This is a genomic window from Streptomyces asoensis, assembly GCF_016860545.1.
Lineage (GTDB): Bacteria > Actinomycetota > Actinomycetes > Streptomycetales > Streptomycetaceae > Streptomyces > Streptomyces asoensis.
The window spans coordinates 1,709,970-1,825,312 of record NZ_BNEB01000003.1 but is presented as its reverse complement, the minus strand read 5'-3'; the positions used below and the strand labels follow the sequence as shown (position 1 = coordinate 1,825,312).

At 71.7% G+C, this 115,343-nt stretch carries 92 protein-coding genes, 1 tRNA gene and 2 pseudogenes (2 of these 95 cut by a window edge); 35 read left to right on the top strand and 60 right to left on the bottom strand.

Features of this window, described 5'->3' with window-relative positions; genetic code table 11:
• Nucleotides 1-121, top strand: partial view of a DNA repair protein RadA gene (gene radA, locus Saso_RS20820; RefSeq protein ID WP_189926907.1) — the 3' end only. It extends 1,289 nt beyond the left edge of the window; 121 of the gene's 1,410 nt are visible here — the last part of the coding sequence; its start codon lies beyond the left edge, outside the window; its stop codon occupies nt 119-121.
• A gap of 80 nt (nt 122-201) precedes the next feature.
• A complete protein-coding gene (gene disA, locus Saso_RS20815) occupies nt 202-1,326 on the top strand; it encodes a DNA integrity scanning diadenylate cyclase DisA (RefSeq protein ID WP_189926908.1) in 1,125 nt (374 codons plus the stop codon).
• On the opposite strand, the gene Saso_RS20810 is transcribed toward disA, so the two are convergent.
• Nucleotides 1,323-2,174, bottom strand: a complete 852-nt coding sequence (locus Saso_RS20810; protein ID WP_189926909.1) for a hypothetical protein — start codon at nt 2,172-2,174, stop codon at nt 1,323-1,325. The two genes, disA and Saso_RS20810, sit on opposite strands and share 4 nt — an antisense overlap.
• A gap of 269 nt (nt 2,175-2,443) precedes the next feature.
• Between Saso_RS20810 and Saso_RS20805 the strand changes: the two genes are divergently transcribed.
• From Saso_RS20805 to cseC, 5 genes are all read left to right on the top strand, one after another.
• A complete protein-coding gene (locus Saso_RS20805; RefSeq protein ID WP_189926910.1) occupies nt 2,444-3,376 on the top strand; it encodes an A/G-specific adenine glycosylase in 933 nt (310 codons plus the stop codon).
• Between the two features lie 425 nt (nt 3,377-3,801).
• Complete coding sequence (locus Saso_RS20800; RefSeq protein WP_189926911.1) at nt 3,802-4,344, top strand: SigE family RNA polymerase sigma factor; 543 nt, start codon at nt 3,802-3,804, stop codon at nt 4,342-4,344.
• Nucleotides 4,329-4,988 carry a hypothetical protein gene (locus tag Saso_RS20795; RefSeq protein ID WP_189926912.1) on the top strand — a complete coding sequence of 220 codons (660 nt, stop codon included), beginning with the start codon at nt 4,329-4,331 and terminating at the stop codon, nt 4,986-4,988. Before Saso_RS20800 ends, Saso_RS20795 begins: the two co-directional genes overlap by 16 nt.
• 281 nt (nt 4,989-5,269) lie before the next feature.
• Nucleotides 5,270-5,971 (top strand): two-component system response regulator CseB, encoded by a 702-nt coding sequence (cseB, locus tag Saso_RS20790; RefSeq protein WP_189926913.1) that lies wholly within the window; start codon nt 5,270-5,272, stop codon nt 5,969-5,971.
• A 19-nt stretch (nt 5,972-5,990) separates the two neighbouring features.
• Nucleotides 5,991-7,340: a two-component system sensor histidine kinase CseC gene (gene cseC / locus Saso_RS20785; RefSeq protein ID WP_372442460.1), complete on the top strand. Its 1,350-nt coding sequence runs from the start codon at nt 5,991-5,993 to the stop codon at nt 7,338-7,340.
• A gap of 211 nt (nt 7,341-7,551) precedes the next feature.
• Here cseC and Saso_RS20780 read toward each other — a convergent pair whose 3' ends face one another.
• The gene (locus Saso_RS20780) at nt 7,552-9,138 is read right to left on the bottom strand and encodes an MDR family MFS transporter (RefSeq protein WP_189926915.1); all 1,587 of its coding nucleotides are present in this window, start codon (nt 9,136-9,138) and stop codon (nt 7,552-7,554) included.
• A gap of 166 nt (nt 9,139-9,304) precedes the next feature.
• Between Saso_RS20780 and Saso_RS20775 the strand changes: the two genes are divergently transcribed.
• Nucleotides 9,305-9,892, top strand: coding sequence for a TetR/AcrR family transcriptional regulator (locus Saso_RS20775; RefSeq protein ID WP_189926916.1), 588 nt, complete (start codon nt 9,305-9,307; stop codon nt 9,890-9,892).
• An 11-nt stretch (nt 9,893-9,903) separates the two neighbouring features.
• Here the strand turns inward: Saso_RS20775 and Saso_RS20770 are convergent, their stop codons facing one another.
• Nucleotides 9,904-10,488 (bottom strand): M23 family metallopeptidase, encoded by a 585-nt coding sequence (locus tag Saso_RS20770; RefSeq protein ID WP_189926917.1) that lies wholly within the window; start codon nt 10,486-10,488, stop codon nt 9,904-9,906.
• Between the two features lie 519 nt (nt 10,489-11,007).
• Between Saso_RS20770 and Saso_RS20765 the strand changes: the two genes are divergently transcribed.
• Nucleotides 11,008-11,643: an HAD family acid phosphatase gene (locus tag Saso_RS20765; RefSeq protein ID WP_189926918.1), complete on the top strand. Its 636-nt coding sequence runs from the start codon at nt 11,008-11,010 to the stop codon at nt 11,641-11,643.
• Nucleotides 11,644-11,737: 94 nt separating this feature from the next.
• Here the strand turns inward: Saso_RS20765 and Saso_RS20760 are convergent, their stop codons facing one another.
• Nucleotides 11,738-14,263 (bottom strand): ATP-dependent Clp protease ATP-binding subunit, encoded by a 2,526-nt coding sequence (locus Saso_RS20760; RefSeq protein WP_189926919.1) that lies wholly within the window; start codon nt 14,261-14,263, stop codon nt 11,738-11,740.
• 430 nt (nt 14,264-14,693) lie between these two features.
• Between Saso_RS20760 and Saso_RS20755 the strand changes: the two genes are divergently transcribed.
• Complete coding sequence (locus Saso_RS20755; protein ID WP_189926920.1) at nt 14,694-15,341, top strand: SCO3374 family protein; 648 nt, start codon at nt 14,694-14,696, stop codon at nt 15,339-15,341.
• Here the strand turns inward: Saso_RS20755 and Saso_RS20750 are convergent.
• From Saso_RS20750 to Saso_RS20705, 10 genes are all read right to left on the bottom strand, one after another.
• Complete coding sequence (locus Saso_RS20750) at nt 15,320-15,655, bottom strand: histone-like nucleoid-structuring protein Lsr2 (RefSeq protein ID WP_015658762.1); 336 nt, start codon at nt 15,653-15,655, stop codon at nt 15,320-15,322. The genes Saso_RS20755 and Saso_RS20750 overlap by 22 nt on opposite strands.
• 226 nt (nt 15,656-15,881) lie before the next feature.
• Nucleotides 15,882-16,430, bottom strand: a complete 549-nt coding sequence (locus Saso_RS20745; RefSeq protein WP_189926921.1) for an amino-acid N-acetyltransferase — start codon at nt 16,428-16,430, stop codon at nt 15,882-15,884.
• A 9-nt stretch (nt 16,431-16,439) separates the two neighbouring features.
• The gene (locus tag Saso_RS20740; protein WP_229901497.1) at nt 16,440-16,856 is read right to left on the bottom strand and encodes a BlaI/MecI/CopY family transcriptional regulator; all 417 of its coding nucleotides are present in this window, start codon (nt 16,854-16,856) and stop codon (nt 16,440-16,442) included.
• Nucleotides 16,853-17,203, bottom strand: coding sequence for a hypothetical protein (locus Saso_RS20735; protein WP_189926923.1), 351 nt, complete (start codon nt 17,201-17,203; stop codon nt 16,853-16,855). Before Saso_RS20735 ends, Saso_RS20740 begins: the two co-directional genes overlap by 4 nt.
• 52 nt (nt 17,204-17,255) lie before the next feature.
• Nucleotides 17,256-17,951: a hypothetical protein gene (locus tag Saso_RS20730; RefSeq protein ID WP_189927101.1), complete on the bottom strand. Its 696-nt coding sequence runs from the start codon at nt 17,949-17,951 to the stop codon at nt 17,256-17,258.
• 234 nt (nt 17,952-18,185) lie between these two features.
• Nucleotides 18,186-18,983, bottom strand: coding sequence for a type III pantothenate kinase (locus tag Saso_RS20725; protein WP_189926924.1), 798 nt, complete (start codon nt 18,981-18,983; stop codon nt 18,186-18,188).
• 16 nt (nt 18,984-18,999) lie between these two features.
• Complete coding sequence (gene nadC / locus Saso_RS20720; RefSeq protein WP_189926925.1) at nt 19,000-20,001, bottom strand: carboxylating nicotinate-nucleotide diphosphorylase; 1,002 nt, start codon at nt 19,999-20,001, stop codon at nt 19,000-19,002.
• Nucleotides 20,002-20,006: 5 nt separating this feature from the next.
• A complete protein-coding gene (locus Saso_RS20715) occupies nt 20,007-21,722 on the bottom strand; it encodes an L-aspartate oxidase (RefSeq protein WP_189926926.1) in 1,716 nt (571 codons plus the stop codon).
• Complete coding sequence (panC, locus tag Saso_RS20710; protein ID WP_189926927.1) at nt 21,719-22,720, bottom strand: pantoate--beta-alanine ligase; 1,002 nt, start codon at nt 22,718-22,720, stop codon at nt 21,719-21,721. Before panC ends, Saso_RS20715 begins: the two co-directional genes overlap by 4 nt.
• Nucleotides 22,717-23,673 carry a Rossmann-like and DUF2520 domain-containing protein gene (locus tag Saso_RS20705; protein ID WP_189926928.1) on the bottom strand — a complete coding sequence of 319 codons (957 nt, stop codon included), beginning with the start codon at nt 23,671-23,673 and terminating at the stop codon, nt 22,717-22,719. Before Saso_RS20705 ends, panC begins: the two co-directional genes overlap by 4 nt.
• A gap of 204 nt (nt 23,674-23,877) precedes the next feature.
• On the opposite strand from Saso_RS20705, the gene Saso_RS20700 reads away from it, so the two are divergent.
• Nucleotides 23,878-25,059 carry a threonine aldolase family protein gene (locus Saso_RS20700; RefSeq protein WP_229901484.1) on the top strand — a complete coding sequence of 394 codons (1,182 nt, stop codon included), beginning with the start codon at nt 23,878-23,880 and terminating at the stop codon, nt 25,057-25,059.
• On the opposite strand, the gene Saso_RS20695 is transcribed toward Saso_RS20700, so the two are convergent.
• Entirely contained in the window at nt 25,049-25,252 is a 204-nt protein-coding gene (locus Saso_RS20695; protein ID WP_189926930.1) for a hypothetical protein, read from the bottom strand. The genes Saso_RS20700 and Saso_RS20695 overlap by 11 nt on opposite strands.
• 136 nt (nt 25,253-25,388) lie before the next feature.
• Here Saso_RS20695 and Saso_RS20690 point away from each other — a divergent pair, with 136 nt between their 5' ends.
• Entirely contained in the window at nt 25,389-26,495 is a 1,107-nt protein-coding gene (locus tag Saso_RS20690) for a DUF5937 family protein (RefSeq protein ID WP_189926931.1), read from the top strand.
• Between the two features lie 48 nt (nt 26,496-26,543).
• Here Saso_RS20690 and Saso_RS20685 read toward each other — a convergent pair whose 3' ends face one another.
• Together Saso_RS20685 and Saso_RS20680 are read right to left on the bottom strand one after the other, a co-directional pair.
• Complete coding sequence (locus Saso_RS20685) at nt 26,544-27,215, bottom strand: response regulator (RefSeq protein ID WP_189926932.1); 672 nt, start codon at nt 27,213-27,215, stop codon at nt 26,544-26,546.
• Between the two features lie 97 nt (nt 27,216-27,312).
• Nucleotides 27,313-28,515: a sensor histidine kinase gene (locus Saso_RS20680; protein WP_189926933.1), complete on the bottom strand. Its 1,203-nt coding sequence runs from the start codon at nt 28,513-28,515 to the stop codon at nt 27,313-27,315.
• Nucleotides 28,516-28,633: 118 nt separating this feature from the next.
• Here Saso_RS20680 and Saso_RS20675 point away from each other — a divergent pair, with 118 nt between their 5' ends.
• Nucleotides 28,634-29,716 carry an SAM-dependent methyltransferase gene (locus Saso_RS20675; RefSeq protein ID WP_189926934.1) on the top strand — a complete coding sequence of 361 codons (1,083 nt, stop codon included), beginning with the start codon at nt 28,634-28,636 and terminating at the stop codon, nt 29,714-29,716.
• Nucleotides 29,717-29,759: 43 nt separating this feature from the next.
• Here the strand turns inward: Saso_RS20675 and Saso_RS20670 are convergent, their stop codons facing one another.
• Nucleotides 29,760-30,920 (bottom strand): NADH-quinone oxidoreductase subunit D, encoded by a 1,161-nt coding sequence (locus Saso_RS20670; protein WP_189926935.1) that lies wholly within the window; start codon nt 30,918-30,920, stop codon nt 29,760-29,762.
• Nucleotides 30,921-30,963: 43 nt separating this feature from the next.
• On the opposite strand from Saso_RS20670, the gene Saso_RS20665 reads away from it, so the two are divergent.
• Both Saso_RS20665 and Saso_RS20660 read left to right on the top strand, forming a co-directional pair.
• Nucleotides 30,964-31,467: a PH domain-containing protein gene (locus tag Saso_RS20665; RefSeq protein ID WP_189926936.1), complete on the top strand. Its 504-nt coding sequence runs from the start codon at nt 30,964-30,966 to the stop codon at nt 31,465-31,467.
• Entirely contained in the window at nt 31,464-32,864 is a 1,401-nt protein-coding gene (locus Saso_RS20660; protein WP_372442459.1) for a PH domain-containing protein, read from the top strand. The genes Saso_RS20665 and Saso_RS20660 overlap by 4 nt, the downstream gene beginning before the upstream one ends.
• Before the next feature lie 32 nt (nt 32,865-32,896).
• Here the strand turns inward: Saso_RS20660 and Saso_RS20655 are convergent, their stop codons facing one another.
• Together Saso_RS20655 and Saso_RS20650 are read right to left on the bottom strand one after the other, a co-directional pair.
• Nucleotides 32,897-34,549, bottom strand: a complete 1,653-nt coding sequence (locus Saso_RS20655) for a hypothetical protein (protein WP_189926937.1) — start codon at nt 34,547-34,549, stop codon at nt 32,897-32,899.
• Between the two features lie 266 nt (nt 34,550-34,815).
• Nucleotides 34,816-35,937 (bottom strand): alpha/beta hydrolase, encoded by a 1,122-nt coding sequence (locus Saso_RS20650; RefSeq protein WP_189926938.1) that lies wholly within the window; start codon nt 35,935-35,937, stop codon nt 34,816-34,818.
• A gap of 236 nt (nt 35,938-36,173) precedes the next feature.
• Between Saso_RS20650 and Saso_RS20645 the strand changes: the two genes are divergently transcribed.
• The 6 genes from Saso_RS20645 (at nt 36,174) to Saso_RS20620 (ending at nt 41,351) form a co-directional block, all read left to right on the top strand.
• Nucleotides 36,174-37,985, top strand: a complete 1,812-nt coding sequence (locus tag Saso_RS20645; protein WP_189926939.1) for a phosphatidylglycerol lysyltransferase domain-containing protein — start codon at nt 36,174-36,176, stop codon at nt 37,983-37,985.
• A gap of 140 nt (nt 37,986-38,125) precedes the next feature.
• Nucleotides 38,126-39,022, top strand: coding sequence for a dihydropteroate synthase (folP, locus tag Saso_RS20640; protein WP_189926940.1), 897 nt, complete (start codon nt 38,126-38,128; stop codon nt 39,020-39,022).
• Nucleotides 39,019-39,549 (top strand): nuclear transport factor 2 family protein, encoded by a 531-nt coding sequence (locus Saso_RS20635; protein WP_189926941.1) that lies wholly within the window; start codon nt 39,019-39,021, stop codon nt 39,547-39,549. The genes folP and Saso_RS20635 overlap by 4 nt, the downstream gene beginning before the upstream one ends.
• A 276-nt stretch (nt 39,550-39,825) precedes the next feature.
• Nucleotides 39,826-40,185 carry a dihydroneopterin aldolase gene (gene folB, locus Saso_RS20630; RefSeq protein ID WP_189926942.1) on the top strand — a complete coding sequence of 120 codons (360 nt, stop codon included), beginning with the start codon at nt 39,826-39,828 and terminating at the stop codon, nt 40,183-40,185.
• Nucleotides 40,182-40,793 carry a 2-amino-4-hydroxy-6-hydroxymethyldihydropteridine diphosphokinase gene (gene folK, locus Saso_RS20625; RefSeq protein WP_189926943.1) on the top strand — a complete coding sequence of 204 codons (612 nt, stop codon included), beginning with the start codon at nt 40,182-40,184 and terminating at the stop codon, nt 40,791-40,793. Before folB ends, folK begins: the two co-directional genes overlap by 4 nt.
• A 72-nt stretch (nt 40,794-40,865) precedes the next feature.
• The gene (locus Saso_RS20620) at nt 40,866-41,351 is read left to right on the top strand and encodes a DUF3180 domain-containing protein (RefSeq protein ID WP_189926944.1); all 486 of its coding nucleotides are present in this window, start codon (nt 40,866-40,868) and stop codon (nt 41,349-41,351) included.
• Nucleotides 41,352-41,397: 46 nt separating this feature from the next.
• Here Saso_RS20620 and folE read toward each other — a convergent pair whose 3' ends face one another.
• From folE to dacB, 6 genes are all read right to left on the bottom strand, one after another.
• Nucleotides 41,398-42,003 (bottom strand): GTP cyclohydrolase I FolE, encoded by a 606-nt coding sequence (gene folE, locus Saso_RS20615; protein ID WP_189926945.1) that lies wholly within the window; start codon nt 42,001-42,003, stop codon nt 41,398-41,400.
• A gap of 152 nt (nt 42,004-42,155) precedes the next feature.
• Entirely contained in the window at nt 42,156-44,195 is a 2,040-nt protein-coding gene (gene ftsH, locus Saso_RS20610) for an ATP-dependent zinc metalloprotease FtsH (protein ID WP_189926946.1), read from the bottom strand.
• Nucleotides 44,196-44,380: 185 nt separating this feature from the next.
• Nucleotides 44,381-44,941, bottom strand: a complete 561-nt coding sequence (gene hpt / locus Saso_RS20605; RefSeq protein ID WP_189926947.1) for a hypoxanthine phosphoribosyltransferase — start codon at nt 44,939-44,941, stop codon at nt 44,381-44,383.
• Nucleotides 44,942-45,013: 72 nt separating this feature from the next.
• Nucleotides 45,014-46,045, bottom strand: a complete 1,032-nt coding sequence (gene tilS / locus Saso_RS20600; protein ID WP_189926948.1) for a tRNA lysidine(34) synthetase TilS — start codon at nt 46,043-46,045, stop codon at nt 45,014-45,016.
• Nucleotides 46,046-46,239: 194 nt separating this feature from the next.
• Nucleotides 46,240-47,373 carry a zinc-dependent metalloprotease gene (locus tag Saso_RS20595; RefSeq protein ID WP_189926949.1) on the bottom strand — a complete coding sequence of 378 codons (1,134 nt, stop codon included), beginning with the start codon at nt 47,371-47,373 and terminating at the stop codon, nt 46,240-46,242.
• Between the two features lie 110 nt (nt 47,374-47,483).
• Nucleotides 47,484-49,154: a D-alanyl-D-alanine carboxypeptidase/D-alanyl-D-alanine endopeptidase gene (dacB, locus tag Saso_RS20590; protein WP_189926950.1), complete on the bottom strand. Its 1,671-nt coding sequence runs from the start codon at nt 49,152-49,154 to the stop codon at nt 47,484-47,486.
• Between the two features lie 79 nt (nt 49,155-49,233).
• Between dacB and Saso_RS20585 the strand changes: the two genes are divergently transcribed.
• Entirely contained in the window at nt 49,234-49,725 is a 492-nt protein-coding gene (locus Saso_RS20585; protein ID WP_007452023.1) for an inorganic diphosphatase, read from the top strand.
• Between the two features lie 116 nt (nt 49,726-49,841).
• Nucleotides 49,842-51,503, top strand: coding sequence for a threonine/serine exporter family protein (locus tag Saso_RS20580; RefSeq protein WP_189926951.1), 1,662 nt, complete (start codon nt 49,842-49,844; stop codon nt 51,501-51,503).
• Between the two features lie 86 nt (nt 51,504-51,589).
• Here the strand turns inward: Saso_RS20580 and Saso_RS20575 are convergent, their stop codons facing one another.
• A complete protein-coding gene (locus tag Saso_RS20575; protein WP_189926952.1) occupies nt 51,590-52,609 on the bottom strand; it encodes a DedA family protein in 1,020 nt (339 codons plus the stop codon).
• A gap of 142 nt (nt 52,610-52,751) precedes the next feature.
• On the opposite strand from Saso_RS20575, the gene Saso_RS20570 reads away from it, so the two are divergent.
• Nucleotides 52,752-53,117, top strand: a complete 366-nt coding sequence (locus Saso_RS20570) for a YbjQ family protein (protein WP_189926953.1) — start codon at nt 52,752-52,754, stop codon at nt 53,115-53,117.
• Between the two features lie 9 nt (nt 53,118-53,126).
• Here Saso_RS20570 and Saso_RS20565 read toward each other — a convergent pair whose 3' ends face one another.
• The gene (locus Saso_RS20565) at nt 53,127-53,888 is read right to left on the bottom strand and encodes a MerR family transcriptional regulator (protein ID WP_189926954.1); all 762 of its coding nucleotides are present in this window, start codon (nt 53,886-53,888) and stop codon (nt 53,127-53,129) included.
• A gap of 126 nt (nt 53,889-54,014) precedes the next feature.
• Between Saso_RS20565 and Saso_RS20560 the strand changes: the two genes are divergently transcribed.
• Together Saso_RS20560 and Saso_RS20555 are read left to right on the top strand one after the other, a co-directional pair.
• A complete protein-coding gene (locus Saso_RS20560; protein WP_189926955.1) occupies nt 54,015-55,298 on the top strand; it encodes an ion channel protein in 1,284 nt (427 codons plus the stop codon).
• Between the two features lie 29 nt (nt 55,299-55,327).
• Nucleotides 55,328-56,734, top strand: coding sequence for a glutamate decarboxylase (locus tag Saso_RS20555; RefSeq protein ID WP_189926956.1), 1,407 nt, complete (start codon nt 55,328-55,330; stop codon nt 56,732-56,734).
• A 49-nt stretch (nt 56,735-56,783) separates the two neighbouring features.
• Here Saso_RS20555 and Saso_RS20550 read toward each other — a convergent pair whose 3' ends face one another.
• From Saso_RS20550 to Saso_RS20530, 5 genes are all read right to left on the bottom strand, one after another.
• A complete protein-coding gene (locus Saso_RS20550; RefSeq protein ID WP_189926957.1) occupies nt 56,784-57,545 on the bottom strand; it encodes an ABC transporter permease in 762 nt (253 codons plus the stop codon).
• The gene (locus Saso_RS20545; protein ID WP_189926958.1) at nt 57,542-58,513 is read right to left on the bottom strand and encodes an ATP-binding cassette domain-containing protein; all 972 of its coding nucleotides are present in this window, start codon (nt 58,511-58,513) and stop codon (nt 57,542-57,544) included. The genes Saso_RS20550 and Saso_RS20545 overlap by 4 nt, the downstream gene beginning before the upstream one ends.
• 79 nt (nt 58,514-58,592) lie before the next feature.
• Nucleotides 58,593-59,234, bottom strand: a complete 642-nt coding sequence (locus tag Saso_RS20540) for a PadR family transcriptional regulator (RefSeq protein ID WP_189926959.1) — start codon at nt 59,232-59,234, stop codon at nt 58,593-58,595.
• A gap of 97 nt (nt 59,235-59,331) precedes the next feature.
• Entirely contained in the window at nt 59,332-60,792 is a 1,461-nt protein-coding gene (locus Saso_RS20535; protein WP_189926960.1) for an aldehyde dehydrogenase family protein, read from the bottom strand.
• Nucleotides 60,793-60,915: 123 nt separating this feature from the next.
• Nucleotides 60,916-61,740: a helix-turn-helix domain-containing protein gene (locus tag Saso_RS20530; RefSeq protein ID WP_189927103.1), complete on the bottom strand. Its 825-nt coding sequence runs from the start codon at nt 61,738-61,740 to the stop codon at nt 60,916-60,918.
• A gap of 353 nt (nt 61,741-62,093) precedes the next feature.
• On the opposite strand from Saso_RS20530, the gene Saso_RS20525 reads away from it, so the two are divergent.
• Nucleotides 62,094-62,600: an ATP-binding protein gene (locus Saso_RS20525; protein WP_189926961.1), complete on the top strand. Its 507-nt coding sequence runs from the start codon at nt 62,094-62,096 to the stop codon at nt 62,598-62,600.
• A 128-nt stretch (nt 62,601-62,728) separates the two neighbouring features.
• On the opposite strand, the gene Saso_RS20520 is transcribed toward Saso_RS20525, so the two are convergent.
• The 5 genes and pseudogenes from Saso_RS20520 to rpmG form a co-directional block, all read right to left on the bottom strand.
• A complete protein-coding gene (locus Saso_RS20520; protein WP_052183895.1) occupies nt 62,729-62,947 on the bottom strand; it encodes a DUF397 domain-containing protein in 219 nt (72 codons plus the stop codon).
• 811 nt (nt 62,948-63,758) lie between these two features.
• The gene (gene rpsR / locus Saso_RS20515) at nt 63,759-63,998 is read right to left on the bottom strand and encodes a 30S ribosomal protein S18 (RefSeq protein WP_189926962.1); all 240 of its coding nucleotides are present in this window, start codon (nt 63,996-63,998) and stop codon (nt 63,759-63,761) included.
• A gap of 3 nt (nt 63,999-64,001) precedes the next feature.
• Nucleotides 64,002-65,278: pseudogene (locus tag Saso_RS20510) on the bottom strand (CobW family GTP-binding protein).
• Complete coding sequence (locus Saso_RS20505) at nt 65,275-65,538, bottom strand: type B 50S ribosomal protein L31 (protein ID WP_189926963.1); 264 nt, start codon at nt 65,536-65,538, stop codon at nt 65,275-65,277. The pseudogene Saso_RS20510 and the gene Saso_RS20505 overlap by 4 nt, the downstream one beginning before the upstream one ends.
• 9 nt (nt 65,539-65,547) lie before the next feature.
• Nucleotides 65,548-65,712: a 50S ribosomal protein L33 gene (gene rpmG / locus Saso_RS20500; protein WP_189926964.1), complete on the bottom strand. Its 165-nt coding sequence runs from the start codon at nt 65,710-65,712 to the stop codon at nt 65,548-65,550.
• Nucleotides 65,713-65,786: 74 nt separating this feature from the next.
• Here rpmG and rpmB point away from each other — a divergent pair, with 74 nt between their 5' ends.
• From rpmB to Saso_RS20480, 4 genes are all read left to right on the top strand, one after another.
• Nucleotides 65,787-66,023 carry a 50S ribosomal protein L28 gene (gene rpmB / locus Saso_RS20495; protein WP_189926965.1) on the top strand — a complete coding sequence of 79 codons (237 nt, stop codon included), beginning with the start codon at nt 65,787-65,789 and terminating at the stop codon, nt 66,021-66,023.
• Entirely contained in the window at nt 66,023-66,328 is a 306-nt protein-coding gene (gene rpsN / locus Saso_RS20490) for a 30S ribosomal protein S14 (protein WP_189926966.1), read from the top strand. Before rpmB ends, rpsN begins: the two co-directional genes overlap by 1 nt.
• Nucleotides 66,329-66,648: 320 nt before the next feature.
• A complete protein-coding gene (locus Saso_RS20485; RefSeq protein WP_189926967.1) occupies nt 66,649-67,179 on the top strand; it encodes a hypothetical protein in 531 nt (176 codons plus the stop codon).
• Between the two features lie 119 nt (nt 67,180-67,298).
• Nucleotides 67,299-67,838 (top strand): DUF4232 domain-containing protein, encoded by a 540-nt coding sequence (locus Saso_RS20480; protein WP_189926968.1) that lies wholly within the window; start codon nt 67,299-67,301, stop codon nt 67,836-67,838.
• 151 nt (nt 67,839-67,989) lie between these two features.
• Here the strand turns inward: Saso_RS20480 and Saso_RS20475 are convergent, their stop codons facing one another.
• A complete protein-coding gene (locus Saso_RS20475; RefSeq protein WP_189926969.1) occupies nt 67,990-69,177 on the bottom strand; it encodes a DUF2786 domain-containing protein in 1,188 nt (395 codons plus the stop codon).
• Nucleotides 69,178-69,268: 91 nt separating this feature from the next.
• Between Saso_RS20475 and Saso_RS20470 the strand changes: the two genes are divergently transcribed.
• Nucleotides 69,269-70,039: a Clp protease N-terminal domain-containing protein gene (locus tag Saso_RS20470; protein WP_189926970.1), complete on the top strand. Its 771-nt coding sequence runs from the start codon at nt 69,269-69,271 to the stop codon at nt 70,037-70,039.
• A gap of 146 nt (nt 70,040-70,185) precedes the next feature.
• Nucleotides 70,186-71,940: a bifunctional 3'-5' exonuclease/DNA polymerase gene (locus Saso_RS20465; protein WP_189926971.1), complete on the top strand. Its 1,755-nt coding sequence runs from the start codon at nt 70,186-70,188 to the stop codon at nt 71,938-71,940.
• Between the two features lie 17 nt (nt 71,941-71,957).
• On the opposite strand, the gene Saso_RS20460 is transcribed toward Saso_RS20465, so the two are convergent.
• The 5 genes from Saso_RS20460 to Saso_RS38800 all read right to left on the bottom strand — a co-directional run bounded on the left by Saso_RS20460 (nt 71,958) and on the right by Saso_RS38800 (nt 84,895).
• Nucleotides 71,958-72,851 carry a glycosyltransferase family 2 protein gene (locus Saso_RS20460; RefSeq protein WP_372442477.1) on the bottom strand — a complete coding sequence of 298 codons (894 nt, stop codon included), beginning with the start codon at nt 72,849-72,851 and terminating at the stop codon, nt 71,958-71,960.
• A 236-nt stretch (nt 72,852-73,087) separates the two neighbouring features.
• Nucleotides 73,088-74,368 carry an FG-GAP-like repeat-containing protein gene (locus Saso_RS20455; protein WP_189926972.1) on the bottom strand — a complete coding sequence of 427 codons (1,281 nt, stop codon included), beginning with the start codon at nt 74,366-74,368 and terminating at the stop codon, nt 73,088-73,090.
• 189 nt (nt 74,369-74,557) lie between these two features.
• Nucleotides 74,558-75,787: an FG-GAP-like repeat-containing protein gene (locus Saso_RS20450; RefSeq protein WP_189926973.1), complete on the bottom strand. Its 1,230-nt coding sequence runs from the start codon at nt 75,785-75,787 to the stop codon at nt 74,558-74,560.
• 242 nt (nt 75,788-76,029) lie between these two features.
• Nucleotides 76,030-76,554: an SUKH-4 family immunity protein gene (locus Saso_RS20445; RefSeq protein ID WP_189926974.1), complete on the bottom strand. Its 525-nt coding sequence runs from the start codon at nt 76,552-76,554 to the stop codon at nt 76,030-76,032.
• Nucleotides 76,555-76,663: 109 nt separating this feature from the next.
• Nucleotides 76,664-84,895 carry an RHS repeat-associated core domain-containing protein gene (locus Saso_RS38800; protein ID WP_268253254.1) on the bottom strand — a complete coding sequence of 2,744 codons (8,232 nt, stop codon included), beginning with the start codon at nt 84,893-84,895 and terminating at the stop codon, nt 76,664-76,666.
• Between the two features lie 383 nt (nt 84,896-85,278).
• Between Saso_RS38800 and Saso_RS20435 the strand changes: the two genes are divergently transcribed.
• Nucleotides 85,279-88,683 (top strand): FG-GAP-like repeat-containing protein, encoded by a 3,405-nt coding sequence (locus Saso_RS20435; RefSeq protein WP_189926976.1) that lies wholly within the window; start codon nt 85,279-85,281, stop codon nt 88,681-88,683.
• A 109-nt stretch (nt 88,684-88,792) separates the two neighbouring features.
• On the opposite strand, the gene Saso_RS20430 is transcribed toward Saso_RS20435, so the two are convergent.
• The 15 genes from Saso_RS20430 to bldG all read right to left on the bottom strand — a co-directional run bounded on the left by Saso_RS20430 (nt 88,793) and on the right by bldG (nt 112,565).
• Nucleotides 88,793-90,139 carry a UDP-glucose dehydrogenase family protein gene (locus tag Saso_RS20430; protein ID WP_189926977.1) on the bottom strand — a complete coding sequence of 449 codons (1,347 nt, stop codon included), beginning with the start codon at nt 90,137-90,139 and terminating at the stop codon, nt 88,793-88,795.
• A 93-nt stretch (nt 90,140-90,232) separates the two neighbouring features.
• Complete coding sequence (locus Saso_RS20425; RefSeq protein WP_189926978.1) at nt 90,233-91,444, bottom strand: right-handed parallel beta-helix repeat-containing protein; 1,212 nt, start codon at nt 91,442-91,444, stop codon at nt 90,233-90,235.
• Nucleotides 91,445-91,561: 117 nt separating this feature from the next.
• Nucleotides 91,562-93,466 carry a right-handed parallel beta-helix repeat-containing protein gene (locus Saso_RS20420; RefSeq protein WP_189926979.1) on the bottom strand — a complete coding sequence of 635 codons (1,905 nt, stop codon included), beginning with the start codon at nt 93,464-93,466 and terminating at the stop codon, nt 91,562-91,564.
• Nucleotides 93,463-94,758, bottom strand: a complete 1,296-nt coding sequence (locus tag Saso_RS20415; RefSeq protein WP_189926980.1) for a glycosyltransferase family 2 protein — start codon at nt 94,756-94,758, stop codon at nt 93,463-93,465. Before Saso_RS20415 ends, Saso_RS20420 begins: the two co-directional genes overlap by 4 nt.
• 566 nt (nt 94,759-95,324) lie before the next feature.
• Nucleotides 95,325-95,398: transfer RNA gene (locus tag Saso_RS20410), tRNA-Thr, on the bottom strand.
• Nucleotides 95,399-95,507: 109 nt separating this feature from the next.
• Nucleotides 95,508-97,085 carry an alpha/beta hydrolase gene (locus Saso_RS20405; protein WP_189926981.1) on the bottom strand — a complete coding sequence of 526 codons (1,578 nt, stop codon included), beginning with the start codon at nt 97,083-97,085 and terminating at the stop codon, nt 95,508-95,510.
• 139 nt (nt 97,086-97,224) lie between these two features.
• Entirely contained in the window at nt 97,225-98,430 is a 1,206-nt protein-coding gene (locus tag Saso_RS20400) for a DNA polymerase III subunit delta' (RefSeq protein WP_189926982.1), read from the bottom strand.
• A 79-nt stretch (nt 98,431-98,509) separates the two neighbouring features.
• Nucleotides 98,510-101,788 (bottom strand): dTMP kinase, encoded by a 3,279-nt coding sequence (gene tmk / locus Saso_RS20395; protein WP_189926983.1) that lies wholly within the window; start codon nt 101,786-101,788, stop codon nt 98,510-98,512.
• Between the two features lie 135 nt (nt 101,789-101,923).
• Complete coding sequence (topA, locus tag Saso_RS20390; RefSeq protein ID WP_189926984.1) at nt 101,924-104,761, bottom strand: type I DNA topoisomerase; 2,838 nt, start codon at nt 104,759-104,761, stop codon at nt 101,924-101,926.
• A 328-nt stretch (nt 104,762-105,089) separates the two neighbouring features.
• Nucleotides 105,090-105,287: a hypothetical protein gene (locus Saso_RS20385; RefSeq protein WP_189926985.1), complete on the bottom strand. Its 198-nt coding sequence runs from the start codon at nt 105,285-105,287 to the stop codon at nt 105,090-105,092.
• Nucleotides 105,288-105,695: 408 nt separating this feature from the next.
• The gene (locus Saso_RS20380; RefSeq protein WP_229901486.1) at nt 105,696-107,225 is read right to left on the bottom strand and encodes a DUF7059 domain-containing protein; all 1,530 of its coding nucleotides are present in this window, start codon (nt 107,223-107,225) and stop codon (nt 105,696-105,698) included.
• A 91-nt stretch (nt 107,226-107,316) separates the two neighbouring features.
• Complete coding sequence (locus Saso_RS20375) at nt 107,317-107,919, bottom strand: small secreted protein (RefSeq protein WP_189926987.1); 603 nt, start codon at nt 107,917-107,919, stop codon at nt 107,317-107,319.
• A 194-nt stretch (nt 107,920-108,113) separates the two neighbouring features.
• Nucleotides 108,114-110,519, bottom strand: coding sequence for a sodium-translocating pyrophosphatase (locus Saso_RS20370; RefSeq protein ID WP_189926988.1), 2,406 nt, complete (start codon nt 110,517-110,519; stop codon nt 108,114-108,116).
• A gap of 1,158 nt (nt 110,520-111,677) precedes the next feature.
• Entirely contained in the window at nt 111,678-112,112 is a 435-nt protein-coding gene (locus tag Saso_RS20365) for an ATP-binding protein (RefSeq protein ID WP_189926989.1), read from the bottom strand.
• A gap of 111 nt (nt 112,113-112,223) precedes the next feature.
• On the bottom strand, nt 112,224-112,565 hold the full coding sequence (gene bldG / locus Saso_RS20360) for an anti-sigma factor antagonist BldG (protein WP_009189842.1): 342 nt from the start codon (nt 112,563-112,565) through the stop codon (nt 112,224-112,226).
• Between the two features lie 81 nt (nt 112,566-112,646).
• On the opposite strand from bldG, the gene Saso_RS20355 reads away from it, so the two are divergent.
• Entirely contained in the window at nt 112,647-115,226 is a 2,580-nt protein-coding gene (locus tag Saso_RS20355) for a DEAD/DEAH box helicase (protein WP_229901487.1), read from the top strand.
• A 40-nt stretch (nt 115,227-115,266) separates the two neighbouring features.
• On the opposite strand, the pseudogene Saso_RS20350 reads toward Saso_RS20355, so the two are convergent.
• Nucleotides 115,267-115,343, bottom strand: a pseudogene (locus Saso_RS20350) (Rv3654c family TadE-like protein); its annotated part runs 157 nt beyond the window's last position; the annotation flags it as partial.

Here is a 115,343-nt window from a genome sequence, read left to right as displayed (position 1 = left end):
TCCGGGCAAGATCCCCCCGGGCATGAAGGTCCTGGAAGTCGCGGACATGGGGGACGCCCTGCGGGTGCTGCCGCGCTCCCGTCGCCGAGAGGCCCCACGGGAGGCGGAGGAGCGCCGGTAGACTTTGCCCTGGTCTCGCCCGTCCGTACGAAACGAGTGCGCGAAACGGGAACGTCCCAGACCTGTGACCGGAGGAGTGCAGTGGCAGCCAACGACCGGGCGGCAGCTCCCGGAAAGTCCGGTGGGGGTTCCGGTGCCGAGGGCCTGATGCGTGCCGCGCTGAGCGCGGTGGCTCCGGGCACGGCCCTGCGCGACGGACTGGAGCGGATCCTCCGCGGCAACACCGGCGGACTCATCGTGCTGGGCTCCGACAAGACGGTCGAGGCGATGTGCACGGGCGGGTTCGTCCTGGACGTGGAGTTCGCGGCCACGCGCCTGCGCGAGCTGTGCAAGCTCGACGGCGGCATCGTCGTCTCCTCCGACCTGTCGAAGATCCTGCGGGCCGGCGTCCAGCTGGTGCCGGACCCCACGATCCCCACGGAGGAGACCGGCACCCGGCACCGCACGGCGGACCGGGTCAGCAAGCAGGTGGGCTATCCCGTCGTGTCGGTCTCCCAGTCGATGCGTCTGATCGCCCTGTACGTCGACGGACAGCGCCGCGTCCTGGAGGACTCCGCGGCGATCCTGTCCCGCGCCAACCAGGCGCTGGCGACGCTGGAGCGCTACAAGCTCCGCCTGGACGAGGTCGCGGGCACGCTGTCGGCGCTGGAGATCGAGGACCTGGTGACGGTCCGGGACGTCTCCGCGGTGGCCCAGCGCCTGGAGATGGTGCGCCGCATCGCCACCGAGATCGCCGAGTACGTGGTCGAACTGGGCACGGACGGACGTCTGCTCGCCCTCCAGCTCGACGAGCTGATCGCGGGCGTCGAGCCGGAGCGCGAGCTGGTGGTCCGGGACTACGTGCCGGAGCCCACGGCCAAGCGGTCCCGCACGGTCGACGAGGCGCTGTACGAGCTGGACGCGCTCAGCCACGCCGAGCTGCTCGAACTGTCCACGGTGGCGCGCGCGTTGGGTTACACCGGCTCCCCGGAGGCGCTGGACTCGGCGGTCTCGCCCCGCGGCTTCCGCCTGCTGGCGAAGGTACCCCGGCTGCCCGGCGCCATCATCGACCGTCTCGTCGAGCACTTCGGCGGTCTCCAGAAGCTCCTCGCCGCGAGCGTCGACGACCTCCAGACGGTGGACGGCGTGGGCGAGGCCCGGGCCCGGAGCGTGCGCGAGGGCCTGTCCCGGCTGGCGGAGTCGTCGATCCTGGAGCGGTACGTCTAGTCGTCCTTCAGCACGAACGACGTCTGTGCCTTCGCGAACCCGGGGGCCTTGGCCTCCAGCAGGTACGTCCCCGCCGCGGCGGCTCCCGCCGGCGGCGTCGCGCACTCGGGGGCGCTCGGCTTGCGGTCCCACTTCACGGTGTAGGTGAAGGTGTTCTGGGCCGGCACCCGGTACAGACGGCTCGCGGGCGCCTTGGGGCAGTCGGCGGACGACCAGTACGGGTCGGTGCCGCCCGTCTGCGTGATCGTCAGCACCGCCGACTTCGGGCCGACATCGACCTTGCAGTCGCTCCCCGAGCTGTTCTTCGCGGTCAGTCGGAACGTGGGCGTCTGGTCGGGCGAGTAGGCGTTGCGGACGCTGCTCAGCGTCAACGTGACCGAGCCTGCGGTGCAGTTGGGCAGGGTCGTGCTCGCCGGGAGCACCGCCCCCGTACCGGTGCCGACCCCGCTCGCGACTCCGCCGCCCCCGGCGCCGTCGCTGCCGTTGGCGCCGTCGTCGGTGTCCCCGGCGCCCGCCGAGTCACCGCCGGCGCCGCCGGATCCGCCGCCACCGCCGGAGCCCGTGCCCGAACCGCCGTCCGAACCACCGGTGGAGCCGGCGCTCGACTCGTCACGCCCGCCCGGGGCCTGGCTGATCGCGGGCCCCGACCCGGACGGCCCGGGAGTGATGGAGGACGCGGGATTCTTGCCGCCGCCACCGTCGGCGCCGTTGTCCTTCCCACCGCCTCCCGAGGTCACCACCCACAGGGCGATCAGCGCCAACAGGGCGAACACGGACAGCAGTACGACCCTCCGACGCCAGTAGATGGAGGAGGGAAGCGGCCCGACCGGATTGCGCAGAGATCCCACGGCCCAAACTGTACGAGAGATCGAGTCGTTCGCTGGCCCCACCCGCCGCGAGGACCACAACTTTTCCGGATCATCATTCCGGAGACCCTGTCGTGTGCTCCGACTTCGGCCCCGCGACGCGCGTGTGCCGGACGATCGCGCTCGTTGCGGCTCCGGCCTCGACCCGTGTCACGCGCCCACGCGCGCGTGGGCCGCTCCCCCGGGGCCCCGTCCGGTCGAGTGGCGGTACGCGCGTGTGCCCCGCCGCTCATGGCAGGATCGGAAGGGCCATGACTGCGCCCACGAAGCCCCCGCACCGTACCCCCGCCCATCCCGACGCCGAGGTGTCCCCGGCCGACCTGCACGCGCCGGTGATCGACTGGTTCGAGGAGAACGCCCGCGACCTGCCCTGGCGGCGCCCCGAGGCCGGAGCCTGGGGCGTGATGGTCAGCGAGTTCATGCTCCAGCAGACACCGGTCAGCCGCGTCCTGCCGGTCTACGAGCAGTGGCTGGCCCGCTGGCCCCGCCCCGCCGACCTGGCCGCCGACGCCCCGGGCGAGGCCGTCCGCGCGTGGGGACGCCTCGGCTACCCGCGCCGCGCCCTGCGGCTGCACGGCGCCGCGGTGGCGATAACGGAACGGCACGGCGGCGACGTGCCCTCCGACCACGCACAGCTCCTCGCGCTCCCCGGTATCGGCGAGTACACGGCGGCAGCCGTCGCCTCCTTCGCGTACGGGCGCCGGCACGCGGTCCTGGACACCAACGTCCGCCGCGTCTTCGCGCGCGCCGTCACGGGTGTGCGCTACCCGCCGAACGCCACCACGGCCGCCGAGCGCAAGCTCGCCCGCGCCCTGCTGCCCGAGGACGAGCCGACCGCCGCGCGCTGGGCCGCCGCGTCCATGGAGCTCGGCGCGCTCGTCTGCACGGCCAAGAACGAGACGTGCGTGCGCTGCCCGATCGCGGCGCAGTGCGCCTGGCGCCTCGCGGGCAAACCGGAGCACGAGGGGCCGCCGCGCCGGGGCCAGACGTACGCCGGCACCGACCGGCAGGTCAGGGGCAAGCTGCTCGCCGTCCTGCGGGAGGCGCACGCCCCCGTACCGCAGGACGCGCTCGACCGCGTCTGGCACGAGCCGGTGCAACGCGCGCGTGCGCTGGACGGACTCGTGGCGGACGGACTCGTCGAACCGCTGCCGGACGGCCTGTACCGCCTGCCCCTGACCTGACCGGCCCTGACCAGACCTGGCCGGCCCCGACCCACGGGGTCAAGCCGCGGTTCCGCATGCCGGGCACCGCCCCACCGGGCCGGGCCGCCTCCGTGCGCGGAGAAGTCCGTGACGAACCTCGCCTGACGCATCGTCACTTCACAGGTGCGCGGCTTCGTCACGGCGTCCGCCGGGCTTCTGTCACATCCGACGAGGGGGCATATCGCATCGAACCAGGCACATTCGGCCCGTCCCTCTACCCCGAACCTCGCTCCGTTACACAACCGACGGACAGCTGAGCGCTGGCCGAAGGCTGCTTCGGACAGCGCCGTGACAACACCTCCGTAGCTTCATTCGCGTACCCGGCAGCAGGACGACGGCTACAGACCACAGCAGTGAACCGGCGGCGACAGTCCGCCGGTACGGGGAATCGGAGGCGGTTGACCATGGCACAGGGCGAGGTGCTCGAGTTCGAGGAATACGTCCGCACGCGGCAGGACGCGCTGCTGCGCAGCGCCCGGCGCCTGGTCCCGGACCCGGTCGACGCGCAGGACCTCCTCCAGACCGCCCTGGCCCGTACCTACGGCCGCTGGGACGGCATCGCGGACAAGCGCCTCGCGGACGCCTACCTCCGCCGGGTCATGATCAACACGCGGACCGAGTGGTGGCGGGCCCGCAAGCTCGAGGAAGTCCCCACCGAGCAGCTCCCGGACGCCTGCGTGGACGACTCCACCGAGCAGCACGCGGACCGCGCCCTGCTGATGGACGCGATGAAGGTGCTGGCTCCCAAGCAGCGCAGCGTCGTGGTGCTGCGACACTGGGAGCAGATGTCCACGGAGGAGACGGCCGCCGCCCTCGGCATGTCGGCCGGAACGGTCAAGAGCACGCTGCACCGGGCGCTCGCCCGGCTCCGCGAGGAGCTGGAATCCCGCGATCTGGACGCACGCGCGCTGGAGCGTGAGGAGCGGGAGCGTTGCGTGGCGGCCTGACCGAGGCCGGGCCCACACCGGCCCGAAGCACCATCCAGGCGGCGATCACGGCGATGTCCGTGCTCGCCGCCCTCGCCCTTTTCGTCTCCGCCTGCGGCACCGGCGGCACCGGCGCCCGCGACGAGGGGCCGGCGCACGCCGACGCCGTGGCCGGCACCACGCGCTCCCCCTCGTCGACCTCCACCGCTCCCCCCGACCGGACGGACGCGGTCCGGCTGGTCAAGGACGACCCCGCGGTCTCGGCCGAGGTCAAGCGCGAGTTGCAGCCCTGCGTCGGTGACGAGTACCCGGTCGACGTCTCGTACGGCGACCTCACCGGCGGCTCCGGGAACGACATCATCGTCAACGTCCTCACCTGCGGCGACCTGGTCGGCGTGGGCTCGTACGTGTACCGCAGGAGCGACGGCGGCTACACGAACGTGTTCCGGGCCGAGGAGCCGCCCGTCTACGCGGAGATGGACCGGGGCGACCTGGTGGTGACCAAGCAGGTCTACGAGAAGGGCGACCCGGTCTCCGACCCGTCCGGCGAGAACGTGGTCACCTACCGCTGGGCCTCGGGCCGCTTCGTGAAGGAGTACAGCTGGCACAACGACTACAGCAACGTCGTCGGGACGGACCCGACGACCGCGCCGGAGACGGGCTGACCCGGCCGGCGGCGGCATGCGGAAAAATCTTCCGGCAGTGTGAACCGATCGGGCCGTCCGTTCCGATCAATGGGTGGACGGGCCACGACGGCACACGGGCGACACACATGGAAGGCGCGGGAAGTGAACGCTCCGCGGGCTTCCAGCGTCCAAGCAAGGGGCACACCCGAGGGTCACGGACAGAAGGCGGACAGAAGCCCGCCCGACGGACGACCCGCCTGCGTGCAGGGACGCACACGGGAGCGCATACGTGAACGCACACGAGAACTGAGAGCACCGGGATGGCAGACCAGACCCACGTCCTGTTCGTCGAGGACGACGACGTCATCCGCGAGGCCACCCAGCTCGCCCTCGAGCGGGACGGCTTCGTGGTCACCGCGATGCCCGACGGCCTGTCGGGGCTGGAGGCGTTCCGTGCCGACCGCCCGGACATCGCGCTGCTGGACGTCATGGTCCCGGGCCTGGACGGCGTGAGCCTGTGCAGACGCATCCGGGACGAGTCCACCGTTCCGGTGATCATGCTGTCGGCGCGCGCCGACTCCATCGACGTGGTCCTCGGCCTGGAGGCCGGCGCCGACGACTACGTGACCAAGCCCTTCGACGGCGCCGTGCTGGTGGCCCGGATCCGCGCCGTGCTGCGCCGCTTCGGCCACGCCGGTGGCGGCGACCGGACCGAGACCGCCGCCCCGGAGGCGGGCGGTGTGCTCTCGTTCGGCGATCTGGAGATCGACACCGAGGGCATGGAGGTGCGCCGGGGCGGGCAGCCGGTCGCGCTGACCCCGACCGAGATGCGTCTGCTGCTGGAGTTCTCCTCCGCCCCCGGCACAGTCCTCTCCCGCGACAAACTGCTGGAGCGGGTGTGGGACTACGGCTGGGGCGGCGACACCCGGGTCGTCGACGTCCATGTGCAGCGGCTGCGTACGAAGATCGGTCAGGACCGGATCGAGACGGTCCGCGGTTTCGGCTACAAGTTGAAGGCCTGAGCGGGGCAGGGGCGGAAGGATGCGGGGGATGATCCGGCAGCTGGTTCCGGCTCGCGCGCAGGGCGCGGGCATCCGCACGGGACTGCGATGGAAGCTGAGCGCGGCGATCGCGCTGGTCGGCGCGCTGGTGGCGATCGCCCTGAGTCTCGTCGTGCACAACGCCGCACGGGTGTCGATGCTGGACAACGCACGCGACCTCGCCGACGAGCGTGTCCAGATCGCCCAGCGCAACTACGAGCAGTCGGGACGGCCCAACTTCTACTTCCCGAACATCAAGATCGACGACTCCAGGCTGCCGCCCGCGCTGCGCGAGAAGGTCCGGGACGGCCGCCGGGCCACGTTCGTCTCCGACCGCAGGCGCGGCGGTCCGGACATCTGGGCGGCCGTGCCGGTCAAGGACGGACACGTGCTGTCGCTGCACACCGGCTTCACCGACCGCAGCACCGACATCCTCAACGACCTCGACCAGGCCCTGGTGATCGGTTCCATCGCGGTCGTCCTCGGCGGCAGCGCGCTCGGCGTCCTCATCGGCGGGCAGCTCTCCCGCCGGCTGCGCAAGGCGGCCGCCGCGGCCAACCAGGTCGCCAAGGGCGAGTCGGACGTACGGGTGCGGGACGCGATCGGCGGGGTCGTACGCGACGAGACCGACGACCTGGCGAGCGCGGTGGACGCCATGGCGGACACCCTTCAGGAGCGGCTGGAGGCCGAGCGCCGGGTCACCGCCGACATCGCGCACGAACTGCGCACCCCGGTCACGGGACTGCTGACGGCCGCCGAGCTGCTGCCGCCCGGCCGGCCGACGGAGCTGGTCCTGGACCGGGCGAAGGCCATGCGCACCCTGGTCGAGGACGTGCTGGAGGTGGCCCGCCTCGACGGCGCCTCGGAGCGCGCCGAACTCCAGGACATCGTGCTGGGCGAGTTCGTGGCCCGGCGGGTCGCGGCCAAGGACCCGGACGTCGAGGTGCGGGTGGTGCACGAGTCGATGGTCACGACCGACCCCCGGCGCCTGGAGCGCGTGCTGTTCAACCTGCTGGCCAACGCCGCCCGGCACGGCAAGCCGCCGATCCAGGTCACCGTCGAGGGCCGGGTCATCCGGGTCCGCGACCACGGCCCGGGCTTCCCCGGGGACCTGCTCGCCGAGGGACCCAGCCGCTTCCGTACCGGCAGCGCCGACCGGGCCGGACACGGACACGGGCTCGGGCTCACCATCGCGGCGGGCCAGGCCCGCGTGCTCGGCGCCCGGCTGACCTTCCGCAACGTACGGCCGGCGGGCGCACCGGAACACATCCCGTCCGAGGGCGCCGTAGCCGTCCTCTGGCTCCCCGAGCACGCCCCGACGAACACGGGAAGCTACCCGACGATGCCGTGACGGCGACGCGCGTCACGGCGGCTCCCGTGAGGGCAGGCCCGGTGACGCCAGGCCCGGTGAAGGCAGGTCACCCCGTGACGGAGGGCTCCGTCAGGGCGATGGTGGAGACGGCGGGTCTCGCGGCACCGGTGATCGCCGCACCGGTCATCGCCGCAGCACACGCGAAGCCCCCCGGGGCGGACACCGCCGGGGGGCCTGGGACCGCTTCGGGTCAGATCGCGTCGACGAGCGGCGGCTGCGTCTCGGCCGTGCCGTCCGCCGGCTTCTCGCCGTCCTTCGCCGGTCCGGCGCCCTTGAGCGGGACCTCCTTGACGAACACCGCGGCGACCAGCGCGACCACCGCCACCGCGGCGCCCAGCAGGAAGGCCGAGTGGGTGCCGGCCGACACCGCGTGCTGGTAGGCCTCGCGGGCCACGGCGGGCAGCTTGGCCAGGCTGGCCGCGTCGAGCTGTGCGGACTGCTCGGTGACCTTCGAACCGAGGGAGCCGGCCCGCTCGGACATCACGTCCTGGACGCGGCTGTTGAACAGCGCACCCATGATGGCGACACCGAAGGAGGAGCCGAGCGTACGGAAGAGGGTGGTGGACGAGGAGGCGACTCCCATGTCCTTCATCTCGACGCTGTTCTGCGCGACCAGCATCGTGATCTGCATCAGGCAGCCCATGCCGAGGCCGACGACCGCCATGAACACACCGGAGGTGAGCCGGCTGGTCCCGGTGTCCATCGTGGACAGCAGGTACAGGCCGATGACCATGGCGACGCTGCCGACGATCGGGAAGATCTTGTACTTGCCGCTGTTGGTGGTCACCCGGCCCGCGACCATCGAGGTGACCAGCATGGCGCCGAGCATCGGCAGGAGCAGCAGACCGGAGTTGGTCGCGGAGGCGCCCTGCACCGACTGCTGGTACAGCGGCAGGAAGAGCGTGGCGCCGAACATCACGAAGCCGGTGACGAAGCCGATGAGCGACATCAGGGTGAAGTTGCGGCTGCGGAAGATGTGCAGCGGCACGATCGGCTCGGCTGCCCTGGTCTGCCAGAAGACGAACCCGATGAGGGAGGCGACCCCGATGGCGATGAGCTCCATGATCCGCGCCGACGACCAGGCGTACTCCGAACCGCCCCAGGTGGTGACGAGGACGATGGAGGTGATGCCGACGGTCAGCAGAGCGGCGCCCAGGTAGTCGATCCGCGCCTGCGCACGCTTCTTCGGCAGGTGCAGGACGGCGCTGATGAGGGCCAGCGACACCACGCCGAGCGGCAGGTTGATGTAGAAGGACCAGCGCCAGCCCCAGTTGTCGGTGATGGTGCCGCCGACCAGCGGACCGCCGATCATCGCGAGCGCCATGACGCCGGCCATCATGCCCTGGTACTTGCCGCGCTCCCGCGGCGGGATCAGGTCGCCGATGATCGCCATGACGCCGACCATCAGACCGCCGGCGCCGAGGCCCTGGATCGCGCGGAAGCCGATGAGCTCGCCCATGTTCTGCGCCATACCGCTCAGCGCGGACCCGATCAGGAAGATCACGATCGAGGTCATGAAGGCGCCCTTGCGCCCGTACATGTCACCGAGCTTGCCCCACAGCGGGGTGGAGGCCGCGGTCGCGAGGGTGTACGCGGTCACGACCCACGAGAGGTGCTCGAGCCCGCCGAGTTCGCCGACGATCGTGGGCATCGCGGTGCCCACGATCATGTTGTCGAGCATCGCGAGCATCATCGTGATCATCAGCGCGAGCAGGACGACCCGCACGCTCCTGGGTTGTTTCTCCGGTTCGGTCTCGACCGTCTTCGTGTCCGCCATCGCTGCCACTCCCCTGGGCTTTCCCCCCGGTCGGCCACTTACTTGCCGCCCGGCTAGTTGACTACACTGGGAAGGTAGACCTGCAACTAGCCGGGCGTCAAGTAAGTTTCCGTAGTAGCTAGCCGGACGGCAAGTAAGTTCCTACGGAAGCGCAAGGAGCACGAGAATGGACGTCACCATGGACGGCACCAAGCAGCAGCGGCGCGGCAACACACGCCAGCGCATCCAGGACGTCGCGCTCGAACTCTTCGCCGAGCAGGGCTACGAGAAGACCTCACTCCGCGAGATCGCGGAGCGTCTGGAGGTCACCAAGGCGGCGCTGTACTACCACTTCAAGACCAAGGAAGAGATCATCGTCGGCATCTTCACGGATCTGACGAAGCCGATCGAGGACCTGATCGACTGGGGGAAGAGCCAGCCGCACACCCTGGAGACCAAGCAGGAACTCGTCCGGCGCTACAGCCAGGCCCTCTCCGAGGCGACCCCGCTCTTCCGCTTCATGCAGGAGAACCAGGCGACGGTGCGCGAGCTCCAGATCGGCGACTCGTTCAAGGACCGCATGCGAGGGCTGCGCGACATCATCATCGACCCGGACGCCCCCCTCGCCGACCAGGTCCGCTGCGTCAGCGCCATCTTCACGCTGCACGCCGGCATGTTCTTCCTCCAGGACCTCGAAGGCGACCCCGAGGACAAGCGTGCCGCCGTCCTCGAAGTCGCCGTCGATCTGGTGACCCAGGCGCACCAGGGCGCCTGATCACAGGTCCGTCAGACCTTCACGCCCTTGCCGCGCAGGAAGGTGACCGGGTTGATCGCCGAACCGTAGTTGGCGGTCGTGCGGATCTCGAAGTGCAGGTGGGGACCGCTGGAGTTGCCGGTGTTGCCGGACAGGGCGATCTTCTGGCCCGTCTTCACGATCTGGCCGACCTTGACGTTGATGTGCGAGAGGTGGGCGTACTGCGAGTAGAGGCCGTTGGCGTGCTTGATCACGATGGCGTTGCCGTAGGCGGGGCCGTCGCCGGCGCCGTTGCCGCCGGCCTTGACCACGGTGCCGCCGTGGGCGGCCATGACCTTGGTGCCGCTCGGCACGGCGAAGTCCTGACCGCTATGGGTGGACTGCCACATCTTGCCGGCCTGGGCGTACCCGGCGGACAGCGTGTACTTCTTCACCGGGTCTATCCAGGTGCCGGCCGAGGCGGCCGCCTTGGCGGCGGCCGGTGCCGCCGCCGGCGCCGCGGCGGACGCCACCCCGGCCCCCAGCACGACCGAGGCGCCCAGGGCGGTGGCCCCGACGGCCACGCGAGTGCGGAGCAGGGACGTACGGGAGGAACGGAACGTGGCGCGCTGGAACATCGAAGAACCTCACGGGGCTGGGGACAGGAAAACCACCCGGCGTGAACCTCCGCCGGAGTGGCCATCCCTTGGTAACCCGCGGACCCACAAGCGCCCAAACGTGTGATCTACGACGGAAACTAGTACTTCACCGCAAAACTTCCCACTTCTTGACAGACAGGCTTTTCCGGACACTCGCGACACCGGCCCACGCGGGAGGCCTGCGCGAGGCACGCAGGCCTGGTGCCATATGTCCGTTTTGCTCCTAATCGAGTTACGACTAATCGGTGTAGTAGGGGTCCGATCGCCTGTGCCCCATGTCACCGGCCGTCCCCCGTAGGGGACTTCGGAATGTGACGGCGGCTACTCCCTTGCCCCGCAGGGCACTTGTGACCCCGCTCACGTTCGTCTGCACGGGTCTGTGATCGGGCTCTCATCCGCCTCTACCGTCCAGTAACCCGCTGGTTCCCCGCAGGCCACTCCCAGCTATCAGCATGCTCACGACACCCGCAGCGCATGGACGCGAGAGGACCCCCACACATGAACACAGGCACCTGGACGCGCCGCCTGGCCATGACCGCCGTGGCGACGGCAGCCGTCACGGCGATGGCCGTCCCGGTCGGCGCCCAGGCCGCGACGGCCACCGGCACCACCACCGTCGCCGCGGCCGCCGCCGCCGAGGACGTCGACTACGCCACCTGGCAGCAGGACTGCCGAACGGTGATGAACCAGGCCCTGCCGGCGCTGAAGCAGCGCATCGCCGCCGCGAAGCCGGGCGAGAAGCAGGCCATCGTCTTCGACATCGACAACACCACCCTGGAGACCGACTTCGGCTTCAGCTACCCGTCGCCGGCCAACAAGCCGGTGCTCGACGTGGCCAAGTACGCCCAGGAGCACGGTGTCTCCCTGTTCTTCGTCACCGCCCGCCCGGGCATCATCGCCGGGGTGACCGACTACAACCTCAAGTACGTCGGCTACCAGGTCTCCGGCCTGTACGTCCGCGGCTTCCTCGACCTCTTCAAGGACGTCGCCGCCTACAAGACCGCCCAGCGCGTCACCATCGAGTCCAAGGGCTACACGATCATCGCGAACATCGGCAACAGCGCCACCGACCTCTCGGGAGGCCACGCCGAGACGACGTACAAGCTGCCGGACTACGACGGCCAGCTGTCGTAGCCCGCGGCAAGACCCACGGGCGAGCGTGGGGGCATGCGAAAGGGGCCGGTGCTGTGCAGCACCGGCCCCTCTTGCGCGCTCAGTCCCCTGGGGGTCAGGCGTCCTTGCTCAGGTTCGGTCCGGCACCGCCGGCCGCCTGCTCGATCGGCGGGACGTCCGGCAGAGCCGACTTCTCCTCGCCGCGGAAGGTGAAGGTCTTGGTGTCGCCCTCACCCTCGGTGTCCACGACCACGATGTGACCGGGGCGCAGCTCGCCGAAGAGGATCTTCTCCGAGAGCGTGTCCTCGATCTCGCGCTGGATGGTGCGACGCAGCGGACGCGCACCCAGCACCGGGTCGTACCCCTTCTTCGACAGCAGCTCCTTCGCGGACTGGGAGAGCTCGATGCCCATGTCCCGGTCCTTGAGGCGCTCGTCGACCTTGCCGATCATCAGGTCGACGATCCGCAGGATGTCCTCCTGCGTCAGCTGCGGGAAGACGACGACGTCGTCGACACGGTTGAGGAACTCGGGGCGGAAGTGCTGCTTGAGCTCGTCCGAGACCTTGTTCTTCATGCGCTCGTAGTTGGACTTCTTGTCGCCCGAGGCCGCGAAACCAAGGTTGAAGCCCTTGGAGATGTCCCGCGTGCCGAGGTTGGTCGTCATGATGATGACCGTGTTCTTGAAGTCCACGACCCGGCCCTGGGAGTCGGTCAGCCGACCGTCCTCCAGGATCTGGAGCAGCGAGTTGAAGATGTCCGGGTGGGCCTTCTCGACCTCGTCGAAGAGGACGACGGAGAACGGCTTGCGACGGACCTTCTCGGTCAGCTGGCCGCCCTCTTCGTAGCCCACGTATCCGGGGGGCGAACCGAAGAGCCGCGACACCGTGTGCTTCTCGCTGAACTCCGACATGTCGAGGGAGATCAGCGCGTCCTCGTCACCGAAGAGGAACTCGGCGAGCGCCTTGGACAGCTCGGTCTTACCGACACCGGACGGACCGGCGAAGATGAACGAACCACCGGGACGCTTCGGGTCCTTGAGGCCCGCGCGCGTACGACGGATCGCCTTCGACAGCGCCTTGACGGCGTCGACCTGGCCGATGACCCGCTTGTGGAGCTCGTCCTCCATGCGCAGCAGACGCGAGGACTCCTCCTCGGTCAGCTTGAAGACCGGGATGCCGGTGGCCGTGGCGAGGACCTCGGCGATCAGCTCGCCGTCGACCTCGGCGACGACGTCCATGTCGCCGGCCTTCCACTCCTTCTCCCGCTTGGCCTTGGCGGCCAGGAGCTGCTTCTCCTTGTCGCGGAGGGAGGCGGCCTTCTCGAAGTCCTGCGAGTCGATCGCGGACTCCTTGTCGCGGCGGACGCCGGCGATCTTCTCGTCGAACTCGCGCAGGTCCGGCGGCGCGGTCATCCGGCGGATGCGCATCCGGGAGCCGGCCTCGTCGATCAGGTCGATCGCCTTGTCCGGGAGGAAGCGGTCCGAGATGTACCGGTCGGCCAGGGTGGCGGCCTGGACCAGCGCCTCGTCGGTGATCGAGACGCGGTGGTGCGCCTCGTACCGGTCACGCAGACCCTTGAGGATCTCGATCGTGTGCGGCAGGGACGGCTCCGCGACCTGGATGGGCTGGAAGCGGCGCTCGAGGGCCGCGTCCTTCTCCAGGTGCTTGCGGTACTCGTCCAGCGTGGTCGCACCGATGGTCTGGAGCTCACCGCGGGCCAGCATCGGCTTCAGGATGGAGGCGGCGTCGATGGCCCCCTCGGCGGCACCCGCACCGACCAGCGTGTGCAGCTCGTCGATGAACAGGATGATGTCGCCGCGGGTGCGGATCTCCTTGAGGACCTTCTTCAGGCGCTCCTCGAAGTCACCGCGGTAGCGGGAGCCGGCGACCAGGGCGCCGAGGTCCAGGGTGTAGAGGTGCTTGTCCTTGAGGGTCTCGGGCACCTCGCCCTTGACGATGGCCTGGGCGAGGCCCTCGACGACGGCGGTCTTGCCGACGCCGGGCTCACCGATCAGGACCGGGTTGTTCTTGGTACGGCGGGACAGCACCTGCATGACCCGCTCGATCTCCTTCTCGCGCCCGATGACCGGGTCGAGCTTGGACTCGCGAGCGGCCTGGGTGAGGTTCCGGCCGAACTGGTCGAGGACCAGGGACGTCGAGGGCGTGCCCTCGGCAGGGCCGCCGGCGGTGGCGGTCTCCTTGCCCTGGTAGCCGGAGAGCAGCTGGATGACCTGCTGCCGCACCCGGTTGAGATCTGCGCCCAGCTTGACGAGGACTTGGGCCGCGACGCCCTCGCCCTCGCGGATCAGGCCGAGCAGGATGTGCTCCGTGCCGATGTAGTTGTGTCCCAGCTGAAGGGCCTCGCGGAGCGACAGCTCCAGGACCTTCTTGGCACGGGGGGTGAAGGGGATGTGGCCGGACGGGGCCTGCTGGCCCTGGCCGATGATCTCCTCCACCTGCTGGCGGACCGCCTCGAGCGAAATCCCGAGGCTCTCAAGGGCCTTGGCGGCGACACCCTCACCCTCGTGGATCAGGCCCAGGAGGATGTGCTCGGTGCCGATGTAGTTGTGGTTGAGCATCCGGGCTTCTTCCTGAGCCAGGACGACAACCCGCCGCGCGCGGTCGGTGAACCTCTCGAACATCGTTAATCGCTCCTCAGAGCGGTCAGGCAGTGGGGGGAACTTCCCCTCCCTGTCCTTCCGCAGCTTAGTCCCGCAAGCGGGGACCGCTCATTCCAACTGCCGACACCGTCGATGGCCTCCTGACCCCGAACGCCGACATCTGCTCCAACCCGATGGTGCGAGACGATGTTCCCGCAGGCCAGGCAGTTACCCCAGTCGCCAGTACGCCGATGGCGAACGTGAGACGGCCTTTCCTGCGTGTCGCCCCCTCCCACTAGGGATGTCTTACCCGCTGCGACCGACAGTCCATGCCGTGGGCACCTGTCCCCTCCGCTACGGGCGAACAACCTTGCGCCTCCCGGCACCCCCGCACGCCCCGTCGGCGGACACGAAACGCGTCCACCCGGGCACCCAGCGTAACTTGCGGGCCTCTTCGGCGGTTGGACTCGGCATGGTTGGTTCGGTCCCGCCGGCTGCCCGCTCGGCCGCCGCACCCACGGTCCCCCTTCCCCGGCGGCCGCTCGGTCCGGACGCTCCGGCCGACCGGATCCGCGGCTGGTACGAGAACGAACTGGGCTGGGCGACGGTGCCCGGGGAGCCGGTACGACTTTCGGTGGGCGAGCGCTTCGACGTGCTGGACGTGCCGGCCGAGGCGGGTCTCGCGGCGCTGCGGCGGCTGGCGCCGGCGTCACCGGTGGCGGTGCTGGGCGACCGGATGCGGCTGCTGGTGGCGGCGGGCGGCGCTCAGGAGCTGCCGGGGATCCTGGCGTGGCTGGAGTGGGGCGCGCTGCCACTGGATCTGCGGGCGATCGGCGCGGGCGGGCTGGTCGAGGCACCGCTGCCGCCCTCCGGCTTCGGCTCCGCGCCGGACCTGGAGGGTGAACCGGCCCCGGACCCGACCGGGCCGGTGCAGGGGGCCGCCGTCTGGCTGCGGCCCCCCGTGGGCGGAGGCGAGACACAGGCCTCGCTGCCGGCGATGTCGGCGCTGGGGGGCGGTGGGGGCGCCCCCGATCTCGTACGGCTGGTGGACACACTGGCGACGCACTGTCACCGTGTCCGACTGCGGCGCGCGAGCGCTCAGCCGTTGGCCTTCTCGTAGGCCTCGCGAATGGACGCGGGAACGCGGCCGCGGTCATTGACCTCGTAACCGTTCTCCTTGGCCCAGGCGCGGATCTGCGCGGTGTCCTGGCTGCCACCGGAAGCGGCTCGCGCCTTTCCGCGGCCACCCGAAGCACGGCCCCCGGTACGGCGGCCGCCCTTCACGTAGGGCTCGAGAAGTCCACGGAGCTTGTCCGCATTGGTGGTCGTGAGATCGATCTCGTAGGTCTTGCCGTCCAGCGCGAACGTCACGGTCTCGTCCGCCTCGCCGCCGTCGAGGTCGTCGACAAGAAGGACCTGAACCTTCTGTGCCACCGGATTTCCTTTCATCGAAAACGTGAGGGTCGGGGGGTCCGCGGCGTCCGCCGTTTAGCCGAGCCCTGTTATATGCAGTACTGCAGTACGTCGGAAAGCAAACCGCTTTTGCTGAGAAAACACAAACCCCCGGCGGAGACCGTCGGCCCGCCCCTCGCCCGGAAACGTGCGCGTTTCGGACATAGGGAACCGGGCAGTGCCGGTCCCTGTGAATGAAGGGCGACGATCACAGATGCAGAAGCATCCGGCTGTTGCCCAAGGTGTTCGGTTTCACTCGTTCGAGTCCGAGGAACTCCGCGACGCCCTCGTCATAGGAACGCAACAGCTCCGCGTAGACATCGGTGTCGACGGGCGTCTCGCCGATCTCCACGAAGCCGTGCTTGGCGAAGAAGTCGACTTCGAAGGTCAGGCAGAAAACCCGGCGAACGCCGAGCCACCGCGCGGTGTGCAGCAACTTCTCCAACAACTGGTGCCCGACGCCCGCGCCCTTCAGCCCCGGCTTGACCGCGAGAGTGCGGACTTCAGCCAGGTCTTCCCACATCACGTGGAGGGCGCCGCAGCCGACCACCTCGGCGTTGTCGTCGCGTTCGGCGACCCAGAACTCCTGGATGTCCTCGTAAAGCGTGACCGTGGCTTTGTCGAGCAGGATGCCGCCGCGGACGTAGGCGTCAAGGAGACGGCGCACGGCGAAGACATCGCCGGTCCGGGCCCGGCGGACGGTGATGGCTTTAGCGCTGACTTCACGGTTCTCGGCCGAGGGACTCTCTGCTGACATGTGCGGACGCTATCGCCCGTCGGCCTCCGTCGCCGAGCCGGGGTTCTCACCGGTACTCCCCGTACTCCCGGGACTCCCCGCTGTCGCGGGTTCGGCTGTTTCCGGCCCCTGGACGATGCGTACGGCGTCCCGCAGCGCGAGCCGCTGTTCCTCGCTCATCATCCCGAAGAAGGCGACGAGAGCGGCGGCGGGGTTGTCGCTCTGCGCCCAGGCCTCGTTCATCAGGGCCGCCGCGTAGGCGGCCCGGGTCGAGACCGCCTCATATCGATAGGCCCGGCCTTCCGCTTCCCGGCGCACCCAGCCCTTCTGATGGAGATTGTCCAAAACGGTCATCACGGTGGTGTACGCGATGGACCGTTCCTGCTGAAGGTCTTCCAGGACTTCCCGAACGGTGACCGGGCGGTTCCACTTCCACACCCGCGTCATGACCGCGTCTTCGAGTTCTCCCAATGGGCGAGGCACAGCTCAGAACAATAGTGGGAGATGTCGCCAATCGCGTGCCGGACGTGCGCTTTTGTCGGCAAACGGCAACAAAAAGGGCGTGCGGCTCCGAAAGGAGCGGCACGCCCGGGGGAGGCGGAAGGGGTGCGGCCGGTCAGGCATCGGGGCCCGCGGGGGCCTGCCGGGCGCCGTCCGCGCGCGAGGACGGCGTCCACGGCCGCGTCCTCCTTGGCCTTGTTGGCGCCGCCCTGGGTCTTCACGATCACCCTGATCACACCGATGAAGAACACCGCCATGACGACGGGGGGCACGAGCGCGGAGACGTAGTCCATGGATCCAGGGTAGCCAGGAGGCGAGCGGGAGCCGGGGCGGGGTCGCCCCGTGTCAGCCGACGGCGAGCCTGTGCTGCTCCGGATCGGCGGGCGGCGGGGCCGGCTTGCGGCGCGGGAAGACCTCGCCCGGCGTCGGGACGGGCCTGCGGGCGGGCTCGGGCGTGGCGGGTCCGACGGGGACCGGCCCCGGGGCGGGCGCGGCGGGCTTTTCCGCGGGCTTCTTGCGGGGCTCCTCCCCCGGGCCGGCACCCCGGTCCGCGACGGCGGCGACGGACGTACCGGCCGGACCCTGGCCGGAGCGGCCGCCCGGAAGGGCCTGGAGCCGTGTACGGGAGGCCGGGACGGTGGCGGTGACCACCGGGGCCCTGCGGGCCGCGCGGCGGGCCAGACGGGCGCGTACGTCCTTTTCGGCGAGCGCCTGGCAGCGGGTGAGGAGTGCGGCGGCTGGGGGGCTGCCCCGCAGGGCGCGGAGCGCCGCGAGGTCGTCGGCGTCGGGCCGGTAGCCGGTGGCCAGCACCTGTCCGAGGAGCGTGAGGTAGCCGGCGGCCGTGCCGGGGAGGGCGGCTCGGTACCGGCCGAGGTCGGCCACCAGGAAGGCCCGCAGCCGGGCGGCCTCGCGCATCGCCTCGTCGAGGGACTCGGCGAGGCGGTGACAGTCCTGGACGTCCTCGGCGGAGACGGGGCCGGGGTGGAGGGCGAGGGCGAGGGCGCGGCGGAGCACACGCAGCTCCTCCGCACCGAACGCCATGCCGCCGCGGGATCCGTAGGGCGTGGGCATGCCGCGACGATACGCGCTAATCAGACAAATTCGACATAACGGACGGGTGTGGCGCGCCCGCAATCCACCCGGCCGGTCCGCCCGGCCGCCGGGAGGCAGGCACGCGGGGAAACTCGACCCCCCGCGGGGGCCACGCGCGCGGGGCGGCGGCACGCGGCCGCGGACGTGTCCACGCGCGCGTGGAGACCTCCGCGGCCGCGGCCGTCACATGCGGGACACGTTCCGCTCGTACACCAGGCGCAGGCCGATCAGGGTCAGCCAGGGCTCGTGCTCGTCGATCACCGAGGACTCGCCGAGCACCGTCGGGGCCAGCCCTCCGGTCGCGATCACCGTGACCTCGTCCGGGTCGTCCGCCAGCTCGCGGGCCATCCGGGTGACCACACCGTCGACCTGGCCGGCGAACCCGTAGACGATGCCGGACTGCATCGCCTCGACGGTGTTCTTGCCGATCACGCTCCGGGGACGGGCCAGTTCGATCTTGCGCAGCTGCGCGGCCTTGACGCCGAGGGCCTCGACGGAGATCTCGATGCCGGGGGCGATGACCCCGCCGACGTACTCCCCGCGCGCGCTGACCGCGTCGAACGTCGTCGCGGTGCCGAAGTCGACGACGATCGCCGGGCCGCCGTAGAGCTCGTTCGCCGCGACCGCGTTGATGATGCGGTCGGCGCCGACCTCCTTGGGGTTGTCGAACAGGATCGGCACGCCCGTCTTCACACCGGGCTCGACGAGCACGGCGGGCACGTCGCCGTAGTAGCGCCGGGTCACCTCGCGCAGTTCGTGCAGCACCGAGGGCACGGTCGCGCAGATCGCGATGCCGTCGATGCCGTCGCCCAGCTCGTCCCCGAGCAGCGGGTGCATGCCCATGAGGCCCTGGAGGAGTACGGCCAGTTCGTCCGCGGTGCGGCGGGCGTCGGTGGAGATCCGCCAGTGCTCGACGATGTCCTCACCGTCGAACAGGCCGAGCACGGTGTGCGTGTTGCCCACGTCGATCGTCAGCAGCATGGCCGGTCCCCGTTCCCTACTCCGCCGCTCGCAGATCCAGACCGATGTCCAGGATCGGCGAGGAGTGCGTCAGGGCACCGACGGCGAGGAAGTCGACGCCCGTGTCCGCGTACGCCCCGGCGTTGGCCAGGGTGAGCCGGCCCGACGCCTCCAGCAGGGCGCGTCCGCCGACGATGCCGACGGCCTCCGCGCACTCGGCGGGCGTGAAGTTGTCCAGCAGGATGAGGTCGGCACCGGCGTCGACGACCTCGCGCAGCTGGTGCAGGGTGTCGACCTCGACCTCGATCGGCACGTCCGGGAAGGTCTCGCGGACGGCCTGGAAGGCCTGGGCGACACCGCCCGCGGCGACCACGTGGTTGTCCTTGACCAGGGCCGCGTCGGACAGCGACATGCGGTGGTTGACGCCTCCGCCGCAGCGGACCGCGAACTTCTCCAGGGAGCGCAGGCCCGGGGTGGTCTTGCGGGTGTCACGCACGCGCGCCTTGGAGCCCTCCAGGACGTCCGACCACGCGCGCGTGGCGGTGGCGATGCCCGACAGGCGGCACAGCAGGTTGAGCGCGCTGCGCTCGGCGGTGAGCAGGTCACGCGTGCGCGTGGTGACCGACAGCAGCTTCTGGCCGGCCTCCACCAGGTCGCCGTCCTCGACGTGCCGCTCGACCTCGAACTCCTCCGTGCAGACGACCGAGACGACGGCCTCGGCGATCCGCAGACCCGCGACGACACCCGCCTCGCGCGCGGTGAAGTCGGCGGTGGCGACGGCGTCCTCGGGGATGGTGGCGACGGTCGTCACGTCGACGCCGTGGGCCAGGTCCTCCTGGATGGCGACGTTGGCGATGTCCTCGACCTCCACGGGGTCGAGTCCGGCGTCGGACAGCAGTTCGGCGAGCGCGGGGTCGAGGCCGCACTCCGCGTATTCGGCGTATCCCTCGTCGGTGAATTCGGCGTCCGTGTCGGCGCCGCAGGCACAGCCGTCGCCGCAGCCGCCGCTCGGGGCGAGGGGAAGGTCGGGGGTGCTCACGTCTGTCACTGCTCCTGGTGGTGCTGCCGGGTAGGGGGGAAGTCTGCGGTATCGGTGGTGTGTACGGCGAGCGTGCGGTCCGGATTCAGCCGTACGACGATGTGCCGGCGCCAGTTCGCGTCGTCACGGTCGGCGTGGTCCTCGCGCCAGTGGCAGCCGCGGGTCTCCTCGCGCTGCCGCGCGGCGGCGACCAGGACCCGCGCCACGCACAGGAGGTTGGTGGCCTCCCAGGTGTCGACGCCGGGCTCGGCCGTCTTGCCGTTCTCGTCCAGGGCGTCCCGGGCGTCGGAGTGCAGCCGCACCAGCTGGCCGGCCGCCTTCTCCAGGGACTCGGCGGAACGCAGGACGCCCGCGCCGTCGGTCATGATCCGCTGGATGGCGAACCGGGCCTCCGGGGCGAGGAGCGGGTGGGCCGGCTTCTCGGGGTGCTCCACCGGCGCGGGCACCCGCGCGTGCAGCCCGTCGTCCGCGCGGCTCGCCGTGATGTCGGCGACGATGCGCTCGGCGTAGACGAGGCCTTCGAGGAGCGAGTTCGACGCGAGCCGGTTCGCGCCGTGCACACCGGTGCAGGCGACCTCCCCGCACGCGTACAGGCCCGGCACGGTCGTCCGGCCGCGGGAGTCGGTACGCACGCCCCCGGACGCGTAGTGGGCCGCCGGGGCCACGGGGACGGGCTCGGTGACGGGGTCGATGCCATGGGCGCGGCACGCGGCGAGGATCGTCGGGAAGCGGTGCTCCCACATGTCGGCGCCGAAGTGGCGGGCGTCGAGGAACATGTGCTCGGCGTCCTGCTCCTGCATGCGGCGCATGATGCCCTTGGCGACGATGTCCCGGGGCGCCAGTTCGGCCAGCTCGTGCTGTCCCACCATGAAGCGCACGCCGTCCGCGTCCACCAGGTGGGCGCCCTCGCCGCGCACGGCCTCGGAGACCAGCGGCTGCTGGCCCTCGGCGTCCGCTCCGAGGAACAGCACCGTGGGGTGGAACTGGACGAACTCCAGGTCGGAGACCTCCGCGCCCGCGCGCAGGGCGAGCGCCACGCCGTCGCCGGTCGAGACGGAGGGGTTGGTGGTGGCGGAGAACACCTGGCCCATGCCGCCGGTCGCGAGGACCACCGCGGGGGCGTGCACGGCGCCCACGCCGTCGTGCTGGCCCTCGTCCATGACGTGCAGGGTGACGCCGGCGGTGCGGCCCGCGGCGTCGGTGAGCAGGTCCAGCACGAGCGCGTTCTCGATCGTGCGCAGTCCCCGCGCGCGTACCGCCTCGACGAGGGCGCGGGAGATCTCCGCGCCGGTCGCGTCGCCGCCCGCGTGCGCGATACGGCGTCGGTGGTGGCCGCCCTCGCGGGTGAGCTCCAGGCCGCCCTCCTCCGACTCGTCGAAGTGGGCGCCGGTCTCGATCAGCCGGCGCACGGCGTCCGGGCCCTCGGTGACGAGGATCCGTACGGCGTTCTCGTCGCACAGGCCCGCGCCCGCCACCAGCGTGTCGTCCAGGTGCTGTTCGGGCGTGTCGCCCTCGCCCAGGGCGGCGGCTATGCCGCCCTGCGCCCAGCGCGTCGAGCCGTCGTCGAGCCGGGCCTTGGTGACGACGACCGTCCTCAGGCCGGCGGCCTCGCAGCGCAGGGCGGCGGTCAGGCCGGCGACGCCGGAACCCACGACCACCACGTCCGCGGCGATGCTCCACCCGGGCGCGGGCGCGTGCAGTCGTATGCCTGTGCTGGTCACGAGGCGGCTCCGAAGGTGAGGGGGAGGTTGTCGATCAGCCGGGTCGTCCCGACCCTGGCGGCGACGGCGAGGACGGCCTCGCCGGTGAAGTCGTCCTCGGGGTCGGTGATCTCCCTGAAGTCCGACGGGTCGACCAGCGCGAGGTAGTCCAGCTCCAGCGGCGGGTCCATCCGGGCGGCCTCGTCGAGGACGGCGCGGGCCGCGGCGCGGACGGCGGCCGGGTTGCCGGGGGCGGCTTTCGCCACGGCGTGGGCGTCGGCCGCCGCGCGGGACTCCCCTATGGCGCTGAGCGCCTCGGCCCGCGCGCGGCTCGCGGGCACCTGACGCGCGCGTGCCCGCAGCGCCTCCTGCGCGGCGTGCCGGTCGCGGCCGGCGAACAGGGCCTGCGAGAGCGCGAGCGCGGTGCGCCGGTCCTTGGCGGACAGATAGCGGTTACGGCTGGACAGGGCCAGCCCGTCCTCCTCGCGCACGGTCGGCACGGCGACGATCTCCACGCCGAAGTTCAGGTCCCGTGTCATGCGGCGGATCAGGGCGAGCTGCTGGGCGTCCTTCTGCCCGAAGAGCGCGGCGTCGGGCCGGGTGAGGTGCAGCAGTTTGGCGACGACGGTGAGCATGCCGTCGAAGTGGCCGGGGCGCGAGCCGCCTTCGAGGCGCTCGCCCATCGGGCCCGCGGTGATGCGGACCTGGGGTTCGCCGCCCGGGTAGACCTCGTCCACGGACGGGGCGAAGACGACGTCCGCGCCGGCCTGTTCGGCGAGCTTGACGTCGGCGTCCAGGGTGCGCGGGTAGCGGTCGAGGTCCTCGCCCTGCCCGAACTGGAGAGGGTTGACGAAGACCGTGACGACGACCTCGCCGTCCGGTCCGGCGACCTCGCGGGCGGTGCGCACGAGGGTGGCGTGGCCCTCGTGCAGGGCGCCCATCGTCATCACGACGGCCCGGCGGCCGCCACGCGTGCGTGCGTGCAGTTCGTCGGCCGTGCGCAGCAGGGTGGTGGTCATCCGGCATCTCCTTCGGTGCCCTGCGGGCCGGGAGTTCCGGGCGTGCCGGGGGCTCCGTCGGCGAGTACTCCGAGGAGGTCCTCGGCGAGTTCGGGCTTGAGCAGTCCGCGGGCGAGCGCGCGGTCGGCGGTCGCGCGGGCCATCGCCAGATAGCCGGCCACGGTCTGCGGGGCGTGCGCGCGCAGCTCGGCCACGTGCGCGGCGACCGTGCCCGCGTCGCCGCGTGCGACGGGGCCGGTGAGCGCGCCGTCGCCCGAGCGCAGCGCGTTGTCGAGGGCGGCGCCGAGCAGGGGGCCGAGCATCCGGTCGGGGGCCTCGACGCCGGCCGCGCGCAGCAGCTCCATGGACTGGGCGACCAGCGTGACCAGGTGGTTCGCGCCCAGGGCGAGGGCGGTGTGGTAGAGCGGCCGGTTCTCCTCGGCGATCCACTCGGGTTCGCCGCCCATCTCGATGACGAGGGCTTCCGCCGCCAGCCGCAGCTCGTCGGGAGCGGTGACGCCGAAGGAGCAGCCCGCCAGGCGCTGGACGTCGACGGCGCTGCCGGTGAAGGTCATCGCCGGGTGCAGGGCCAGGGGCAGGGCGCCCGCGCGCAGGGCCGGGTCGAGGACCTTCGCGCCGTAGCGCCCGGACGTGTGCACGAGCAGCTGGCCGGGCCGTACGGCGCCGGTCTCGGCGAGGCCTTCCACGAGCCCGGGCAGGGTGTCGTCGGGGACGGTCAGCAGCACCAGGTCGGCGCGTTGCAGGACCTCGGCGGGCGGGACGAGGGGCACGTCGGGCAGCATCAGCGCGGCGCGTCGCCTGGAGGCGTCGGAGACGCCGGAGACGGCGACCGGACGGTGCCCGGCGAGCTGGAGGGACGCGGCCAGCACGGGTCCCACCCGCCCGGCGCCGACGACGCCGACGGCGAGCCGCGCGGGGCGGTCCCTGGGGTCTGGCTGTTGGGCTGTACTCACTCGACGGCGGCCTTCCGTTCCAGTCCGCTCCGGGTACCGGACGATTTCTCGTCATGTTAACGCTATCCGCCCCCGCGGCGTCCGGTCGTCCACAGGCTGTGGGTTATCCCACCCGCCCCCGACCGGCACGCGCGGGCGTGCGCGCGAGGGCTGCGCCGCGAACGCGCGTGACCTCGCGGACCACCGCACGGCATGATCCGGAACATGACACGAACGGCGGGACAGGACGACGAGGAGAAGTCGGCGCGGCAGCGGCTGCGGGAGCGGCGGACGGCCGCCCGCAGACAGGCCGGACGCGTGCTCTCGCGCGACGGGGCGCTGGGCACCCTGCGCGACCGGCTCACGCTGCTGCACGAGGCGGCGCCCCAGGTCTACGACCTGGACGAGCAGGCCGACCTCTACGGCGACGGGGTCGTGGCGGCCCTGGAGGAGCGGGTCGCCGCACTGCTGGGCACGGAGGCCGCCGCCTTCTTCCCGACCGGCACGATGGCCCAGCAGGTCGCCCTGCGCTGCTGGGCGGGGCGCACCGGCAACCCCACGGTGGCGCTGCACGCGATGAGCCACCCCGAGGTGTGGGAGCGCGGCGCCTTCACCGCCGTGAGCGGGCTGCGCCCGGTCCAGGTGACGCGCGAGCCCCGGCTGCCGACGGCCGAGGAGGTGCGCGGCTTCGAGGAGCCGTTCGGGTCGCTGATGCTGGAGCTGCCCCTCAGGGACGCCGGCCATGTGCTGCCCACGTGGGAGGAGCTGACCGAGGTCGTCGAGGCGGCACGCGAGCGTGACGCCGTGGTGCACTTCGACGGGGCGCGCCTGTGGGAGACGACCCACCACTTCGGCCGCTCCCTGAGCGAGATCGCGGAGCTGGCGGACAGCGTCTACGTGTCGTTCTACAAGTCCCTCGCCGGGTTCGGCGGCGCCGCGCTCGCCGGCCCGAAGACCCTGGTGGACGAGGCGAGGACCTGGCGGCACCGCTACGGCGGGGCGGTCTTCCAGCAGTTCCCCACGGCGCTGTCGGCCCTGATCGGCCTGGAGCGCGAGCTGCCCCGGCTGCCCGACTACGTGGCGCACGCGCACGTGGTGGCCGCCGCGCTGCGCGAGGGCTTCGCCGCCGCGGGCCCGGCATGGGCGCGCGTCCACCCCGAGGTGCCGCACACGCACGAGTTCCAGGTCTGGCTGCCGTACGACGCCGACGTCCTCGCCGAGGCGGCGACGCGCCAGGCCGAGCGGACCGGGACGATGCTCTTCGTGGGCGCCTGGGCCCAGGGCGGGCCGGGCCTGTCCCGCACCGAGGTCACCGTCGGCGCCGCCGGACTGGAGTGGACGGCGGACGACGTGCGGCGCGCCACGGCGGACTTCGTGGACCTCGTGAGGGAGGTCGTCAGCGGTTAGGACGCAGCCGGCGGAGCAGGGCGCCGCGCAGCCGGCCGCGGGCGGGCCGGCCGGCGAGGGCCGCGCGGCAGTGCAGGTGGCCGCGCAGCTCGCGGATCATCTGCCAGTCGTGCGCGCCGGGCGCGGGCACGGGCGGCTCCCCGTGCTGTCGGGCGCGACAGGCGTCCAGGGCGTACTCCTGCATGATGCTCATGGCGGTTCCTTCCTGGTGCGAGCGTGGTCCGTACGGCTCCACCAGGCTGTGCCGGGCCGCGGGCCCGCGTCGCGCCGATTGACGACGGCCGTCAATCGGCGACCGCGTTGTCGGTGGCCCGGTGCACCATGAGGGCATGAGCCTGAGCATCGACATCGCGGGGCTGCGGCCGGAGAGGGTCGCGGTCGTGCCCTCGCCCCTGGCCGAGCTCGGCATGGCGCTGCACGCGCTGGCCGAGCCGGGGCACCACCCCGGCCTCCAGGGCTGGGTCACCGGCGTGACCGCCCGGCTCGACTCGCATCTGGCGGACCGGATGTGCGAGGCGGACTTCCTGTGGCGGACGACGTTCTCGGACATCTTCCTGCCCTACGCGGCCCTCCCGGGCAGGAGCACGCTGCCCGCGGCGACGCTCGCCGAGGAGCTCGACCTCCTGGACAAACTGACGGACGAGCAGTTCGTGGACTCGGCGCTGGAGTTCACCTGCGCGCCCGGCTACGACCTGCCGAGCCCCAGCGTGCTGGCCGACCCGGAGCTCCGCCGGCGCGCGCTCGACCTGGCCGCCTCGCGCGGGCCCCGCCAGGTGCGGTTCACCCGGCGGCTGCTCGACGACCCGCCACGCGTGCGTGGCTGGCTGCGGCAGTTCCTCGAGGACTGCGACGACGCGTTCTTCGCCGACGTCTGGGCCCGGGTGCGCCTCCCGCTCGCCACGGACGCCCGCTACAAGACGGACCTGCTGCGCCGCAAGGGTCTCGCGGAAGCCCTCGCCGCGGTGTCCTCGGCCGTCACGCTCGACGCGGACGCCGCGCGCATCACCGTCGACAAGCTGGTCCAGGGCCGCAGCACCGTCGGGGACGGCGGTCTGCTGCTGGTGCCGACGAGCCTCGGCTGGCCGCACCTGATGGTGCTGCACCGGTACGGCTGGCAGCCGGTGCTCCACTACCCGGTGGGCTCCCCCGAACTGGCCTCACCGCCCTCGGTGGAGCAGCTGGCGCTGCGGATGACCGCGCTCTCCCATCCCGTCCGGATGCGGATCTGCCGTCTGCTGGCCCGCAGCGCGTACACCACGACGGAGCTGGCCCAGGTGCACGGGATGACCTCCCCCGAGATATCCCGGCACCTCGCCGTCCTCAAGAAGGCGGGCCTGATCACCACCCGCCGACGCGGCCGCTACGTGCTGCACCAGCTCGACGTGACAGTGGTGGCCCGGCTGGGCAGCGACTACCTGGAGGGCATGCTCCGCTGACCGCCGGCGCTCCTGCCGGGCCGTGAGCGGCGGTGGCCGCCGGGCGGCTCAGCCGTGGCCGCCGGCCCGCACGATCCCGGTCTCGTAGGCGAGGACGACGACCTGGACCCGGTCGCGCAGCCCCAGCTTCGTCAGGATGCGGCCGACGTGGGTCTTCACGGTCGCCTCGGACAGCACCAGCCGGGCCGCGATCTCCCCGTTGGACAGGCCCTGGGCGACCAGCACCATGACCTCGCGTTCGCGCTCGGTGAGCCGCTCCAGCTCCTTGTGCCGGGGCTCCTTGCCGGTGGTGGGCAGCATCGGCGCGAACCGGTCGAGGAGCCGGCGGGTGGTGGACGGGGCGACCACCGCGTCGCCGCTGTGCACCGAGCGGATGGCGGCCAGCAGCTCGCCCGGCGGCACGTCTTTCAGCATGAAGCCGGAGGCGCCCGCCTTCAGCCCGGAGAAGGCGTACTCGTCCAGGTCGAAGGTGGTCAGGATCAGCACCTTGGGCGGGTCCTGCTCGGCACAGATGCGCCGGGTCGCCTCCACACCGTCCAGCTTGGGCATGCGCACGTCCATCAGGACGACGTCGACGTCGGTGGAGCGCACCACCTGGAGGGCCTCGACGCCGTCGCCCGCCTCGGCCACGACCTCCATGTCCGGCTGGGCGGCGAGCACCATCCGGAACCCGGTGCGCAGCAGCACCTGGTCGTCGACGAGCATCACGCGGATCGTCATCGAGTCCTCTTCCGTTTCTTCTGTGGCGGGGGCATGGGCGTGGGTGATCGGGGGGCGAGGGGGCGTGACAGGTGTCACCAGAGGGCGTGCGTGGTCGTCAGTGCGCGGGTTTCAGCGGCAGCAGGGCGCTGATGCGGAATCCTCCGCCGGGCCGCGGGCCCGCGTCCAGGGTGCCGCCCACCATGCCCACCCGCTCCCGCATCCCGATCAGGCCGTGGCCCGCCCCGTCCACGCCGCCCTCCTCGTAGAGCTCGTGCGGGGCGCCCTTGCCGTCGTCCTCGACGAGCAGGCCGAGGCCGTCGTCGAAGTAGACCAGGCGCACGCTCGCGCCCGTGTTGGGCCCCCCGTGCTTGCGCGTGTTCGTCAGCGCCTCCTGCACGATGCGGTACGCCGTCAGCTCGACGCCGCTGGGCAGCGGCCGCGGGGTGCCCTCGACCTTGAAGTCGACCGGCAGGCCCGAGCCGCGGCACTGCTCGACCAGGTCCTCGATCTGCTCCACGTCCGGCTGCGGCACGTACTCGCCGCCCTCCTGGTGCTCGCCGGTGCGCAGCACGCCCAGCAGGCGGCGCATCTCGGCGAGGGCCTGACGGCCGGTGGACGAGATCGTCTCCAGGGCCTTCTTCGCCTGGTCGGGCGCGGCGTCCAGGACGTAGGCGGCACCGTCCGCCTGCACCACCATCACCGACACGTTGTGCGCGACGACGTCGTGCAGCTCGCGCGCGATACGGGCGCGCTCGGCGGCCACCGCGACCTTCGCCTGCGCCTCGCGCTCCTTCTCGAGGCGGGCCGCGCGCTCCTCCAGCTGCGCGAAGTACGCGCGACGGGTGCGGATGGAGTCGCCGAGCACCCAGGCGAGCGCGAACGGCACCGTCTGGAAGACGATGACCGCGACCTGGCCGGGCACGCTCGCGTTCTCGTGCGGCCAGCGCAGCTGCGCCAGGGTGGCGGCGCTCAGCGCCATGACGAGCGAGAGCCGCGAGGCCCAGCGGGCGCCGGTCGCCGCGACCGTGTAGACGATCACCAGCAGGGCGAAGTCGGCCGCCGTGACCCCGACGTTCAGCACCAGCTGGGCCAGTCCTAGCGCGGCGGCGAGCACGAGCATCTGCTCGGGCAGCCGCCGCCGCAGGGCGATGACCAGGCACAACAGGAAGACCACCGGCACCAGCAGCGCCATGGAGTCGGTACCGCCGCGGTCCTGGCCCGCGGTCCCGGCGGCCGCGGAGATCCCGAACAGGACGATGGCCCAGAAGCCGTCCACCCCTGTCGGGTGTCTGCGGAGGAAGTCATAGAGGCGCTGCACGTGACCCAGCGTAGGGAAGCCCGATGCGTGCAGGGGTCAACCGGAGGGCCGATCCGGTCCGGGCCCGCGTACTCCCCAAGGTGGATGCCGTGATCACCTGTACGCCTAGTCTGGCCGCGTGACGGACGAGGTGACGGGCGCGGACGAGTGGCGCGGCTGGCGGGCGGCGACACAGGCCGCGCTGTACGGCGTCGACGGCACGGGCGGCTTCTACCGGCGGCCCGAGGGCCCGGCCGGGCACTTCAGGACGTCCGTCCACGCGTCGCCGCTGTTCGCCGGGGCCGTGGCCCGGCTGCTGTGCCGGGTCGACGAGGCGCTCGGCCGGCCCCCGTCGCTCGACTTCGTCGACCTGGCCGCCGGGCGGGGCGAGCTGGCCAGCGGGGTCCTGACCGCACTCCCCGCGGAGGTCGCGGCGCGCACGCGCGCGTACGCCGTCGAAGTGGCCGACCGCCCGGCCGGCCTCGCTCACGGGATCGAGTGGCTGTCCGAGCCGCCGGGGGAGGTCCACGGGCTGCTCTTCGCCAACGAATGGCTGGACAACGTGCCCCTCGAGGTCGCGGAGGTCGACCCCGCGGGGGTGGCCCGGCTGGTGCTCGTCCGCGCCGACGGGACGGAACGACTCGGGGAGCCGGTGTCGGGCGCGGAGGCGGAGTGGCTCGCGCGCTGGTGGCCGGCGGCGGGCGAGGAGGGGCTGCGCGCGGAGATCGGGCTGCCCCGGGACACGGCGTGGGCGTCCGCCGTCTCGTGCGTCCGGCACGGGCTGGCGGTGGCCGTGGACTACGCGCACACCGCGGACGCGCGCCCTCCGTACGGCACGCTCACGGGCTTCCGGGAGGGACGCGGGACGGCGCCCGTGCCGGACGGTTCCCGCGACATCACGGCCCATGTGGCGCTGGACGCGTGCGCGGAGGCGGGGGCGAGGGCGGTCGAGGGCGCGGGGCACGGCCACGCCGGCGCGCGGCTGCTCACCCAGCGCGCCGCGCTGCGCGCCCTGGGCCTCACCGGTGCCCGCCCCCCGCTCGCGCTGGCGTCCACGAACCCCGCCGCGTACGTCCGCGCCCTCGCGAGCGCCGGGGAGGCCGCCGAGCTCCTCGCCCCGGGCGGACTCGGCGACTTCGGATGGCTGGTCCAGCCGGTCGGCATCCCCGACCCGCTGGACCCGCCGATTCCGGCAGGCCCGTCGATTCCGGAAGGTCAGTGACGTCCGGACGCCAGGACTCCCGGATCGCGGTGCTGCCAGGGGCCTACTTGTCGATGTCCCCGACCACGAAGAACATCGACCCCAGGATGGCCACCATGTCCGCGACCAGGGTGCCCGGCAGCAGTTCGGTGAGCGCCTGGATGTTGTTGTACGAGGCCGAGCGGAGCTTCAGCCGGTACGGGGTCTTCTCGCCCTTGCTGACCAGGTAGTAGCCGTTGATGCCGAGGGGGTTCTCGGTCCACGCGTACGTGTGCCCCTCGGGCGCCTTGAGGACCTTCGGGAGCCGCTGGTTGATCGGGCCCGGCTCGAGCTCCCCCAGCCGGTCCAGGCACGCGTCCGCGAGGTCGAGCGCGTTGTGCGTCTGCTCCAGGAGGCACTCGAAGCGCGCCAGGCAGTCGCCCTCGGTCCGGGTCACCACGCGCAGGGTGTCCTGGAGCTCCCCGTACGCGAGGTACGGCTCGTCCCGGCGCAGGTCGAAGTCGACGCCCGAGGCGCGCGCGATCGGCCCGCTCACGCCGTACGCGTGCACGTGCTCCGGCGCGAGCGTGCCCACGTCCCGGGTGCGGCCGCGGAAGATCTCGTTCCCGAGCACGAGGTCGTCGAAGACGTCCATCCGGGAACGGACGGCCGCGACGGCGCCACGCGCGCGTGCGGCCCAGCCGGCCGGCAGGTCCTCCTTGAGGCCGCCGACGCGGTTGAACATGTAGTGCATGCGCCCGCCGGAGACCTCCTCCATCACGTTCTGGAGCACCTCGCGCTCGCGGAACGCGTAGAAGACCGGGGTGATGCCGCCCAGTTCGAGGGGGTAGGACCCGAGGAACATCAGGTGGTTCAGCACCCGGTTCAGCTCGGCGAGCAGCGTCCGGGTCCACACCGCGCGGGCGGGGACCTCCATGCCGAGCATCCGCTCCACCGCGAGGACCACGCCCAGCTCGTTCGAGAACGCCGACAGCCAGTCGTGGCGGTTGGCCAGCATGACGATCTGCCGGTAGTCGCGCGCCTCGAACAGCTTCTCCGCGCCCCGGTGCATGTAGCCGATCACCGGCTCCGCCTGCCGGATGCGCTCGCCGTCCAGGACGAGCCGCAGGCGCAGCACGCCGTGCGTGGAGGGATGCTGGGGCCCGATGTTGAGCACCATGTCGGTGCTCTCCGCGGCACCGCCGATCCCGACCGTGGTCTGCGTGGTCTCCGTCGTGGGAGTCATGGGCACAGTCTCCCTCACGTGTTCCGCTCCGTACGCTGACGGTATGGATACGGGCAGCACGGGTGGCGTGGAGACGACGGCGGCCGGACCGGTGTGGATCGCCCTGCCACCGGGACTGCTGCGGATGCGACGGCTGTTGCTGGTGGTGTGGCTGGGGCTGACGGCCGTCGGCGTCGGCCTGCTCCTCGGTCTGCTCGTCGGTCCCGCGTGGGCCGCGTTCGCCCTGCTGCCCCTGGCGGCCACCGGGTGGGGCTGGGTGCTGCTCGGCCGCAACTGGCGCTCCTGGCGGTACGCCGAGCGCGCGGACGACCTGCTGATCAGCCGGGGCGTGCTGTGGCGGGAGGAGACCGTCGTGCCGTACGGGCGCATGCAGCTCGTCGAGGTCACCTCCGGGCCGGTCGAACGGCACTTCGGGCTGGCCAGCGTGCAGCTGCACACCGCGGCCGCCGCCACCGACGCCACCATTCCCGGCCTGGAACCGGCCGAGGCGGAACGGCTGCGCGACCGGCTCACCCGGCTCGGCGAGGCCCGATCGGCGGGGCTGTGACGTCCCCGGGCGTCGGGGACGGCGCCCGCGGCATACCCCCCGCCCCGGCCGGACCGGCCGCCGCGGCCCCCGCGGAAGCGGTCTCGGGCGCGCGGCCGCCGTTCACGCCCACCGAGCGGCGGCTGCACCCGGTCACGCCCTTCCGGCGGGCGTGGGCGCCGGTCGCGGTGGTCGTCGGATGGGCCGTGCACGACCCCGACCAGGCTCAGGAGCAGCTGACCAGGCTGACCACCACCACCCTGCTGATCGCGCTCGCCGTCCTCGTCCCGGCCGCCTCCCTCTACGGCTTCCTGACCTGGTGGTTCACCCATTTCTCGGTGACCGAGAGCGAACTGCGCATCCGTACCGGCCTGCTGTTCCGGCGGGCCGCGCACATCCGGTTGGAACGCATCCAGGCGATCGACGTCAGCCGTCCGCTGCTGGCGCGGATCGCGGGCGTCGCGAAGCTCCGGCTCGACGTGGTCGGCGCCGAGAAGAAGGACGAGCTGGCGTTCCTGGGCGAGGAGGAGGCCCGCGCGCTGCGGGCCGAACTGCTGGCGCGGGCGGCGGGCTTCGCGCCGGAGACGGCGCACGAGGTGGGCGAGGCGCCCGCGCGCGAGCTGCTGCGCGTGCCCCCGCGTGAACTGGCGATCGCGCTGGCGCTGACCGGCGCGACCTGGGGCGCACTGGTCGCCGCGCTCGTCGTGCCACCGCTGCTGTGGCTGGCCACCCACAGCGTGTGGACGGTCCTCGCGACCGGCCTGCCCCTGCTGGGCGCGGCGGGCGCGAGCAGCGCGGGACGGTTCGTCGGCGAGTACGACTGGACGGTCGGCGAGTCGCCGGACGGGCTGCGCATCGACCACGGGCTGCTGGACCGCACCCACGAGACCGTGCCGCCCGGACGGGTGCAGACCGTGCGGATCGTCCGGCCTCTGCTGTGGCGGCGGCGGGGCTGGGTGCGGGTGGAACTGGACGTGGCCGGCTCGGCCAACTCCGTCCTGGTGCCGGTCGCCCCGCGGGAGGCCGCGGAGGCCGTCGTCGCGCGCGTGCTGCCCGGCGTGAGCGTCCCGTCCGAGGCGTCGCTGTCGCGTCCGCCGCGGCGGGCCGGGCGGTGCGCGCCGGTGTGGTGGCGAGGCCAGGGCATCGCCGTCACGGACACGGTGTTCGCCACCCGGCACGGACTGCTGCGCCGCAGCCTCGCCCTCGTCCCGCACGCCAAGGTGCAGAGCGTGCGGCTCACCCAGGGGCCCTGGCAGCGCCTGTGGGGGCTCGCGGACGTCCATGTGGACACGGGGGCCGACAAGACCGTCACAGCCCGGCTGCGGGACGCACAGGAGGCCGCCGGGCTGCTGCGCGCGCAGGCCGAACGCTCACGGACCGGGCGCCTGGACGCCCGGCCCGACCGCTGGATGGCCTGACACCGCCCCACCCGCACCCGGGAGGGGCGGCGTCAGGAGACCGCGCTGCGCAGTCCCTGGAGGTCGATCTGCTCCGTCTCGTCGTGGGCGGTCAGGTCGATGACCTGGCCCACACCGCGTGCCGCCTCGTCGACGGGCTTGAACTCCGCCGCCTCGGACTCGGCCTTGTGCAGGGCGAGGGCCTCCTGGCCGACGACGTCGGCGAGGTCCTCGTTCTGCACGGCCTCCAGGGCGTGGGCCGACGCGTTCTTCGTACCGAAGAAGTCGAACCCGCCCTCGGCCGTCGGACGCCGCAGCGGCTCCGCCGCCGGTACGACGGCCACGGCGGTCGGCACGGCGAAGTGCCCGGAGGGGCGCCGCTGCACGGCACCGGCCGGACGGGGGACGATCGCCCCTGCCCCTGCCCCTGCCCCGGCTTCGGCTTCGGCTTCGGCTTCGGCGGCAGCAGGCACGGAGGCGGAGCCGGGGTGCGGTGCGACCGCGGGCCGCACGGGCTCCGCGTCGTCCACGGGCCCGCCGGCCGTGACGGCCCCGGCTTCGGCCCGGTCCGCCTCGTCGGCGTCACGGACCGCGTCGGCGGCGCCGGCCCCGGCGTCCGCGTCCGCGTCGTTCGCGTGGCCGGAGTCCCGGTTCGCCCCGGCGGCGTCCCGCTCCCCGTCGACCGCGTCCGTCGCGGTCCCGGTGTCCTCGGTCTCGCGGGCCTGGTGGGGGGCGGTCGCGCGCGCGTGCTCGTCGACCGCCTCGGGATTCCCCTGCGCCTCGTCCTCCTGCGCGGCCTCCGCCCCGCCGTCGGCGGCCTGGGCGCCGACCTCGGCGGCAGCCGCCGGCGCGGGCTCCCCGCCGGTGTCGTCGTCGGCCTTCGGCGACCCGACGCGGTCGGAGTCGAGCCGGTCCAGGGCGGCCTGGGCCCGCAGGAACAGCTTGGATCCCTCGGGCGAGAAGACGGCCTCGGCCTTGGTCTTCCCCTCGGCCTCGCCGCCGTCCTCGGTGCCGTCGCCGTCGACCTCGTCGGTCTCTTCGGTCGCGTCGATCTTGTCCGTCCCGGCCGCCTCGCGGGCACCGGAACCCGCCTCGGAGGCGTCCGTGCCCTCGACGACGTCCGCGCTGTCCGCGCTGTCGGCGTTCCCGAGGCCCTGGACGTCCGCGTCCACGTCCGTCTCGCGCGGGCCGGCCGTGCCGGTCGTCTCCGCGTCCTGCGCCGACCGCGCGGCGGGCAGCGCGGGCGTGGGGGCCGCCTCTATCTCGAGCAGGCGGCGGCCCTCCAGGGCGCTCGCCCGCTCGGTCTCGGCCGTGGCGTAACGGCGCAGCAGCGCGGCGTGCTCGTTGCGCAGGCCCGCGAGCTCGGCGCGCTTGGACCGCAGCCGCTGCTCCAGCTTGACGCGCAGTTCACGCGATTCGTCGAGGTCGCTCTCGAGCTCGGCGACGCGTTCCTCGTAGCGCCACTCGTCGCTGGCACGCGAGCGTGCCAGGTCGGCGACCTGTTTGCCGGCCTGCATGTCCCAGCGGCGCATCACGACCGCGCCGAGGATCGCCGTCGCGGCGGCGGCCGCGGCCAGACCCCGCAGCGCCGCCGGTTCCGTGAACACCCATGGGCCGAGGGCGCAGACGAGGGAGACGCCTGCGATTGCCGAGGGAGGTAGCAGCCTGTGCAAAGGCGGTGAATGGCGGTGACGTCCACGTGGCATGGCCAGAAACTTACCGCGCGTAGGCGAATGTTGGCGCCCCGCCCCGCAAAAACACGGCCATACCGAAGTCATCACGGGACATCAGGAAACAACGCGGTCACGGAATTCCACAAGAACAAGATCATTTCTCGCTCGCCGCATCACCGGCACCCGCCCCGTACGCACCCCGCCCCCGCCCCCTGCCCGCCCCTGCACCCGCCCCCGCCTGCCCCCGAGCCCGCCTGGCGCCTGCCCCGGGCCCGGGATCCACCACGGCCCGGAGCCCGTCACCGCGCGCTCAGCCGTCCGCTGATCCACTGGAGCGCCGGGGGGATCTCGCGCCGCCATGTGTTGAAGTTGTGCCCGCCGCTTTCCAGGATGATGGACGAGATCCTGGTCGTGCCCGTGGCCTTCGCGAGCCCTATGAACTTCTGGGTCGCCCGGTAGTTGGATTCACCGGACTTGCTGCTGGTGATCAGCAGGGAGGTGTCCGGAGCGGAACGATTCTTCAGAAACCAGAGCAGATCCGCCTCGTTGCGCAGGGTCGCGTTGCCGTGGAAGAGGTCGCCGGTGGTCGGGTCCGACGGCGCCTTGTAGTACGCCGAGAGCCCCGCGCCCGCCGCGTACACCTCCGGGTGGTGCATCGCCAGCTTCAGCGCGCAGTAGCCGCCCGTGGAGTCCCCGATGATGCCCCAGCTGCCGGGCTTCCTGCCCACCCGGTAGTGGGCCGTCACGGCGTCCGTCAGGTCCTTGGCGAAGAACGTCTCGGTCTGCGGGCCGCCCGGGATGTCCACGCACTCCGTGTCCCGCGGCGGCGCCACGGTCGGCCGCAGCATCACAAGGATCATCGGCTGCATGCGCCCGTCCTCGGCGAGCTGGCGCGCGGTGCGCGGGTAGTGCAGCTTGTCCACGAGCGCCTGCGCCGTGCCGGGGTACCCCGTCAGGACGACGGTCGCGGGGAACGTGCGCGTGCGGTACCGGGGGTCGAAGTACTCCGGCGGCAGATACACGTACGCGGGCGTGGCTATGTGTGTCGTGGGACCGTCGACGGCGACCTTCTGGATCTGACCGGCGAAGCGCGGACGCCCGCCGCCGTCCACGCGGCGGGTGTCGAGCACCCGCAGCGGCCCGGCGGGCGCGCCGCCCGCCGCGTGGTCGACGACCACGCCCTGGTCGGTCTCCTTGCCGAACAGGTCCGCCCAGCTCGCGTAGAAGCCGAACGCCTGGTTGGCGGCCAGCCCCACCGACGCGAAGAGCATCAGCTGGGTGGCCAGCAGCAGGCCGATCCGCCCGCCGACGGCCCGCCAGCCGCTGCGCGCCAGACGTGGCCACAGCCACACCGTGCCGACGAACAGCAGTAAGGCGAACAGCACTGACAGCAGCAGCGTTTTGTCGCTAGTGAGACCCATGCGGTGGTTTCCTGCCTGCTCTCCGTCCGGGATCCCGCCCGCTCCCCCCGGCTCCTTCGCGAGGGCTTGTCCCGGACTTTCCTTGGCCTTTTCAGTGGCTTTGAAGAGATGAGTGAACCTCTCTCCCCAAGACACCGTCCTAGAGGGCGCAATGTCGCCGGATGCCCGAATCGGGCCCGGGTCCAAGGTCTCTCGCGGAACTACGGGATGCGATGTCTGTCACTCAAGATGGGGAAATGTCGGGCGGGGTTCCGCACCGATCAAGCCGGGTGCGGCAGATAGTGCGAGGTCCGCGCCCCGAGTCCGTCCCCGGCCTGGTCGCCCGGGCCTGTGCCCTCGTGGGCCTGCTGGATGTCGCCGGAGGCGTCTTCCCGCGCTTCAGGCACAGCCGTATGCACACCTTCGCCGAGGTGCTGCCCGGCTCGTTCGGACCCTTCGCGGCGGCGCTGTCCCTCAGTGCCGGCGTCCTGCTGCTGCTGCTCGCCCACGGCCTGAGGCGCGGCAAGCGGCGCGCGTGGCGCGCGGCGGTGGTCCTGCTCCCGGCGGGCGCGGTGGCCCAGTTCGTGTACCGGCACTCGATCGTGGGCGCGCTGATCTCGGTCGCGCTCCTCGTTCCCCTGCTGCTGCACCGCGACCAGTTCGCGGCGCTGCCGGATCCGCGCAGCCGCTGGCGCGCGCTCGCCAACTTCGTCCTCATGGGCGCCGGTTCCCTCGGTCTCGGACTGATCATCGTCAGCGTCCACCCGCGGCGCATGATCGGCGACCCGAGCCTGGCCGATCGCATTACGCACGTCCTGTACGGCCTCTTCGGCTTCGAGGGCCCGGTCGACTACCAGGGCAACACCTCGTGGACCGTCGCCTTCTCCCTCGGCGCGCTCGGCTGGATCACCGCGGTCACCACGATCTACCTGGCCTTCCGCCCCGAGCACCCGGCCGCCCGCCTCACCGAGGACGACGAGGTGCGCCTGCGGGCCCTGCTGGACAAGCACGGCCGCCGCGACTCCCTCGGCCACTTCGCGCTGCGTCGCGACAAGGCGGTGGTCTTCTCCCCCAGCGGCAAGGCCGCGGTCACCTACCGCGTCGTCTCCGGCGTGATGCTCGCCAGCGGTGACCCCATCGGCGACGTCGAGGCCTGGCCCGGCGCCATCGAACGCTTCATGGACGAGGCCAAGGCCCACTCCTGGACGCCCGCCGTCATGGGCTGCTCGGAGACCGGCGGCGAGGTCTGGACCCGTGAGACCGGACTCGACGCCCTCGAACTGGGCGACGAGGCGGTGGTGGACGTGGCGGATTTCTCCCTGGCCGGCCGCGCGATGCGCAACGTGCGCCAAATGGTCAAGCGCATCGAACGCGCCGGTTACGAGACCCGGGTCCGGCGCGTCCGTGACCTCGGCGAGGGCGAGCTGGAGCGCATCCGGCTGGCCTCCGAGGACTGGCGCGGGACCGACACCGAGCGGGGCTTCTCCATGGCCCTCGGCCGTGTCGGCGACCCCTCCGACGGGGACTGCCTGATCGCCACCGCCCACAAGGCCGACGAGGTCCCCGGCGAGTACGGCGATCTGAAGGCGATCCTGCACTTCGTGCCCTGGGGCCCGGACGGCGCGTCCCTCGACCTGATGCGCCGCGACCGCTCGGCCGACCCGGGCATGAACGAACTGCTGATCGTGGCCGCGCTCCAGGCCGCCCCGAAGTTCGGCATCACGCGCGTGTCGCTGAACTTCGCCATGTTCCGCTCGGCACTGGCCCGCGGCGAGAAGATCGGCGCCGGCCCGGTGCTGCGGGCCTGGCGCGGACTGCTCGTGTTCCTCTCGCGCTGGTTCCAGATCGAGTCGCTGTACAAGTTCAACGCCAAGTTCCAGCCGCGCTGGGAGCCCCGCTTCGTCGTCTACCGGGCCTCCGGCGACCTTCCCCGCATCGGCTTCGCGGCCATGCAGGCCGAAGGCTTCGTCAATCTCGCCCTGCCCCTGCCGCGCTTCCTGCGCCGGCGCTCCAAGGCGGCACGCGTGTGTGCGCACACGGTCGCGGAGCGGGACGTACGGGCGGCATAGCCCCGGCGGGGCCGGTCCGGCACGCTCCGGGCCCGCACCGCCGGGAGCGGCCCGGGTGGCGGCCCCGCCCCCTCCCAGCCCTGGGGCCTCCTCCCGGGCCGTGCCACGGCACGGTTCCGTCCTGGGCCTACGCTGAACGCATGAGCAAGCAGAGCGGACGCGGGCGCGTCGTCGGCCTTCCGGAGTGGGACCGCTGCGCGGTCATGGGAGTCGTCAACGTGACCCCCGACTCCTTCTCCGACGGCGGCCGCTGGTTCGACACGACGGCCGCCGTCAAGCACGGCCTCCATCTCGTCGCCGAGGGCGCCGACCTCGTGGACGTCGGCGGTGAGTCCACCCGACCCGGTGCCAGCCGGGTCGACGAGTCCGAGGAGCTGCGCCGGGTCATCCCGGTGGTCCGCGGCCTCGCCTCCGAGGGCGTCACCGTGTCCGTGGACACCATGCGCGCCTCGGTCGCCGCGCAGGCCCTCGCCGCCGGCGCGGCCCTCGTCAACGACGTCAGCGGCGGCCTCGCCGACCCGGCGATGATCCCGGCCGTGGCGGACGCGGGCGCCCCCTTCGTCGTCATGCACTGGCGCGGCTTCCTGGAGGGCGGCAACGTCGCTGGGGCCTACGCGGACGTCGTCGCCGAGGTCGTGGACGAACTGCACGCGCGCGTGGACGCCGTCCTGGCGGGCGGCATCTCCCCCGACCGCGTCGTCGTCGACCCCGGGCTCGGCTTCTCCAAGGAGGCCGACCACGATCTCTCCCTGCTGGCCCACCTGGACCGGCTGCACGCCCTCGGGTACCCGCTGCTGGTGGCCGCCTCCCGCAAGCGGTTCCTCGGCCGCGTCCTGGCCGGCCCGCAGGGCGCGCCGCCGCCCGCCCGCGAACGCGACGCGGCGACCGCCGCCGTCTCCGCGCTCGCCGCCCAGGCAGGCGCGTGGGCGGTCCGCGTGCACGAGGTGCGCGCCACGGCGGACGCGGTACGGGTCGCGCGCGCCGTGCAAGGGGCGCGCGAGGACGACGCCGCGCCCGGCGCGGAGGGAGCCCGGTGAGCGCCCCCCACACGGACGTCGAACAGGTCGAGGCCGCCAACACGGCCTTCTACGAGGCGCTGGAACGGGGCGACTTCGACGGGGTCTCCGCGCTCTGGCTCACCCCGGCCGACCTGGGCGTCGACGAGACCTACCACGACCCCGCGGACGTCGGCGTCGTCTCCTGCGTGCACCCCGGCTGGCCCGTGCTGACCGGGCGGGGCGAGGTGCTGCGGTCGTACGCGCTGATCATGGCGAACACCGACTACATCCAGTTCTTCCTCACCGACGTCCATGTCTCCGTCACCGGCGACACCGCGCTGGTGAACTGCACCGAGAACATCCTCAGCGGGGGCCCCGCCCCCGACGACGGCGAGGAGCTCGGGCCGCTCGTCGGCCAGCTGGTGGTCGCCACGAACGTGTTCCGCCGCACCTCCGACGGCTGGAAGCTGTGGTCCCACCACGCCTCCCCGGTGCTGACGGAGAACGACGAGTCCGACGCCCCCGGCAACCCCGACGACTCCGAGGGCGAGGACGGACCCGCCTAGCGGGTGGGCGGACCGCGGGAGAGGACGCGAGGCCCCGGCGACCCACAGGGAGCAAGAAGTGGTTGGAATCACGACCTGTGGGTAGGGGCGGCTACCAGCCCTTGAGCCGCCGGGCTCCCCCGGGGAAACACCCGGTGAACAGTCCTGTCCCCGTCCCGTGCCGCCACGGTCGGAGGCCGGGTCTGCCGGTGCTCGCGGGTAGATTCGTTCGAGGCCGGGGTGCCGCCCGCACCTGGCACGCACCGGCCCATACCGACGACTGACGGAGTGATTCGCGTGGATCGTGTCGCGCTGCGCGGCCTGAAGGCCCGCGGGTACCACGGCGTGTTCCCCAAGGAACGCGAAGAGGGCCAGACCTTCATCGTGGACCTCGTGCTGAGCCTGGACACCCGACCGGCCGCGGCCGACGACGACCTGGCGAAGACCGTGCACTACGGCATCGTCGCGGAGGAGGTCGTCGCCGTCGTCCAGGGCGACCCCGTCGACCTCATCGAGACGCTCGCCGAGCGCATCGCCCAGGCCTGTCTGAAGCACGAAGGGGTCCAGGAGGTCGAGGTCTGCCTCCACAAGCCGGACGCGCCGATCACCGTCCCCTTCGACGACGTCACCGTCACGATCACCCGGAGCCGAGTATGACCGCGTTCATCACCGGAGGTCAGAGCGACCCGACCGTCCAGCCGGTACCCGCCTCCGTCGTCGAGCAGGTCGACGCCGCCGACACCACGCTGCACAACCCCAAACGGGCCGTGATCTCGCTCGGCTCCAACCTCGGCAACCGCCTGGAGACCCTCCAGGGCGCCATCGACGCCCTGGAGGACACCCCCGGGGTCCGTATCAAGGCGGTCTCCCCGGTGTACGAGACGGAGCCGTGGGGCGTCGAGCCCGGCAGCCAGCCGTCGTACTTCAACGCGGTGGTCCTGCTGAAGACGACCCTCCCGCCGTCCTCGCTGCTGGAGCGGGCGCACGCGGTCGAGGAGGCCTTCCACCGGGTACGGGAGGAACGCTGGGGCGCGCGCACCCTCGACGTCGACATCGTCGCGTACGCCGACGTCGTGGACGACGACCCGCACCTCACGCTCCCGCACCCCCGCGCCCACGAACGCGCCTTCGTGCTCGCCCCCTGGCACGACGTGGAGCCCGAGGCGCAGCTGCCGGGCCGCGGCTCGGTCGCCGGCCTGCTCGACACCGTCACCCGCGAGGGTGTGGCGGCGCGCAAGGACCTGGAACTCCACCTGCCCGAGTAGTCGTTAAGGTCGACAGGACCACTGCCCGCGGGATGTCCGTGCCCGCGGGCTCGGGGGAGTTGAAGGGACACCGTGAAAGAGCTGCGCATCAGGGTGCTGGCCGGCGTGTTCGGCGTGGCCGCGATCCTGTCCTGGGCCGGGGCCCGGCTGTGGAGCGCCGTCGGGACCCTTCCCAGCGTCCCGCTGGCCGCGCCCATCGTCCTCGCCCTGATCGCCGTGGTCCTGACGGCCACCGCGCTGTCGCTGCGCGCCCGTCTCAAGGCCCAGCGCGAGCGCCGCCCCGAGGCCAAGGGCGTCGACCCCCTGATGGCGGCCCGCGCGGTCGTGTTCGGCCAGTCCAGTGCCCTGGTGGCCGCCCTCGTCTCCGGCATGTACGGCGGCACGGGTGTCTACCTGCTGGAGTCCCTCGACATCCCCGCCCGCCGCGACCAGGCCATCTACGCCGGCTTCTCGGTGCTGGCGGGCATCGCGGTCATAGCCGCGGCCATCTTCCTGGAGCGCGTCTGCAAGCTCCCCGAGGACGACGACCAGGACAAGGGAGCCGCGTCACCGGCCTGACACCCCTGTGCGCGTACCGGCCGAAGACGGGGCCGGCGTACCGGTGTCAGCGCGCCATGATCAGGCTCATCGCCTCGTTGCGGGTCGCCGCGTCGCGCAGCTGACCGCGCACCGCCGAGGTGATGGTCTTGGCACCGGGCTTGCGGATGCCCCGCATGGACATGCACATGTGCTCGCACTCCACGACGACGATCACTCCGCGCGGCTCCAGGATCTCCATCAGGGAGTCGGCGATCTGCGTGGTGAGACGTTCCTGCACCTGCGGGCGGCGGGCGTACACGTCCACGAGACGGGCCAGCTTGGACAGGCCGGTGATCTTCCCGGAGGTGGACGGGATGTAGCCGACGTGGGCGACCCCCCGGAACGGCACCAGATGGTGCTCGCAGGTGCTGAACACCTCGATGTCCTTCACCAGGACCATCTCGTCGTGCCCCAGGTCGAACGTCGTGGTCAGCACGTCCTCCGGCTGCTGCCACAGACCCGCGAATATCTCCCGGTAGGCCCGCGCGACCCTGGCCGGTGTCTCCCGCAGTCCTTCGCGGTCCGGGTCCTCCCCGACAGCGATCAGCAGCTCGCGTACGGCGTTCTCGGCGCGCTTCTCGTCGAACTCGCCGATGGAGCCGTCGCTGTCCAGCGTCACGGGGTCGGTCATCAGGTGCCTCGTTCCTTTGCGGGTCGCGCATGCGGTTCACGCGCCTCATGTGCGGCAGGGGAGAGCATCAGACGGAAATGCCGCGCCCCCCAGGCTAGAACCTGGGGGGCGCGGCATCCATTCCGGGCCTGATGGGGGGCACCGGGAGCCGGTCAGCTCTCGGGGCGGTCCTCCGGGGCCGGCTCGGTCACCGGGGTGGACTCCACCGCGGTGGTCTTCGCCGTGGAGATGGCCGGCGTGGCGCCGTTCGCGCCGTTCGTCAGTGCGAGCTCCCGGGGGGAGAGCACCGGCGGACGGGTGGACGGCGTACGCCGCGAGGAGCCGGTCCAGGCGGGCCGGGGCGGACGCTTGACGATCGGAGCGAAGACCTCGGCGATCTGCTCCTTGTTCAGCGTCTCCTTCTCCAGCAGCTGGAGCACCAGCTGGTCGAGGACGTCGCGGTTCTCTACCAGGATCTCCCAGGCCTCGTTGTGCGCGGTCTCGATCAGCTTCTTGACCTCTTCGTCGACCAGCGCGGCGACCTCTTCCGAGTAGTCACGCGGGTGCGACATCTCCCGGCCCAGGAACGGCTCGGTGTTGTCGCCACCGAACTTGATCGCACCGAGACGCTCGGTCATGCCGTACTGCGTGACCATCGCGCGGGCCGTCGCGGTGGCCTTCTCGATGTCGTTCGCGGCACCGGTGGTCGGGTCGTGGAAGACCAGTTCCTCGGCGGCGCGGCCACCCAGCATGTACGCCAGCTGGTCGAGCATCTCGTTGCGCGTGGTCGAGTACTTGTCCTCGTCCGGCAGGACCATCGTGTAGCCGAGGGCCCGTCCGCGCGACAGGATCGTGATCTTGTGGACCGGGTCGGAGTTCGGCGAGGCCGCCGCGACCAGGGCGTGGCCGCCCTCGTGGTACGCGGTGATCTTCTTTTCCTTGTCCGACATGATCCTGGTCCGCTTCTGCGGGCCCGCCACGACGCGGTCGATGGCCTCGTCCAGCGAGTGGTTGTCGATGAGCTTCTTCTCGCTGCGCGCCGTGAGGAGCGCCGCTTCGTTCAGCACGTTCGACAGGTCCGCGCCGGTGAAGCCGGGGGTGCGACGGGCGACGGCCGACAGGTCGACGTCCGGGGCGACCGGCTTGCCCTTCTGGTGGACCTTGAGGATCTCCAGACGGCCCTGCATGTCCGGGCGGTCGACCGCGATCTGACGGTCGAAACGGCCGGGGCGCAGCAGCGCGGGGTCGAGGATGTCGGGGCGGTTCGTGGCGGCGATGAGGATCACGCCGCCCTTCACGTCGAAGCCGTCCATCTCGACGAGCAGCTGGTTCAGCGTCTGCTCGCGCTCGTCGTGACCACCGCCGAGGCCGGCGCCGCGGTGGCGGCCGACCGCGTCGATCTCGTCGACGAAGACGATCGCCGGGGCGTTCGCCTTGGCCTGCTCGAAGAGGTCACGGACCCGGGAGGCACCGACACCGACGAACATCTCGACGAAGTCGGAACCGGAGATCGAGTAGAAGGGGACGCCCGCCTCGCCGGCCACGGCGCGCGCGAGGAGCGTCTTGCCGGTACCGGGCGGGCCGTACAGGAGTACGCCCTTGGGGATCTTGGCGCCGACGGCCTGGAACTTCGCCGGCTCCTGGAGGAACTCCTTGATCTCGTGCAGTTCCTCGACGGCCTCGTCGGAGCCCGCCACGTCGGCGAACGTCGTCTTCGGGGTGTCCTTGGTGATGAGCTTGGCCTTGGACTTCCCGAAGTTCATGACCCGGGAGCCGCCGCCCTGCATCTGGTTCATCAGGAACAGGAAGACGACCACGATGAGGACGAAGGGGAGCAGGGACAGCAGGATCCCGACGAAGGCGTTCTGCTTCGTCGGCGAGACTGTGTACCCGTCCGGGATCTGCTTGTCCTGGTACTTGGTCTGCAGCGTGTTCGCAATGGTCACGCCCTGGTCGCCGATGTAGCTCGCCTGGATCTTCGAGCTGTCCTTGACCTTCTCGCCGTCCTTGAGCGTGACCTTGATGGTCTGCTCGTCACCGGTGGTGAGCTTGGCCGACTCGACCTTGTTGTCGTTGATCGCTGCAATGACCTGGCCGGTGTCCACCGTCTTGTAGCCGCCGGACGAGCCGACGACCTGCATCAACACGACCACGGCAAGGACGGCCAGCACGATCCACATGACCGGCCCACGGAAGTATCGCTTCACGTCCATCCATACGGAGCGGTGTCGCCCCGTCCCTCCTGCCATAGTGAGTTTGATAAGACAGTTCTTCTGACGGTACCCCAGCTTCGTCACGCAAAGCCGCACGGGACGGCTGTCGCACCCGTCTGCATGCCTTAACGGCGCGAGGCCCGCCGGGGTTCCCGATCTTCGTACGGGGGTTGGGCCCTTCGGGTTCAGCCGCCGTAGACGTGGGGCGCGAGCGTACCGACGAACGGGAGGTTGCGGTACTTCTCGGCGTAGTCGAGGCCGTAGCCGACGACGAACTCGTTGGGGATGTCGAAGCCCACCCACTCGACGTCGATGGCCACCTTGGCGGCCTCGGGCTTGCGCAGCAGCGTGCACACCTTGAGGGAGGCGGGCTCGCGCGAGCCGAGGTTCGACAGCAGCCAGGACAGCGTCAGGCCGGAGTCGATGATGTCCTCGACGATCAGGACGTGCCTGCCCTTGATGTCGGTGTCGAGGTCCTTGAGGATCCGCACCACACCGGAGGACTGGGTGCCCGCGCCGTAGGACGACACGGCCATCCAGTCCATCGTGACAGGGGTGGACAGCGCCCGGGCGAGGTCGGCCATGACCATCACCGCGCCCTTGAGGACGCCGACGATGAGCAGGTCCTTGCCCGCGTACTCCGCGTCGATCTTCGCTGCCAGGTCGGCCAGCTTCGCGTCGATCTCTTCCTTGGTGATGAGCACCTCTTTGAGGTCGGTGCCCATGTCTTTCGCGTCCACCCGCATCACTTTCGGTTGTCCCAGCGGCCACCGGGACCGCCCACGACCACGTCAGCGGTCCTGCCGGAGGGCCCGGATTCAGCCTTGCCGAATCACCAGTCTGCCACCCTGGCGCTGAGCCACGACTTTGCCGGGGAGATTGATGACCCCCTGGCCGCGCCAGCCCGTGATCAGCCGGTCGACCTCCTCGATGTGCCGGGCGAAGAGGGAACCGGCCGGAGCGCCCGCCTCGATGGCGGCACGGCGCAGGATCCGGCGGCGTACGGCGGGCGGCAGCGCGTAGAGCTTGGCGCACTCCAGCAGTCCGGCGGCGTCCCGTACGGAGGACTCGGCCTGGCCCGCCCAGGCGTCCAGCGCGTCGGCGTCGTCACGGGAGAGCTGGGCCGTACGGGCGAGTGCTTCGACGACGCCCTTGCCGAGGGCCTTCTCCAGCGCCGGCAGGCCCTCGTGGCGCAGCCGGGAGCGGGTGTAGGCCGGGTCGGCGTTGTGCGGGTCGTCCCAGACGGGCAGGGACTGGACCATGCACGCCTTGCGGGCGGTCTGCCGGTCGAGCTGGAGGAAGGGGCGGCGGTAGCGGCGGGCGGCGCCGGGGCCCCCGGAGACGGCCGCCATCCCGGACAGCGAGCGGATGCCGGATCCGCGGGCGAGGCCGAGCAGGACGGTCTCGGCCTGGTCGTCGCGGGTGTGGCCGAGCAGGACGGCGCAGGCGCCGTGCCGTTCCGCGGCGGCGTCGAGGGCGGCGTAGCGGGCGTCGCGGGCGGCCGCTTCGGGTCCGCCCTCGCGGCCGACGGTCACCGCGGTGGCCTCCACGGGATCGAGGCCGAGTTCGCGCAGGCGGAGGACGACTTCTTCGGCGCGCAGGCCGGAGCCGGGCTGGAGGCCGTGGTCGACGGTGACACCGCCGGCCCGGATGCCGAGCCGGGGCGCCTCGAAGGCGAGGGCGGAGGCGAGGGCCATGGAGTCGGCGCCGCCGGAGCACGCCACGAGCACGAGCGGCGCTGCCGGTCGCTCGTGCGGGTCCGCCTCGGGGGCGGGTCGGTCGTTGAGGATGTCGTGAAGTACGCGGCGGACCGCCAGGCGTATCGCCGCGACCGCAGGATGGGGACCCACTGTCCGGTTCCCTTCATGAAGTTTTCGGGGGTGAGCCCGAGGGTTCGGTCACTCAGAGTGTGTAGATGGTGACAGAACCGGGGCGTTCCCCGAGCATTGCACGCCTACCGGGACCTCACGGTCCCTCGGACGGGTGATTGAAGGGGCGTTCTCCTGCCGACGGCCGGATTCGGTCCACCGCTCTGCTCGCGGGTTCACGACTCGGCCTTGCGGTGCACCCGCGCGACCCAGTCGGCCGGCTTCGCGATCTCGGCCTTGGTCGGAAGTGTGTTCGGGGAGGTCCAGACGCGGTTGAAGCCGTCCATGCCGACCTGGTCCACGACTCCGCGCACGAAGCGCTCGCCGTCCCGGTACTGCTTGAGCTTGGCGTCCAGGCCCAGCAGCCTGCGCAGCGCGATGTCCAGGCGGGAGGCGCCCTTGGCGCGGCGCTGCTGGAACTTCTCGCGGATCTCGGCGACGGAGCCCACGACTTCGGGGCCCACTCCGTCCATCACGAAGTCGGCGTGTCCCTCCAGGAGGGACATCACGGCGGTGAGGCGCGCGAGGATCTCCCGCTGGGCGGGCGTCTGGACGAGTTCGACCAGGGAACGGCCGCCGTCGTCCTCCTCGCCCTCGGGCCTGCCGCCGGCGAGGGACTGGGCGGCGTCGCGCACCCGCTCCAGGAACGTCATGGGGTCGACGTCGGTCTCGCCCAGGAACGACTGGATCTCGCCCTCGAGGTGGTCGCGCAGCCAGGGGACGGCGGAGAACTGGGTGCGGTGGGTCTCCTCGTGGAGGCACACCCACAGCCGGAAGTCGTGCGGGTCCACGTCGAGTTCGCGTTCCACGTGGACGATGTTCGGCGCGACGAGAAGCAGCCGGCCGCCGCCCTGGGTTCCGGCGGGCAGCTCGCGGGTGGCGGGGGCGAACGTCTCGTACTGGCCGAGGACCCGGGAGGACAGGAACGACAGCAGCATGCCCAGCTCGACACCGGTCACCTTGCCGCCGACGGCCCCGAGCATCGCGCCGCCGGGGGTGTTGCCGCGCCGTTCCTGCATCTTGTCGAGGAGCGGCTTGAGGATCTCGCGGAAACCCGCCACGTTCGCCCGCACCCAGCCGGGGCGGTCGACCACCAGGATCGGGGTGTCGTGGGTGTCCTCGGTGCCCATCCGGGTGAAGCCCCGGACGTGTCCCTCGGAGGCCTTGGCGTGCCGGCGCAGTTCCGCGACGACGGCACGGGCCTCGTCACGGCTGACCTCGGGTCCCGGCCGCACGAGCCGGGTCGCTGTCGCGACCGCCAGATTCCAGTCGACCATCCCCGCAGAAGCAGCGCCACCGATGCTCGTCATGCGTCAACCGTACGTGAGCGCCGCCCTCGGGGGCAGGCCGCGCGGGAGCGGTCAGGGAGATGTCAGGGTCGGGAGCCGGGGACGGCTCGGGGGTGCCGGGCCGGGCCCGCTCAGCGGCAGCCGCACCCCGCCAGCGCCGTGGCGGCGCGGTCCAACGCCGCCTGGGCCGCCGCCGGATCCGTCGTGTCGGCGGCCAGGAGCGCGAACGCCAGGAGGCGGCCGTCCCGGTCGACGACCGTACCGGCGAGGGTGTTCACGCCGGTCAGGGTGCCGGTCTTGGCGCGCACCACGCCGGCCGCCCCTTCGGTGTAGCGGCTGGTGAGGGTACCGGTGAAGCCGGCGACGGGCAGACCGGTGAGCACGGGGCGCAGTTCGGGGCGGCCGGGGTCACCGGCCTTGACCAGAAGGGCCGTCAGGAGGTTCGCGGTGAGCCGGTCCTGGCGGTCGAGGCCGCTGCCGTCCTTGACCCGGACACCGGTCAGCGGCAGTCCGAGCTTCTTCAGCTGCGCCTGGACGGCCCGGCCGCCGCCCGCGAAGTCGGCGCGCACGCCGGTCGCGACGGCCGTCTGGCGGGCGAGGGCCTCGGCGATGTCGTTGTCGCTGTTGGTGAGCATGCGTTCGACCAGGGCGGACAGCGGGGGCGAGGAGACCGTGGCGAGGGTCTTCGCGCGCGTGGTGGCCTTGGAGGGGCCTGGCGCCGAGGTCGTGATGCCGGCGCTCTTCAGGAACCCGGCGAACGTGCGGGTCGCGTCGGCCGCCGGATCGTCCACGCGGGCGGCCGGGCCGCTGGTGGAACCGTCGGTGCGGCCCTCGTCGGCGGACAGCGGGGTGACGGGGGCGAGGTTGGGGTTGACCCCGATGGGGTGAATCCGGCTCCCGGCGTAGAGCGTCGTGTCGTAGGACAGCGTCACCCGGGTGAGGCCGCTCTTCTTCAGGGCGGCGGCGGTCCGGGCGGCGAGCGTGCGCAGGTCGGCCCATCCCCCGGTGCCCGCACGGGCCGTCAGGGTGGGGTCGCCGCCGCCGACGAGGACGAGTTCCTTCGTGTCGGACTCCAGCGCGGCGCGCGTGGTGAAGCGGTGCTCGCCGCCCATCGCGGAGAGCGCGGCGACCGCGGTGGCGATCTTCGTGGTGGAGGCGGGGGTCAGCGCCTGGTCGGCCCCCGCGGCGTAGAGCCGCTTGCCGGTGGCCACGTCGACGACCACGGCGGTCTGCCGGGCGCCGAGGGCCGGATCGTCCAGGAGGGGGCCCAGGACGCCCGCGAGGCCGGTACCGGTCGGCAGGGCCGCCGGGGCGGATTTCACGGTGCCGGTGGCGCCGCCGAGGCCCGCGAGGACGGACGCGGCGCTCGGCGCGGGCTTCGGCGCCCCGGCCGCGCTGCCGGGCGCCTCGGACGTACCGGACGTATCGCCCTTACGGCCGTGATCTGTGCCACCCGCCTGTGCCAGGGCGGCGGCCCGGTCCCGCTCCGCCGTACGCTGACCGGTGGAGTCCCAGGGACCGGCGGCGGTCACCACACCGGCGGCCAGTGCCAGTCCGGCGGTCGCCGCACCCGCGGTGTACTGCCACGACCTGGCGTTCGGACCGGCCTTCGTGATCCGCTCGAGCTGCGGCTTCGCGACCTGTGCGAACCGTGCGGCCTGCGGCTTCGCGGCGGCGGCCACGCGCGCGAGACGAGGCCGTACGATCCCTGCGGCCCGTGCCAGACGCGGTCGTACGGCGTCCGTGACCCGCACCAGATGGGGTCTCGCGGCCCGCCAAGGCCTCAGCTCTGGCACGAACACCAGCCCCTTTCGCGATCACACAGCAGCGTGAGGGACACTTAACCACCAGAACTATGTGTTGATCATGGAGGAGCCACCGGTGGAGTTCGACGTCACGATCGAGATCCCGAAGGGTTCGCGGAACAAGTACGAGGTGGACCACGAGACCGGTCGGATCCGCCTGGACCGTCGACTCTTCACCTCGACCGCCTACCCGACCGACTACGGCTTCGTCGAGAACACCCTCGGCGAGGACGGCGACCCGCTGGACGCGCTGGTCATCCTGGACGAGCCGACCTTCCCGGGTTGCCTCATCCGGTGCCGCGCGATCGGCATGTTCCGGATGACCGACGAGGCCGGCGGCGACGACAAGCTGCTGTGCGTCCCGTCGACCGACCCGCGCGTGGAGCACCTGCGGGACATCCACCACGTGTCGGAGTTCGACCGTCTGGAGATCCAGCACTTCTTCGAGGTCTACAAGGACCTGGAGCCCGGCAAGTCCGTCGAGGGCGCCGACTGGGTCGGCCGGACCGACGCCGAGGCCGAGATCGAGCGGTCCTACAAGCGCTTCAAGGACCAGGGCGGCCACTGAGGCACCGCCGGCGCCTGACGCCGTGGAGAGGGCCGTACGCGTGCGCGTGCGGCCCTCTCGCGCGTCTGTGCGCATACTGAGGCCCACGGAAGGTGTCGTTCAGGGAGCGTTGCTGAGTGTCGGAGGCGGAGTACCGCAAACCGCAGTCGGACGAGGCGAGGAGTGTCTTCGACCCCGAGATCACGTCCGAGTTCGCCCTGCCGGCGGGGCTGGCCGTTCCCAGAACCGGCGGTGAGCCGGAGACCACGTCGGAGTTCGCCGTCCCGGACGGCCTGGAAGTGGCGCCGCCGGCCTCGGCCGAGGGCGAGGGATCGGCGTTCAGCCTGCCCAGCACGTACAGCGCCCGTCAGGCGCCCGTGGCCTTCACCCCGGCCGAGGGCATGCCGGTGGTGAGTCTGACCAAGGACCTCCCCTGGCAGGACCGGATGCGCACGATGCTGCGGATGCCGGTCGCCGAGCGGCCCGCCCCCGAGGCGGGGCCCAAGGCGGAGGAGGGCGGCCCCGCCGTCCCGCGCGTGCTCGACCTGACGCTGCGCATCGGCGAGCTGCTCCTCGCGGGCGGCGAGGGCGCCGAGGACGTGGAGGCCGCGATGTTCGCGGTCTGCCGTTCCTACGGACTCGACCGCTGCGAACCGAACGTCACCTTCACGCTGCTGTCGATCTCGTACCAGCCGTCCCTGGTGGAGGATCCGGTGACGGCGTCCCGGACGGTGCGCCGCCGGGGCACCGACTACACGCGTCTGGCGGCGGTCTTCCGGCTCGTGGACGATCTGAGCGACCCGGAGAGCCACCTCTCGCTGGAGGAGGCCTACCGGCGGCTCGCGGAGATGCGCCGCAACCGGCACCCCTACCCGACCTGGGTGCTGACCTCGGCGAGCGGGCTGCTCGCCGGCGCGGCCTCGGTGCTGGTCGGCGGTGACCTGGTCGTGTTCGTGGCGGCCGCGCTCGGCGCGATGCTCGGTGACCGGCTGGCGTGGCTCTGCGCGGGGCGCGGGCTGCCGGAGTTCTACCAGTTCCTGGTCGCCGCGATGCCGCCGGCCGCGATCGGCATCACGCTGACGCTGGCGGACGTCGACGTGAAGGCGTCCGCGGTCATCACCGGTGGGCTGTTCGCCCTGCTGCCCGGACGGGCGCTCGTCGCGGGCGTGCAGGACGGTCTGACCGGCTTCTACATCACGGCCGCCGCGCGTCTGCTGGAGGTCATGTACTTCTTCGTGGGCATCGTCGCCGGGGTGCTGGTGATGCTCTACGTCGGTGTGCAGCTCGGCGCCCATCTCAACCCCGACGCGGCCCTCGGCGTCACCAAGCGGCCGCTGTGGCAGATCGGCGCGTCGATGCTGCTGTCGCTGACGTTCGCCGTGCTGTTGCAGCAGGAACGGTCCACCGTGCTCGCCGTGACGCTCAACGGCGGTGTCGCCTGGTCGGTGTACGGGGCGATGCGCTACGCGGGCGATATCTCGCCCGTCGCCTCCACCGCGGTGGCGGCCGGAGTGGTGGGGCTGTTCGGGCAGTTGCTCGCGCGCTACCGGTTCGCTTCCGCGCTGCCCTACACGACCGCCGCGATCGGTCCGCTGCTGCCGGGTTCGGCGACCTACTTCGGACTGCTGGCCATCGCGCAGAACGAGGTCGACGCCGGGCTGGTGTCGATCACCAAGGCCGCGGCACTGGCGATGGCCATCGCCATCGGCGTGAACCTGGGCTCCGAGGTGTCCCGGCTGTTCCTGCGGATCGGTTCCCCGGAGAAGCGGCGGGCCGCCAAGCGGACGCGCGGCTTCTGACGGCGCGAGGGGCGCCTTCCGGCGCCCCTCGACGGGCTTTCAGCAGCCCCGGTGTTCAGTCGGCCCTGGTGTTCGGCGGCCCCGGTTCAGTAGCCCTGGTTGTCGTGGGGGTACTGGCCGTTGTGCTGGGCGCCGTACGGCTGCTGCTGGTGCTGCTGTTGCGGCTGCTGCTGCCACTCCTGGGGGTACTGCTGCTGTTGCGGGTACTGCTGCGGGCTGTAGTGGTCGTCGCGGTGGCCCTGCTGCCCGCCCTGGTACGGGCCGCCGTGCTGCCTGCCCTGGTACGCGCCGTCCTGGCCGTCGCCCTGGTGACCGCCCTGGTGGCCGCGCTGGTCGTGGCCCTGGCCGCCGTACGGGTGCTGCGGGTCGTACTGCGGCTCGTGCCGGTCGATCCGGCGGAGCTGGGTCGTCGCGTCGTCCATGACCGGGGGCTGCTGCTGGTGGACCCGCTGCCGCGGCTCCTCGGGGGCCTGCGGCGGGTTCTTCTTGGACTTCGAGCGGGCGCGCAGGAACTCGATGGCGATCGGGACCACGGAGATCAGCACGATCAGGATGAGGATCGCTTCGATGTTCTTCTTGACGAAGTCGATGTTGCCCAGCCAGGACCCCAGCAGGGTGACGCCCGCGCCCCACAGCACGCCGCCGATGACGTTGAAGAGCAGGAAGGAGCGGTACCGCATGCCGCTGACGCCGGCGATGATCGGCGTGAAGGTGCGCACGATGGGCACGAAGCGGGCCAGGACCAGGGACTTGGGGCCGTACTTCTCGAAGAACTCGTGCGCCTTGGTGACGTTCTCCTGCTTGAAGAGGCGGGAGTCGGGCCGGTTGAACAGCGACGGTCCGACCTTCTTGCCGAACATGTAGCCCGCCTGGTCGCCCAGGATCGCGGCCACGCAGATCAGCGCCACGGCGCCCCACAGCGGGAAGTCCAGCTGGTTCGAGGTGATCAGCAGACCCGCCGTGAACAGCAGGGAGTCGCCCGGCAGGAAGAACCCGATGAGCAGGCCGGACTCCGCGAAGACGATGAGCAGCAGGCCCCAGAGACCGAAGGTGTCGAGCAGGTAGTTGGGGTCCAGCCAGCTCGGTCCGAGGGCGATCGTCGTCACGGTTCCGGGCTCCTGAGGGGTGGGGGTGAGGAACGGCGTCCATGGTGCAGCCGGACAAAGCTATCAACGGAATGCGTCCGCCCCAGGTTCCACGCGGGTCTCCGGGATGCACTGTGCGCCCGCTGCGACGAAGCTGTGAGCCATGGGTATCGAAGACTACGGCGGCGGGCAGGGCCCCCAGCCGGACGTACTGGTCGTCACCACCAACGACGTCCCCGGGTACCGGGTCGAGCAGGTCATCGGGGAGGTCTTCGGGCTGACCGTGCGCTCGCGACATCTGGGCAGCCAGATCGGCGCGGGCCTCAAGTCCATGATCGGCGGAGAGCTGAAGGGGCTGACGAAGACCCTCGTGGAGACCCGCAACCAGGCGATGGAACGGCTCGTCGAGCAGGCACGCGCGCGTGGAGCCAACGGTGTGCTGATGTTCCGCTTCGACGTGACGGAGGCCGCGGACCTGGGCACCGAGGTGTGCGCGTACGGCACCGCGGTGGTCCTGGTCCGCGACTGACCGCCACCGCTACGCCGTCCGCCGGGCCGCGTTCGCCCTGATCGCCTCCTCCAGGTGCACGGCGAGGCCCGGGTGCATCGCGTCGTAGAACGCCTTGAAGCGCTCGTCCGAGACGTACAGCTCCCCCAGGCCCCGGTGCGTCTCGTACGGGCAGTCGTAGAACCACCTGCCGACGTGCTGGCGGTGTTCCTCGGCCATGTCCATGGCCGCCTCACCGGTGGGCGGCTCGCCGGCGGTCATGAGGCCCTCGTAGCGGGCCCCCCAGTCGGCGACCTCGTCCCGCATGCGTGTCCAGTCGTCCTTGGTGTAGCGGGCGGCGCGGCGCTGCGACTCCGCGTAGGCCTCGGTGCCGCCCCAGCGCTGTTCCGCCTCCTCGGCGTACTGCTCCGGGTCCTTGTCGCCGAAGACCTCGAACCGTTCCTCGGGCGTGAGGTTGATGCCCATCTCGCGTGCCTCCATGGCGTGTTCCACGGCCGCGGCCATCTTCTCGAGCCGGGCGATCCGGGCGGTCAGCAGTTCGTGCTGGCGGCGCAGGTGCGCGCGCGGGTCGGCCGCCGGATCGTCGAGCAGGGCCGCGACGTCCTCGAGCGGGAAGCCGAGCTCCCGGTAGAACAGGATCTGCTGCAACCGGTCGAGGTCGGCGTCGTCGTAGCGCCGGTGCCCCGCGTGGCTGCGTCCGCCGGGCACGAGCAGGCCGATGTCGTCGTAGTGGTGCAGGGTGCGCACCGTGACACCGGCGAACCCGGCGACCTGTCCCACGGAGTAGCTCACTTCGTCCGCTCCCTTCTGGTTGTCCGCCCACCGTGCGTCCTCACGTCGCGTGAGGTGCAAGGCCGGTGCGGCCGCTCCGCATCCCGTCCGGATGTCATGTCCGATTTGCCCGCTTATCGTGAGCCCGTGGCCCAGGACACCGCACGGCACAAGCACACCGTTCCGGCGACACCGGCACGTGCCCTGCTGCCGGTGATCCTGCCCGCACTCGCCGTCGGCGTGCTGGCGAGCCTGCTGCTCCTGCTGGTGGAGGGGGCGGCCGAGCAGCTGGAGGACGTGCTGTGGCAGGACCTGCCGGACGCGCTGGGCGTGGGGCGGTACTCGGTGTTCTGGATGATGGTCGTGCTCACCGGGACAGGGGTGCTGGTGGGGCTCGTGGTGTGGAAGGTGCCCGGGCACGCGGGCCCCGAGCCCGCGACGATGGGGCTGGACGCGCGCGTGCTGCCGCCGGGGGTCCTCCCCGGCCTGCTGCTCGCCACGGCGCTGATGCTGGCGGGCGGCCCGAGCCTCGGTCCGGAGAACCCGATCATCGCCGTGAACGTGGGCCTGGCCGTGTGGCTCGGCGGCCGGCTGCTGCCGCGGGCGCCGGGCCCGCTGTGGGTGGTGCTCGCCGAGGCGGCGACGATCGGCGCGCTGTTCGGCACGCCGGTGGCGGCGGCGCTGCTGATCTCGGAGGCGCTGGCGGGACGGCAGAGCGAGGGCCCGCTGTGGGACAACGTCTTCGCTCCGCTGGTGGCCGCCTCGGCCGGTTCGATGACGATCACCCTGGTGGCCCATCCGACCTTCGACCTGGACCTGCCCGCACTCGGCACGCCCGGCTGGGGGGACATGCTGGCGGCGGTCGTGGTCGCCTCGGTGGGCGCGCTGCTCGCCATGTGCGCCGTCCGCGCGTTCCCGTACGTCCACCGCGCCTTCGGGTGGTTGCGGCACCCGATGCTGGCGCTGCCCGCCGGCGGGGTCGTGCTGGGCCTGCTGGGGGCCCTGGGCGGCCATCTGACGCTCTTCAAGGGGCTGGACGAGGTCGGGGAGCTCGCTGCGGATCCCGACGGCTGGACGGCCGGACAGTTCGCCACGATGACGGTGGTGAAGCTGACCGCGCTGCTCGTCGCCGCGTCCTGCGGCTTCCGGGGCGGCCGGATCTTCCCCGCCGTGTTCGTGGGCTCCGCCCTGGGGCTCACCGCCCACGCGCTCGTGTCGGGCGTCCACCCGTCGGTGGGCGTGGCGGCCGGTGTCCTGGGCGTTCTCCTGGCCATCACCCGGCAGGGCTGGGTGAGCCTGTTCGTCGCCGCCGTCCTCGTCGCCTCGGCCTCGGTCATCGCCCTGCTCTGCATCGCCTCGCTGCCGGCCTGGCTGCTGGTGACGGGGCGTCCGCAGATGCAGTTGCGCGAGGACGGAACTTCGGTCCGCTGACACCCGTTCGATCCTTCAGGAGGCAATCCATGCCGTTGCACAAAGGTCACGCCGAGTCCGACGAGCGCCCGCTGTCCGTGAACCCCTTCTACGGTGAGGCCGATCCGGTCAGCGGCATGATCGAGGCGCCGCCCAAGCACCGACTGCCGGACGGCCCGACACCCCCGTCGGCGGCGTACCAGCTGGTGCACGACGAGCTGATGCTCGACGGCAACTCGCGGCTCAACCTGGCCACGTTCGTCACCACCTGGATGGAGCCGCAGGCCGGCATCCTCATGGCGGAGTGCCGGGACAAGAACATGATCGACAAGGACGAGTACCCGCGCACCGCCGAGCTGGAGCGGCGCTGCGTGGCGATGCTCGCCGACCTGTGGAACGCGCCCGACCCGTCGGCGGTCGTGGGCTGTTCGACGACCGGGTCCAGCGAGGCGTGCATGCTCGCCGGCATGGCGCTGAAGCGGCGGTGGGCGCAGCGCAACGCCGACCGCTACCCGGGCGCCCGGCCGAACCTGGTGATGGGCGTCAACGTCCAGGTCTGCTGGGAGAAGTTCTGCAACTTCTGGGAGGTCGAGGCCCGTCTGGTCCCCATGGAGGGCGAGCGCTTCCACCTCGACCCGCAGGCCGCGGCCGAGCTGTGCGACGAGAACACCATCGGGGTCGTCGGCATCCTCGGTTCCACCTTCGACGGGTCCTACGAGCCGATCGCCGACCTGTGCGCGGCCCTCGACGCCCTCCAGGAGCGCACCGGCCTCGACGTCCCGGTGCACGTCGACGGCGCGTCCGGCGCGATGATCGCCCCCTTCCTGGACGAGGACCTGGTGTGGGACTTCCGCCTCGCGCGCGTGACGTCCATCAACACCTCGGGGCACAAGTACGGGCTGGTGTACCCGGGCGTCGGCTGGGCGCTGTGGCGCGACAAGGAGGCGCTGCCGGAGGAGCTCGTCTTCCGGGTGAACTACCTGGGCGGCGACATGCCGACCTTCGCCCTCAACTTCTCCCGGCCGGGCGCCCAGGTCGTCGCGCAGTACTACACGCTGCTGCGACTGGGGCGTTCGGGATACCGCGCGGTGCAGCAGACCACACGGGACGTGGCCCGCAGCATGGCCGACCGCGTGGAGGCGCTCGGCGACTTCCGGCTCCTCACCCGGGGAGACGAGCTGCCGGTGTTCGCCTTCACGACGGCGCCGGGCGTGGACTCGTACGACGTCTTCGACGTCTCCCGGCGGCTGCGGGAAAGCGGGTGGCTGGTGCCCGCGTACACCTTCCCGCCCCACCGGGAGGACCTGTCCGTGCTGCGGGTCGTGTGCCGCAACGGGTTCTCGGAGGACCTCGCCGACCTGTTCCTGGAGGACCTGTCCCGGCTCCTGCCCGAACTGCGCAGGCAGTCGGGCCCGCACACCCGGGACAAGAGCGCGGCGACCGGGTTCCACCACTAGGGGGTGTCCGACACCCCGGGGCCGCGTCGGGAGCGTGCGGGCCGTCGGTTCAGTGGCTCATGCGGGCGAACTTCCGCACCGCCAGCGGGAAGAAGACCGCCAGCAGGGCCACCGGCCAGGCGACGGCCGCCCACAGGTGGCCCGGGTCGGCACCCGGGCCGCCGAACAGTTCGCGCACGGCCGTCGCCGTCCGGGACATCGGGTTCCACGCGACGGCCGTGCCGAGCCAGCCGGGCATGGACTCGGGCGCGGCCAGGGCGTTGGAGAAGAAGCCGACGGGCCAGACCAGGATCTGCACGGCCTGCACCATCTCCGGTTTCCCGGCCACCAGGGCCAGCTGGATGCCGATCCAGAGCATCGCGAAGCGGAAGAGCAGCAGCAGGCCCACGGCGCCCAGGAAGGCGCCCGGTCCGCCCTGGGGACGCCAGCCGAGCGCCAGGCCCATCACGATCAGGACGGCCAGGCCCACCGCCGACTGGAGCATGTCGGCCGCGGAACGGCCCACCAGGACCGCGCCGTCGGCCATCGGCAGGGAGCGGAACCGGTCGACGACCCCCTTGTCGAGGTCCTGGGTGACGGCCAGCATCGTGCCCTCCAGGCCGAAGGCCATGGTGAGCGCGAGCATGCCGGGCATCAGGTAGTCGAGGTAGTCGCCGCTCACCCCCCGGCCGCCGCCGACCAGGTAGCCGAACATCAGCAGCAGCATCACCGGGAAGACGAGCCCGACGACCAGCCGGCCGGGCTGCCGGGCCCAGTGGGCGAGTTCACGCCGGGTCATGGTCCAGGAATCGGTCAGCGCGTACGTCCTCACACGGCCTCCTTCGTACGGTCGTCCTGTCCGGTCAGGTGCAGGAACACCTCGTCCAGCGTGGGGCGGCGCAGGGCCACGTCCTCCGCCTCGACGCCGGCCGCCTCCAGGGCCCGGACGACCCCGGAGAGGGCGGCCATGCGGTCGGTGACCGGGGCGCTGAGCAGACGGCGGTCGGGGTCGACGGTGATGTCCCGCTCCGGCAGGGGGAGCAGCGCGACGACCGTGCCGAGCAGGGCGGCGTCGCGCAGGACGACGTCGATGCGGTCACCGCCCGTCAGCGCCTTCAGCTCGTCCGCCGTCCCGCCGGCGATCACGCGGCCCCGGTCGACGACGCTGATGCGGTCGGCGAGCTGGTCGGCCTCCTCCAGGTACTGGGTGGTGAGCACGACCGTCGTCCCGCCGCCCACCAGCGAGCGGACCGCGGACCAGACCTCGGCGCGTCCGCGGGGGTCCAGGCCGGTGGTCGGCTCGTCCAGGAAGAGCACCTGGGGCCCGTTGCCGTTTCTGTCGCCGATGAGCGACGCGGCCAGGTCCAGGCGGCGGCGCATGCCTCCGCTGTAGGCGCGCACCGGCTTGCGGCCCGCGTCGGTGAGGCCGAAGCGCTCCAGGAGTTCGCCCGCGCGTACGCGCGCGTGCCGGGCGCCCAGGTGGTGGAGCCGGCCGAACATCTCCAGGTTCTGCCGGCCGCCGAGTTCCTCGTCGAGGGCCGCGTGCTGGCCGAGCAGGCCGATGCGCGCGCGGACCTCGCGGGCCTGGCGCACGACGTCGTGGCCGGCCACCTCGACGCGGCCGCCGTCCGGCCGCAGCAGCGTGGACAGGATCCTGACCAGCGTGGTCTTGCCCGCCCCGTTCGGTCCGAGCACCCCGTGCACGGTGCCCCGGGCCACCGTGAGGCCGAGCCCGTCCAGTGCCCGTGTCCCGCCGTACCTCTTGCGCACGCCCTCGACGGTGATCGCGTCGTCGGTCACGGAAGTCCCCCGTCTCCTCGCTAGTCAAACTTGACTACACCGTCAAAGTAACTCGGGCGGAGCGAGTCGTCAAACTTGATTAGTGAGCGTCTCCTGGATGCCGTTCCCCGGTCGCGTAAGGGTTCTCCTCGCCGTCCGCGAGGACACCGACGAACGGTTCGCCCTCTCCCGCGAAGGTGTAGGCGCCCCGCTCGATCCGTGCGATCAGGCCGCGGGTCCACGCGGCCTCGGCGTCGGCCGTGTGGATCCAGAGGTTCATGATCTCGCCGATGTGGCCCAGCTGCTCGGGACCGTCCTCGGGGACGTAGTGGCCGGTGACGGCGGAGCGCCACTCCTCGATGCCCCGGATGCGCTCGCGCAGCAGCGACACGGCCTGCGCGCGCGGAAGGTCGACCATGAAGCCGATGGCCGCGGACTTCACGTCCGTCTTCTGGTCGTACGAGGTCAGGGCCTCGCGCAGCAGCCTGAAGTACTCCTCGGTGCCGGCCTCGGTGATCTCGTACTCGGTACGCGGCGGCCCGCCCGCGGTGGACGGGGCCGTCTCGTGCTCGCGCAGCAGTCCCTGCTTGGCCATCTGCTTCAGGGCGTGGTAGATCGAGCCCGGCTTGGCGTTGGACCACTCGTGCGCGCCCCAGTACTCCAGGTCGCCGCGCACCTGGTAGCCGTGGGCCCGCCCGTGCTGGCGCACCGCGCCCAGCACGAGAAGACGGATCGCTGACATGGGCCCAGGTTATGGCGTGGCGGACCCGTGCCCGTCAGGTGCCCGGGTCCGGGTCCGCCGGCGGCGCCGGACGACGCCCCTCAGGGCGTCGGACGGCTCAGAACGGGAAGCCGCTGCGGCCGTGCTGGACCGAGATCCACTTGGTGGTGGTGAAGGCCTCCAGCGTCGTCTCGCCGTTGAGACGGCCGACTCCGGAGTTCTTCTCGCCGCCGAAGGGGACGATCGGCTCGTCGTGGACGGTGGCGTCGTTGACGTGGAACATGCCGGTGACGATCTGCTTGGCGAAGGCCACGCCGCGCTCGACGTCGGCGGTGTGGACGGCGCCGCTGAGACCGTACGGCGTGTCGTTGGCGATGCGGAGCGCCTCCTCCTCGCCGTCGAAGGTGTTGATGAAGGCCACCGGTCCGAAGACCTCCTGCTGGAGCAGCGGGGAGTCGGTGGGCAGGCCGGCCAGCACGGAGGGCTCGACGAGGTTGTCGGTGGTCGTGCCGTGCAGCAGGGCGGTCGCGCCCTCGGCGATGGCCTGCTCGACGGCGCCGGTCACGGCCTCCGCCTGCTGGGAGTTGATCACCGGGCCGATGGCGGTCTGCGGGTCGCGCGGGTCGCCGGCCTTGAGCGTGCGCACCTTGGCGACGAACTTCTCGGTGAACTCGTCGGCGAGCGAGCGGTCGACCAGGATGCGGTTGGCGGCCATGCAGACCTGGCCCTGGTGGACGAAGCGGCTGAAGACGGCCGCGTCGACGGCGTAGTCGACATCGGCGTCGTCGAGGACGACGAACGCGCTGTTGCCGCCGAGCTCGATGATCGAGCGCTTGAAGTGCGAGGCGGCGACGGTGGCCACATGGCGGCCGACCTTGTCGGAGCCGGTGAAGGAGATGACCCGCGGGACGGGGTGCTCCAGGAAGGCGTCGCCGATCTCCGCGATGTCGGTCACGACGACGTTCAGCAGGCCCGGGGGCAGACCGGCGTCCTCGAAGAGCTTGGCGATCACGGTGCCGCCGGCGATCGGGGTGTTCTGGTGCGGCTTGAGGACCACGCCGTTGCCGAGGGCCAGCGCGGGGGCCACGGACTTCAGGGACAGCAGGAAGGGCACGTTGAAGGGGCTGATCACGCCCACGACGCCGACCGGCTCCCGATAGACGCGGTTCTCCTTGCCGTCGATCGGCGAGGGGAGGATGCGGCCCTCGGGGCGCAGCGACAGGTGGATCGACTCGCGCAGGAACTCCTTGGCGAGGTGCAGCTCGAACGCGGCCTTGCCGAAGGTTCCGCCGGCCTCGGCGACGAGGATCTCGCTGATCTCCGCCTCGCGCTCCTCGACCAGCCGCAGCACCTTCTCGAAGACCGAACGGCGCGCGTAGGCGTTGGTCGCGGCCCACTGCTTCTGGACCCGGGCGGCCGCGCGGTAGGCGTCGTCGACCTCCTCGACCGTGGCTATGGTGATCGAGGCCAGCTTCTCGCCGTCGTAGGGGTTGAAGTCGATGATGTCCCAGGACCCCGTCCCCGGGCGCCACTTACCGTCGATGTACTGCTGGGCCAGGTCAGTGAAGTAGGACGACATGTGATCCCTCAATCCCCTGCTGCGATCGGCTGCGATCGATCGGCATCACGATCTGATCACACGTCATCGTACGGTGGTTTCAAGGGAGTTGGGGCCGATACCGCTGGTGCGCGAGGGAAATCCCTACGAGAGCTGGATCAGGCCTCGGAGCAGGTCGCGGCTCTCGTCCGGGCCGGGGCTGTCCTGCTGGAGTTCCTTCAGCGCGTTCTCGTACTGGGCGACGTCCTCGCGCTTGTCGAGGTAGAGGGCGCTGGTGAGCTGCTCCAGATAGACGACGTCCTGGAGGTCGGACTCCGGGAAGCTCAGGATGGTGAACGCGCCGGACTCGCCGGAGTGCCCGCCGAAGCTGAACGGCATGACCTGGAGCCGCACGTTGGGGCGCTCCGAGATCTCGATCAGGTGCTGCAACTGCCCCCGCATGACCTCGCGGTCGCCGTACGGCCGGCGCAGGGCCGCCTCGTCGAGGACGATGTGGACGTCGGGGGCGTTCTCCGCGACGAGGTACTTCTGCCGCTCCAGCCGCAGTGCCACCCGCCGGTCGATGTCGGCCGCGTTCGCCCCCTTCATGCCCCGGCTGACGACCGCGTGGGCGTACGCCTCGGTCTGGAGCAGTCCGTGCACGAACTGGACCTCGTACGCCCGGATCAGCGCGGCCGCGCCCTCCAGGCCGACGTAGGTGGGGAACCAGTTGGGCAGGACGTCCGAGTAGCTGTGCCACCAGCCGGCCACGTTGGCCTCACGGGCGAGGCCGACGAGCGCCTGGCGCTCGGTGTCGTCCATGATCCCGTACAGGGTCAGCAGGTCTTCCACGTCACGGGTCTTGAAGCTCACCCGGCCGAGTTCCATCCGGCTGATCTTCGACTCCGACGCCCTGATGGAGTATCCCGCCGCCTCGCGGGTGATGCCGCGGGCTTCCCGCAGTCGCCGTAGTTGCGAACCGAGCAGCATCCGCCGCACCACCGATCCGGGCTCTCCCGCGCTCACGTTCGCCAGCCTCCCCAGCCGTCTTAGGGGCCGCAGTCTGCCACTAAAACACTTCGAGCAGTACTCGTCCGATTACAGAGATGGAAAGAAGTCAAAGGATACGTACAGCGGGATGCGCGGGAACAGTGAGGAGAATGCAAGAGAAGTGCCCTTGATGGGCGGGAAGTTGGCGGAAAAAATGGCCAAGAAGCGGTACGGGCGGGTCCATTTCGGTCACGTGCACGTGCATCTGCCCTTGCATCCGCAGTGCGCATCGGAAACCATGGTCTCGCGCCACCGCTGCATCGCAACGACCGCGAATCCCGGGAGTGCCTCGCATGGGGACGAATGGATCGACCATGCTCGAGCCGTTACGGCAGGGCCTTCCGCCGCTTGATCCCGCGGCCGTGTCCAACGCCGCCTCGTGCGCTCTGCCCGCCCGCTTCGAAGCGGTGCGCGAGGCACGGCAGTTCACCAGGAGAACCCTCGGCCAGTGGGACGTCGGCGACCGTTTCGACGACATCTGTCTGGTCGTGTCGGAGCTGGTGACCAACGCGCTCAGACACGGGGTGTCCTCCGACGACGTCCCGCACCCCTCGGACCGGCAGCATCCGCCCGTGCGCCTGCACCTGATGCGCTGGACCGAACGGCTCGTGTGCGCCGTACGCGACCCCAGCCGGGAGAGTCCGCTGCCGCGCGAGAGCGAGGACTTCTCGGCGGAGTCGGGCCGCGGCCTGTTCCTCGTCGACTCCTTCGCCGACAGCTGGGGCTGGCACCCGCTGTCCGGAAGCCTCGGCGGCAAGGTCGTGTGGGCGCTCTTCCGGCTGCACACCCCTGCCGAGTGACGAACCGCGGCGTGTTCTGACGCCGCGGTTCTACGCGCGTTGCGGAATGCTCTCCCCCGTCGTCTCCGAGAGAGCGGTGGGGGTGCGGTGAGACTCCGGGAGGACCCGGGACCGCGTGCGCCGGTGCGTCAGCTCGCGATCAGGTGGTCGAACTCGCCGTCCTTGATGCCGAGCAGCATCGCCTCGATCTCCGCGCGGGTGTAGACGAGCGCCGGACCGTCCGGGAAGCGCGAGTTGCGCACCGCCACGTCACCGCCCGGCAGCCGCGCGAACTCCACGCAGGAACCCTGCGAGTTGCTGTGCCGGCTCTTCTGCCAGGCAACCCCGTACAGCTGTGTGGCCGTCATGCCGTTGTACACGTCGTGCCCCCCGTCAACGTGGTGGTCCACAGGTCGCTCCCTGGTGGTGCACTGGCTCGTGTGGCCATTGGTGCCGTGGTCAACTGTCCCGGATCATAACCCCGTTCACATGCAGCCGCATGAGCAGATGCACGTGCACGCGGGGTGCCTGAGCGGTTACAGCTTTGACGCCCGCTTTACCCGGTGACCTGCCCCGGCGTGCGGCCCGCCTGTCGACGGCGGGGTGCGCGGGAAAGTCGTCCGGATCGAACCAACGGTGCATTAGGAACAGACGCGCGGCACGGCCTTCCTGTTCCGTCCGGTCGCCATCGGACTTCCGACCGGACCGGTCGCGGGGAGGTCGTCCGCGCCGTACGCGCCGTGCCGGTAGGCGGGGTTCCGGCGGAGGCCCGTCGTCCGCTCGACGCGGCGGACGGCGTCCGCGGAATCGACTGCGCGCCCGGCGGGCGGGGGCCGGGGAACCCGTCGACGAGGCGGCCGAGTCCGCCTCCGTCCTCACGGCGCCTACCCCGGAACCGTCGGTGCATGTCCGTCCGGGTCCGCTCCCCCGCGGTCGGCGTTCCTCGTGCGCGGGAGGAGCGTGTCGTCCCGCTGTCGGATCACGGGACGGGCCACCGGTCCAGGGGTCGTAGACGTACGGGCCATGTTCACTGATGCGGATGCAGGTGCGGCCGTACTGCGCACGCGGGGTGACACAGTACGGCCGATGTGGCGCGGGAGCGGCGCACGGGTGGACGCAGGGGCGCGTACAGGACAGGCACGATCGGGCCCGGGGCGGGGGCGTGCCCCCCACCCCAGGTCAGCGGGGGGTGGGGGCCGTCGGGAGGAGGGCCATTTCCCGGGCGTTCTTGACCGCCCGGGCCAGGAGGCGTTGCTGCCGGGCGGAGACGCGGGTGACCCGGCGGCTGCGGATCTTGCCCCGGTCGGAGAGGAACCGCCGGAGCAGGTCGGTGTCCTTGTAGTCGATGTACGTGATCCCGGCGCGGTCGAGGGGGTCGGGGCGGGCCGCGGCAGGCCTGCGCTCGGTCTTACGGGGCATGGATCAGACCTCCAGGAGGGTGTCGAAGGCGGGCGGCAGCCGTTTCCAGGCGGCGCGGCCCGCGGCGTACTCGGCGTCGGTGAGCAGACAGGACTCCAGAAGGCGCGCCAGGCCGTCGTGGTCGAGCCCCGGGGACGTGAAGACGAGGTGCTGGCAGCGGTCGCCGTGCTCGGGATGCCAGTCCAGCGCGGCGGCGGCGCGGCGCACCGCGGGCAGCAGGTCCCAGGCCGCGTCGGGCAGGGACGCGAGCCACGGTCCCGCCGACTCCACGCACAGGGCTCCCCCGGCCGCGTCCCAGTGGAGCAGGACGTCGGGTTTGTCAGCGAGCCAGAACCGCCCCCGGCTGCGAGCGGCGGCGCAGGTCAGGTCCTCGAGCGCCGCGTACAGCCGCTCCGGATGGAACGGCCGGCGCCGGCGCCAGACGAAGGTGCTCACCCCGTGCGCGTCCGCCTGCGCGGGCAGCCGGGCGCAGGCCGGGTGCTGAGCGGCCGCGGCCGACCCCGCGTCGAATCCGGCGAGCACCGCCCGGACCAGCGGCGATCGTGCATCCGCACGGTCGTCCGGCCCGCCCGGGTGAGCGCCGGGCCGTCCCGGATCGCCCGCCCGCCCGGCCCCGGCCGCCTCCCCGGCCGCCTCCCCGGTCGCCGCCCCGGCCTTCCCGTGACCGGTGGCGGACGGCGGGTGGCCGACGGGCGTGATCCGGACCCGGTGGGCTGTGGGATGCAGTTGCGCCAGCAGTTCACGGTCCTGCTCGTCGGCCTCGTCCGAGTCGACGACGGCCAGCACGGGCGCGTACTCCAGTTGCGGGCGAAGGTGTCGGCGACGGTGCGCGCGTCGGTGGCGGCCGCGGCGAGACCGCACTCGGCGAGGTCGTCGCCGTTGCCGAGGCAGGGCAGGACCAGCGCGGGATCGACGGCGGTGACGACGCCGGTGACCGTCAGCCCGCCGGCCACGACGACCTCGGCCATCGCCTTCGGCTCGACGGAGTCCCACAGCTCGACGACCGCGAGGCGCGTCGTGCCGTCGTCGGCGAGGCGGCGCAGCTCGGGGACGAGATCCTCGCGCAGGGCGCAGCAGGCACAGTCGTCGACCAGGGGCGCCTCGCCGGCGGAGAGGATCCCGCCGGCGTCGGCGACCGTACGGACCACCGTGCCCGCCGCGGCCGTCGACAGGTCGTGGTGGAGGACGACGCTGCCGGGGACGTCGGCGAGCAGACGCGCGACCGTCGCGCGGCGGGCGTCGGCGTGCAGCCCGCCGACGATCACGACCGGCAGAGTCACTCCCCGCCCCGCTTCCCGTAGCGGCGCTCGAAGCGCTCGACCCGGCCCGCGGTGTCCAGGACGCGGGCGGTGCCCGTGTAGAAGGGGTGACTGACGTCGGACGTCTCGACGTCGACGACGGGGTAGGTGTTGCCGTCCTCCCACTCGACGGTCCTGCCGCCCGCCGTGGCGGACAGCGTCGAGCGGGTGAGGAAGGCGTGGTTCGCGGCACGGTCGCGGAAGACGACGGGACCGTAGGCCGGGTGGATGTCCTTGCGCATGACGGTGTCTCAGCGCTCCTCTCGGAAGTCGACGTGACGGCCGACGACGGGGTCGTACTTGCGCAGGGTCAGGCGATCGGGGTCGTTGCGGCGGTTCTTGCGGGTCACGTAGGTGTAGCCCGTCCCCACCGTGGACCGGAGCTTGATGACCGGGCGGAGTTCGTTGCGTGCCATGCTGATACCTTACTGAAAATGAATTCCATTAGCATCATCGATCCTGGCACCGACCGAGGAGAGGTACGTCACCCGTGTCCGCGCACTGCATGCTGACCGGCGCCCAGCCGGGCTTCGGCAACCGCATCTCCCGTTCCCACCGGCGCACTTCGCGCCGCTTCGACCCGAACATCCAGTCCCGGCGCTACTGGCTGCCGAGCGAGAACCGCCACGTACGGCTGCGGCTGAGCACCAAGGGGATCAGGACCGTCGACGCGATCGGCGTCGAGGCGGCCGTGACGCGCATCCGCGCGCGGGGGGTGCGGGTCTGATGGCGAAGAAGAGCAAGATCGCGAAGAACGACCGGCGGCGGGAGGTCGTCGCCCGGTACGCGGCACGGCGGGCCGAGCTGAAGGAGATCATCCGGCGCCCGTCGTCGACCGCGGCCGAACGGGAAGCGGCGCGGCGCGAATTGAGCGGTCAGCCGCGGGATGCGAGCGCCACGCGCGTGCGCAACCGGGACCAGGTGGACGGGCGGCCGCGCGGGTATTTCCGGACGTTCGGGCTGTCCCGGGTGAGCCTGCGGGAACAGGCCCACGCCGGGCACCTGCCGGGGGTGCGGAAGTCCTCCTGGTAGGCCTTGCGCCGGATCCGGGGCGGGGGCGGGGCCGGGGCGGGGCGCGCCCCGGCCCCCGGGGGCGACGGTCGCCCGCCGCCCGCGCCCGGGCCGGGGGGACAACGGCCACCCGGCGCCGCTTCCGGTGAAGCCGCGGTCGCCCCTCCCCCCCTCCTCCCGCCCGCTCCCGGCGGGCGGGTCGTCGGCCGCGGGGAGATCACAGGCGGTCCCCAGGGCTCTGCCCGGGCTTGCTGGTAGCTTGCTGCGGTCCTTACGGTGCGCACGGTCCTCATGGTCCGTCCGGTCCACCGGACCGTCCGGCTACAGCTTGGGAGCTTGCAGTGACTTCGGCGAACTTCTCGCGGGGCGCGTCCCGTCGGCCGGTGCGGTCCACGGCCGCCGCCGTGGCCGCCACGCTGGCGGGCGTGCTCGTCCTGACCGCGTGCAGCGACGGCGGAGGGTCCGACGACGGCGCCTCCGCGCCGTCGACGACGGCGACCGCGGACGGCGGCGCCGCGGGCGGGGCGACGGAGTCCGCCTCGTCCTCCGTCTCCGCCTCCGGTGAGCTGGAGGGCAGTTGGCTCGCCACGACGGACGGCAAGGCCGTCGCCCTGATCATCACCGGGAAGCAGGCCGCCCTCTTCGTGACCGGCGGAGCCGTGTGCAGCGGCACCGCGGGCGAGGAGGCGGGCATGCAGATGATCCACCTCAAGTGCACCAGCGGGAAGGGTGACCGGACGACGGGCATGGTCGGCTCCGTCGACGCGAAGTCCCTCGAGGTCACGTGGTCGGGCGCGGTCGGCAAGGAGGAGTTCGCCAAGGCGGAGGGCGGCCAGTGGCCGTCGGGCCTGCCGACGGCCGGCCTGGGATAGTCCCCCGACGGGGGTTCCGGGCACCACGGGGCGGTCACGAGGGCGGGGGCGCGCGACGGGTGCACGCGCGCGTGCGTGATGATCCTTCGAGCACCGTCACGAAACCCTAGGGATCATTCATGCGCGCTGTTCCCCTCACCGTCACCGCTCTCGCCGCGGCCCTGCTCCTCACCGCCTGCGGCGGCGGGGACGACAGCGGCTCCGGCGACGAGAGCAAGGGCGCCGGCACCACCGCCTCCGCGGGCGGCCCCTGTGCCGCCGCCGACCTCGGCCAGGAGGTCGCCGCCAACGCCGCGCCCTCCGCCGGCGACAGCGGCAACGTCACCGTCACGCTCACCAACAAGGGCGCGGAGTGCACCCTCGACGGTTTCCCCACCGTCGAGCTGGCCGCCGACGGCACCTCCGCGAAGGTGGCCGAGGACGAGGCCGCCGAGGCGCAGAAGCTGACGCTCGCCGCGCAGGGCACCGCCACCTTCACGATCACCTACGTGCGGGCCGCGGAAGGCGGTGACAAGGGCCTCGCCGTCAAGACGGTGAAGTTCGGCCTGCCGGGCGCTTCCGCCGACCAGAGCTTCCCCTGGTCGTACGGCGATGTCAGCCTCAAGAGCGAGAAGGTGCCGGACGCGACGGTCAGCGCGTTCCAGTCGGCGGGCGACTGATCCACCGGACGCCCGCCCCACGGCCGGACCGCCCGGGACGTCCCGCGCGCGGGAGCCGCGCCGTCTTTGCGCGCAAGCCCCCCGCCGGACCGGGAGGACCCGGCGGGCGGGGATGCCCCCGCCGGGACGGAAGACCCGGCGGGCGGGAGCGTCACGGCAGCGGGGGCCGGGACCGCATCCGGGCCCGGTCGGCCGCTTCGGCGCCCTCGGTCCAGCCCGCCTCGTCGGTGACCCCGCGCAGCCGGGTGGAGACCGTCTGCGGGAACATCCGGTCCGTGGCGGCGGTGACCGCGACCTCGCGGGAGGCGAGCACCGGCAGCAGGGCGTCGGTCGCCTCGGTCTCGGCGGCGGCGGTGACCTCACCGAGCCGGGTGCCGATGCGGTGGGCGTAGGCGGCGAGGAAGGACTGCCGGAAGGTCTTGGTCCGTCGGCGGCCGCCGGCCCGCTGGGCCGCCTCGGCCTTCGCCATGGCGGACTGCGCCTGCACCAGCAGCGACGTGTAGAGCAGTTCCACCGCCTCCAGGTCCGCCTCGAAGCCGACGACGGTGGAGAAGGCGAAGGTCTCGTTCCACACCGCCCGGCAGTGGTTGGCGCCGGCGACGGCGTCCAGAAGGACCGCCTTGGCCTGCTCGTACGGCGGCTCGACGCCGATCCGGCAGGCACCGGGCGCGTCCGGGTCGGGCCCCTGGGCGTCGAGCAGCGCCTCGTCGAGGCTGTGCCGGGCCATCAGTTCCTGGGCCTTCGCGGTCAGGGCCTCCGCCTCCTGCGGGAACCCGGTCGCCTCGGCCTTGGCGAGCAGCGCGCGGATGCGGGTGAGCATGCGGGAGTGGGCGCCCGGCCGGGCCTCGCGGTGCGGCTCCTCCTCCCGCAGGGGTTCGAGGGCCGGCAGCCGCAGCAGCAGCCGGTAGAGCTCGAGCAGGGCGGTGGCCTGCGAGAAGCGGTCGCCGGCGGGCCGGTCCCCGCTGTCGCCGGCCAGCTCCGCGAGCTGGGCCGCCCAGCGCCGGCCGCGTGCCCGGTCGTCGCGCGCCTGGGCGGTGATCAGCGCCGTCACGAGGCCCACGTGGACGTCGTCCAGTTCGCGCCGCACCCACCGTACGAGGTCGGCGGGCTGCCAGCCGCGCCGCCAGGCAGCGGCCACGAACTCCGCTCCGCGCCGGGCCAGTTCGGCGTCGGCGGCCGGGTCCGCGGCGAGGAGTGACGCGCCGGTGTCGAGTGCGCTGTCGGCGGCGTCGTAGAGCGCGGCCCGCAAGGCGCGCTCGACGGTACCGGCGGGGCCGTCGCCGGGGGTGCTGTGGCCGTGGCCGGTGCCTGGGCCGGTGCCGTGGTCGGTGCTGCTCACCGCTCGATCGTGTCACGGGGCGGGATGCCGAGGTCCGGCGGACTGACAACCTCGGGTTGACACCCTCTTACTGTCAACCTAGGGTTGACACATGACGAATCCACGACCGGGGACCACCGCGTCCGTCCGTCTCGACGACCTCATCGACGCCATCAAGAAGGTCCACCACGAGCCGCTGGACCAGCTCCAGGACGCCGTCATCGCCGCCGACCACCTGGGTGACGTGGCGGACCACCTCATCGGCCACTTCGTCGACCAGGCCCGTCGATCCGGCGCCTCCTGGACCGACATCGGCCGGAGCATGGGCGTCACCCGGCAGGCCGCCCAGAAGCGGTTCGTGCCGAAGGAGTCCGCCGACCTCGACGCCAGTCAGGGCTTCAGCCGCTACACCCCCCGCGCGCGCAGCGTCGTCATGGCCGCCCACAGCGCGTCCAAGGCCGCGGGCAACGCCGAGGGCCTGCCCGCGCACCTGGTCCTCGGGCTCCTCGCCGAGCCGGAGGCCCTCGCCGCGAAGGCCATCGCGGACCAGGGCGTCTCCCTCGAAGCGGTCCGCGAGGCCGCGACCGCGGTACTCCCCCCGGCCGTCGAGGACGCGCCGGAGCTCGTCCCGTACGGCACGGACGCGAAGAAGATCCTGGAGCTCACCTTCCGCGAGGCGCTCCGCCTCGGCCACAACTACATCGGCACGGAGCACATCCTGCTGGCGCTGCTGGAGTTCGAGAACGGCGAGGGCGTCCTCAGCGGCCTCGGCATCGACAAGCCCGGCACCGAGCGGTACGTGGCGAAGGCCCTGGCCGTGATCGCGAACCAGCTGGGACAGGAACAGGCCCCCGGCCAGGAGGAAGCACCGGGGCGGGAGTAGGCGCGGGACTGGGAGCAGGCACAGGACCGGGAGCAGGCGCGGGACCGGGAGCAGGCGCGGGACCGGGAGCAGGCGCCGGAGGCGGCAGCCGGGGCCCTGCCTGCCGACGGCGGGCTGTTGTCAGACCCTCCTGCCACACTCGCAGCATGGCCGATCGGTGGGCGCTCGCTCCGGCCGAGGACGGCGGCGTGGAGCTCGCCCCCCTCGGTCCGGGCGGTCTGCCCGCGGGGCCGGTGCTGCGGGAGGCGGACCTGGCGCGGGCCGTGCGCGAGCGGCCCGACGTCACCCGCTGGGTCTGGCGTTCCACGGCCGAGGTGTATCCGCGCCTGCTCGCCACGGGGGTGCGAGTGGAGCGGTGCTACGACGTCGAGGACGCCGAGACCCTCCTGCTGGGTCACGAGGGGCGGTCCGGCGAGCCCCGCTCGGCGGCCGCCGCGCTGGCCAGGCTGCGCGGCGGCCCGGTACCGGCGGACCCGCCGCAGCGCTCCGCCGCCCCCGGTGCGCAGTCGTCGCTGTTCGAGGCGCAGGAGACCGCGGTCCGGCTGCCCCTCGAAGACCTCCTCGCCGTCTACGCCGACCAGCAGCTGCGCCACGAGCGGACCGAACACCCGGAGCGGATGCGGCTGCTGACGGCGGCCGAGTCGGCGGGCATGCTGGTGGCCGCCGAGATGAACCGGGCCGGGTTGCCGTGGAGCGCGGACGTGCACCGCGCGGTCCTGCGGGACCTGCTCGGCGAGCGGTACGCGGGCGGTGGCGAGCCCCGGCGGCTGGCCGAGCTGGCCGACGAGGTGTCCGCCGCCTTCGGCCGCCGGGTCCGCCCCGACCTGCCCGCCGACGTGGTCAAGGCCTTCGCGCAGGCCGGCATCCGGGTCAGGTCCACCAGGCGCTGGGAGATCGAGTCCCTCGACCACCCGGCCGTGAAGCCGCTGATCGAGTACAAGAAGCTCTACCGCATCTGGGTGGCCCACGGCTGGTCCTGGCTCCAGGACTGGGTGCGGGACGGGCGGTTCCGGCCGGAGTTCCTCGCGCACGGCACGGTCACCGGGCGCTGGGTGACCAACGGCGGGGGCGCCCTCCAGATCCCCAAGGTCATCCGGCGGGCCGTGGTCGCCGATCCGGGCTGGCGGCTCGTGGTCGCCGACGCCGACCAGATGGAGCCCCGCGTGCTGGCGGCGATCTCCCGCGACCCCGGCCTGATGGAGGTCGCCGGCCGGGAGGGCGACCTCTACCAGGCGGTCTCCGAGCGGGCGTTCGCCGGCGACCGCGCCCAGGCGAAGCTCGCCGTCCTCGGCGCCGTCTACGGCCAGACCTCCGGCGACGGCCTGAAGAACCTCGCCGCGCTGCGCCGCCGTTTCCCGCGCGCGGTGGCGTACGTCGACGAGGCCGCCCGCGCCGGCGAGGAGGGCCGGCTCGTACGGACCTGGCTCGGCCGGACCTGCCCGCCCGCCACCGGAGCGGGCGACGAGGGCACGGAAGAGGCCGGCATCCCCATCGACCCGGGTGGCCCGGCGGGTGCCCGAGGGAGCGGCCGCGCCGGTGGTCCGGGCGCCACCGGCGAGGACGAGTCCCCCGACGACCGGCCGTGGGTGCCGGGATACGCCTCGACCGACGCACGCGCGCGGGGCCGCTTCGCCCGCAACTTCGTCGTCCAGGGCAGCGCCGCCGACTGGGCGCTGCTGCTGCTCGCCGGGTTGCGGCGCGCGTGTGCCGGGATGGCCGCCGAGCTGGTCTTCTTCCAGCACGACGAGGTGATCGTGCACTGTCCGCAGGAGGAGGCCGAGGCGGTCGTCGCCGCGATCCGGGAGGCGGCCGCCCTGGCGGGGCGGCTGACGTTCGGGCGGACGCCGGTGCGGTTCCCGTTCACGACGGCGGTGGTCGAGTGCTACGCCGACGCCAAGTGAGGTGCGGCGGGGGCGGGTCAGACGACCGGGGGCCTGCCGAGACGCGTCAGCCGCCACACCGTCCGCCACTTCATGGGCCGGCGGTGCCCGGCGGGCTTGCGCACGCCCTCCGCGAAGCCGCCGAACCAGGCCTTGAGCCCGCCGAGCGAGCGGGTGCGCAGCAGGGTGACGGCGATCCAGACGCCCAGGTGGACGGGGACGAGGGGCAGCGGAAGGTTGCGCCGGACCAGCCAGACCCGGTTACGGGCCGTGACGCGGTGGTATATCGCGTGCCGGGCGGGCGAGGTCTTGGGGTGCTGGAGCAGCAGTTCGGGCGCGTAGAGGATCTTCCAGCCGGCGTCGGCGGCCCGCCAGGCGAGGTCGGTCTCCTCGTGTGCGAAGAAGAACTCCGCGGGCCAGTCGCCGGTCTCGTCCAGCATGGCCATGCTCAGGGCGTGGCCGCCGCCGAGGAATCCGGTGACGTAGCCGCCCTGCATGGGGTCCGAGGCGCCGACGCGCGGCACGTGCCGGCGCTGGGTCTCGCCGTTCTCGTCGGCGATACGGAACCCGACGATGCCGAGGCCCGGGTCGGCGGCGTACAGGTCGCGTACGCGGCGCAGTACGTCCGCGTCGACGAGGAGCCCGTCGTCGTCGAGCTCGACCACGACGTCCACGTCCCCGAACTCGCGGAGGCGGGCGAGGCCGACGTTGCGGCCGCCGGGGCAGCCGAGGTTCTCCTCGACGTCGATGGTGGTGACCTCCCCGGGCAGGGAGAGGCGGCGGGCGAATTCGGGCAGCTCGCAGCCGTTGCCGATGATCACGATGCGGGCGGGGGCCAGGTCCTGCTTGGCCACCGACTCCAGCAGCGCGTCCACCTCGGCGGGCCGGTTGCCCATGGTCACCACGGCAACGGCGATCCTCGGCTCCACCACAGCGCCCACGTCCACCACGTCCTCACTCCGTCCGGCCCTCGACACGACCGCGTCCGTGCGAGCGCGGGCCCGTCGTTCACCTAGATGTTGCCGCAGGTGCGGGCGTTGCTCCGACGCGACCTCATTTTGCTTCCCTTTTATGCCGGTTGAGCGTAAGCCGGTCCTGCCCGGAGCGGTCCTGACGCCGGCCGGGAGGTCCGGGGACGACCCGGCCGGCCCCGCCCTGCCCCGCCGCGTCAGAAGACGCGGACGCCGGGTGCGGTGTCCCAGAGCATGTCGGCGTTCGGGCCGCCGACGGAGCCCCTGCCGGTGCCGTAGTAGACGAACGCCTGGTAGTCGATGGGACGCAGGAGGTCGGAGAGTCCGTCGCCGTTCACATCGCCCGTCGCGATCACCGGCTCGTCGCTGGGCCAGGCGTAGGGCAGCTTCTTGCGCGGAGTGAAGCCGCCCCTGCCGTTGCCCGCGTACAGCCACAGCGCACGGGATCCGTCGCGGGCCAGCAGGTCGGACTTGCCGTCGCCGTTCATGTCGCCCGGCGAGACCATCTGGTTCAGGGCGTTCCAGCCGCTGCCGGCGAGCTTGCGCGCGCCGAAGACGCCGTTGCCCTTGCCCGGGTACAGCCAGAGCTTCCCGGCGGTGTCGCGGGCCAGCAGATCCCTGCGGCCGTCACCGCTCAGGTCCCCGGCCGCACTGATCTCGCGCATGCCGTTCCAGCCGCCGCCGACCTTCTTCCGCGCCCCGAAGGCGCCGTCGCCCCGCCCGGGGTAGAACCACAGCACGCCGGACCTGTCACGGGCGTACACGTCCTCCTTGGCGTCCCCGTTGTAGTCGCCGTGCCGGACCAGCTGCGTCATGGCGTTCCAGCCGCTCCCGACGAGCTTGCCCTTGGTGCTCCCGTCGGCGTTGCCGATGCCCGACAGGAACCACAGACGGCCGTCCGCCGCGCGCTCCAGGAGATCGGGGCGCCCGTCGTTGTTCAGGTCCCCGAAGCGCGCCGCGTCGGGCAGCCCCTCGGGCCGCTTCTCCTCCGGCTGGCGGTACCAGTCCATCCAGGGGACGCCCTGGACGGCCTCGTACTCGGTGGTGGCGACCCGCATCGAGCTGATCTTGTTGTCGAACGTGCCGCCGAAGGCACCGCCGCTGAGCTCGATGGCCCCGTTGTGCGGGCTGATGAGCAGCGAGTCACCGCCCGTGTACTTGGCGCCGGTGTACGCGACCGCCCACTTGCCGCTGTTGTTGACCAGCGACGAGGCCTTGTTGTCGAAGGCGCCCAGGGTGGCCTGGCTCGACGGGACGATCTTCATCTCGCCCTTGTACTGGCCGTACTGGAAGAGGCACAGCTTCCCCGAGGGGCAGCGGGCCGAGTTGTCCGCGGCCGCCGCCTGCGGGGCGGTGCCGGTCACCGTGGCCAGGGACGCGGCGACGGCCACCACGGCACCGAGGGCGCGGCGGGCTGCGGTGCGGCGGAGGGTGGGGAGTTCGCCAGGGGCGATGCGGCCCGGCAGGGTGCGAAGCATGGTCGGTCTCCGTTCGGTCCGGCGGACCGGGCCCGCAGGTCCGGGGCCCGGTCCGCCGGGAGGAAGGTGGGAAGCGGCCCGGCGCCAACCGCGGTATCGGCAGCGGCAGCGGCAGCGAGGGCCACGGGGAGGAGCAGGACGCCCGACGTGCCGCCGCAGGAGCGCGACGCCCGGCGTGGGGGCAGCGGGTCAGAAGACCAGGACGCCCGATTGCAGGTTGCCGAAGACCTTCGCGGCCTTCAGGCCTCCGCCCGCCGCGCCGGTTCCGGGATAGACGCGCAGCGAGGTCTCGCGCGGGTCGTGCGCGATCAGGTCCGGTCGCCCGTCGCCGGTGGTGTCGCCGAGGCCGGCCAGCTCGGTGAACCTGTTCCAGCCGGCGCCGACGAGGGTGCGGGCGCCGAAGCCGCCCGTGCCGTTGCCGGGGTAGAACCAGAGCTTCCCGGCGGTGTCGCGGGCCACGAGGTCGGCGCGCCTGTCGCTGTTCATGTCGCCCGCGCCGACGAGTTCGTTCATGGCCTTCCAGCCACCGCCGACCTTCTTGCGGCTGCCGAAGGAACCCTTGCCGTCGCCCGGATACGTCCACAGGGTGCCCGTACGGTCGGCGGCGAGCAGATCGGCCCGGCCGTCGCCCGTCAGATCACCGGCGGCCGCGAGGTCGCGCATGGTGTTCCAGCCGCCGCCGACCCGCACGCGCGTGCCGGTCGTCCCGTCGCCCCGGCCGGGGTAGAACCACAGCACCCCGGACTTGTCACGGGCGAACAGGTCCTCCTTGACGTCCCCGTCGTAGTCGCCGTGCCGGACCAGTTGCGTCATGGCGTTCCAGCCGCTGCCGACGAGCCTGGTGGTGCCCTGGCTGCTGTGCGCGTGGGAGGTCCACAGCTGCCCGTACTTGTTCCGGGACAGGAAGTCGGCGTACCCGTCGCCGTTCACATCGCCGAAGGCCCCGTGCTCGGGCAGCGCGGCCGGCCGGGGCTTGGGCTCGCTGTCCCACTGGTACATCGGGTACCGGCTCTCCCCCGCGCAGAACCGGTCCGCCTCGGGCCCCAGGTCGAGCGAGCTGACCGCGTTGTCGAGCTCGGGCGTCGCGCTCTCGTCGAAGGAGCCGTGCCCCGGGTAGAAGTGGGTGCCGCCCTCGCGCGGGTCGAGCCCGGCGGCGAGCGTGAAGCACACGGCCCAGTCGGTGTAGTTGGCGTAGGAGCTGATGCGGTTGTCCCACGCGCCGAGGTTCAGCAAGCTGCCCTTGACGACCAGCATCTGCCCCTTGCCCACCGGATCACTGAAGACGCAGAGGCTGCCCCATGGGCAACGGTCGTAGCCGCTCGCGGCCTGGGCGGGCGCGGAGACGGCGGTCGCGATGATCCCGGCCGCGGCACCGGCCGTCAGGACAGCACGAAAGGCACGCGAGAAAGTCGGACGCACTCAGTTTCCCCCGGGGTGCGCTGTGCCGGGGCGCGCCTGCGCGCAGGCCTCCGACACGTGAATGTTGTGTGCATGATAGACGCACGGCGCCACTCGAACACACACAACCTCCACGGGCCCCGGGGGCCCCATGAGTCCGGCCGGAACAGGCAACAGCACAGGATCGCCGCACACTTGACCGCCCATCACGCCCGTGACGACACGACATTGCATCTCGTCACGGCACGCGGCGAAGCCGCCCGTCAGAGCGGCCCGAGAACTCCGAGCTCGACTTCCTCATAGACGTTCGACCACCAGGTGGACTCATCCGAGAATGCCGCCGCATCGACCCGCTCAAGGGCACCCTTCAGGCGTACACCTTCCTCGATCACAGCGTCCTCATCGATGTCACCTGAAGCATCGAGCGGAGCAGGGCCGGAAACGAAACCACTCCATTTCTCCAGGAAATGAAAAAAGCTGCCCAGCCCAGAATTGACGAAACGCAACTGCCCGCCGTCAGGACCCTGAATGAAAACCTCACCCGCTTGCGAGAGGAGGTACGTGCCGGAGATGTCGTCGTCCTGGGAGCCCAGTTTGAAGTACGTTTCGCCGCCTGTCTCGACCGAGGCCAACATGACGGACTGGTCCGTGTAGAACATTCCGTCGACGACTTTCGAGAGCGAGCAGCCCCTGAGTGACGTCAAGAAAGCATCGGAGATTCCATTGACTCGACTGGTATCAACAGCCGTGACGACGTCGCCGACCGTTTCGAGAGTTCCCTTAGCCATACCAGAACTGTAGCATCCCCGCCCTCCTCGGACACCGCAAAACCGGGCCGCCAAGGGGATCTTCCCTCTTGACGACCCGGCCTACTTCCCGCCCGCAGAGCTACCGCCGCTAGTCGAAAACACCTCTTCGTATTTGCGTCAACCCACGTCTCAGCGCGTTCATTCCAGCACGTCTCGACGTGGACTCCGCACCGTATTCAAAGGTATGCGTCACCGCCGCGTTCGTGAACTGATTCAAAAAGTTTGTGCAATTCGCGTAAGTACAGGGCTCGAGTTCCGTGTACACGCGCTTGACAGATTCGGCACTGATATTCAACTGCTTGAGCTGGTCCCACGCCATTTTCTCGGCATGCTTCGGCCCACTTCTCGCCACAATCGTCTGCAGACTTCCACTGGCGTCTTCGTATTCCCAGACCGAGACATTGCGACCACTCCGCGTCCAGCCGTTCGCCTTTCGCGCTTCAATGGCCATCATGCTCAGATCCGTCGATCCGTAATCAACCTGGCAACTGCTGACGTTGTGGACCAGGACCGGTGTGGCCCCCGCCAGCACGTAGTACGTGTGCAGCATGCCGACGGTCAGGTTGTGCACCGTCGCATCGAGCGCCGTCCAGCGCGTCACCGCTGTGATCTGGACCAGCGTGCCGGCGCCGGTGCGCAGCCACTCCCCCGACTTGAGGTCGGTCGCGTTGATCCACTCACCGAGTTCCGGGACCCAGAAGGGGTGCTTGTCGGTCGCGGTGACCTCTGCGGTCTTCGAACCCTTCTTGCCGTCTACATCGATGACGACCTTGACCAGGTGTTTGACGCCCTTGCCCAGGATCTCGGCGGTGACCGTCTCTGCCTGTGTCTCGCCCGTCTCAGGATCGGTCGCCAGAACCCTGTCGCCTGCCCTGACATCCTTGATCGCCTTGGCGGAACCGTCCGCCATCAGGACCTTGGTATCCGGCGTGAAGCTGTTGCAGGTGGCGCCTTCGCCCGCGCCGTCGGCCCCGCCGGACTCGCTTCCCGAGTCCTCCTTGCCCGACTTGCTGCGGGATCCCCCGGACTTGTTCTCCGCCTTGCCTCCGCCTGACGAGCCCTTGGAATGTGCGCTCCGACCCGACTTGACCTGGGCCGGATTGCCCCGGGCGCCCTTCGAACCGGTGCTGGTCTTCTTCTTGACCGCCGCCGCGGCGCGTTTCGCTGCTTCTCTCGCCTTGCGTTTCGCCTCCGCCGCGGCCGCCTCCGCGGCCTTCTTCGCCTTGATCAGGGCGACCTTCGCCGCCTTGGCCGCCTTCATGCCGATCTCGGCGACGCGCTTGGCCGCACGGAACGCCTTGACCGCGCTCATCGTGCCCTTGAAGGCACGCCACATCTTCTTGCCCTTGGAGAAGACGCTGGTCCACGGGATGGCGTCCATCAGGAGACTGCCGCAGGCCCACAGGTCGCCCTGGGTGAAGCAGCCGACCACGTCGTTCCAGCCGATGAACTCCTTGAAGACGGCCCAGCCGGTCGCCAGGATGACGTCGCCGATCGAGCGGTTCAGCGTCTTCTGGTACTCGGCGATCTTCGCGTCGAGCGCGGCGATGGACGCGTCGAAGCTGGAGGCCGAGGAGGTCAGACCGGACGGGTCGGCGTGGGTCACCGGGTTGTTGTTGGCGTACGAGTAGCCGTTGGCCTGCAACGGGTCACTGTCGTCCAGGACGGGGTCCGCCGAGATGAAGCGGCCCGTCCCCGGGTCGTACTCGCGGGCGCCCATGTGCGTCAGGCCGGTCTCGTTGTCCTCGTCACCGGTGTGGAACCCGGTGTGCGTGCGCGGCGCGATGTTCACGGCGCGGTCCTCGCCCCACGGGTCCCTCTTCGTGACGCGCACGGTCATGCCGGAGTCGAGGCGGACCTCCGCCACCGGTGTGCCGTTGAGGTCCGTCGCCTGGGCGAACAGGTACTCGCTGAAGCCGGACGAGTTGTTGGTGCTCTCGCGGTAGCGGGTCACCGCCGGGCCGCCGATGCCGGCGTAGGTGCGCTCGGTATAGCGGAGCTTGCCCGTGGTGGTCACGGAGACCTTGGTGTCGGGCAGGTTCAGGACCGCGCCCGCGCTGGTGCGCTCCAGCAGCCGGTTGCCCATGGCGTCGTAGACGTACGTCGTCTTCGAGGCCGGCTTCCACAGCTGGGTCGCGGCGGTCGCGTTGCAGGCCGCGAGCGTCAGGTCGGTGCCGGCCGTCGACGCCGGGGCGGACAGGCAGAGGTTCGCCGAGAGGTTCTTGATCTGGCCGGTGGGCAGGGTCTGCCAGCGCTGCGTCGCCACGGCGATGTCGCAGGCCTGGACGAGGACCGGTGCGGCGGCTGCGGTGGTCGTCGGCTGGGCGCACTTCCCGCCGACCATGAGCGCGCCGATCGTGGCGTCCTCGACGGTGCCGTTCCTGTCGGCGTCGGCTGCCTGGAGGCGGAAGGTCTGCGCCTTGCTGCCGTTGCACACGTAGATCTGGACGGCGGTGCCCGCGTTCGGGACGCCGCCCGCGAGGTCCAGGCACATCTCGCCGGTGCCGACGAAGGGGCCCGAGCCGTCCGCGCCGAACCCCGTCACGGACTCGACCTTGCCGTCCCAGGTCCAGGTCAGGGCCTGGGCGGTGTCGCCGCCGGTGCTGCGCTTCTCCAGGTCGCCCGCGCTGTCGTAGGTCTGCTCCGAACGGGCCTTGACCGTCGCTCCGGCCGCCGTAGTCGACGTCGTGGTGTACGAGGTCAGGGTGTGCGGCTGGTCGTTCTTCGCCGTGTCGCTGGTGCCGTAGGCGTAGTCGGTGACGACGTCGCCCTTGGTGTCGCGCACCCCGCCGGTGATGCTCGGGGTGGCCTGGTACGCCGTCTTGCGGGTGCGGTTGCCCAGGACGTCGTACTCGTAGGACTGCCAGTAGCCCGCGTTGTCGGCGGAGACGTTGACCGTGCCGTCGGAGTAGACGGGCTCGGCGGTGCTCTTGCCGGTGGCGGCGCAGGCTCCGCCGCCCGGCGTCGTCCACGCCTCCTTCAGCTGGCCCAGGGCGTCGTACTTGAAGCACTGCTGGTCGGTCGTGGCGCCCATGCGGTCGGCGACGGACAGGACGTTGCCCGAGGCGTCGTAGGAGTAGGAGCGCTTGCTGACCTCGCTGCCCGGCACGAGGGTCGTGTCGGGGGTCGGCGTCTCCCGGACGAGCCGGCTGGTGCGCAGCTCACCGGTGGACTCGTCGAAGACGTTCTCCTGCCACAGCCTGCGGCCCACCTCGCCCACGGTCGCGCGCAGCACCTGCCCGTAGGGCGAGTACGCCGTCTCGGAGGCGTACCAGTTCCTGCCGGAGACCGAGGTCGGCAGACCGGCCTTGTTGTAGCGGGTGATCACGGCTTCGGCGTCGAGGCCGCCGGCCGCCGGAGCGGTGTACTTCTCCAGCTGGCCGTCGCTGTTGTACGCGTACGCGTACGTGTACTGGGTGGCGAAGCCGTCGGCGGTCAGGCCCGCGGTGGAACCGGGGGGCAGCGCGGTGGTCATCGCCGTCGGCTGGTAGTCGGCCGTGTAGCCGCCGATGGAGGTGGTGTACGCCTTGCCGTCGTTGAGGCGGGTGGCCGAGGAGAGCTGTCCCTTGCCGCCGGTCGCGCCGTCGTAGGTGTACGACTGCACGGGGGTGGCGGTGGTGGAGCCCTTGGGCGTGACCTTCACCTGCTCGACGCGGCTCAGGCGCTCGTAGGTGTACGAGACCGTCTGGCCCCGGGCGTCGGTCGCCTTGTCCACACGGCCGTACGCGTCGTAGTCCGTGTGGGCGGCGCCCGCGTCCGGGTCGGTGGTGTCGGTGACCCGGCCCAGCGCGTCGTACGTCCAGGTCCGGGTGTGGCCGACGTCGTCGGTGCTGGTCACCATGTCGCCGCGGAGGTCGTACTCGTAGGTCGTGGTGACCGCGCCGGCCTCGGTCAGCGCGGTGTCGGCGAAGGTGTCCTGGCGGGTGGTGCGGCCCAGCGCGTCCGTCCACACCCGGGAGGCGGGCGTGCCCTGCGGCTGGCGGACGACGGTGTTGTCGAGGCCGTACTCGTAGCGGGTGCGGCGGTCCGTGGTCGGCACGGACCTGCCGCCGTTGTCGAAGGTCTGGCCCGTCTGCGGGTACGAGCTGTGTACCGGGGTGACCGTCAGGACCCGGCCCAGGCCGTCGTACGTGTACGAGGTGGCGTTGGGCACCAGCGACTCGGAGTCGGGGACGACCAGCTTGGTGTCCGGGTCGCCCTCCATGTAGTACGCGTTGCGGGTGTACCGGACCTGGCCGGAGCTGTTGTGCAGGGTGTCGGTGACCAGGCGGCCGCCGTCCACCGCGGGTGTCTGGGTCTGGCGTTCGCGGCCCAGACCGTCGTAGATCGTGGTGCTCGACTGGTAGGTGGCGTCGCCGGCGGCGGCCGTCTTGTTGTCCGCGAGCGACTCGGTCACCACGGACACGGGGTTCGAACCGCCGATGTTGTACGTGTACTTGACCGTGGGGTCGTCGGTCGGGGCCTGGGTGGCGTCCCAGGCGGCGACCGCGCGGCCGAGCGGGTCGTACGCGTAGGACTCGACGCGGTTGTTGGCGTCGGTCGACGTGAGGGTGACGCCCCGGCCGGGCTCCAGCGTGGTGATGCCGGTGAAGCCGGTCTCCGTGCCCGAGACGACGTTGCTGCCGGTGACCGTGTCGATCCGGTAGACCTGTCCGCTGTCCGGCGTGTACTTGGTCGTGTTGACGACGCCGGTCGGGTCGGTGACCTTGACGACACGGCCGGCCGGGTCGTACTCGGTCCGCGACTCGGGGTTGGCCGTCTCCCAGCCGGTGCCCGCGCCGGTCGGCGCGACCGTCTTGGTCACCAGGCCCTTGGTGGGCGCGGCGGTGTGCGAGGAGGCGCCGTCGTAGTACATGCGCGAGGCGCTGACCAGGGTGGTGGCCGTGGCGCTCGAGAGGTCGGCGGTGCAGGCGGTCGTGCCGGTGGTGGTGACGGTCTGGGCGACCAGGCCGACGAGGTAGGTGTCACCGTCGGTGTTGTGCACGTACGACGTCGTGGTGCAGGACTCGTCGCCGGTGACGGCCACGTCACCGTACTCGCGGACCTTGGTCGGCAGGCCGTAGGTGGCGTCGTAGTCGGTCCGGGTGGTGACGGTGCGCACATAGGAGCCGTCCGGTCCCTTGACCGAGGCCTTGCTGACGGTCCGGGTCTCGCCGAGCGTGACGCGCTCGGACACGACGTCCGGGCCGTCGGTGCGGTTGCGGGTGGCGAGGCGGACGGGGTTGTCGGGGACGTTGACCGTACGGGCGGTCCATCCCGTCTTCGTGTCCGCGCCGCTGTCGGGGTAGGTCAGCGACTCGGCGACCATGCCGGCGTACGCCTTGTGGTCCTCCTTGAGCTCCGTGCCGTCGATCTCGGTCGTCATGGAGCCGCGCTTGACGTCGTCCGACGCCTTCTCGGGGGTGCTGTCGGCGAGGACGTCGTCGGCCATGCCGCGGAAGTAGCGGGTCACCGACTTGGAGGCGGCGGTGCCCTCGGCACCGTCCGTGACGCCGGTGGTGGTGGTGACGACGGGGTAGCCCCGCCAGTCGTCCCAGGTGCGCTTCTTGGGACGGGAGAACTCACCTTGGTTCTTGGCCCACAGCGCGCCGTCCACGGCGTCGGGGTAGGTCTCGTACCGGTACTGCGTCACGATCTCCTTGGCGTCCGCAAGGCGCGGAAACTCGGTGATCTTGTCGACGACGTACTTGTGGAACCAGGAGATGCGCTTGTCCTCCAGCTCACCGTCCGCGTGCCAGTAGGCCGGATAGCAGAGCTGGTCGTTCTTGTCGACGGCCGCGCGGGTGGCGCCGGCGAGGCACTTGCCCTCGGGGGTCTTGTAGTCGACGTGGGTGCGGCCGCCGTACTCGGAGACGACCTCCTCGATGCGCAGCCGGGCGAACACCTCGTCCGGGTCGTCGGCGCTGACCTTCACCCGGTTCGGCAGGGCGTGCTCGTTGTGGCCGAAGGAGACCGGGTTGAGGTGGGCGGAGGAGCCGTCCACCGCGTATCCGGTGCGGCCGATGGACTCCAGCCACAGGGCGGTGTACTCGCCCGTCAGGTTCCAGGGGAACGACTGCTTCAGGCTCCAGGTGTCGACCTTGGACAGCAGGGTCGTGGTGGCCGAGTCGCCCGCGAGACCGCAGGCGTTGCGCTGGCCGCTCTCGTTGCCGTCGGCGTCGGAGGAGTACTCGGTGAGCCGGACGCCCTGCTCGCGCTGGGCGCAGGCGTCGACGGAGACCAGCCGCTTGCGCGACCAGAAGGTCGGGGCGTAGGTCTGGCACTTCTTGCCGGCCTCGCAGGACAGGTCGGCCGGGGTGTCGAACCAGGGGCGGGTGCGGTCGGACCGCTTGGAGTCGAAGTTGCTCTGCGAGCAGGCTATTTTGAAGGCGTTGTCGTCGAAGCAGCGCTCAGCGGCGTGGAAGCGCATCCGGCCGAGCGGTTCCTCGCTGAAGAGGAAGCCCGCGCGCTGGCCGTAGTCGATGTGGGTGAGGTATCCGCCGCGGTCGTAGGCGACCGGCGGCTTCTCCTTCATGTTCTGCGCGTAGGTGTTCCGCTCCTTCTCCCACCACAGCGTCATCGCGCTGCCCGTGGCGTCCACGACGTAGTCGAGCTGGAAGCGCCAGCCCTGGTCGCAGAAGGAGTCCTTGAACGCCGGCTTGTAGCAGGGGTCGGTGTCGTGGTTGCCGGCAACCGGCACCGACAGCACCGAGTTCGTCTCCGGCTTGCCCGCGGTCCAGCCCGGCAGCCGGTTCAGGCCGAAGTAGTACTGCGTGCCGTCGTCGGTGGTGACGCGCCAGAACTCGCCGTTGTCGTCCCCGTTGGCCGAGCCGTCGATCCCGGTGATCCGCTTGTAGTCGGCGGAGTCGAGCAGCTCGACGCGCAGGTTGTCGCCGCGTGCGCTCTTCCACTGCTTGGTGATGTCGTCGCGGACCAGCTCGGTCGTGGTGCCGTTCAGGGAGAGCACCGCGTTGTACGAGCCCCAGCACTGGTCGCCGGTGAAGTGGCCCTTGTTGTTGGCGTTCGCGGTGTCGGCGGCGCAGCCCACGAAGGTCCGGGTGATGGAACCGGGGTTGTAGTCCCAGCCCTCGCCGACCCAGGAGACCTGGTTGTTGGTGGAGGACGTCCGTCCGTCCGAGGTCTGCGAGTTGTAGCTGAGGGTGACGTTGGGCGACGGGCCCGCCGGGACCTGCGGGGCGGCCATCGTGTACGCGTAGGTGAACGCGCCGGAGGAGCCTCCGGCCGTCCAGGAGCCCGCGGAGACGATCGGGCTGGCGCCGAAGTCACCGCCGGAGCCGGCGCCGTAGGAGCTGCCCATGAGGAGGCCGCCGCCCGAGGCGTCGGCGATCTGCCGTACGGCGTCCGCGGGACGGCCGGCGTGCCAGACCGCGGAGCTGACCGCCGAGTCGTTGCCCCGTGCGACGGCTGCGTCGGCGTTCGTCGCGGACGCGGACGTGGTCCCCGACAGGGCCTGCAATTGCGCCGTGTCCAAGGTGATGTCGACGAAGGTCTCCGGCACCGCCTTGTGGGCGTCGGTGGAGCCGACCACCTCGTCGGCCGCGCCGTCCTCACCGGTGTCGGCCTCGGAGCCCGAGGAGTCTCCGGCGTCCACCGCCACGTCGACGGTCCGGCCGGTGCGCTTCACGTCGGTGCCGACCGGGATGCCGGTGGAGCACTCCTCGACGTCGGGCGTCTCGGCGTAGCAGGACGGCATGAGGGTGAAGGAGAGCCGGTCGAGCCACTGGGCGCTGTAGGTCTCGGCGAGCTTGGTGGCGTCGATGGAGACGACCGCTTCGCCGGTCGCGGTGTCGGGCGCGTCGACGGCGAGCATGAAGCCCTGCGCGCCGTTGGCCACGGCCGTGTCCTCGGACGCGGCGGCGACGCTCCACTGGCCTTCGAGGGCGTCGGCCTGGGCGGCGGAGGCGCCCGCGGGCGCGCCGACCCCGATGGTCATGACGCCGTCGGCGGACTTGGCGACCTCGGTGGTGGTTCCGGCGGCCATGGTGTCGACGGTCTTGCTGCCGGAGGCCTCGGGGACCTCGGCGACGGCCGCCGGCTCATAGGGGCTCGCGGGCTCCGTCTTGGCCTGGCCCGACAGTTCCCCGAGGGCGTCGGTGCCCTGCTCGTCGAGCGGGACCGGGTCCGTCTTCTGGAGTTCGGCGAGGTCGACCGGTGTGCGGGTGTCGTCGGGGCCGAAGGCCACGGCACCGGGCAGGAGGGTCACATTGAGGGCAAGGACCAGTCCGGCTATGACACCGACCCTGGTTCTACGACGGACCAGGCGCTCACGCGGCGATCTCGCCAGCGAACCCTTCCCGCACCACGACAGCACCGCACGCACGGTCAATTGACCCTTTCCGAGTCATAAACCATCAGAAACACGCGGACCGATGGCACATGGTGATCAGCAAATTACGAACCGAGCACGAACATAAAGGTGCTGTGAAGATCCACGTCAAGCTGTGCTGAATCCGTGTTAGCTATGTCACTGATCAAAATCAGACAAAGATCGGCAAAGAATCTCCACAGGGCTCTTTACGCGGACCTTGCCGACTCGGGCCCGGCCGAAGGGTGTTGATCTCACCCGGAGTAGCTGTTCATACTCCAACCGCCCAATCCGACGCGTCGCAGGCTCGTCACGGCTTGTCACCAGGCCCGAGGGCACCCCTGGAAGACATGCCGCGGCGTTCCCACGCCCCGGCCCAGCCTGTTGGAGAAGGGCCCTTGAGCGACCTCGACAAGCACACGGACTCAAGTCCGCCCGGTGAACGCCGTGTTCGGCGCGCACTGGCCGCCGCCGTCGCGCTCGCCGTGCTGGCGGCCGGCGGCGCCGCCGTGCTCTCGCTGCGCGACGACGACGCGCCCTCCGACGCGAGGACCGGTCGGGCCGCCCACCCGGTCGACGAGGACGAGGCCCAGCGCAGGGCCCGCAAGAGCGGCAAGAAGGTCGAAGTCGCCACGCTCACCGACGAGTTCTCCACGACGTACGCCCAGCCCGACGGCTCGTTCACCTACACGGCGTCGGTCGCACCCGTGCGCGCGAAGAACGCCGAAGGCGTGTGGGCACCCGTCGACACCACGCTCGAACACGACGGCGACGGCAAGGCCTGGCACACCGTCAACAGCCCTTATCCCGTGACCTTCGCGGCCGGTGACCCCGACCGCGCCCCGGCCCGCACGGCGGCGGCCCGCACCTCCGGCTCCACGGCCCGCACGGCGGTCTTCCGGACCGGTACCGCCACCGGCACCGGCACGGCCGAGCCGATCGACGACGCGGCCGACGGCCCGTGGACCCGGCTTCTGACGATGGACGCCGAGGGCCACGAGATCGACTTCGACTGGCCCGGCACCCTGCCGGAGCCGGTCGTCGAGAACAACCGGGCGCTGTACGAGGGCGTCCTGCCCGGCGTGGACCTCATGCTGTCCGCCCGTGACACCGGCTTCACCCACGTCCTCGTCGTCCACACGCCCGAGGCGGCCGCCCGGCTGGCCGACGCTCCGCCGCGCTACCGCGTCACCTCGTCCAGCCTCGGCTTCGTCCTCGATCCGTCGACCCACATGCTCCTGGCCAAGGACAGCACGGGGGCCGAACTGGCCGTCTCCCCCACGCCGTTCCTGTGGGACTCCGCCGGGACGCACGACACGGACCCCGGCACCGGCACCGCCGACCCGCAGACCGCGACCGGCTCGAACGAGGATCCCGAGGTGGTGGCGGACCCGGCCGCCTACACCGCGGACCCGGCGGCCACCGGGACCCTCGCCCTGCCCGCCGTGAACGGCCCCGGCGAAGGCGCCCACGCGGCCACCGCGGCGGCCGGTTTCGACCCCGCCTCCGGCGTCCTGACCGTCACCCCGCCGAAGAACTACCTCACCGGCACCGAGAACCTGACCTACCCGCTCTTCGTCGACCCCTCGACGACCGGCGTCCGTGCCAACTGGACCACCGTGTACAAGCGTTACCCGGGTTCCAGCTTCTACGACGGCGCCAACTACAACGAGGACACCAAGGAAGCACGGGTCGGCTTCGAGAAGGACACCTGGGGCACCGCCCGGTCCTTCTTCAAGATGAAGATCAAGAGCTCGATCAAGGGCGCGACGGTCTCCAGCGCCACCCTGAAGGTCCTCGAGACCCACTCCTGGTCGTGCAGCAAGCGCACCGTGCAGATCTGGCGCACCGACCCGTTCGGCACGAAGACCACCTGGAACAACCAGCCCGCCTGGAAGAAGAAGATCACTTCCAAGTCCTTCGCCTACGGCTGGAAGTCCAACAGCTCCTGCCCCGACGCCTACGTCAACTTCACCGTCACCTCGCTGGCCCAGGAGGTCGCCGACAACGGCTGGACCGACTTCAACGTCGGACTGGTGGCCTCCACCGCGTCCTCCGCTCCGACGAGCGCCTCCAGCAGCCTGGAGACGGACACCTACTCCTGGAAGAAGTTCAAGGCGGAAGAGGGCGGATCGCCCACGGTGTCCATCAACTACAACCGCAGGCCCTACACGCCGACCACGCTCACCATGAGCCCCGGCTCCTGCGACACCAGCGCCGCCCCGTACATCAAGATCGGCAAGTCGGCGAACATCTCCATCGGCGCCAAGGCCACCGACCCGGACGGCGTGCTCAAGGAGCTGGAGTTCGAACTCACGCGGACGGACACCGGCGCGAAGACCGTCTTCCGCCGGCCGACGACCAGCGGCACCCCCATCGCGGCCGTCCTCTCGGGCCTCGCCAACGGCGTCACCTACCAGTGGCGGGTCCGCGCCTGGGACGCCGACGCCGCGAGCCCCTGGGCCCCGACGAGCGGCACGCTCTACTGCCGTTTCGTCTACGACTCGGCGCTGCCCGACTCCCCCGCACCGGTCGTCTCCACGGACTTCCCCGGCGACCAGGACGAGGACGGCAACCCCGAAACCTGGTCGGTCGAGCCCTTCGGCGGCAACGGCGGCAGCTTCACGTTCGCGGTCGGCGACACCGCCGAGACGGACATCGTGAAGTTCGCCTACTCCATCAACTCCACCAGCTACGCCGGCTACGTCTGCGCGGGCGGCAAGCAGGGCACCTCGGGCGGTCTCACGGCCTCCTGCACCACGCCCGTGAAATCGGTCACCGTCACGGGCGTCAAGCCACCGGCCGCAGGTCCCAACACGCTGTACGTCAAGGAGTTCGACGCGGCGGGCAACGCCTCCCCGAATCCCCGGAAGTACTTCTTCTACGTCAAGCCCCGCACGGTCGCGGACGGCCCCGGCGACCTGAACGGCGACGGCACGGCCGACTTCGGCCACATCACCGCCGCCGGCAACCTGTGGATCGACGCCGTGTCGCAGAACGGCACCTACTTCGCCAGCACGCTCGGGATCCACGACAAGGGGACGCTCCTGTCGGAGGGCGACACCGCCCCGCACCTGTGGAACGGCACGAGCACGTACGCCCTGATCACCCACAACGGCGACTTCGCCCCGGGCGACGGCGTCACCGACTGGATCGTGCGCACCGCCGAGGACCGGCTGTTCCTGTACCCCGGCGACGGGTACGGCGCCGTCGACGTGAGCAAGCGCGTCGAACTGCGGCTGCCGTCGAACGCCCCGGCCCCGTCCACGTTCTCCGAGATCAAGTCGGCCGGTGACATCACCGGCGACGGCAGGCCCGAACTGTTCGTGGCGGGCGGAGCGGGCGGCGCCGAACTCTGGGTCTTCACCGGTTACAGCGGCGGAAGCTTCTCCTCGGCCACCAAGCTCACGACTTCCGCCTGGGCCGACGCCGAACGGGACTTCGTGGCCATCGCCGACTACAACGGCGACGGCGCCGCCGATCTGACGTACCGCACCGCGGCGGGCAACGTCTGGCTGCGCAAGGGCGTCCTCGACAGCGACGGGACGGGCACGGTCCTCACCAGCCTGGGCACCGCCGCCGCCAGCCTGGACGGCGACAACGCCTACGTCTCCGAGACCATGACCCGCGCCGCCTTCCCCTTGCTCTACGGCACCCCGGACACGAACAACGACGGCATCCCCGACCTCGTGGCCACCAACAGCGCCGGAGCGCTCCTGCTCTACAAGGGCGGTGCCACCTCCCTCGGCGCCGCGACCACCTTGCGCACCAGCGGGTACGGCACGATCAAGCAGCTGGGCTGACCGGCGCCGCGGCCCCGGGCCGCCACGGCACCGCACGACGCCGGCGCCCCCTGCCCACCCGGGCAGGGGGCGCCGGCGCACAGCCGCCCTTCGTCCGTCCGGCGGACCCTCAGGGGCGGCCCAGCGCGCGGTACTCCCAGCCCGCGGCACGCCACCGGACCGGGTCGAGGGCGTGCCGTCCGTCGACGATCCGGCGTCCGGCGACGACCGCGCCCATGGCCTGCGGGTCGATCTCCCGGAACTCGGTCCACTCGGTGAGCAGCACCACGACATCGGCCCCCGCGGCCGCGCCGAGCACGTCCGTGCCGTAGGTCAGCTCCGGGTAGGCGCGCCGGGCGTTCCCGGTGGCCGCCGGGTCGACGACGGTCACCACCGCGCCGGCCCGGTGCAGGGTCCGGGCCACGTCCAGCGCCGGGGCGTCCCGGATGTCGTCGGAGTTCGGCTTGAACGCCGCGCCCAGCGCGGTCACCCGGACACCGGCCAGGTCGCCGCCGGCCAGCTCGCGCACCAGGTCGACGGTGCGGGCCCGGCGCCGCTGGTTGATGGCGTCGACCTCGCGCAGGAACGACACGGCCTGGCCGACGCCCAGTTCCTCGGCGCGGTGGCTGAACGCCCTGATGTCCTTGGGCAGGCAGCCGCCGCCGAAGCCGAGGCCGGGCCTGAGGAACCGTCCGCCGATCCGGTCGTCGTAGGACAGCGCCTGCGCGAGACCCGTGACGTCGGCGCCGGTCGCCTCGCAGACCTCCGCCATGGCGTTGATGTAGGAGATCTTGGTGGCCAGGAAGGAGTTGGCGGCGACCTTGACCAGTTCGGCGGTGGGCAGGTCGGTGACGACCACCGGGGTGCCCTGCTCGATCACCGGGGCGAAGGCGGCCCGCAGCTGCTCCTCGGCCCACGGGGACTGCGTGCCGAAGACCAGGCGGTCGGGCCGCAGGGTGTCGTCCACGGCGTACCCCTCGCGCAGGAACTCCGGGTTCCACGCGAGTTCGACGTCCGTGCCGGCGGGCGCCGTCCGCTGGACGAGCTCCGTCAGCCGGGCGGCGGTGCCCACCGGCACGGTGGACTTGCCGACCACCAGGGCGCGCCGGCGCAGATGCCGGGCGAGTTCCGTCACCGCGCCGTCGACGTAGGTCAGGTCCGCCGCGTACGAGCCCTGCTGCTGGGGTGTGCCCACGCAGACGAAGTGGATGTCGCCGAACTCGCCGGCGTCCTCGAAGCTGGTGGTGAAGCGCAGCCGGCCGGTGTCGAGGGCCTTCGCGAGCAGTTCCGGGAGGCCGGGTTCGAAGAAGGGCACCTCGCCCGAGCCGAGCCGTTCGATCTTGTCCGGGTCGACGTCGACGCCGAGCACGTCGAAGCCCAGGACGGCCATGCAGATGGCGTGGGTGGCGCCGAGGTAGCCGGTGCCGATGACGGTGAGGCGGGGTGCGGGTCCGCGGGTGTCGTCCGCAGGGGTCACGGTGGTCTCCAGGGGTGTCGGGGCGTGTCGGCCCGCCGCACGGGCCGGTCACGGCCTGCGGAAGGGAGGGAGAAGCAGGGGAGGAAGGTGCCGTCAGGAGGTGCAGGGAGTGTTCGCGAGGCCGTCGCCCGCGCCGTTCGCCTTGTTGTCGCAGGTGACCTTGTTGCCGTCGGACGTGAGGTGGAAGCCGTAGCCGGGGCCGTCCACGTCGGCGGTGTTGCCCCGGAAGGTGTTGCCGGTGCCCCAGCCGTCGACGATCCGGTGGGTCTGGAAGCCGTCCTGCGGGGAGTGGCTTCCGGTGTTGCCCTGCAACAGCCAGCCGTTGCCCTTCACATCGACCCAGGAGTCGTTGTTGTGGGAGCCGCTCAGTTTCGATCCGTCGAAGGTGTTGCCGACGACCTTGCCGTCGCTGGTGCCCTCCTTGATGTCGACGGACTCGGCGGTCGTGTCGCTGATGTGGTTGTTCAGCACCACGTTGCGGTCGCTGGTGTCGGGCTTGCAGGCGGTCACCGTGCACCAGTTGGACTCGGCGGTGCCGATGTAGACGCCCTCGCCGTACTTCTCACGGCGCAGCCCGGTGGTGCGGACGGTGTTGTCCCGGACCATGTTGTCCGAGCTGAATCCGCGCAGGTGGATCGCCTCGTCACCGATCTGTTCGACGGTGAGACCCTGGATGACGGTGCCCACCACACCGTCCGCCATGACGCCCTTCTGCGCGTCGCGGACCGTGAAGCCGACCAGCCGCCAGTAGGCGACGTGGTTCAGGTGGAAGGCGTATCCGTCGTCGGTGCCGCCGCCGTCCAAGACCGCGCCGGAACCGCCGCACAGGAACACCGGCTTGGCCGCCGTACCGGACGCCTCTGCGGTGAAGTTGCCGAGGTAGGTGCCGTCCGCGAGGGCGATGCTGTCGCCGGGCCGCGCCTGCGCCAGGGCCTGCTCGAGGGTGGCCGCGTCACTCACCTTGACGTCCGGCGCGGGACAGGTGACCGCCGTGTCGGGAACCGAGCCCCGGGTGGCCTGTGAGCTCTGCGCCCGTGCCGTGCCCGACCGGGTCGGCAGGGCCGACGGCGCGGCCTCGGACGCGGGGACCTCGGTCGCCCAGGACCTGGGCCCCGCGGTGCTCGCCCCGGCCGTCACCGCGGGCTCCGCCCCGCCGCCGCCCGTCACGGCGACGACGAGCGCGGCGAGCGCCACGAGGAGGGCTCCGCCGGCCAGCCAGACGGCCAGGTGCCGGGACCGGTTGTCCTCGGGGGTCGACGGCGGGGTCGGCGGCGGGGTCGACGGCGTGGTCGGCGTGGAAGACATGGGCGGCAACTCCGGTCCGTCCGGTGGGGCAGTCGGCTGGGAACGTGGCGGTCAGGGGCGGGTGGTGGCGGGTGGTGCGGTACGGGGTCAGCGGGACCAGGGGGTGCCGGACACCGCCTAGGACCCGGCCTCGGCGGGCTGCGGGGTCAGCTCACGCAGGTCGGCGGGTTCCGTGTCGTCCGCCGCGAGCGGGCCGTGCCGCGGTTCGCGCCGGACGGGAACCTCCTTGACGGCGCCGGCCAGCGGCCGCTTGTCCGCGTACGGGTGGCCGCCCGGCGTTCCCCGGCCCGCGCCACGGCGGCTCTGCCGGCCGCCCAGCGCCGCGGAGATCAGGATGAGCAGCAGGATGCCCGCCCAGAGCAGGGTCATGGGACTGGCGTAGTGCCGGAACTTGATCCAGAAGGAGCTGGTGTCGTGCCAGGCGAACGTCTGGTTCTGCTTGACGGTGATGCCGCCGTGGGCGCGGGTGGTGTCCACCGCGCTCGGACCGACCCCCGAGATGACGTTGTACGAGACCAGCGAGTCGTCCACCGATCCGACGAGACTGATGCCGTGGTTGGTGCCGTCCTGGACGGTGTTGCCGCGTATCTCGCCGACCGAGTCCCGTACGTAGATGCCGGTGTCGGTGCTCTCGACGATGTTGCCGGTGATCGTCGCGGCGGTCACGCCGTCGCGCACCGAGATGCCCTGCCGGGACTGGCCGCTGAGGTGGTTGCCGGTGATGGCCACCTTGGTGGCGTCCTTGCGGGCCACGATGCCCATGTCACCGCCGACGACCCGGTTGTTCTGCACGCCGACGTCCGTGCCGCCGAAGATCTCGATGCCGTAGTGGCCGTTGTCCTCGGCGGTGCTGTCGGACACCGAGTTGGAGCCGTAGCTGCTGATGGACTCGCCCGAGGCCGAGGGGCCGCTGGCGAGCGGACGGCCGCTGAGCGTGAAGCCGTTGCCGCCGTTGCCGGTGGCCGTGGAGCCGCTGATCCGGACCTGCTCGGTCGCGCGCGCCAGCACGAACCCGTCGCCGCCGTTGTCCTTGGAGACGGTCCGCTCGACCACCGCGCTGGTGACGAACCGGTGCAGGACCACGCCGTGTTCCAGACTCCGCTGCACGGTGCTGTCGCTGATGCTGACCCCGTTGGCGCCGGAGATGAACATGCCGTACGCGTTGCCGGTGAGGGTGGAGTGCCCTATCTCCGCGGAGACGTAGGACAGGCTGGGCACGGAGAACCGGGTGTCCGGCGTGGCCAGCGAACCGGAGGGCTGGGCCACCACGTCACCGCTGCTCGCGTCGGAGTCCGAGGACGCCTTCGAGTCCCTGATGTTGCCGGTGTCGGGGCGGTCGGTGCCGGTGAGGCTCAGGCCGCCGGTGCGGCCGCTCCAGAACCCGAGGTCGCTGACCTTGGCGTACGTCATGGAGAACTGGCCGCCGATGGCACGGATGTAGGCCCGGCCGTCCCGGACGTCCGTGTCGGGCTTGTTCTTCCTGTCGTCCCAGGCGGTGATCCGCATGGGGGCCTGCGGGGTGCCCTCCAGGGTGAGGCGCCCGCCGAACGACACGATGCTCACGAAGCCCCGGTTGCTGCTGGCCATGCGCAGCGTCAGTCCGCCGGGGTTGGACAGCTTCAGCTTGGCCCCGGCGTTGAGGTACAGGTTCTCGGTCAGCAGATAGGAGCCGTCCCGCTCGCGGACGAACGTCTGCGGGGCGAGCCGCAGCAGGTCGGAGACGGTGTAGGCGTTGCTGCGCTGGGTCAGGACCAGGGTGTAGCCGCTGCCGGTGTCCAGCCGGTACGGCGCCTTCCACTGGCCGCCCTTGAGCGGGGCGACGGCGGCCACCGCGCGGACCTGGTCGAGCCGGTGGTCCTCCGCGGCGACGAGCGCCGTCTCGTTCTCCGCGTCCGTGGCGTTGACCTGCGGCTTGTCGTCGTCGGCGGCGGGTGCGCCGGCGGCGGAGGCGAACAGCGCACCGGTCGCGAGGGCGAGGACGGCCACCGCGCGTACACCGGACAGAAGGTGACGTCGTGTCATGACTGCTGCACCTCCGCGAAGGAAGGGGCCGTGGCCGGGCGCGCCGCGCCGCCGAGGGACGCGGAGTCCTGCCCCTCGCCGCCGACGCTGTCGCTGGTGCGGGTCAGCCAGCCCTGCTTGTTCATGGTGACGAACGCGTACAGCTTGATCGGCAGCGAGATCATGATGACCACGAGGGCCAGCACCGGCAGCAGCAGCACCTCCTGCGGATGCCTGCGCAGATGGGAGTAGCCGCGGATGCCGCGTCCCACGAGCAGCCAGATCAGCACGAGGACGACACCCCGGCCGGTCAGCTCCAGCCGGCTGAAGAGCAGGTACCCGAGCGCCATGCCCATCGTCACCGGCGTCAGCAGGATCTGGAGCACGGTGATCTTGGTGACGAGCGGGACGCGCCACAGCCAGCCCTTGTAGAGCGCGGTCAGGTAGCAGCGGTAGGAGTTGCGGCTCCAGCGCACCCGCTGCTTGACGAAGGCCCGCAGCGACGAGGGGAACATCGACATCGCCCGCGCGGACGACTGGTGCACCGTCTTGTAGCCGGAGGCCAGCACCAGCCAGGTCAGCCGTCCGTCGTCACCGGCGACGCACCGGCGGCCCAGGAAGAACTCGTTCTCCAGGTTGTCGAGGACCGGCTCGATCGCGGCCCGCCGGTAGGCGGCGGTACGGCCGGACAGACAGGCCACGGCGCCCGCGCGCCCCATCGCCGGGACGTAGTCGTAGTAGCGGAGGTTGACCAGCCAGTCGGCGATGCGCCGCCAGACGCTGGTACGGCGCTGGTAGACGTTCTGCTGGGTGCCCACCCCGCCGACCGTGGGGTCGACGAACGGCATCTGCACGGCGGCGAGCAGCCCCGGCTCCCAGCGCGTGTCGGAGTCCACCAGCACCACGAGCTCGCTCGTCGCGGCGCGGATGCCCACGCCCAGCGCCGACCGCTTGCCGCGGTGCTCGAACGCCAGCACCCGGACGCGGGGGTCCTCCACCAGCGCCAGCCTGCGCAGGACCTCGGTGTCGTCCACGTCCGGGACGATGATGACCTCGGTGGGATCCTGGGCCAGCCAGGTGTCCAGGCAGTCGACCAGGATGTCCGCGTCCTCGCGGTAGGCGGGGACCACCACGGACACGGTCGTCCGGTAGTTGTTCACCACCGGCTTGGCGAACCGGGACAGCACCGCCCGGGAGAGCCACAACGCCCAGACGAAGACGCCGGCGAGCCCCAGGGGCATCACCTCGCGCCAGGACGTCTCGGCGGTCACCGTGACCACCCATGACCAGAAATCGTCGAAGAAGCTCGACACGAACCCAGACCCCCCAGTCGGAGCGTTGCCCAACACATGGGCGAATGTGCGATGTTCGCGCTTTACACGGCGAAATCTAGAGCCGAAACGATCCCTCCCGACACACGGGCAACACAAAATTCACCTGCCACATGCACAAAACGTTCACAGGACGACCGGCGCCACGACGGCCACTTCCCCGCCGGACGGCCCGCTCCGGCGCGTCGGCCACACAACTGACGATCCGTCATCATCGCTTGCGAACAGGGAACTTGAACCCTCACGCACCAGGTCCCGCACCGCACGCCGGCCGCTCGCAGCAAAGCCGTTCGCAGCATTCACGAAAGCAAATCACCTGTGACGCAGATCACAACACGGTGTCCTGGGTGGGTGAACGGACGAAACAGCCGGCTCACCGGAACGCCATCTCGCGTGCAGCTTCCGAAACCCGCAAACCGAGGAACGGATCCCGGCCACGGGTTCGCCCGCGACCCTCACCCCCCGGGGGCCGCCGCCGGTCGCCACGCAGGCCTCCGGGCAAAGCAAAAGCCCCAGATCACGGCGAGTGAGTTCTGGGGCTTCCACAGAGCCGCCTTCGGGATTCGAACCCGAGACCTACGCATTACGAGTGCGTTGCTCTGGCCATCTGAGCTAAGGCGGCGCGCTGTCCACACCATGGTGCGATCAGCAACGTCGGTAAGTCTACACAGTTTCCGGGGGTGCTCCGAACAGGCCCCGGAAGCCCTGCCTCCGAGGCCTGTGACCAGCCACTACGTGCAGCGCTTGCCCTTCGCCGGAGGGGTCCCGTGGAGCAGATAGGCGTCGATCGCTGCGTCGATGCAGGCGCTGCCCCGGCCGTAGGCGGTGTGGCCGTCGCCGTCGTAGGTGAGGAGACGGCCGGAGCTGAGCTGCCGGGCGAGGGAACGGGCCCAGCGGTACGGGGTCGCCGGGTCGCGGGTGGTGCCGACGACGACGATCGGGGCGGCGCCCTTCGCCTCGATGCGGTGCGGCTCACCCGTGGGCCGCACGGGCCAGTACGCGCAGTTCAGGGAGGCCCAGGCGAGACCCTCGCCGAAGACCGGGGACGCCTTCTCGAAGGACGGGAGCGCCTCCCGCACCTGGCCGGGGGTGGAGAAGGCCCCGGGGAGGTCGAGACAGTTCACCGCCGCGTTGGCGGCCATCAGGTTGGCGTAGCGGCCGTCGGCGTCCCGCTCGTAGTAGCCGTCGGAGAGGGCGAGCAGGCCCGCGCCGTCCTTCTCCTTGATCGCCGAGGTCAGCGCCTGGCGCAACTGCTCCCAGGTGCTCTCGTCGTACATCGCCGCGATCACGCCCGTGGTGGCGAGGGCCTCGCCGAGCTTGCGGTGGTCCGGGTCGCCGGTGGGGATCGGGTGGGCGTCGAGCCTGCGGAAGAACGCCTTGAGGTTCTTGCCGACCTCGGCCGGAGCCGTGCCCTTCGCGCCGAGCGGGCAGTCGGACCGTCGCACACAGTCCTTCGCGAACGACTGGAACGCCGTCTCGAACCCCGCCGTCTGGTCCAGGTTCAGCCGGCGGGCGGGGAGCGAGGGGTCCATCGCGCCGTCCAGGACGAGCCGTCCCACCCGGTCCGGGAAGAGCCCCGCGTACGTCGCCCCGAGGAACGTCCCGTACGACGCGCCCACGTACGTCAGCCTCCTGTCCCCCAGGACCGCGCGCAGGACGTCCATGTCACGGGCCGCCTCCACCGTGGAGACGTGCCGCAGCAGCTTGGCCGAACGGGCGCCGCAGCCTTCGGCGAACCCCTTGTACGCGTCGACCAGTTCGGTGGCCTCGCGCGGGTTGTCGGGGGTCGTGTCGGTCTGCGTGAACGTGTCCATGTCCCGGCCGTCGAGGCACTCCACGGGCTCGCTGCGGGCCACGCCCCGCGGGTCGACGGCGACCATGTCGTACCGCGCCCGGACGCCCGCCGGATAGCCGATGCCCGCGTAGTTCTGGAGGTAGCCGACCGCCGAGCCGCCCGGTCCGCCCGGGTTCACCAGGAGCGAGCCGAGCCGCTTGCCCGGGCCCGTCGCCTTCCTGCGGGCGACCGCGAGCCGGATGTCACCCGCGCCGGGGGCGGCGTAGTCGAGCGGCACCTTCATGCCGGCGCACTGGAAGCCGGGCACACCGCAGTCGCGCCAGCTCAGCTTCTGCCCGTAGTACGGCGCGAGCGCGGACGGCGTGGCCTGCGGCAGCGCGACGAGCGCCGCCACCGCCGTGGAACCGCCGGAGCTCGTCGGCCCCGCGGCGGAACAGCCGGAGACGAGCAGCGCGGCGAGCGAGAACAGGGTGACGCCGGTACGGGACCTGCGGGGGGAGCGCCTGAAGTACATCCAGCGAGCGTAACTCTGAGCGATGACATGAACGCCGTACGTACGCGAAGGGACACGGACGAGTGACATGGTCGACGCGGAACCGGCCCACGGCCGGGCGGCCCGGTCGGGCTCGGGGCGGTCCGGCCGGCCGGGTGGGTCAGCCGGCTCTCAGTGCCATCGTCATCGCCTCCACCGCCAGCAGCGGGGCGACATTGCGGTCGAGGGCCTCCCGGCAGCCGGCGATGGCGTCGATACGGCGCAGGGTGGACTCCGGGCTGCTGCCGCGGGCGAGCCGCTGGAGGGCGTCCTCCGCGTCCGCGTTGGCGATCGCGATGCGGGAGCCGAGCTGGAGGGCCAGCACGTCACGGTAGAAGGCAGTCAGGTCGGTGAGCGCGAGGTCGAGGCTGTCGCGCTGGGTGCGGGTCCTGCGGCGCTTCTGCTTGTCCTCCAGGTCCTTCATCACGCCCGCCGTGCCGCGGGGCATCCGGCCGCCCTGCGCCGCGCCGAGCGCCGCCTTGAGCTCCTCGGTCTCCTTGCCGTCCCTCTCCTCGGCGAGCTGCTTGGCGTCCTCGGTGGCCGCGTCGACCAGTTCCTGGGCCGCTCTCAGACAGCCGCCGACGTCGTCGACGCGCAGGGGCAGCTTCAGCACGGAGGCGCGCCGTTCGCGGGCGGCCGGGTCGGTGGCCAGGCGGCGGGCCCGGTCCACGTGCCCCTGGGTGGCGCGGGCCGCGGCCGCGGCGACGGCCGGCTCGATGCCCTCGCGCCGTACGAGCATGTCGGCGACGGCGTCGACGGACGGCGTGCGCAGATTCAGGTGCCGGCAGCGGGAACGGATCGTCGGCAGCACATCCTCCAGGGAGGGCGCGCAGAGCATCCAGACGGTCCGCGGGGCGGGCTCCTCGACGGCCTTGAGGACGGCGTTGGCGGACTTCTCGTTCAGCCGCTCGGCGTCCTCGACGAGGATGACCTGCCAGCGCCCCGTGGCGGGCGAGGTGTACGACTTGCGGACGGTGTCCCGCATGTCCTCGGCGAGGATCTGCGTGCCCACGGCGGCGACGGTGGTGACGTCGGCGTGGGTGCCGACCAGCGCCGTGTGACAGCCGTCGCAGAAGCCGCAGCCCGGGGCGCCGCCCAGCGCGCGGTCCGGGCTCACGCACTGGAGCGCGGCGGCGAAGGCCCGCGCCGTCTGGCTGCGGCCGGCCCCGGGCGGGCCGGTGAACAGCCAGGCGTGCGTCATCTTCGAGGCCTCGGGCGGCGCCGTGCCGGTGCCGGCCGCGGTGACGAGCGCGTCGGCGTCCCGAGCGGCAGCGGCCAGCTGCTCACTCACCTTCTCCTGCCCGACGAGGTCGTCCCACACGGTCATGCGTCGCGCCGCCCTTTCGTCCCGTTCCGCGTTGTGGCTTCCATTGTGCGGGCAGCCACCGACAATCGAGCCGGGCGTCTCAGCGGCGGCGGCCCCGCCCGCGGCCCCGGTCGGCGCCGCCGTCGCCGTCCCCGCCGTGGTCGTCACGGTGCGGGCCCAGCAGTTCGTCCGCCAGCGTCGGCAGGTCGTCCAGCGGGGTCTCCTCGGCCCAGTCGGGCCGGGGCCGCCGGGGCGAGCCCTCCTCGTCGACCTGCGGCAGCTCCCGCGTGCGGTCGTCGGCCCCGTCCGGACGCGCTCCGCCGGACCGCGTCCCGTCCTGCTCGCCGCGCTCGTCACGGAAGTAGCCCGGGGGCACCCGGTCCGAGGGGTCCCGGTCCGAGGGGTTCCGGTCCCGCACCGGAGGCAGCACGGCCGTCTCGTCCTCGGGGCCCTGCGCACGCACCGGGGGCAGCACCGCCGTCTCGTCGGCCGCGCCCGGCGGGATCGAGGGCTGCGGCAGCTCGGCCGTCACCTCGGCGTCGGCTCCTGCCCCGGCGTCCGGACGCCCGCGGCCGTCGGAGTCCTGCCCGGACGGCCGGGAGGGGCCCGCGTCCTTGTCCATGCGGACCGGCGGCAGCACCGCCGTCTCGTCCACCGGGCCGCCCGACGCGTTGCTCGGGGTCACCACGGGCGTCGGCACGGTGACCGCCTCCGGCGCGGCCGCCGGAGCCGCGGCCGCCGCGGGACGCGCCGTCTTCGGGCCGATCTGGGCCGCCGTGGCGGCCTGCTCCGCCGCGCGCCGGGCCTGCTCGGCCCTCAGGAGCGCCTCCTCGGCCTTGCGCTGCTTCTCCAGGCGCCGGTTCTCGGCCTCGGCACGCAGCCGGGCCTCCTCCTCGGCCTGCTTGCGGCGCCGCTCCTCCTCCGCCTTGCGGCGGGCCTCCTCCTCCGCGCGGGCCTTCTCCTCCGCGAGGAGCCGCACCCGCTCCTCCTCGGCACGCCTGCGTGCTTCCTCGGCGCGCTGCCGCGCCTCCTCGGCCTGCCGTTCGGCCTCGCGGCGCTGCGCCTCCTCCAGCTCGCGGCGCTTGCGCTCCTCCTCCTCGGCGCGCAGCTTGGCGAGCTGCGCCTGACGCTCGCGCTCCAGGCGCTCCTCCTCGGCCTTGCGCGCCGCCTCTTCCTCGGCCTTGCGGCGGGCCTCCTCCTCGGCCTTCCTGCGCGCCTCCTCCTGGGCCTTGATCTCGGCCTCGGACAGGGGCAGCAACTGGTCGAGCCGGTGCCGGACGACGGTGGTGACGGCCTCGGGCTCCTGTGCGGCGTCGACGACCAGGTAGCGGCCCGGGTCGGCGGCGGCCAGCGTGAGGAAGCCGGAGCGCACGCGCGCGTGGAACTCGGCCGGCTCCGACTCCAGACGGTCCGGGGCCTCGGTGAAGCGCTCGCGGGCGGCCTCCGGGGACACGTCCAGCAGGACGGTCAGGTGCGGGACGAGGCCGTTGGTCGCCCAGCGGGAGATCCGCGCGATCTCGGTCGGGGACAGGTCACGGCCCGCGCCCTGGTAGGCGACGGACGAGTCGACGTAGCGGTCGGTGATCACCACCGCGCCGCGCTCCAGGGCGGGCCGCACGACCGTGTCGACGTGCTCGGCCCGGTCCGCCGCGTACAGCAGGGCCTCCGCGCGGTGCGAGAGCCCGGCGCTGGACACGTCCAGCAGGATCGACCGCAGCCGCTTGCCGACGGGCGTGGCCCCGGGCTCGCGCGTGAGGACGACCTCGTGACCCTTGGCCCGGATCCACTCGGCGAGCGCCTCGGCCTGGGTGGACTTCCCGGCGCCGTCGCCGCCCTCCAGGGCGATGAAGAAGCCGTTCCCGGCCGGGGTCGGCACCGGGTCGTCGCCGCCGAGCAGCGCGTCCCGCAGGTCCTGGCGCAGGGGCACGCCTGAACGGTCGTCGACCTTGGCCAGCACCAGCGCGGCCACCGGCAGCAGCAGGGCGCCGACCAGCATCAGGGTGAAGGCGGCCCCGCCGTGGGCGAAGACGAACTTGCCGTTGTCGAGCCGGTGCGGTCCGATGAGCGCCGCCACCAGCGGGGCGATCAGCGCGCCCAGCGCGACCACGACCCGTACGACGGCGTGCAGGTGCTCCGTGGTCCGCGTCCGGCGGTTCTCCTCGGTCTCCTGGTCGAGCAGGGCGTGCCCGGTGTTGGCGGCGACGCCCGCGCCGACGCCGGCCAGGGCGAGGATCAGCAGCACGCTGGTGACGTCCGGGACGAGGCCCGCGGCCAGCAGCGCCACGCCGGTGAAGGCGATGGCCAGCGCGAGCAGGCGGCGCCGCGACAGCGAGACCAGCACCTTGGGCGCCGTACGGATGCCGAGGGCGACACCGCCGGTCAGGGCGAGCACGAACAGCCCGTAGAGCACCGGGCCGCCGCCCAGGTCCTTGGCGTGCAGCACGGCCACGGCGACCGCGGCGGCCACCGCCCCGGCGACGGCGGCGCAGGCGAGGACGAGCAGCGGGATCGCACCGGTGCGTCCGGCGTCGACGCCGGTGGCGGTCCTGGGCCGGCGCAGCCCCTCGAGCGGCGACCGCGCGCGCGGGGTGCGCACCGAGGGCAGCTCCAGGAAGGTCACGATGGACAGGGACCCGGCGAAGAGCCCGCCGGCGACGTAGGAGGCGAGGGCCGCCTGGTGCTGCCCGAACCAGTCGATCCCGGCGCCCAGGAGGTTGTTGACCAGCGCCGCGACGACCAGCGTGGCCGCGCCGAGCGGGATCGTCACGAAGCTCGTGCGCAGCGACAGCCGGCGCAGGGCGTCCATGTGGTCCGGCAGCGGCCGTACCGTCGCGCCCTCCAGGGGCGGAGCGGGCAGCAGGGCGGGGGACGCGCTCTCGCGGGCGACCGTCCAGAACCGCTCCGCCACTCCGGTCACGAACACCGTGACGAGCAGGAGGGCCGGTGCGTCGTCGGGCGTCCAGTCGATCCACAGCGGCGCGACGATCAGCAGGGCGGCGCGCACACCGTCGGCGCCGACCATGGTCCAGCGGCGGTCGAGCGGGCCGTCCGGCGAGGTCAGTGAGGTCAGCGGGCCCAGGAGGACCGCGCCGAAGAGCAGGGTGGCCAGAATGCGCACCGCGAAGACGGTCGCCACTGCGAACGCGACGCCCCGGTATCCGCCTCCGAAGGAGCCGTCCACGATGGCCGCCTGGAGGACGAGGAGGACGCACACCAGGAGGGTGAGTGCGTCTCCCACACCGCTCACCAGCTGTGCGCTCCAGAGCCGTTTGAGCTGCGGTTCGCGCAACAGGGCGCGCACGGCGCGCTCTCGGGAGTCCGCCACCAAGGCGTCGTCCGGTGCCGGGTGGTGGGCCGTTGGCTGCTCGGCTCGCGTCATGCTTTCAGCCTATCGGCCGTGACTGACACCCTGGAGCCCCCGTCCGCACGGACGACCGCCCCGACACCAAAGTGATGCCGGGGCGTTGGTTTCGCGAACCGTTGCCAGGGAACGGTGGCGCGATCAGTCGTTCGATCAGTCCTCGGACGGGGACGGCGAGGCGGTCGCCTTCTTCGTGGCCGTCTTCGTGGCCGTCTTCTTCGCCGTGGTCGTCTTCTTCGCGGCCGTGGCGGTCTTCTTGGCGGCCGTCTTCTTCGCCGGGGCGGCCTTCTTCGCCGTCGCCTTCTTGGCGGGCGCCTTCTTCGCCGTCTTCTTCGCGGGCGCCTTGGCGCGCTTCTCGGCGAGCAGCTCGAAACCGCGCTCCGGGGTGATCTCCTCGACGCTGTCACCGGAGCGCAGGGTCGCGTTGGTCTCCCCGTCGGTGACGTACGGCCCGAAGCGGCCGTCCTTGACGACGACGGGCTTCCCGCTGACCGGGTCCGCGCCCAGCTCCTTCAGCGGCGGCTTGGCGGCGGCCCGCCCCCGCTGCTTGGGCTGGGAGTAGATCTCCAGCGCCTCTTCGAGGGTGATCGTGAAGAGCTGGTCCTCGGTCTGGAGCGACCGCGAGTCCGTGCCCTTCTTCAGGTACGGGCCGTAGCGGCCGTTCTGGGCGGTGATCTCCACGCCCTCGGCGTCGGCGCCGACGGTCCGGGGCAGCGACATCAGTTTGAGGGCGTCCGCCAGCGTCACCGTGTCCAGCGACATCGACTTGAACAGCGAGGCCGTCCGCGGCTTCACGGCGTTCTTGCCGGTCTTCGGGGTGCCCTCGGGGAGCACCTCGGTGACGTACGGGCCGTAGCGGCCGTCGCGGGCGATGATCTGATGGCCCGTCGCCGGGTCGGCGCCGAGTTCGAAGTCGCCGCTCGGCTTCGCGAGCAGTTCCTCCGCGAGCTCGACGCCCAGCTCGTCCGGTGCCAGGTCCTCGGGCACGTCGGCGCGCTGGTGACCCTCGGAGTCCTTCTCGCCGCGCTCGATGTACGGACCGTAGCGGCCGACGCGGAGCACGATGTCGTTGCCGACGGGAAACGAGGACACCTCACGCGCGTCGATCGCGCCGAGGTCGGTCACCAGTTCCTTGAGGCCGCCGAGGTGGTCCCCGTCGCCGTTGCCGGCGTCCGCGGCCACGCCCCCGACGGGGCCCTCGCCGAAGTAGAACCGCTTCAGCCACGGCACGGCCTGCGCCTCACCGCGGGCGATGCGGTCGAGGTCGTCCTCCATCCTGGCGGTGAAGTCGTAGTCGACCAGGCGGCCGAAGTGCTTCTCCAGGAGGTTGACCACGGCGAAGGAGAGGAAGGACGGCACGAGTGCCGTGCCCTTCTTGAAGACGTAGCCGCGGTCGAGGATCGTGCCGATGATCGACGCGTACGTCGACGGGCGGCCGATCTCGCGCTCTTCGAGCTCCTTGACCAGGCTGGCCTCGGTGTAGCGGGCCGGGGGCTTGGTGGCGTGCCCGTCGACCGTGATCTGCTCGGCGCCGAGCGCGTCGCCCTCAGTCACCTGGGGCAGTCGGCGCTCGCGGTCGTCCAGTTCGGCGTTCGGGTCGTCCGCGCCCTCGACGTACGCCTTCAGAAAGCCGTGGAAGGTGATCGTCTTTCCGGAGGCGCTGAACTCGGCGTCCCGGCCGTCGGCGGCGGTACCGGCGATCTTCACGGTGACGCTGTTGCCGGTCGCGTCCTTCATCTGGGAGGCGACGGTCCGCTTCCAGATGAGTTCGTAGAGCTTGAACTGGTCGCCGGTCAGACCCGTCTCGGCGGGGGTGCGGAAACGATCACCCGAGGGGCGGATCGCCTCGTGCGCCTCCTGCGCGTTCTTGACCTTGCCGGCGTACGTGCGCGGCTGGGCCGGCAGGTAGTCGGCGCCGTACAGCTGCGTGACCTGGGCGCGGGCGGCGGTGATCGCCGTTTCGCTCAGCGTCGTGGAGTCCGTACGCATGTAGGTGATGAAGCCGTTCTCGTACAGCTTCTGGGCGACCTGCATGGTGGCCTTGGCGCCGAAGCCGAGCTTGCGGCTCGCCTCCTGCTGGAGGGTCGTCGTACGGAACGGGGCGTACGGCGAGCGGCGGTAGGGCTTGGACTCGACGGAACGGACGGCGAACCGCGTGTTCTCCAGGGCGGCGGCCAGGGCGCGGGCGTTCGCCTCGTCGAGGTGGAGGGTGTTCGCGCTCTTGAGCTGCCCCAGGGAGTCGAAGTCGCGGCCCTGCGCGACCCGCCTGCCGTCGACGCTCTGGAGGCGGGCGACCAGCGACGACGGGTCCGACGGGTCACCGGCGCGGCCGGTGGTGAAGGTGCCCGTCAGGTCCCAGTACTCGGCGGAACGGAACGCGATGCGCTCGCGTTCCCGCTCCACCACGAGACGGGTGGCGACGGACTGCACGCGGCCGGCCGACAGGCGCGGCATGACCTTCTTCCACAGGACCGGCGAGACCTCGTAGCCGTAGAGGCGGTCGAGGATGCGGCGGGTCTCCTGGGCGTCGACGAGCTTCTGGTTGAGCTGGCGCGGGTTGGCGACGGCGGCCCGGATCGCGTCCTTGGTGATCTCGTGGAAGACCATCCGCTTGACGGGGATCTTGGGCTTGAGGACCTCCTGGAGGTGCCAGGCGATCGCCTCGCCCTCCCGGTCCTCATCGGTGGCGAGGAAGAGCTCGTCGGACTCCTTCAGCAGGTCCTTGAGCTTCTTGACCTGGGCCCGCTTGTCGGCGTTGACCACATAGATCGGCTGGAAGTCGTGTTCGACGTCCACACCGAGGCGGCGGACCTCGCCCGTGTACTGGTCGGGCACCTCGGCGGCGCCGTTGGGAAGGTCGCGGATATGCCCGACGCTGGCCTCGACGATATAGCCGGGGCCGAGGTAACCCTTGATCGTCTTCGCCTTGGCAGGCGACTCGACGATCACGAGTCGGCGGCCGCCCTGTGCGGTCTCGCTGGTCGGGGACAACTTCGCTCTTCTCTCCGGTCGACGCTGGGGGCCTCCCCAGGCCTTGCTCCCGGGGTCGGGTCATGGGGACGCTGCGGAGTGTGACGGTACATCCCGCCCCCGTGTCAAACGGGAAAAGCCCGCAACGGCCACTCGAACGGTAACCCGACTACCGCCATTCCTGCCGCCCGGAGTACCGACCGGCCCATTTCCGGGTGACCGGAACCCGTCCTCCTCTTTACCGGGGCGCCCACGTGCCCGTCGTGCGCACGGGGATCGGGCCCGATCGGCGAAGGGTGCCTCGTCGGCGGCCTCGTGGGGCACCTGGGCGACCGGGCCGCGGACGGTCTCAGAGGCGGGTGAAGCACCACACGCCGAGGGCCAGCGCCCCGACCGAGGACAGGGTCGCCAGGGCGGCCGATGCGACGGGGCTCACACCGTGGGCCACGGGTTCGCGGTGCCACACCCGGACCGCGGTCCACATCAGCAGGGCACCCCCGAACAGGGCGAACACCGTCCCCGCGAAGATCGCCGGTGCGCTCTCCATGATCGTCCCCGCCCCCTGGCTCCCACCCGCGCGTGCCCCCCGTCACGGGAGGCTGTCACGCGCGGGCGGCGTCCGGGCGAACCCCAGGTGAACGCCGGCCCCCGGGCGGCTCCGCAGGCCGGGTCGAGCCCGTCGGCCGGGCACGCCGCCGGGACGGCCGCCGTCCCCGCGGGGCCTCTCCCGGCGGCCCGGCGACCGCCGCGAGCACCCGCGCCGGCCCCGCCCCGGTGGGCCGCCCGACAGCGGCACACACCGTTTCAGCCGTCCTCACATCACCACCCCGCCGACCACCGCACCCCACGTGTGCCCGGTCCGGGCGGTCCGGGGCGACTGGGGTCTGGCAGCCTCGCCCGGTCGTGAGTGGAGCTCGGTCGTGGGCGTGGCCCCGGGCCGGCCGAGCCCGGCGGGTCACTCCGCGGGTTCGAGGAATCCCTGCTCGACCAGCAGGCGGATCTGGGCCGGGGTGCGGTCGCGCAGGGAGACCGGGTCCTCGCCGACCAGCTGGGCGATGGCGTCGAGGATGCGGCCGGCGCTCAGCGAGCCGTCGCACACGCCCGCGAAGCCAGCGCCGACCGTGTCCACCTGGGTGGCCCGGCGCATACCGCGGTGCTGGCGCAGCACGACGTGCTCCGGGTCCTCGGCGCCGGGCAGCCCGACCTGCTCCTGGACGACCTCCGTGACCAGCCGGAAGTGCCCGGCGAGCAGGGCCGCGTCGTCGTGGGCCCGCAGGTAGTCGAGCCGTGCGAAGTGCGCCAGGATCGCGTCGCCCAGCGGCTGTTCGACCGGGTGGGGCCATTCCTCCACCGTGATCACGGGCTCCGCGGCCGTCGTCCTGCGCAGCGTGATCCAGCCGAAGCCGACGGCCTTCACCTTGCGCGCCTCGAACTCGTCCAGCCAGGCGTCGTAGTGCGCCTGGTACTCGGCCCGGTCGCCCCGGTGGTCACCGGCGTCCCGCAGCCAGAGCTCGGCGTACTGCGTGACGTCCTGCACCTCACGCTGCACGATCCACGCGTCACACCCGCGCGGCACCCACGACCTCAGCCTGTCCTGCCAGTTCTCCCCTTCCACGTGCTGCCAGTTGGCCAGGAACTGCGCGAACCCGCCCTCGTTCAGCCGTTCCCCCGCACCTTGAACGAGCGAGCGGCACAGATCGTCCCCGCCCATCCCGCCGTCCCGGTACGTCAGCCGGGCGCCCGGCGAGATCACGAAGGGCGGGTTCGACACGATGAGGTCGTACGTCTCGTCGTCCCGGACCGGCTCGAACAGCGAGCCCGTGCGCAGGTCGGCCGCCGGGGCGCCGGAGAGCGCGAGGGTGAGCGCGGTGATGTGCAGCGCGCGCGGGTTGAGGTCGGTCGCCGTCACGCGGGTGGCGTGCCGGGCGGCGTGCAGCGCCTGGATGCCGGATCCGGTGCCGAGGTCCAGGGCGGCGGAGACGGGCGTGCGCACGGTGATGCCGGCCAGCGTCGTCGACGCGCCGCCGACGCCCAGGACCACGTCCTCGTCCTTGCTGCCGATGCCCCCCGCGCCACCGACCGCGCAGCCCAGGTCGGACACGATGAACCAGTCCTCGCCGTCGGGCCCGCCGTACGGCCGCACGTCCACCGCGGCGGCCACCTCGTCCTCACCCGTGGGGACCAGCCAGCCGCTCTCCACGCACGCGTGCACGGGCAGGAACTCCGCCACGCGCGCGTGCGCCACGGGCTGCTGGAGCAGGAAGAGACGGACCAGCGTCTCCAGCGGGGTGTCCCCGCGGGTCGCGCGCAACGCGGGCACGGTCTCGCTGCGGGCCAGGGCCGCGTAGGCGGGGGCGCCGAGCAGTTCGAGGAGACCGTCCGCGGTGAAGGAGGCCGCGAGGAGCGCCTCCCGCAGCAGGGCGGCGACATCGGGGCGGTCGGCGGAGGGCAGGGGGGAGAGGGTGGCGTTACTCACGCCCCCCATTGTCTCCCGTCACCCCTGGGGGCGCGTCCCCCGGACCGCCCCCGCGCGCCCGTACGGCCCGGCGGCCGCGCACCCTGCGAACCGCTGGGTGTCAGCTGGTCGTCGCGCGGGCGGAGGCCGAGGCGGCGACCCGCTTGCAGCTGGCCTGGCCGGCCATGGCGTTCTTGACGTCGCCCTGTTCGAGGTTCTTCAGCGCGGTGTTGCCGCTCTTGCTGAGCGAGCCGAGGTCGGTGGCGATGTTCTGGAGACCGTCGGCGAACTTCGCCTGGTCCTTCGTGTCCAGCGCGTCCACCTGCTTCTTGAGGCCCGCGTAGGAGGTCGAGAGGGTGGTGAGCGCTGCGACGGCGTCCTTCTGCTTCTTCCCGCCGTCGTCGACACCGGGCGGCGGCCCGGCCTTCTGGACGGCCTGGGCGAGCGCGCCGTAGGCGTCGGACATGTCCTGGAAGGCCTGCGAGTCGGTCTTCTGGACGTTCGCCGGGGCGTTGTTGTCCGTGGCGGCCTGCTTGATCGCGTTGTTCGCCGCGTCGACCTTCGCGTCCTGGGCGGGCAGCGCGTCGCAGACCTGCTTGGCCCAGGCGTCGAGTTCCTTGTTGCCGTCGTCGTCGCTGCTGCATCCGGACAGCGCCAGTACCAGTACCGCACCGCCGGACACCGCGGCCGCGAGCTTCTTGTTCACCGGATCGGTCCCTTCCATGGCTCTCGGCCCCGGAACATACACGGCAACCGGGCGGGAACCCCAGAACGAATGTCCGCTATGGGCAGCATTGGAGCCATTCGCACCATGAGAGAGAAGGCTCACGGTCCGGACACACCCACGACACAGCGGGCGGGTGACGCGACAACACGCGTCACCCGCCCGCTCCTTGAGCTGGGAACAGTCGGACGGCCCTACGAAATCACCGCCGGATCGGCCGACTTGGACGCGGAGCCGGCGTTGTTCTCGTCGCCGACGGCGATCCCGCGCCGTTTGGAGACGTACACCGCCGCCACGACGACGGCGAGCGCGAGGACCGCGATCACGATCCGTACGCCGATGCTCTTGTCCTCGCCGTAGCTGAACTTGATCACGGCGGGCGCGATGAGCAGCGCCACGAGGTTCATGACCTTGAGCAGCGGGTTGATCGCCGGACCGGCGGTGTCCTTGAAGGGGTCGCCGACCGTGTCACCGATCACCGTGGCCTCATGTGCCTCGCTGCCCTTGCCGCCGTGATGCCCGTCCTCGACGAGTTTCTTGGCGTTGTCCCACGCGCCACCGGAGTTGGCGAGGAAGACCGCCATCAGCGTGCCGGAGCCGATCGCGCCGGCCAGGAACGCGCCGAGCGCCCCGACCCCGAGGGTGAACCCGATGAAGATGGGCGCCAGCACGGCGAGCAGTCCGGGGGTGGCCAGCTCGCGCAGGGCGTCCCGGGTGCAGATGTCGACGACCTTGCCGTACTCCGGCTCCTCGGTGTAGTCCATGATCCCGGGGTGCTCGCGGAACTGCCGCCGCACCTCGAACACCACGGAACCCGCGGACCGCGACACCGCGTTGATCGCCAGCCCCGAGAAGAGGAAGACGACCGCCGCGCCGGCGATGAGTCCGACGAGGTTGTTGGGCTGCGAGATGTCCATCATCAGGCTCATCGGCGCGCCCGAACCCGAGAGTTTCTCCCCGACGTCCCGCGCCCCGGTCGTGATCGCGTCCCGGTACGACCCGAAGAGCGCGGACGCCGCGAGGACGGCGGTGGCGATGGCGATGCCCTTGGTGATGGCCTTGGTGGTGTTGCCGACGGCGTCGAGGTTGGTGAGCACCTGCGCGCCCGCGCCCTGGACGTCGCCGGACATCTCGGCGATGCCCTGCGCGTTGTCGGAGACCGGCCCGAAGGTGTCCATGGCGACGATCACGCCGACCGTGGTGAGCAGACCCGTGCCGGCCAGCGCCACCGCGAACAGCGCCAGCATGATCGACGCACCGCCGAGCAGGAACGCCCCGTACACGCCGAGGCCGATCAACAGGGCGGTGTAGACGGCCGATTCGAGACCGACGGAGATCCCGGCGAGGACCACGGTGGCGGGGCCCGTCAGCGACGACTTGCCGATGTCGCGCACCGGCCGGCGGTTGGTCTCGGTGAAGTAGCCGGTCAGCTGCTGGATGACCGCGGCCAGCAGGATGCCGATGGCCACCGCGACCAGCGCCAGGACGCGCGGGTCGCCGCTCTTGGCCTGGATCGCCGCGTCGGTGACGCCGTCGAGGTCGGCGTACTTGCCCGGGAGATAGAGGAAGACGGCCACGGCGACCAGCACGAGCGAGATCGTCGCCGAGATGAAGAAGCCCCGGTTGATCGCGGACATGCCGCTGCGGTCGGCGCGGCGCGGGGCGACCGCGAAGATCCCGACCATGGCGGTGAGCACACCGATCGCGGGGACGAGGAGCGGGAAGGCGAGTCCGGCGTCACCGAAGGCCGCCTTGCCGAGGATCAGCGCGGCGACCAGGGTCACGGCGTAGGACTCGAACAGGTCGGCCGCCATGCCCGCGCAGTCGCCGACGTTGTCGCCCACGTTGTCGGCGATCGTCGCCGCGTTGCGCGGGTCGTCCTCGGGGATGCCCTGCTCGACCTTGCCGACCAGGTCGGCGCCGACGTCCGCCGCCTTGGTGAAGATGCCGCCGCCGACCCTCATGAACATGGCGATGAGGGCCGCGCCGAGTCCGAAGCCTTCCAGCACCTTCGGCGCGTCGGCCGCGTAGACCAGCACCACGCAGGCGGCTCCGAGCAGGCCGAGACCGACCGTGAACATACCGACCACGCCACCGGTACGAAATGCGATCTTCATTGCCTTGTGCGAAACGGCGGTGAGATCCTTTTCCGGCTCACCCACCGCCGGAGTGGCTTCCCGGGCCGCCGCCGCGACGCGCACATTGCTGCGCACGGCGAGCCACATGCCGATATAGCCGGTCGCCGCAGAGAAGGCGGCGCCGATCAAGAAGAACACCGATCTTCCGGCGCGCTGTTTCCAGTCGTCCGCGGGCAGCAACATGAGCAGGAAGAACACGACGACGGCGAAAACGCCGAGCGTGCGCAGTTGTCGGGCCAGATACGCGTTGGCGCCTTCCTGGACCGCCGCCGCGATCTTCTTCATGCTGTCGGTGCCCTCGCCGGCCGCGAGCACCTGGCGCACCAGCACGCCCGCGACCACGAGTGCGGCCAGCGCGACGACCGCGATGACCACCACCAGCAGGCGGTTGCCGTCGGTCAGCACTGCGGCTGCGATGGTCGTCGGGTGATCCAACCGATGAGGGGTAGAAAGCCCCGCCATTCGTCCTCCTTGACGCTTGGGCTGAGCTCAAGATGTGGACGGATTGTAGGTACCGGAACCTGATCAAAACAGTGTGCGGTAAACGATATTCGCCCTCGCGCACAAAACCCGCAAGATCTCGCACCGTAATGCCTTGGAGGCATTGACGATCGCGAGACGATCGTGAATTGATTCACGATATTCGCGGCAAGATTCACTTCGTCAAGATTCACTTGCCCGAGATTTCAAGATTCACTGCACGGGACCACTGTAGGCGCGGCCCCGAAGCTCCGCACACGCCGATAGGCCCTATGAGCAGGGCTCATCGAACGGACCGGACACCACCCGGCCGCCGTCCCGGGCCCCCTCCCCCGACCCTCCTTTCGGCGCCCCACGGCGGGGCTGTCGGAGCAGTCGGAGGAGTCGGACGGAGTCCCGGGGAAGCGGACGGGCGGTTCCGCCGAGCAGGTTTCGATCGAGTGGTCCGGACGGGTGAGACCGCCGAGCGGAGTCGACCGTCTGGCCGGATCGGGCACGGTGGGTGTGCCCGGCAGGCCGACAGGCTCAGGCCCACCGGGCCTGGGGGTCGGGGCCCCAGGGGCAGCCGGGTCGTCCGTCCGGCGAAGCGGCGCTCAGGTCGACAGACCGAAGAGCTCGTCCGGACGGGTCTGACGGTCCTGGCGGGTCCGACGAGCCCGATGGGTCCGACGAGCCCGATGGGTCCGACGGGCCCGATGGGTCTGGCGGAACTGACGAGCCTGGCGGGTCTGACGGATCTCGCGGGCGGGGGCCGATCAAGTGGGGTGAGCGGCGGCGAAGTCGCCGCGCGGAGTCCACCGGCCGACCGGGGTCGCGGCGGGCTGCGCCGCCACGGAGGCCGATGAGGGCGCCGGTGCCGGGGGGGCTGATCAATCGGTTCGATCGGATGAGCCGATCAGGTGAGCCGGTCCATCGGGGCGGCCCAGCCGGGCGGCCGAAACAGCCAGAGCGGCCGGCACGGTCAGGGCGTCGGACGGCCGAAGCGTGGGAGGCCCGGGACGACATGGGCTGCCGGGCGACCGGCTGAGCGGGTGGACCGGGTGACCGGCCTCAGGGAACGGCCGGATCCGGCGAAGGATCGGGCGCGAAAGCGGGTGAAGCGCGCGGGGGCCGGCCCGGTGGGTCGGGCGCGGAGCCGGGTCAGGAGAGAGTCGCGGTGACCGGCGTCGTCGGCCAGGTCATGCGGATCAGACCGCCGTGCTCCCCGGCGGAGACCTCGACGTCGTCGACGAGCCCGCTGATGACCGCGAGGCCCATCTCGTCCTCCTCGGCCTCGGCGTCGGCGTCCGGCCCCGAGCCGGGAACCCGGTCACCGGGCACCGCGTGCGGCGCCTCGTCACCGACCTCGATGGAGAACTGCTTCTCGTCCTCGATCAGCGCCACCTTCACCGGCGCGGCGATACCGCCCGTCTGGTGCAGTCCGACGGCACGGGTGCAGGCCTCGCCGACGGCGAGCCGCACCTCGTCGAGGACGGCCTCGTCCACTCCGGCCCTGCGCGCCACCGCTGCCGCCACCAGACGGGCGGTCCTGACGTGCTCGGGCAGCGCGCTGAAGCGGAGTTCAACGGTGGCCATTGCGTCCCCCTCGGAACTACGGGCGTGCTGTCAGGGGGCCGGGCGGCTAAGCCCGGACCCCTTCTTCGTTCAACCGACCGTGCCGGGCCGTGGGGGCCCGGGACGATGTGGTCAGTCGGTGGCAGCGACCGCTTCGTCGACCGAGGTGTGGATCGGGAACACCTTGGTCAGACCGGTGATGCGGAAGATCTTCAAAATACGCTCCTGGTTGCAGACCAGACGGAGCGAACCCTCATGGGCACGCACCCGCTTCAGTCCGCCGACCAGCACGCCGAGCCCGGTGGAGTCGAGGAAGTCCACGCCCTCCATGTCGACGACGAGGTGGAAATTCCCGTCGTTCACCAGCTCGACCAGCTGCTCGCGCAACTTGGGCGCGGTATATACGTCGATTTCGCCACCGACCTCGACGACCGTACGATCGCCGACGGTACGGGTCGACAGAGACAGGTCCACGGATCCTCCAGCACCTTGCTATCGAGCGGTCGTCCCTCGGAACACCTGAGCAGGAGCCCCCGGGACGGTACGCCAGCCGCGATGGCATTCAATCACTTACCGGCAGGCGTGCACGACGCCTTGGCCCCATTGTCCGTCACGCCAGTGACACACTCGGTGCCGATGGCCAAGAATCACCGATCCGATCGACCCTCGCCCGAGGCCGTGCCCCGCCTGTCCCCGGGCACGGTCCTGGACCGGCTCGCCCCGGGCCCCGGCCGGGCATCGCGCATCACTCATACGGAGCACTTGCCCCCACGTGAGGGCCGCCATGCCGTCTGGCCGGACCGGATTCGTCCCGAGGTCATCGCGGCGGTGCAGGCAGGCGGCGTCGAACACCCGTGGGTCCACCAGGCCCGGGCGGCCGAGCACGCCCTCGACGGCGAGTCGGTGGTCGTCGCCACGGGCACGGCGTCCGGCAAGTCCCTGGCGTACCTCGTGCCGGTCCTCACGGCCCTGCTGGACGGCTCCGAGGCTCCGAACGGCCGCGGGGCCACCACCCTCTACCTGGCCCCCACCAAGGCCCTGGCGGCCGACCAGTGCCGTTCGGTGAAGGAACTTTCACAGCCGCTCGGAAACGCCGTCCGCCCGGCCGTGTACGACGGCGACACCCCGTTCGAGGAGCGGGAGTGGATCCGCCAGTACGCCAACTACGTCCTCACCAACCCGGACATGCTGCACCGCGGGATCCTGCCGTCCCACGCCCGCTGGTCCTCCTTCCTGAAGTCCCTGAAGTACGTCGTCATCGACGAGTGCCACACCTACCGCGGTGTCTTCGGCTCCCACGTCGCCCATGTGCTGCGCCGGCTGCGCCGGCTGTGTGCCCGCTACGGCGCCTCCCCCGTCTTCCTCCTCGCCTCCGCGACGGCCGCCGACCCGGCGGTCGCGGCGGGACGCCTCACGGGCCTCCCGGTCGTCGAGGTCGCCGACGACGCCTCGCCGCGCGGTGAACTGGTGTTCGCCCTCTGGGAGCCCCCGCTGACCGAGATGGTGGGCGAGAAGGGCGCGCCCGTCCGGCGTACCGCCACGGCCGAGACCGCGGACCTGCTGACCGACCTCACCGTCCAGGGCGTGCGCACCGTCGCCTTCGTCCGTTCCCGGCGTGGCGCGGAGCTGATCGCGGTGATCGCCCAGGAACGCCTCGCCGAGGTCGACCGTTCGCTCGCCCGGCGTGTCGCGGCCTATCGCGGCGGATATCTCCCCGAGGAGAGACGCGCCCTCGAACAGGCCCTGCACTCGGGTGAGCTCCTCGGCCTCGCCGCGACCACGGCCCTGGAGCTCGGCATCGACGTCTCCGGACTCGACGCCGTCCTGATCGCCGGCTACCCGGGCACCCGCGCCTCCCTGTGGCAGCAGGCCGGCCGGGCGGGCCGGTCGGGGCAGGGCGCGCTCGCCGTGCTCGTCGCCCGGGACGACCCGCTGGACACCTTCCTCGTGCATCACCCGGAGGCGCTGTTCGACCGTCCGGTGGAGTCGACCGTCCTCGACCCCGACAACCCCTACGTCCTCGCCCCGCACCTGTGCGCGGCCGCCGCGGAACTGCCCCTGACCGACGACGACCTTCCCCTCTTCGGCCCCGAGGCCGCCGGTCTGCTGCCGCAGCTGGAGGCCGCGAAGCTGCTGCGCCGCCGCACCAAGGCCTGGCACTGGACCCGCCGGGAACGGGCCGCCGACCTCGCGGACATCCGCGGCGAGGGCGGCCGTCCGGTCCAGGTCGTCGAGGCCGGTACGGGCCGACTGCTCGGCACGGTCGACGCGGGCGCCTCCCACACCACCGTCCACGAGGGCGCGGTCCACCTCCACCAGGGCCGCACGTATCTCGTGCGCTCCCTCGACCTGGAGGACTCCGTCGCCCTGGTCGAGCAGGCCGACCCGCCGTACTCGACGGTCGCCCGGGACACGACGTCGATCTCCGTCCTGGAGACGGACGTAGAAATCCCCTGGGGTCAGGGCCGGTTGTGCTACGGCTCCGTCGAAGTGACCAATCAGGTCGTCTCCTTCCTGCGTCGTCGTGTCATCACCGGTGAAGTCCTGGGCGAGTCGAAGCTCGACCTCCCTCCTCGTACGCTGCGTACGCGTGCCGTGTGGTGGACGGTGACCGAGGACCAGTTGGACGCGGCCCGGATCGGTCCCGAGATCCTCGGCGGGGCCCTGCACGCCGCCGAACACGCGTCGATCGGCATGCTGCCGCTCTTCGCGACCTGCGACCGCTGGGACATCGGCGGCGTGTCGGTACCGCTGCACCCCGACACGCTGCTGCCGACGGTCTTCGTCTACGACGGCCATCCCGGCGGCGCGGGCTTCGCGGAGCGGGCCTTCCACACGGCCCGCGCCTGGCTCACGGCGACCCGGCAGGCCATCGCCTCCTGCGAGTGCGACGCCGGCTGCCCGTCCTGCATCCAGTCGCCGAAGTGCGGCAACGGCAACGACCCGCTCCACAAACGAGGAGCCGTACGCCTGCTCACGGAACTGCTGCGGGAGGCCCCCCAGGAGAAGCCGGACCCGGAGCGGGAACCGGAGGCGGGGGCAGGGTCGGGGCCTGCGCCGGAGAGGGGAGCCAGGACCGCGCCGGGGGAGGCGGTGGGGACGGTGCCCCGTCCCCAGGGCCCGCCCGTGCCCTGACCTCGGCCCCGTCCGCAGGGCCCGCCCGGGCCCTGACCTCGGCCGTGAACAGCTGCCGTCCCGACGCGACCGTCACGTCCGAGATCTCGCCGACGACCGCGCACCGCACCAGCCGGG

Coding starts and splice junctions, on each gene's coding strand:
- Saso_RS20805 (WP_189926910.1), top strand. CDS start 2,444: ATGACTGCGCCCACGAAGCCCCCGCACCGTACCCCCGCCCATCCCGAC.
- Saso_RS20800 (WP_189926911.1), top strand. CDS start 3,802: ATGGCACAGGGCGAGGTGCTCGAGTTCGAGGAATACGTCCGCACGCGG.
- cseB (WP_189926913.1), top strand. CDS start 5,270: ATGGCAGACCAGACCCACGTCCTGTTCGTCGAGGACGACGACGTCATC.
- cseC (WP_372442460.1), top strand. CDS start 5,991: ATGCGGGGGATGATCCGGCAGCTGGTTCCGGCTCGCGCGCAGGGCGCG.
- Saso_RS20780 (WP_189926915.1), bottom strand. CDS start 9,138: ATGGCGGACACGAAGACGGTCGAGACCGAACCGGAGAAACAACCCAGG.
- Saso_RS20775 (WP_189926916.1), top strand. CDS start 9,305: ATGGACGTCACCATGGACGGCACCAAGCAGCAGCGGCGCGGCAACACA.
- Saso_RS20770 (WP_189926917.1), bottom strand. CDS start 10,488: ATGTTCCAGCGCGCCACGTTCCGTTCCTCCCGTACGTCCCTGCTCCGC.
- Saso_RS20765 (WP_189926918.1), top strand. CDS start 11,008: ATGAACACAGGCACCTGGACGCGCCGCCTGGCCATGACCGCCGTGGCG.
- Saso_RS20760 (WP_189926919.1), bottom strand. CDS start 14,263: ATGTTCGAGAGGTTCACCGACCGCGCGCGGCGGGTTGTCGTCCTGGCT.
- Saso_RS20755 (WP_189926920.1), top strand. CDS start 14,694: ATGGTTGGTTCGGTCCCGCCGGCTGCCCGCTCGGCCGCCGCACCCACG.
- Saso_RS20745 (WP_189926921.1), bottom strand. CDS start 16,430: ATGTCAGCAGAGAGTCCCTCGGCCGAGAACCGTGAAGTCAGCGCTAAA.
- Saso_RS20740 (WP_229901497.1), bottom strand. CDS start 16,856: ATGACGCGGGTGTGGAAGTGGAACCGCCCGGTCACCGTTCGGGAAGTC.
- Saso_RS20735 (WP_189926923.1), bottom strand. CDS start 17,203: ATGGACTACGTCTCCGCGCTCGTGCCCCCCGTCGTCATGGCGGTGTTC.
- Saso_RS20730 (WP_189927101.1), bottom strand. CDS start 17,951: ATGGCGTTCGGTGCGGAGGAGCTGCGTGTGCTCCGCCGCGCCCTCGCC.
- Saso_RS20725 (WP_189926924.1), bottom strand. CDS start 18,983: ATGCTGCTGACGATCGACGTGGGCAACACGCACACCGTGCTCGGCCTG.
- panC (WP_189926927.1), bottom strand. CDS start 22,720: ATGACCACCACCCTGCTGCGCACGGCCGACGAACTGCACGCACGCACG.
- Saso_RS20700 (WP_229901484.1), top strand. CDS start 23,878: ATGACACGAACGGCGGGACAGGACGACGAGGAGAAGTCGGCGCGGCAG.
- Saso_RS20695 (WP_189926930.1), bottom strand. CDS start 25,252: ATGAGCATCATGCAGGAGTACGCCCTGGACGCCTGTCGCGCCCGACAG.
- Saso_RS20690 (WP_189926931.1), top strand. CDS start 25,389: ATGAGCCTGAGCATCGACATCGCGGGGCTGCGGCCGGAGAGGGTCGCG.
- Saso_RS20685 (WP_189926932.1), bottom strand. CDS start 27,215: ATGACGATCCGCGTGATGCTCGTCGACGACCAGGTGCTGCTGCGCACC.
- Saso_RS20670 (WP_189926935.1), bottom strand. CDS start 30,920: ATGACTCCCACGACGGAGACCACGCAGACCACGGTCGGGATCGGCGGT.
- Saso_RS20665 (WP_189926936.1), top strand. CDS start 30,964: ATGGATACGGGCAGCACGGGTGGCGTGGAGACGACGGCGGCCGGACCG.
- Saso_RS20655 (WP_189926937.1), bottom strand. CDS start 34,549: ATGCCACGTGGACGTCACCGCCATTCACCGCCTTTGCACAGGCTGCTA.
- Saso_RS20650 (WP_189926938.1), bottom strand. CDS start 35,937: ATGGGTCTCACTAGCGACAAAACGCTGCTGCTGTCAGTGCTGTTCGCC.
- Saso_RS20645 (WP_189926939.1), top strand. CDS start 36,174: ATGTCGGGCGGGGTTCCGCACCGATCAAGCCGGGTGCGGCAGATAGTG.
- folP (WP_189926940.1), top strand. CDS start 38,126: ATGAGCAAGCAGAGCGGACGCGGGCGCGTCGTCGGCCTTCCGGAGTGG.
- folK (WP_189926943.1), top strand. CDS start 40,182: ATGACCGCGTTCATCACCGGAGGTCAGAGCGACCCGACCGTCCAGCCG.
- folE (WP_189926945.1), bottom strand. CDS start 42,003: ATGACCGACCCCGTGACGCTGGACAGCGACGGCTCCATCGGCGAGTTC.
- ftsH (WP_189926946.1), bottom strand. CDS start 44,195: ATGGACGTGAAGCGATACTTCCGTGGGCCGGTCATGTGGATCGTGCTG.
- hpt (WP_189926947.1), bottom strand. CDS start 44,941: ATGCGGGTGGACGCGAAAGACATGGGCACCGACCTCAAAGAGGTGCTC.
- Saso_RS20595 (WP_189926949.1), bottom strand. CDS start 47,373: ATGACGAGCATCGGTGGCGCTGCTTCTGCGGGGATGGTCGACTGGAAT.
- Saso_RS20570 (WP_189926953.1), top strand. CDS start 52,752: ATGGGTATCGAAGACTACGGCGGCGGGCAGGGCCCCCAGCCGGACGTA.
- Saso_RS20555 (WP_189926956.1), top strand. CDS start 55,328: ATGCCGTTGCACAAAGGTCACGCCGAGTCCGACGAGCGCCCGCTGTCC.
- Saso_RS20540 (WP_189926959.1), bottom strand. CDS start 59,234: ATGTCAGCGATCCGTCTTCTCGTGCTGGGCGCGGTGCGCCAGCACGGG.
- Saso_RS20535 (WP_189926960.1), bottom strand. CDS start 60,792: ATGTCGTCCTACTTCACTGACCTGGCCCAGCAGTACATCGACGGTAAG.
- Saso_RS20530 (WP_189927103.1), bottom strand. CDS start 61,740: ATGCTGCTCGGTTCGCAACTACGGCGACTGCGGGAAGCCCGCGGCATC.
- Saso_RS20525 (WP_189926961.1), top strand. CDS start 62,094: ATGGGGACGAATGGATCGACCATGCTCGAGCCGTTACGGCAGGGCCTT.
- Saso_RS20520 (WP_052183895.1), bottom strand. CDS start 62,947: ATGACGGCCACACAGCTGTACGGGGTTGCCTGGCAGAAGAGCCGGCAC.
- rpsR (WP_189926962.1), bottom strand. CDS start 63,998: ATGCCCCGTAAGACCGAGCGCAGGCCTGCCGCGGCCCGCCCCGACCCC.
- Saso_RS20505 (WP_189926963.1), bottom strand. CDS start 65,538: ATGCGCAAGGACATCCACCCGGCCTACGGTCCCGTCGTCTTCCGCGAC.
- rpmG (WP_189926964.1), bottom strand. CDS start 65,712: ATGGCACGCAACGAACTCCGCCCGGTCATCAAGCTCCGGTCCACGGTG.
- rpsN (WP_189926966.1), top strand. CDS start 66,023: ATGGCGAAGAAGAGCAAGATCGCGAAGAACGACCGGCGGCGGGAGGTC.
- Saso_RS20480 (WP_189926968.1), top strand. CDS start 67,299: ATGCGCGCTGTTCCCCTCACCGTCACCGCTCTCGCCGCGGCCCTGCTC.
- Saso_RS20470 (WP_189926970.1), top strand. CDS start 69,269: ATGACGAATCCACGACCGGGGACCACCGCGTCCGTCCGTCTCGACGAC.
- Saso_RS20465 (WP_189926971.1), top strand. CDS start 70,186: ATGGCCGATCGGTGGGCGCTCGCTCCGGCCGAGGACGGCGGCGTGGAG.
- Saso_RS20455 (WP_189926972.1), bottom strand. CDS start 74,368: ATGCTTCGCACCCTGCCGGGCCGCATCGCCCCTGGCGAACTCCCCACC.
- Saso_RS20445 (WP_189926974.1), bottom strand. CDS start 76,554: ATGGCTAAGGGAACTCTCGAAACGGTCGGCGACGTCGTCACGGCTGTT.
- Saso_RS20425 (WP_189926978.1), bottom strand. CDS start 91,444: ATGTCTTCCACGCCGACCACGCCGTCGACCCCGCCGCCGACCCCGCCG.
- Saso_RS20420 (WP_189926979.1), bottom strand. CDS start 93,466: ATGACACGACGTCACCTTCTGTCCGGTGTACGCGCGGTGGCCGTCCTC.
- Saso_RS20405 (WP_189926981.1), bottom strand. CDS start 97,085: ATGTACTTCAGGCGCTCCCCCCGCAGGTCCCGTACCGGCGTCACCCTG.
- Saso_RS20400 (WP_189926982.1), bottom strand. CDS start 98,430: ATGACCGTGTGGGACGACCTCGTCGGGCAGGAGAAGGTGAGTGAGCAG.
- tmk (WP_189926983.1), bottom strand. CDS start 101,788: ATGACGCGAGCCGAGCAGCCAACGGCCCACCACCCGGCACCGGACGAC.
- Saso_RS20385 (WP_189926985.1), bottom strand. CDS start 105,287: ATGGAGAGCGCACCGGCGATCTTCGCGGGGACGGTGTTCGCCCTGTTC.
- Saso_RS20380 (WP_229901486.1), bottom strand. CDS start 107,225: ATGGGGGGCGTGAGTAACGCCACCCTCTCCCCCCTGCCCTCCGCCGAC.
- Saso_RS20375 (WP_189926987.1), bottom strand. CDS start 107,919: ATGGAAGGGACCGATCCGGTGAACAAGAAGCTCGCGGCCGCGGTGTCC.
- Saso_RS20370 (WP_189926988.1), bottom strand. CDS start 110,519: ATGGCGGGGCTTTCTACCCCTCATCGGTTGGATCACCCGACGACCATC.
- Saso_RS20365 (WP_189926989.1), bottom strand. CDS start 112,112: ATGGCCACCGTTGAACTCCGCTTCAGCGCGCTGCCCGAGCACGTCAGG.
- Saso_RS20355 (WP_229901487.1), top strand. CDS start 112,647: ATGGCATTCAATCACTTACCGGCAGGCGTGCACGACGCCTTGGCCCCA.